The sequence below is a fragment of the Streptomyces sp. NPDC017246 genome (genome assembly GCF_044331325.1).
Classification (GTDB): Bacteria; Actinomycetota; Actinomycetes; order Streptomycetales; family Streptomycetaceae; genus Streptomyces.
In genome coordinates, this window is sequence record NZ_JBIRMW010000008.1 from 285,357 (window position 1) to 397,305 (window position 111,949).

General features: G+C 71.8%; 107 protein-coding genes and 1 pseudogene (2 of these 108 only partly in view). 44 read left to right on the plus strand and 64 right to left on the minus strand.

Annotation, left to right across the window (positions count from 1 at the left end; translation table 11 throughout):
• From ACH4MY_RS20925 to ACH4MY_RS20940, 4 genes are all read right to left on the minus strand, one after another.
• A protein-coding gene (locus ACH4MY_RS20925) for an ADP-ribosylglycohydrolase family protein (RefSeq protein ID WP_398005115.1) crosses the window boundary here: on the minus strand, positions 1-6 show its beginning. Its footprint begins 1,113 nt before the window's first position; 6 of the gene's 1,119 nt are visible here — the first part of the coding sequence; it begins with the start codon at positions 4-6; the stop codon falls past the left edge of the window.
• A 131-nt stretch (positions 7-137) separates the two neighbouring features.
• Entirely contained in the window at positions 138-2,723 is a 2,586-nt protein-coding gene (locus ACH4MY_RS20930) for a bifunctional FO biosynthesis protein CofGH (protein ID WP_398005117.1), read from the minus strand.
• A 71-nt stretch (positions 2,724-2,794) separates the two neighbouring features.
• The gene (locus ACH4MY_RS20935) at positions 2,795-3,625 is read right to left on the minus strand and encodes an LLM class F420-dependent oxidoreductase (RefSeq protein ID WP_398005119.1); all 831 of its coding nucleotides are present in this window, start codon (positions 3,623-3,625) and stop codon (positions 2,795-2,797) included.
• Positions 3,626-3,758: 133 nt separating this feature from the next.
• Positions 3,759-4,409, minus strand: a complete 651-nt coding sequence (locus tag ACH4MY_RS20940) for a hypothetical protein (protein ID WP_398005121.1) — start codon at positions 4,407-4,409, stop codon at positions 3,759-3,761.
• 112 nt (positions 4,410-4,521) lie between these two features.
• On the opposite strand from ACH4MY_RS20940, the gene ACH4MY_RS20945 reads away from it, so the two are divergent.
• Together ACH4MY_RS20945 and ACH4MY_RS20950 are read left to right on the plus strand one after the other, a co-directional pair.
• Positions 4,522-5,262, plus strand: coding sequence for a GNAT family N-acetyltransferase (locus tag ACH4MY_RS20945; RefSeq protein WP_398005123.1), 741 nt, complete (start codon positions 4,522-4,524; stop codon positions 5,260-5,262).
• Positions 5,263-5,373: 111 nt separating this feature from the next.
• Entirely contained in the window at positions 5,374-5,841 is a 468-nt protein-coding gene (locus ACH4MY_RS20950; protein ID WP_398005125.1) for a carboxymuconolactone decarboxylase family protein, read from the plus strand.
• On the opposite strand, the pseudogene ACH4MY_RS20955 reads toward ACH4MY_RS20950, so the two are convergent.
• Positions 5,807-6,028 (minus strand): annotated as a pseudogene (locus ACH4MY_RS20955) (GNAT family N-acetyltransferase); the annotation flags it as partial. The gene ACH4MY_RS20950 and the pseudogene ACH4MY_RS20955 overlap by 35 nt on opposite strands.
• A 190-nt stretch (positions 6,029-6,218) precedes the next feature.
• Between ACH4MY_RS20955 and ACH4MY_RS20960 the strand changes: the two are divergent.
• Complete coding sequence (locus ACH4MY_RS20960; RefSeq protein WP_398005127.1) at positions 6,219-6,431, plus strand: hypothetical protein; 213 nt, start codon at positions 6,219-6,221, stop codon at positions 6,429-6,431.
• A 115-nt stretch (positions 6,432-6,546) separates the two neighbouring features.
• On the opposite strand, the gene ACH4MY_RS20965 is transcribed toward ACH4MY_RS20960, so the two are convergent.
• The 6 genes from ACH4MY_RS20965 to ACH4MY_RS20990 form a co-directional block, all read right to left on the minus strand.
• Positions 6,547-8,118, minus strand: a complete 1,572-nt coding sequence (locus ACH4MY_RS20965; RefSeq protein ID WP_398005129.1) for an APC family permease — start codon at positions 8,116-8,118, stop codon at positions 6,547-6,549.
• 271 nt (positions 8,119-8,389) lie between these two features.
• Entirely contained in the window at positions 8,390-9,841 is a 1,452-nt protein-coding gene (locus tag ACH4MY_RS20970) for an aldehyde dehydrogenase family protein (protein WP_398005131.1), read from the minus strand.
• Complete coding sequence (locus ACH4MY_RS20975) at positions 9,838-11,577, minus strand: amidohydrolase family protein (RefSeq protein ID WP_398005133.1); 1,740 nt, start codon at positions 11,575-11,577, stop codon at positions 9,838-9,840. The genes ACH4MY_RS20970 and ACH4MY_RS20975 overlap by 4 nt, the downstream gene beginning before the upstream one ends.
• Before the next feature lie 854 nt (positions 11,578-12,431).
• Positions 12,432-13,556 carry an LLM class flavin-dependent oxidoreductase gene (locus ACH4MY_RS20980; protein WP_398005135.1) on the minus strand — a complete coding sequence of 375 codons (1,125 nt, stop codon included), beginning with the start codon at positions 13,554-13,556 and terminating at the stop codon, positions 12,432-12,434.
• 131 nt (positions 13,557-13,687) lie between these two features.
• On the minus strand, positions 13,688-14,449 hold the full coding sequence (locus ACH4MY_RS20985; RefSeq protein ID WP_398005137.1) for an SDR family NAD(P)-dependent oxidoreductase: 762 nt from the start codon (positions 14,447-14,449) through the stop codon (positions 13,688-13,690).
• 14 nt (positions 14,450-14,463) lie between these two features.
• Positions 14,464-15,384: an LLM class F420-dependent oxidoreductase gene (locus ACH4MY_RS20990; RefSeq protein ID WP_398005139.1), complete on the minus strand. Its 921-nt coding sequence runs from the start codon at positions 15,382-15,384 to the stop codon at positions 14,464-14,466.
• A gap of 289 nt (positions 15,385-15,673) precedes the next feature.
• Here ACH4MY_RS20990 and ACH4MY_RS20995 point away from each other — a divergent pair, with 289 nt between their 5' ends.
• On the plus strand, positions 15,674-16,213 hold the full coding sequence (locus ACH4MY_RS20995; RefSeq protein WP_398005141.1) for an RICIN domain-containing protein: 540 nt from the start codon (positions 15,674-15,676) through the stop codon (positions 16,211-16,213).
• 67 nt (positions 16,214-16,280) lie between these two features.
• On the opposite strand, the gene ACH4MY_RS21000 is transcribed toward ACH4MY_RS20995, so the two are convergent.
• Positions 16,281-17,498: an amidohydrolase family protein gene (locus tag ACH4MY_RS21000; RefSeq protein WP_398005143.1), complete on the minus strand. Its 1,218-nt coding sequence runs from the start codon at positions 17,496-17,498 to the stop codon at positions 16,281-16,283.
• A gap of 183 nt (positions 17,499-17,681) precedes the next feature.
• On the opposite strand from ACH4MY_RS21000, the gene ACH4MY_RS21005 reads away from it, so the two are divergent.
• Both ACH4MY_RS21005 and ACH4MY_RS21010 read left to right on the plus strand, forming a co-directional pair.
• Positions 17,682-20,921, plus strand: a complete 3,240-nt coding sequence (locus ACH4MY_RS21005; protein WP_398005145.1) for a BTAD domain-containing putative transcriptional regulator — start codon at positions 17,682-17,684, stop codon at positions 20,919-20,921.
• 230 nt (positions 20,922-21,151) lie between these two features.
• Positions 21,152-21,373 carry a hypothetical protein gene (locus ACH4MY_RS21010; RefSeq protein WP_398005147.1) on the plus strand — a complete coding sequence of 74 codons (222 nt, stop codon included), beginning with the start codon at positions 21,152-21,154 and terminating at the stop codon, positions 21,371-21,373.
• A gap of 253 nt (positions 21,374-21,626) precedes the next feature.
• Here the strand turns inward: ACH4MY_RS21010 and ACH4MY_RS21015 are convergent, their stop codons facing one another.
• On the minus strand, positions 21,627-22,298 hold the full coding sequence (locus ACH4MY_RS21015) for a hypothetical protein (protein WP_398005149.1): 672 nt from the start codon (positions 22,296-22,298) through the stop codon (positions 21,627-21,629).
• Positions 22,299-22,400: 102 nt separating this feature from the next.
• Positions 22,401-24,002, minus strand: coding sequence for a FadD3 family acyl-CoA ligase (locus tag ACH4MY_RS21020; protein ID WP_398005311.1), 1,602 nt, complete (start codon positions 24,000-24,002; stop codon positions 22,401-22,403).
• A gap of 86 nt (positions 24,003-24,088) precedes the next feature.
• Here ACH4MY_RS21020 and ACH4MY_RS21025 point away from each other — a divergent pair, with 86 nt between their 5' ends.
• The 3 genes from ACH4MY_RS21025 to ACH4MY_RS21035 are packed head-to-tail and all read left to right on the plus strand — an operon-like array spanning position 24,089 to position 26,425.
• On the plus strand, positions 24,089-25,231 hold the full coding sequence (locus tag ACH4MY_RS21025; protein ID WP_398005151.1) for a lipid-transfer protein: 1,143 nt from the start codon (positions 24,089-24,091) through the stop codon (positions 25,229-25,231).
• Between the two features lies 1 nt (position 25,232).
• Entirely contained in the window at positions 25,233-25,658 is a 426-nt protein-coding gene (locus ACH4MY_RS21030; protein WP_398005153.1) for a Zn-ribbon domain-containing OB-fold protein, read from the plus strand.
• On the plus strand, positions 25,655-26,425 hold the full coding sequence (locus ACH4MY_RS21035) for an enoyl-CoA hydratase/isomerase family protein (RefSeq protein WP_398005155.1): 771 nt from the start codon (positions 25,655-25,657) through the stop codon (positions 26,423-26,425). Before ACH4MY_RS21030 ends, ACH4MY_RS21035 begins: the two co-directional genes overlap by 4 nt.
• On the opposite strand, the gene ACH4MY_RS21040 is transcribed toward ACH4MY_RS21035, so the two are convergent.
• Positions 26,412-27,017 (minus strand): hypothetical protein, encoded by a 606-nt coding sequence (locus ACH4MY_RS21040; protein WP_398005157.1) that lies wholly within the window; start codon positions 27,015-27,017, stop codon positions 26,412-26,414. The genes ACH4MY_RS21035 and ACH4MY_RS21040 overlap by 14 nt on opposite strands.
• A 124-nt stretch (positions 27,018-27,141) precedes the next feature.
• On the opposite strand from ACH4MY_RS21040, the gene ACH4MY_RS21045 reads away from it, so the two are divergent.
• Positions 27,142-27,741, plus strand: coding sequence for a hypothetical protein (locus ACH4MY_RS21045; RefSeq protein WP_398005159.1), 600 nt, complete (start codon positions 27,142-27,144; stop codon positions 27,739-27,741).
• 48 nt (positions 27,742-27,789) lie between these two features.
• On the opposite strand, the gene ACH4MY_RS21050 is transcribed toward ACH4MY_RS21045, so the two are convergent.
• Together ACH4MY_RS21050 and ACH4MY_RS21055 are read right to left on the minus strand one after the other, a co-directional pair.
• Positions 27,790-30,204: a PQQ-binding-like beta-propeller repeat protein gene (locus tag ACH4MY_RS21050; RefSeq protein WP_398005161.1), complete on the minus strand. Its 2,415-nt coding sequence runs from the start codon at positions 30,202-30,204 to the stop codon at positions 27,790-27,792.
• A gap of 147 nt (positions 30,205-30,351) precedes the next feature.
• Positions 30,352-31,131 carry a VOC family protein gene (locus ACH4MY_RS21055; RefSeq protein ID WP_398005163.1) on the minus strand — a complete coding sequence of 260 codons (780 nt, stop codon included), beginning with the start codon at positions 31,129-31,131 and terminating at the stop codon, positions 30,352-30,354.
• Between the two features lie 318 nt (positions 31,132-31,449).
• Here ACH4MY_RS21055 and ACH4MY_RS21060 point away from each other — a divergent pair, with 318 nt between their 5' ends.
• Positions 31,450-32,097: a TetR family transcriptional regulator gene (locus ACH4MY_RS21060; protein WP_398005165.1), complete on the plus strand. Its 648-nt coding sequence runs from the start codon at positions 31,450-31,452 to the stop codon at positions 32,095-32,097.
• A 100-nt stretch (positions 32,098-32,197) separates the two neighbouring features.
• Here ACH4MY_RS21060 and ACH4MY_RS21065 read toward each other — a convergent pair whose 3' ends face one another.
• From ACH4MY_RS21065 to ACH4MY_RS21075, 3 genes are all read right to left on the minus strand, one after another.
• The gene (locus ACH4MY_RS21065; protein WP_398005167.1) at positions 32,198-32,869 is read right to left on the minus strand and encodes a DUF4097 family beta strand repeat-containing protein; all 672 of its coding nucleotides are present in this window, start codon (positions 32,867-32,869) and stop codon (positions 32,198-32,200) included.
• Between the two features lie 209 nt (positions 32,870-33,078).
• Positions 33,079-33,564 carry a nitroreductase family deazaflavin-dependent oxidoreductase gene (locus ACH4MY_RS21070; protein WP_398005169.1) on the minus strand — a complete coding sequence of 162 codons (486 nt, stop codon included), beginning with the start codon at positions 33,562-33,564 and terminating at the stop codon, positions 33,079-33,081.
• Entirely contained in the window at positions 33,565-34,803 is a 1,239-nt protein-coding gene (locus tag ACH4MY_RS21075; RefSeq protein WP_398005171.1) for an acyl-CoA dehydrogenase family protein, read from the minus strand. It abuts the gene before it with no gap.
• A 105-nt stretch (positions 34,804-34,908) separates the two neighbouring features.
• On the opposite strand from ACH4MY_RS21075, the gene ACH4MY_RS21080 reads away from it, so the two are divergent.
• The 3 genes from ACH4MY_RS21080 (at position 34,909) to ACH4MY_RS21090 (ending at position 38,185) form a co-directional block, all read left to right on the plus strand.
• Complete coding sequence (locus tag ACH4MY_RS21080) at positions 34,909-36,084, plus strand: thiolase C-terminal domain-containing protein (RefSeq protein ID WP_398005173.1); 1,176 nt, start codon at positions 34,909-34,911, stop codon at positions 36,082-36,084.
• Positions 36,085-36,203: 119 nt separating this feature from the next.
• Positions 36,204-37,535 (plus strand): FAD-dependent monooxygenase, encoded by a 1,332-nt coding sequence (locus tag ACH4MY_RS21085; protein ID WP_398005175.1) that lies wholly within the window; start codon positions 36,204-36,206, stop codon positions 37,533-37,535.
• Complete coding sequence (locus ACH4MY_RS21090; RefSeq protein ID WP_398005177.1) at positions 37,532-38,185, plus strand: pyridoxal 5'-phosphate synthase; 654 nt, start codon at positions 37,532-37,534, stop codon at positions 38,183-38,185. Before ACH4MY_RS21085 ends, ACH4MY_RS21090 begins: the two co-directional genes overlap by 4 nt.
• 3 nt (positions 38,186-38,188) lie before the next feature.
• Here the strand turns inward: ACH4MY_RS21090 and ACH4MY_RS21095 are convergent, their stop codons facing one another.
• On the minus strand, positions 38,189-40,072 hold the full coding sequence (locus tag ACH4MY_RS21095; protein WP_398005179.1) for an AMP-dependent synthetase/ligase: 1,884 nt from the start codon (positions 40,070-40,072) through the stop codon (positions 38,189-38,191).
• A gap of 120 nt (positions 40,073-40,192) precedes the next feature.
• Positions 40,193-40,834, minus strand: a complete 642-nt coding sequence (locus ACH4MY_RS21100; protein WP_398005181.1) for a TetR/AcrR family transcriptional regulator — start codon at positions 40,832-40,834, stop codon at positions 40,193-40,195.
• Between the two features lie 150 nt (positions 40,835-40,984).
• Here ACH4MY_RS21100 and ACH4MY_RS21105 point away from each other — a divergent pair, with 150 nt between their 5' ends.
• Both ACH4MY_RS21105 and ACH4MY_RS21110 read left to right on the plus strand, forming a co-directional pair.
• Positions 40,985-41,398, plus strand: a complete 414-nt coding sequence (locus tag ACH4MY_RS21105) for a hypothetical protein (protein ID WP_398005183.1) — start codon at positions 40,985-40,987, stop codon at positions 41,396-41,398.
• Complete coding sequence (locus ACH4MY_RS21110) at positions 41,395-44,700, plus strand: tetratricopeptide repeat protein (RefSeq protein WP_398005184.1); 3,306 nt, start codon at positions 41,395-41,397, stop codon at positions 44,698-44,700. Before ACH4MY_RS21105 ends, ACH4MY_RS21110 begins: the two co-directional genes overlap by 4 nt.
• Positions 44,701-44,793: 93 nt before the next feature.
• Here ACH4MY_RS21110 and ACH4MY_RS21115 read toward each other — a convergent pair whose 3' ends face one another.
• Together ACH4MY_RS21115 and ACH4MY_RS21120 are read right to left on the minus strand one after the other, a co-directional pair.
• Positions 44,794-46,134, minus strand: a complete 1,341-nt coding sequence (locus ACH4MY_RS21115; RefSeq protein WP_398005186.1) for a dicarboxylate/amino acid:cation symporter — start codon at positions 46,132-46,134, stop codon at positions 44,794-44,796.
• 356 nt (positions 46,135-46,490) lie between these two features.
• Positions 46,491-46,757 (minus strand): DUF4229 domain-containing protein, encoded by a 267-nt coding sequence (locus ACH4MY_RS21120; RefSeq protein ID WP_398005188.1) that lies wholly within the window; start codon positions 46,755-46,757, stop codon positions 46,491-46,493.
• A gap of 145 nt (positions 46,758-46,902) precedes the next feature.
• On the opposite strand from ACH4MY_RS21120, the gene ACH4MY_RS21125 reads away from it, so the two are divergent.
• On the plus strand, positions 46,903-47,436 hold the full coding sequence (locus ACH4MY_RS21125) for a GNAT family N-acetyltransferase (RefSeq protein WP_398005190.1): 534 nt from the start codon (positions 46,903-46,905) through the stop codon (positions 47,434-47,436).
• Between the two features lie 100 nt (positions 47,437-47,536).
• Positions 47,537-48,418 carry a helix-turn-helix domain-containing protein gene (locus ACH4MY_RS21130; protein ID WP_398005192.1) on the plus strand — a complete coding sequence of 294 codons (882 nt, stop codon included), beginning with the start codon at positions 47,537-47,539 and terminating at the stop codon, positions 48,416-48,418.
• Between the two features lie 46 nt (positions 48,419-48,464).
• On the opposite strand, the gene mqnE is transcribed toward ACH4MY_RS21130, so the two are convergent.
• Positions 48,465-49,643, minus strand: a complete 1,179-nt coding sequence (mqnE, locus tag ACH4MY_RS21135; protein WP_398005193.1) for an aminofutalosine synthase MqnE — start codon at positions 49,641-49,643, stop codon at positions 48,465-48,467.
• A gap of 82 nt (positions 49,644-49,725) precedes the next feature.
• Complete coding sequence (locus ACH4MY_RS21140; RefSeq protein WP_030324379.1) at positions 49,726-50,181, minus strand: Lrp/AsnC family transcriptional regulator; 456 nt, start codon at positions 50,179-50,181, stop codon at positions 49,726-49,728.
• Positions 50,182-50,294: 113 nt separating this feature from the next.
• Here ACH4MY_RS21140 and ACH4MY_RS21145 point away from each other — a divergent pair, with 113 nt between their 5' ends.
• Positions 50,295-50,432, plus strand: a complete 138-nt coding sequence (locus ACH4MY_RS21145; RefSeq protein ID WP_167346897.1) for a hypothetical protein — start codon at positions 50,295-50,297, stop codon at positions 50,430-50,432.
• Here ACH4MY_RS21145 and ACH4MY_RS21150 read toward each other — a convergent pair.
• From ACH4MY_RS21150 to ACH4MY_RS21160, 3 genes are read right to left on the minus strand one after another with little or no spacing between them, the layout of a single operon-like run.
• Positions 50,429-51,121 (minus strand): UbiX family flavin prenyltransferase, encoded by a 693-nt coding sequence (locus ACH4MY_RS21150; RefSeq protein ID WP_398005195.1) that lies wholly within the window; start codon positions 51,119-51,121, stop codon positions 50,429-50,431. The two genes, ACH4MY_RS21145 and ACH4MY_RS21150, sit on opposite strands and share 4 nt — an antisense overlap.
• Before the next feature lie 31 nt (positions 51,122-51,152).
• Positions 51,153-52,055, minus strand: coding sequence for a menaquinone biosynthesis prenyltransferase MqnP (gene mqnP / locus ACH4MY_RS21155; RefSeq protein WP_398005197.1), 903 nt, complete (start codon positions 52,053-52,055; stop codon positions 51,153-51,155).
• Complete coding sequence (locus ACH4MY_RS21160; protein ID WP_398005199.1) at positions 52,052-53,509, minus strand: menaquinone biosynthesis decarboxylase; 1,458 nt, start codon at positions 53,507-53,509, stop codon at positions 52,052-52,054. The genes mqnP and ACH4MY_RS21160 overlap by 4 nt, the downstream gene beginning before the upstream one ends.
• 90 nt (positions 53,510-53,599) lie before the next feature.
• On the opposite strand from ACH4MY_RS21160, the gene ACH4MY_RS21165 reads away from it, so the two are divergent.
• Both ACH4MY_RS21165 and ACH4MY_RS21170 read left to right on the plus strand, forming a co-directional pair.
• The gene (locus ACH4MY_RS21165; RefSeq protein ID WP_398005201.1) at positions 53,600-53,941 is read left to right on the plus strand and encodes a PLD nuclease N-terminal domain-containing protein; all 342 of its coding nucleotides are present in this window, start codon (positions 53,600-53,602) and stop codon (positions 53,939-53,941) included.
• Entirely contained in the window at positions 53,941-54,831 is an 891-nt protein-coding gene (locus ACH4MY_RS21170) for a LysR family transcriptional regulator (RefSeq protein ID WP_398005203.1), read from the plus strand. Before ACH4MY_RS21165 ends, ACH4MY_RS21170 begins: the two co-directional genes overlap by 1 nt.
• Here the strand turns inward: ACH4MY_RS21170 and ACH4MY_RS21175 are convergent.
• Together ACH4MY_RS21175 and ACH4MY_RS21180 are read right to left on the minus strand one after the other, a co-directional pair.
• Positions 54,728-55,663: a DMT family transporter gene (locus ACH4MY_RS21175; protein WP_398005205.1), complete on the minus strand. Its 936-nt coding sequence runs from the start codon at positions 55,661-55,663 to the stop codon at positions 54,728-54,730. The two genes, ACH4MY_RS21170 and ACH4MY_RS21175, sit on opposite strands and share 104 nt — an antisense overlap.
• Before the next feature lie 103 nt (positions 55,664-55,766).
• Positions 55,767-55,958 (minus strand): hypothetical protein, encoded by a 192-nt coding sequence (locus ACH4MY_RS21180; protein WP_398005207.1) that lies wholly within the window; start codon positions 55,956-55,958, stop codon positions 55,767-55,769.
• Between the two features lie 246 nt (positions 55,959-56,204).
• On the opposite strand from ACH4MY_RS21180, the gene ACH4MY_RS21185 reads away from it, so the two are divergent.
• Positions 56,205-57,461: an MFS transporter gene (locus ACH4MY_RS21185; RefSeq protein ID WP_398005209.1), complete on the plus strand. Its 1,257-nt coding sequence runs from the start codon at positions 56,205-56,207 to the stop codon at positions 57,459-57,461.
• A 37-nt stretch (positions 57,462-57,498) separates the two neighbouring features.
• Here the strand turns inward: ACH4MY_RS21185 and ACH4MY_RS21190 are convergent, their stop codons facing one another.
• Both ACH4MY_RS21190 and ACH4MY_RS21195 read right to left on the minus strand, forming a co-directional pair.
• The gene (locus tag ACH4MY_RS21190) at positions 57,499-57,816 is read right to left on the minus strand and encodes a hypothetical protein (RefSeq protein ID WP_398005211.1); all 318 of its coding nucleotides are present in this window, start codon (positions 57,814-57,816) and stop codon (positions 57,499-57,501) included.
• Between the two features lie 23 nt (positions 57,817-57,839).
• A complete protein-coding gene (locus tag ACH4MY_RS21195) occupies positions 57,840-58,199 on the minus strand; it encodes a hypothetical protein (RefSeq protein WP_398005213.1) in 360 nt (119 codons plus the stop codon).
• A gap of 166 nt (positions 58,200-58,365) precedes the next feature.
• Between ACH4MY_RS21195 and ACH4MY_RS21200 the strand changes: the two genes are divergently transcribed.
• The 5 genes from ACH4MY_RS21200 to ACH4MY_RS21220 all read left to right on the plus strand — a co-directional run bounded on the left by ACH4MY_RS21200 (position 58,366) and on the right by ACH4MY_RS21220 (position 63,778).
• Positions 58,366-58,629, plus strand: coding sequence for a GntR family transcriptional regulator (locus tag ACH4MY_RS21200; protein ID WP_398005215.1), 264 nt, complete (start codon positions 58,366-58,368; stop codon positions 58,627-58,629).
• Between the two features lie 54 nt (positions 58,630-58,683).
• Positions 58,684-59,136 carry a nucleoside deaminase gene (locus ACH4MY_RS21205; protein WP_398005217.1) on the plus strand — a complete coding sequence of 151 codons (453 nt, stop codon included), beginning with the start codon at positions 58,684-58,686 and terminating at the stop codon, positions 59,134-59,136.
• The gene (locus ACH4MY_RS21210) at positions 59,129-60,076 is read left to right on the plus strand and encodes an isopenicillin N synthase family dioxygenase (protein ID WP_398005219.1); all 948 of its coding nucleotides are present in this window, start codon (positions 59,129-59,131) and stop codon (positions 60,074-60,076) included. The genes ACH4MY_RS21205 and ACH4MY_RS21210 overlap by 8 nt, the downstream gene beginning before the upstream one ends.
• A gap of 89 nt (positions 60,077-60,165) precedes the next feature.
• Positions 60,166-62,226, plus strand: coding sequence for a hypothetical protein (locus ACH4MY_RS21215; protein WP_398005221.1), 2,061 nt, complete (start codon positions 60,166-60,168; stop codon positions 62,224-62,226).
• Between the two features lie 4 nt (positions 62,227-62,230).
• Positions 62,231-63,778, plus strand: coding sequence for an ABC transporter substrate-binding protein (locus ACH4MY_RS21220; protein ID WP_398005222.1), 1,548 nt, complete (start codon positions 62,231-62,233; stop codon positions 63,776-63,778).
• 42 nt (positions 63,779-63,820) lie between these two features.
• On the opposite strand, the gene ACH4MY_RS21225 is transcribed toward ACH4MY_RS21220, so the two are convergent.
• From ACH4MY_RS21225 to hemL, 8 genes are all read right to left on the minus strand, one after another.
• Entirely contained in the window at positions 63,821-64,354 is a 534-nt protein-coding gene (locus tag ACH4MY_RS21225; protein ID WP_398005224.1) for an SRPBCC domain-containing protein, read from the minus strand.
• A gap of 32 nt (positions 64,355-64,386) precedes the next feature.
• Positions 64,387-65,475 carry a c-type cytochrome biogenesis protein CcsB gene (gene ccsB / locus ACH4MY_RS21230; protein WP_398005226.1) on the minus strand — a complete coding sequence of 363 codons (1,089 nt, stop codon included), beginning with the start codon at positions 65,473-65,475 and terminating at the stop codon, positions 64,387-64,389.
• Positions 65,472-67,211: a cytochrome c biogenesis protein ResB gene (locus tag ACH4MY_RS21235; protein ID WP_398005228.1), complete on the minus strand. Its 1,740-nt coding sequence runs from the start codon at positions 67,209-67,211 to the stop codon at positions 65,472-65,474. Before ACH4MY_RS21235 ends, ccsB begins: the two co-directional genes overlap by 4 nt.
• Positions 67,212-67,216: 5 nt before the next feature.
• Positions 67,217-67,954, minus strand: a complete 738-nt coding sequence (locus tag ACH4MY_RS21240; RefSeq protein WP_398005230.1) for a cytochrome c biogenesis CcdA family protein — start codon at positions 67,952-67,954, stop codon at positions 67,217-67,219.
• Positions 67,955-67,958: 4 nt separating this feature from the next.
• Complete coding sequence (locus ACH4MY_RS21245) at positions 67,959-68,564, minus strand: TlpA family protein disulfide reductase (protein ID WP_398005232.1); 606 nt, start codon at positions 68,562-68,564, stop codon at positions 67,959-67,961.
• A 77-nt stretch (positions 68,565-68,641) separates the two neighbouring features.
• Positions 68,642-69,862, minus strand: coding sequence for a hypothetical protein (locus ACH4MY_RS21250; protein WP_398005233.1), 1,221 nt, complete (start codon positions 69,860-69,862; stop codon positions 68,642-68,644).
• A 266-nt stretch (positions 69,863-70,128) separates the two neighbouring features.
• Complete coding sequence (locus ACH4MY_RS21255) at positions 70,129-70,833, minus strand: histidine phosphatase family protein (protein WP_398005235.1); 705 nt, start codon at positions 70,831-70,833, stop codon at positions 70,129-70,131.
• Positions 70,830-72,176, minus strand: a complete 1,347-nt coding sequence (gene hemL, locus ACH4MY_RS21260; protein ID WP_398005237.1) for a glutamate-1-semialdehyde 2,1-aminomutase — start codon at positions 72,174-72,176, stop codon at positions 70,830-70,832. The genes ACH4MY_RS21255 and hemL overlap by 4 nt, the downstream gene beginning before the upstream one ends.
• Before the next feature lie 230 nt (positions 72,177-72,406).
• On the opposite strand from hemL, the gene ACH4MY_RS21265 reads away from it, so the two are divergent.
• Positions 72,407-73,033 carry a hypothetical protein gene (locus ACH4MY_RS21265; protein ID WP_398005239.1) on the plus strand — a complete coding sequence of 209 codons (627 nt, stop codon included), beginning with the start codon at positions 72,407-72,409 and terminating at the stop codon, positions 73,031-73,033.
• Between the two features lie 161 nt (positions 73,034-73,194).
• Here the strand turns inward: ACH4MY_RS21265 and ACH4MY_RS21270 are convergent, their stop codons facing one another.
• On the minus strand, positions 73,195-75,249 hold the full coding sequence (locus tag ACH4MY_RS21270; RefSeq protein WP_398005241.1) for an APC family permease: 2,055 nt from the start codon (positions 75,247-75,249) through the stop codon (positions 73,195-73,197).
• 136 nt (positions 75,250-75,385) lie between these two features.
• Here ACH4MY_RS21270 and ACH4MY_RS21275 point away from each other — a divergent pair, with 136 nt between their 5' ends.
• Positions 75,386-75,805, plus strand: a complete 420-nt coding sequence (locus tag ACH4MY_RS21275) for a MerR family transcriptional regulator (protein ID WP_398005243.1) — start codon at positions 75,386-75,388, stop codon at positions 75,803-75,805.
• Between the two features lie 94 nt (positions 75,806-75,899).
• Here ACH4MY_RS21275 and ACH4MY_RS21280 read toward each other — a convergent pair whose 3' ends face one another.
• Positions 75,900-76,835: an ABC transporter substrate-binding protein gene (locus ACH4MY_RS21280; protein WP_398005245.1), complete on the minus strand. Its 936-nt coding sequence runs from the start codon at positions 76,833-76,835 to the stop codon at positions 75,900-75,902.
• Between the two features lie 269 nt (positions 76,836-77,104).
• Here ACH4MY_RS21280 and ACH4MY_RS21285 point away from each other — a divergent pair, with 269 nt between their 5' ends.
• On the plus strand, positions 77,105-77,347 hold the full coding sequence (locus ACH4MY_RS21285) for a hypothetical protein (RefSeq protein WP_398005247.1): 243 nt from the start codon (positions 77,105-77,107) through the stop codon (positions 77,345-77,347).
• A 126-nt stretch (positions 77,348-77,473) separates the two neighbouring features.
• Here ACH4MY_RS21285 and ACH4MY_RS21290 read toward each other — a convergent pair whose 3' ends face one another.
• Positions 77,474-78,058: a TIGR03086 family metal-binding protein gene (locus tag ACH4MY_RS21290; RefSeq protein WP_398005249.1), complete on the minus strand. Its 585-nt coding sequence runs from the start codon at positions 78,056-78,058 to the stop codon at positions 77,474-77,476.
• A 92-nt stretch (positions 78,059-78,150) separates the two neighbouring features.
• Between ACH4MY_RS21290 and ACH4MY_RS21295 the strand changes: the two genes are divergently transcribed.
• Both ACH4MY_RS21295 and ACH4MY_RS21300 read left to right on the plus strand, forming a co-directional pair.
• On the plus strand, positions 78,151-79,008 hold the full coding sequence (locus tag ACH4MY_RS21295) for a DUF6597 domain-containing transcriptional factor (protein WP_398005251.1): 858 nt from the start codon (positions 78,151-78,153) through the stop codon (positions 79,006-79,008).
• 14 nt (positions 79,009-79,022) lie between these two features.
• Positions 79,023-79,571 carry a GNAT family N-acetyltransferase gene (locus ACH4MY_RS21300; RefSeq protein WP_398005253.1) on the plus strand — a complete coding sequence of 183 codons (549 nt, stop codon included), beginning with the start codon at positions 79,023-79,025 and terminating at the stop codon, positions 79,569-79,571.
• An 18-nt stretch (positions 79,572-79,589) separates the two neighbouring features.
• On the opposite strand, the gene ACH4MY_RS21305 is transcribed toward ACH4MY_RS21300, so the two are convergent.
• The gene (locus ACH4MY_RS21305; RefSeq protein WP_398005255.1) at positions 79,590-80,039 is read right to left on the minus strand and encodes a GNAT family N-acetyltransferase; all 450 of its coding nucleotides are present in this window, start codon (positions 80,037-80,039) and stop codon (positions 79,590-79,592) included.
• A gap of 133 nt (positions 80,040-80,172) precedes the next feature.
• Here ACH4MY_RS21305 and ACH4MY_RS21310 point away from each other — a divergent pair, with 133 nt between their 5' ends.
• Both ACH4MY_RS21310 and ACH4MY_RS21315 read left to right on the plus strand, forming a co-directional pair.
• Positions 80,173-81,024: an NAD(P)H-binding protein gene (locus tag ACH4MY_RS21310; protein WP_398005257.1), complete on the plus strand. Its 852-nt coding sequence runs from the start codon at positions 80,173-80,175 to the stop codon at positions 81,022-81,024.
• A 116-nt stretch (positions 81,025-81,140) separates the two neighbouring features.
• On the plus strand, positions 81,141-81,881 hold the full coding sequence (locus tag ACH4MY_RS21315) for a Mut7-C RNAse domain-containing protein (protein WP_398005259.1): 741 nt from the start codon (positions 81,141-81,143) through the stop codon (positions 81,879-81,881).
• A 66-nt stretch (positions 81,882-81,947) separates the two neighbouring features.
• On the opposite strand, the gene ACH4MY_RS21320 is transcribed toward ACH4MY_RS21315, so the two are convergent.
• Positions 81,948-82,433 (minus strand): MarR family winged helix-turn-helix transcriptional regulator, encoded by a 486-nt coding sequence (locus ACH4MY_RS21320; RefSeq protein WP_398005261.1) that lies wholly within the window; start codon positions 82,431-82,433, stop codon positions 81,948-81,950.
• 55 nt (positions 82,434-82,488) lie between these two features.
• Entirely contained in the window at positions 82,489-83,049 is a 561-nt protein-coding gene (locus ACH4MY_RS21325) for a TetR family transcriptional regulator (RefSeq protein WP_398005263.1), read from the minus strand.
• A 115-nt stretch (positions 83,050-83,164) separates the two neighbouring features.
• On the opposite strand from ACH4MY_RS21325, the gene ACH4MY_RS21330 reads away from it, so the two are divergent.
• Entirely contained in the window at positions 83,165-84,589 is a 1,425-nt protein-coding gene (locus ACH4MY_RS21330) for an FAD-dependent monooxygenase (RefSeq protein ID WP_398005265.1), read from the plus strand.
• A gap of 27 nt (positions 84,590-84,616) precedes the next feature.
• Here the strand turns inward: ACH4MY_RS21330 and ACH4MY_RS21335 are convergent, their stop codons facing one another.
• The gene (locus ACH4MY_RS21335; protein ID WP_398005267.1) at positions 84,617-85,141 is read right to left on the minus strand and encodes a hypothetical protein; all 525 of its coding nucleotides are present in this window, start codon (positions 85,139-85,141) and stop codon (positions 84,617-84,619) included.
• Positions 85,142-85,216: 75 nt separating this feature from the next.
• Between ACH4MY_RS21335 and ACH4MY_RS21340 the strand changes: the two genes are divergently transcribed.
• Both ACH4MY_RS21340 and ACH4MY_RS21345 read left to right on the plus strand, forming a co-directional pair.
• On the plus strand, positions 85,217-85,552 hold the full coding sequence (locus ACH4MY_RS21340; protein WP_398005269.1) for a YnfA family protein: 336 nt from the start codon (positions 85,217-85,219) through the stop codon (positions 85,550-85,552).
• 65 nt (positions 85,553-85,617) lie between these two features.
• The gene (locus tag ACH4MY_RS21345; protein WP_398005271.1) at positions 85,618-86,382 is read left to right on the plus strand and encodes an SDR family NAD(P)-dependent oxidoreductase; all 765 of its coding nucleotides are present in this window, start codon (positions 85,618-85,620) and stop codon (positions 86,380-86,382) included.
• Positions 86,383-86,952: 570 nt separating this feature from the next.
• On the opposite strand, the gene ACH4MY_RS21350 is transcribed toward ACH4MY_RS21345, so the two are convergent.
• Positions 86,953-88,146, minus strand: a complete 1,194-nt coding sequence (locus ACH4MY_RS21350; protein ID WP_398005273.1) for an RtcB family protein — start codon at positions 88,144-88,146, stop codon at positions 86,953-86,955.
• Positions 88,147-88,320: 174 nt separating this feature from the next.
• Here ACH4MY_RS21350 and ACH4MY_RS21355 point away from each other — a divergent pair, with 174 nt between their 5' ends.
• From ACH4MY_RS21355 to ACH4MY_RS21365, 3 genes are all read left to right on the plus strand, one after another.
• Positions 88,321-89,262, plus strand: a complete 942-nt coding sequence (locus ACH4MY_RS21355; protein WP_398005275.1) for a DUF3558 domain-containing protein — start codon at positions 88,321-88,323, stop codon at positions 89,260-89,262.
• Between the two features lie 130 nt (positions 89,263-89,392).
• On the plus strand, positions 89,393-90,127 hold the full coding sequence (locus ACH4MY_RS21360; RefSeq protein WP_398005276.1) for a DUF3558 domain-containing protein: 735 nt from the start codon (positions 89,393-89,395) through the stop codon (positions 90,125-90,127).
• 154 nt (positions 90,128-90,281) lie between these two features.
• Positions 90,282-91,532 carry a DUF2637 domain-containing protein gene (locus tag ACH4MY_RS21365; RefSeq protein WP_398005278.1) on the plus strand — a complete coding sequence of 417 codons (1,251 nt, stop codon included), beginning with the start codon at positions 90,282-90,284 and terminating at the stop codon, positions 91,530-91,532.
• Positions 91,533-91,640: 108 nt separating this feature from the next.
• Here ACH4MY_RS21365 and lysS read toward each other — a convergent pair whose 3' ends face one another.
• Complete coding sequence (lysS, locus tag ACH4MY_RS21370) at positions 91,641-93,365, minus strand: lysine--tRNA ligase (protein ID WP_398005280.1); 1,725 nt, start codon at positions 93,363-93,365, stop codon at positions 91,641-91,643.
• A 207-nt stretch (positions 93,366-93,572) separates the two neighbouring features.
• On the opposite strand from lysS, the gene argS reads away from it, so the two are divergent.
• Positions 93,573-95,369 (plus strand): arginine--tRNA ligase, encoded by a 1,797-nt coding sequence (gene argS, locus ACH4MY_RS21375; protein WP_398005282.1) that lies wholly within the window; start codon positions 93,573-93,575, stop codon positions 95,367-95,369.
• Between the two features lie 72 nt (positions 95,370-95,441).
• Here argS and ACH4MY_RS21380 read toward each other — a convergent pair whose 3' ends face one another.
• The 7 genes from ACH4MY_RS21380 to ACH4MY_RS21410 all read right to left on the minus strand — a co-directional run bounded on the left by ACH4MY_RS21380 (position 95,442) and on the right by ACH4MY_RS21410 (position 102,368).
• A complete protein-coding gene (locus ACH4MY_RS21380; protein ID WP_398005312.1) occupies positions 95,442-95,711 on the minus strand; it encodes a DUF1876 domain-containing protein in 270 nt (89 codons plus the stop codon).
• A gap of 96 nt (positions 95,712-95,807) precedes the next feature.
• Entirely contained in the window at positions 95,808-96,809 is a 1,002-nt protein-coding gene (gene hemB / locus ACH4MY_RS21385; protein ID WP_398005283.1) for a porphobilinogen synthase, read from the minus strand.
• A 211-nt stretch (positions 96,810-97,020) separates the two neighbouring features.
• A complete protein-coding gene (locus ACH4MY_RS21390; RefSeq protein WP_398005284.1) occupies positions 97,021-98,691 on the minus strand; it encodes a uroporphyrinogen-III synthase in 1,671 nt (556 codons plus the stop codon).
• Positions 98,688-99,674 carry a hydroxymethylbilane synthase gene (hemC, locus tag ACH4MY_RS21395; RefSeq protein ID WP_398005285.1) on the minus strand — a complete coding sequence of 329 codons (987 nt, stop codon included), beginning with the start codon at positions 99,672-99,674 and terminating at the stop codon, positions 98,688-98,690. The genes ACH4MY_RS21390 and hemC overlap by 4 nt, the downstream gene beginning before the upstream one ends.
• Positions 99,671-101,026: a glutamyl-tRNA reductase gene (locus ACH4MY_RS21400; protein WP_398005286.1), complete on the minus strand. Its 1,356-nt coding sequence runs from the start codon at positions 101,024-101,026 to the stop codon at positions 99,671-99,673. Before ACH4MY_RS21400 ends, hemC begins: the two co-directional genes overlap by 4 nt.
• A complete protein-coding gene (locus ACH4MY_RS21405) occupies positions 101,023-101,817 on the minus strand; it encodes a redox-sensing transcriptional repressor Rex (protein WP_398005287.1) in 795 nt (264 codons plus the stop codon). The genes ACH4MY_RS21400 and ACH4MY_RS21405 overlap by 4 nt, the downstream gene beginning before the upstream one ends.
• Positions 101,818-102,089: 272 nt before the next feature.
• Entirely contained in the window at positions 102,090-102,368 is a 279-nt protein-coding gene (locus tag ACH4MY_RS21410; protein WP_398005288.1) for a glutaredoxin family protein, read from the minus strand.
• Between the two features lie 141 nt (positions 102,369-102,509).
• Between ACH4MY_RS21410 and ACH4MY_RS21415 the strand changes: the two genes are divergently transcribed.
• The 3 genes from ACH4MY_RS21415 to ACH4MY_RS21425 all read left to right on the plus strand — a co-directional run bounded on the left by ACH4MY_RS21415 (position 102,510) and on the right by ACH4MY_RS21425 (position 106,257).
• A complete protein-coding gene (locus ACH4MY_RS21415; RefSeq protein WP_398005289.1) occupies positions 102,510-103,469 on the plus strand; it encodes an HAD family hydrolase in 960 nt (319 codons plus the stop codon).
• 465 nt (positions 103,470-103,934) lie between these two features.
• Positions 103,935-104,720, plus strand: a complete 786-nt coding sequence (locus ACH4MY_RS21420) for an ECF subfamily RNA polymerase sigma factor, BldN family (RefSeq protein WP_189836021.1) — start codon at positions 103,935-103,937, stop codon at positions 104,718-104,720.
• A gap of 298 nt (positions 104,721-105,018) precedes the next feature.
• The gene (locus tag ACH4MY_RS21425; RefSeq protein WP_398005290.1) at positions 105,019-106,257 is read left to right on the plus strand and encodes a DUF5667 domain-containing protein; all 1,239 of its coding nucleotides are present in this window, start codon (positions 105,019-105,021) and stop codon (positions 106,255-106,257) included.
• Between the two features lie 58 nt (positions 106,258-106,315).
• Here the strand turns inward: ACH4MY_RS21425 and ACH4MY_RS21430 are convergent, their stop codons facing one another.
• The 7 genes from ACH4MY_RS21430 to ACH4MY_RS21460 all read right to left on the minus strand — a co-directional run.
• Entirely contained in the window at positions 106,316-107,410 is a 1,095-nt protein-coding gene (locus tag ACH4MY_RS21430) for a lysophospholipid acyltransferase family protein (protein WP_398005291.1), read from the minus strand.
• A 15-nt stretch (positions 107,411-107,425) separates the two neighbouring features.
• Complete coding sequence (locus ACH4MY_RS21435; protein ID WP_398005292.1) at positions 107,426-108,535, minus strand: NAD-dependent epimerase/dehydratase family protein; 1,110 nt, start codon at positions 108,533-108,535, stop codon at positions 107,426-107,428.
• 138 nt (positions 108,536-108,673) lie between these two features.
• Positions 108,674-108,772: a 30S ribosomal protein bS22 gene (locus tag ACH4MY_RS21440; protein WP_003948845.1), complete on the minus strand. Its 99-nt coding sequence runs from the start codon at positions 108,770-108,772 to the stop codon at positions 108,674-108,676.
• A 164-nt stretch (positions 108,773-108,936) separates the two neighbouring features.
• Entirely contained in the window at positions 108,937-109,146 is a 210-nt protein-coding gene (locus tag ACH4MY_RS21445; protein WP_398005293.1) for a helix-turn-helix domain-containing protein, read from the minus strand.
• 127 nt (positions 109,147-109,273) lie between these two features.
• The gene (locus tag ACH4MY_RS21450; RefSeq protein WP_398005294.1) at positions 109,274-110,089 is read right to left on the minus strand and encodes a phosphatase; all 816 of its coding nucleotides are present in this window, start codon (positions 110,087-110,089) and stop codon (positions 109,274-109,276) included.
• Positions 110,090-110,252: 163 nt separating this feature from the next.
• On the minus strand, positions 110,253-111,428 hold the full coding sequence (locus ACH4MY_RS21455) for an acetoin utilization protein AcuC (protein ID WP_398005295.1): 1,176 nt from the start codon (positions 111,426-111,428) through the stop codon (positions 110,253-110,255).
• Positions 111,397-111,949: the end of an MFS transporter gene (locus tag ACH4MY_RS21460; protein ID WP_398005296.1), read on the minus strand. It continues 653 nt past the right edge of the window; 553 of the gene's 1,206 nt are visible here — the last part of the coding sequence; its start codon lies off the right edge, out of view; its stop codon occupies positions 111,397-111,399. The genes ACH4MY_RS21455 and ACH4MY_RS21460 overlap by 32 nt, the downstream gene beginning before the upstream one ends.

The window sequence follows — 111,949 nt, forward strand, 5'->3', positions numbered from 1 at the left end:
GGCCACGACGTGCCCTCCCCCCGTAGACCGGTCTGCGCAGCACTGTAATCGACCGGGTACGGCGGTTCGGGGACCAGAACGTTATGTGATCCGACGCCCTTCAGGCCGCTTTTGACCGAAGAGCGCCGGACCTTGCCTCACTCGGCGGGGAGGACCGGCAGCAGTTCCGGGAGGTGGCCGTCCGACGCCCGCGCCGTGCGCTGCCGCTCCTCCGGCACCTCGCCGTACAGGGTCGTCCGGGGCTTCGCCGGGCGGCCCGCCGCCTCCGCGATCGCCTCCAGGTCGCGGATCGAGCGGTACGAGCCGTAACTCGATCCGGCCATCCGGGAGATGGTCTCCTCCATCAGCGTGCCGCCCAGGTCGTTGGCGCCCGAGCGGAGCATCTCGGCGGCGCCCTCCGTGCCCAGCTTCACCCAGCTGGTCTGGATGTTGGGGATGTGCGGGTGGAGAAGGAGCCGGGCCATCGCGATGACCGCGCGGTTGTCGCGGGCCGTCGGGCCGGGGCGGGCGATGCCCGCGAGGTACACGGGCGCGTTGGTGTGGATGAAGGGGAGGGTCACGAACTCCGTGAAACCACCGGTCTCCTGCTGGATGCGGGAGAGGGTGCGGAAGTGGCCGAGCCAGTGCCGGGGCTGGTCCACATGCCCGTACATCATCGTGGAGCTCGACCGGATGCCGAGCTCGTGGGCGGTGGTGATCACCTCGATCCAGGTGGCCGTGGGCAGCTTGCCCTTGGTGAGGACCCAGCGGACCTCGTCGTCGAGGATCTCGGCGGCCGTGCCGGGGATCGAGTCGAGCCCGGCCTCCTTGGCGGCCGTGAGCCACTCCCGGATCGAAAGGCCCGTCCGGGTCGCGCCGTTGACGACCTCCATCGGCGAGAAGGCGTGCACGTGCATGCCGGGGACGCGCTCCTTCACCGCGCGCGCGATGTCGAAGTAGGCGGTGCCGGGCAGATCCGGGTGGATGCCGCCCTGCATGCAGACCTCGACGGCGCCGACCTCCCAGGCCTGCTCGGCCCGGTCCGCGACCTGGTCGAGGGAGAGGGTGTACGCGTCGGCGTCGGTACGGCGCTGGGCGAAGGCGCAGAAACGGCAGCCGGTGTAGCAGACATTGGTGAAGTTGATGTTCCGCGTGACGATGTACGTCACGTCGTCGCCGGACACGGACTTCCGGACGTCGTCCGCGATCCGGGTGAGCGCGTCCAGCGCGGGCCCGTCGGCGTGCAGCAGGGCGAGCGCCTGGGCGTCGGTGAGCCTCGTCGGGTCGTCGGCGGCGACGGCGAGGGCCTCGCGGACGTCGGAGTCCACCCGCTCGGGCACCATGCCCGGGGCGGCGGCCTCCCGCAGCGCCTCCCAGTCGCCGTACACCTCGTCGAAGTCATCACGCCGGTCGTGGGTGCGGCCGGTGGTGTCGATGGTGGTGTGCAGATCGGTGCGGCCGGTGGCCGTGAACGCCTCGTCGGGCTCCTGCCAGGGCAGGCCGCGCACGGGCGCCTCGGGGTTGGCGAGCCCCGTCCCGGGGTCGGCGAGGGCACGGACGTGCGGGAGGAGCCTGGGGTCGAGCCAGGGCTCGCCCCGGGTGACGAACTCGGGGTAGACACACAGCCGTTCGCGCAGCTCGAAGCCGACGGCGCGGGACTTCTCGGCCAGCTCCTCGATCCGCGGCCAGGGCCGCTCGGGGTTCACATGGTCGATGGTGAGCGGGGAGACACCGCCCCAGTCGTCGATCCCGGCGGCGATGAGCCGCTCGTACTCCGCGTCGACGAGGTTGGGCGGGGCCTGGAGACAGGCGGAGGGCCCCATGATGTGCCGGGCGACGGCGACGGTGGCCACCAGGTCGTCGAGCTCGGCGTCCGGCATGCCGCGCATGGCCGTGTCCGGCTTGGCGCGGAAGTTCTGGATGATCAGTTCCTGGATCGAGTGGTACGCCCGGGAGACGCGGCGCAGCGCGAAGAGGGACTCGGCCCGCTCCTCCAGGGTCTCCCCGATGCCGAGCAGCAGCCCCGAGGTGAAGGGGACGGACGAACGGCCGGCGTCCTCCAGGACCCTGAGCCGCACGGCCGGCTCCTTGTCGGGGGACCCGTAGTGGGGACCGCCGGGCTCCGACCAGAGCCGGGTGGCGGTGGTCTCCAGCATCATGCCCATCGACGGGGCGACCGGCTTGAGCCGCTGGAAGTCGGTCCAGGACAGCACGCCCGGGTTGAGATGGGGCAGCAGCCCGGTCTCCTCCAGGATCCGGATGGCCATGGCCCGGACGTACGCGACGGTGTCGTCGTAGCCGTGCGCGTCGAGCCACTCACGCGCCTCGGGCCAGCGGTCCTCGGGCTTGTCGCCCAGGGTGATCAGGGCCTCCTTGCAGCCCATCTCGGCCCCGCGCCGGGCGACGTCGAGCACCTCGTCCGGCGACATGAACATCCCGTGCCCGGCCCGCCGCAGCTTGCCGGGGACGGTGACGAACGTGCAGTAGTGACACTTGTCCCGGCAGAGCCGGGTCAGCGGTATGAACACGCTCTTGGAGTACGTGATGACCCCGGGCCGCCCGGCCGCCGCGAGCCCCGCGTCCCGCACCCGCCCGGCGGACGCGACCAGATCCGCCAGATCCTCCCCGCGCGCCCGCAACAGCACGGCCGCCTCACCCACATCGAGCGCGACCCCGTCCCTGGCCCGCTTGAGGGCACGGCGCATGGCGTTCGCGGTGGGGCGAGCTTCCTGGTCATCCGTCATGAAACGAGCATACGAGCGAGCGCGTGGGAGAAGGTTGGGACGGGGCTTCGCGGCCGCCCGTCACCGGCGGATCACAGGTACTGCGCGTACTCGTCCAAAGTGCGCAGGACCTCCGTCTCGTTCGCCGGGGGGAGCTGGAGGACGACCTCCTCGCAGCCCAGTTCCGTGTAGTGGGCGAGCTTGCCGGGGCTGGGGTGGACCGCGTACGGGACGAGCTGGAGGGTCTTCGGGTCGCGGCCCGCCTTCTCCCAGGTCTCCCTCAGGACCGGCAGGGACTCCGTCAGGCCCCGGCCTCCGATCGGCATCCAGCCGTCCGTCTGCGCGGCGATCTGGGCGAAGAGCTTCGGGCCCGCCGCGCCGCCCAGGAGGATGCGCGGTGCGCCGCCCGTCGGCTTGGGCCAGGCCTCCGAGGGGCGGACCGAGTGGCCGAACTCGCCTTCGTGGGCCGTGGGTTCGGGGGCCCAGAGGGCTCGCATCAGGTTCAGGCGGTCGCGGCCGAGGTCCCGGCGGGTGGACCAGTCGACGCCGTGGTCGGCGGCCTCCTCGCGGTTCCAGCCGAAGCCGACACCGAGGGTGAAGCGGCCGCCGGAGAGGTGGTCGAGCGTGGCGATCTGCTTCGCGAGGGCGATCGGGTCGTGCTGGGCGAGCAGCGTGACGCCGGTGCCGAGCGTGAGGTGCCCGGTGACGGCGGCGGCCTGGCCGAGGGCGACGAAGGGGTCGAGGGTGCGGCCGTACTCGCGGGGCAGCTCGCCGCCCGCCGGGTAGGGCGTGTCCCGTGCGACGGGGATGTGGGTGTGCTCGGGGAGGTAGAGCCCGCCGAACCCGCGCTGTTCGAGCTCGCGCGCGAGCCGCACGGGGGTGATGGTCTCGTCGGTCAGGAAGATCGTGGTCGAGATCCGCATAGCGGCACGGTAGGGCGTACGGCCCTGATTTCCGAGAGGTGCGGCGCGGTGAAACGGGTGGCGGGCCGCCCGGCCGCCGGCCCGCCGTCACGGGATCCGCCGGCCGTCGGGCGCGGTCAGTCGTCGGGCGCCGTCAGTCGTCGAGCGCTGCCAGCGCCCGCTGTTCGGCCGCCAGGTCTCCGTATCCGCCGTGCTCCCAGACCCGTTCGCGGAACCCCTGGAGGGTGAGCGGCCGGCGGTCCTCGCCGGGGACGTCCACGAAGTGGACCGTGCCGCAGCGGTGGCAGTACCAGCCGCGCGACCAGAGTTCCGCGGCGCGGTGGCGGCCGCGCATCAGCCGGGTGAAGCGGGCCTTGCGCCGGTACACCCGTGTGAACACCAGCACGGCGGCGAGCAGCGCGAACGCCGAGATCCAGGCCAGGAACCCGTAGGCGAGCGGCGGCTCGGCGGGCACGTCCTGCGGGTACCACCCGTTCGGCACGGGCGGCTCGTCGGCGGGCTCGTCCTGGAACCACTTCCCGGCGATGGCCCCGCCCAGGAAGGTGCCGACGGCGACGGCCGCGGCGAGGACCCCGAGACAGCCGATCGTGTAGGCCGGCGGTCGCGGCGCCGGCGCGAGCGCCTCGGAGAGCCCCGTGGTCGCCGTCCGCGTCACGGTCCGCATGTCTCCGTCCGAGTCCCGCTCCCGGCTCATGACGGTGTCCCGTCCGCCGAGGTACACGGCCGGCACGGCCTGTACGCGGTCGTTCTGCCCGCAACCCGGGCATGTGTGCGTTCCGCTCATCGTCGTCTCCCCCGCCGATCGTGCAGGAAGTGACGGGATCATGCCATGCGCGGTTCCCGTCGCGGCCGAAATTTCCGGGCGCTCCGCCGCCCCGCCGCCTACCGTGGCCCGCGTGCTGAAGCGAATCGAGACGTACTACGACGCCGTCCCCCGTTCCTCCGCCCGCGCCGAGGAGTTCGGGCCCCTGACCCTTTTCGTGAGGGAGGGGGACGGCTGGCCGTACTACGCGCGGCCCGCGCTCGGGTACGGCGGGGAGGTGACGGCCGCCGACGTGGACCGGGTCCGGGCGCGGCAGCGGGAGCTGGGGGCGCCGGAGGCCTTCGAGTGGGTGGCGGAGACGACGCCGGGGCTGCGGGCGGCCGTGGAGGCGAGCGGGCTCACCGTGCACGAGCATCCGCTGATGGTCCTGGAGGGTGCCGGGCTCGCGGTGCCGGAGCCCGAGGGCGTCACGGTACGGGTGGTCGGCCCCGGCGATCCCGCGCTGCCGGGCGCGGTCGCCGCCCCGTACGCGGCCTTCGGCGCCGAGCCCTCCCCGGGGGACGTCACCCGGGTCGCCGACCGGATCACGGCGGGCCTCACCTGTCTGGCCGCCGCCCTGGACGCCTCGGGCAGCGCCCTCTCCGCCGGTCAGCACCAGCCCGTGGACGCCGTCTCCGAGGTCGTCGGCGTCGGCACCGTCCCGGACGCCCGGCGCCGGGGTCTGGGGCTCGCGGTCACGGCCGCGCTGGTGGCGGACGCCCGGGACCGTGGCGTGGAGCTGGTGTTCCTGTCGGCTTCGGACGCGGACGTGGCCCGGCTCTACGGGCGGCTCGGTTTCCGTACGGTCGCCACCGCCCTCATCGCGGAGGCGTAGAGGACTCCCGGAAGAAAGTTCCCGGAGGCTGTCACACCCTCCGCGTCCGCTCCGTCAGTGCGGTGAAGGCAACCGGAACCGCACACCGAGAGACGCTGAGGAGCGATCACCATGGCCCGCGAGATCACCCCCCGGATGACCAACCCCGCCCATGTCCTCCCCGGCGCCGGCCCGGCGATCCAGAACCTGGTGAAGGCCACCCGTGAGGGCGGCGTCCCGGAGGCCACCCTGGAGCTGGTGCACCTGCGCGCCAGCCAGATCAACGGCTGCGGGTTCTGCGTCGACTACGGCGCGAAGAGCGCGAGGAAGAACGGCGTGAGCGAAGAGAAGCTGTTCGCCGTCGCCGCCTGGCGCGAGGCCCCGTACTTCTCCGACGAGGAGCGCGCGGCCCTCGCGCTCGCGGAGGCGGCGACCCGGCTCGCGGACACCTCGGACGCCGTGCCGGACAAGATCTGGGACGAGGCCGCCGACCACTACGACGAGAAGCAGCTCGCCGCGATCGTCCTGATGGTGGCCGTCACCAATCTGTTCAACCGGATCAACGTCACCGTCCGCCAGCCGGCCGGGGCCGGTCTGTGACGGGCGCGGCGACGGCCGGGGCCTCGCGCACGAGCAGCACGTCCACCGGGTCCTCGGACTCGTAGCGGAAGCCCTCCCGCTCGTAGAGACGGCGGGCGTCGCTTCCCTGGAGCACGACCAGGCGCACCGGGACCGCCGCCTCGTCCGCCCGCGCGAGGAGCTCCCGGAGCACCGCCGTCCCGAGGCCCCGCCAGGTCGTCCCGCATGACGGCCGCCCTCAGCTCGGCGACGACCTCGATGTCCGCTGCCGTGCCCGGGCGCAGCGACCAGTTCGTTTCCCTATACATGTACGCATCGTAGGGAGCCTCCATGGTGCTGCGGCCGGGGGTCTCGCCGGCAGTCGTAACCGGATCCGTGCCGTCCGCGTTGGTGCGGTCATGAAGAAGATGCTCACCGCAGTCGCCCTGACCTGTTTCGCCGCGACCGGCGGCCTGTCCGCCGCCGGAACCGCGGCCGCCGACACCGGCGGCGTGAACCTGCCCTCGGTGGTGCCGCTCAGCGGCGTCCTGACGCCGAAGGCGAAGCCGGCCGGCACTCCCGACCTGCCGCCCGCCAACGCGGCGGTGGAGCGCCTGCTCCCCAAGCGCTGAGCCCTACACGGCCCACACGGAAGAACGAAGGTGGCGGACCCCCCACGGGCCGCCACCTTCGCGTCTCTGTGACTCCGGACTCCGGACTCGGGACTCGGGACTCGGGAGGAGTCCGTCAGTCGGCGACGACCAGCGACGGCGTCTCCTTGGTCAGGACCTCGCCCCGGAAGAAGGCGGGGCTCCTGCGCTGCATCACCAGCATGATCACCACGCCGACCAGCAGCAGTCCGACACCGATCACGAAGACCGAGCCGACGCCGAGGACCGAGGAGCCGCTGCCGTAGGCCGGGTCCCACATGTCGTACAGCGTCTTGCCGAAGACGGCGGTCAGCAGCACGCCGCCGAGGACCGGGCACAGGCCCTTGTAGACGAAGTCCCGGCCGGAGCGGAAGAGCTCCTTGCGGAAGTACCAGGCGCAGGCGAACGCGGTGAGCGAGTAGTAGAAGCAGATCATCAGGCCGAGCGCGTAGATCGTGTCGACCAGGACGTTCTCGCTGACCAGCGTCATCACCGTGTAGAAGACGCCGGTGGCGACGCCCGCGATGACCGTGGCCTTCCCCGGCACCTTGAAGCGCGGGTGGACCTTGGCGAAGGACGCGGGGAGCGCCTCGTACGTCGACATCGCCAGCACCGTGCGGGCCACCGGGATGAACGTCGTCTGGAGGCTGGCCGCCGCCGAGGCGAGGACGGCGACGAAGAGCAGGATGCCGAGGGCCGGGCCCATGACCGGGCCGGCGAGGGCGGCGAAGACGTTGTCGGAGGTCTCGGGGTTGGCGAGGCCGAGCCCGCTGTCGCCGGAGCCGACGGCCATCTGCGCGGCGACGCCGGTGGCGAGGTAGGAGCCGACCAGGACGACCATCGCGATGAGCGCGGCGCGGCCGGGGGTCTTGGTGCTGCCCGTGGTCTCCTCGTTGGTCGCCATGCAGGCGTCCCAGCCCCAGTACATGAAGATCGAGAGGGACAGACCGGCCGTGAAGGCGGCGAAGGACTGGACGGCGAACGGGTTCATCCACGACCAGGAGAAGCTCAGGCCGGTGTCGAAGGTGCCGCTGCCGGCCTTCTGGAAGGCCATGGCGACGAAGATCGCGAGGACCACGAGCTGGAGGCCGACGAGGGCGTACTGGACGCCCTTGGTGGCGGTCATGCCGCGGTAGCTGATCGCGGTGGCGGCGGCGATGAGCGCCAGGCAGGTGACGATGTGGACGGCCTTGTTGTCGTCCAGGGCGGCGATGGACTCGCTGCCGCTGATCTCACCGGCGAGAAGCCAGAAGTAGGAGGTCGCGACGCCCGCCAGATTGGAGAGGACGATGATCGTCGCGATGACGAGGCCCCAGCCGCACATCCAGCCGATCCTGGGCCCGAAGGCCTTCACGGTCCAGGTGAACGAGGTGCCGCAGTCGGGCATGGCCTTGTTGAGCTCCCGGTACGCGAAGGCGACGAGGAGCATCGGGAGGAAGCCGGCGAGGAAGATCGCGGGCATCTGCAGTCCGACCTCGCCGGCCGTGGAGCCGAGCGTCGAGGTCAGGCAGTAGACGGGGGCGACGGTCGAGATGCCGATGACGGCACTGCCGAGGAGGCCGACGGAGTTTCCGCCGAGGCCTTTGGTGCGCACGCCGTTGGCGTCACCCGGGGCGTTGACGCCCCTTACCGTGTCTCCGGCCTGGGGCCGCGCTTCCACCTGAGTCATGAACAGGACGTTAAATGCTGCGGTTTCCATATCCGGAGGATGAAAATCCGCTCATCTGATCGATCGGTGCCTTGCATTACGAGGGTCGAATCGGACCCCCGCCAATGATTGAAAGATCGACGACCAGAACGGACCGACCAACTGGTAGGTCGGTCGATCCGTGTCCGATATGCGGGAACCGCAGCTCAGTCCGAAATGTCCGTTTCCAAATTTTCCCGAGGATTTTTCGCCGGGCTCTCCCGCCCGTCGCCGGACCGGGCTCCGGCCGGGCTCAGCCCGGCCACACCACCGCCTGCAGCTCGCTGTACGCGTGCAGCGCGTACGAGCCCACGTCCCGCCCGACCCCGCTCTTCTTGAATCCGCCGAACGGCGCCTCCATGTTCCGTCCGATCGTGTTCACGCCCACCCCGCCGGCCCGCAGCCGGCCCGCGATCCGGAAGGCGCGGGCCACATCGCCCGACCACACGTAGTCGATGAGCCCGTAGTCGCTGTCGTTGGCGAGGGCGATGCCCTCCTCCTCGTCGTCGAACGGGACGACCACGACGACCGGGCCGAAGATCTCCTCCCGGACCACCCGCATCTCGTTGGTGCAGTCGGCGAGCAGCGTCGGCGCCACGTAGAAGCCCTTCGCGAGGTCCGGACGCTCGCCGCCCACCACGACCCGCGCCCCTTCCTTCCGGCCGAGCTCGACGTACGACTCCACCCGGTCGCGGTGGGCCGCCGAGATCACCGGGCCGACGATCGTGCCCTTCTCCGCCGGGTCCCCCACCTTCATGAAGGCCAGATAGCCGGTGAGCCTCTCGACCAGCCGCTCGTAGATCCCGCGCTGGGCGAGCACCCGGGTCGGGGCCGTACAGATCTGTCCGCTGTAGAAGGAGAACGTCGTCCCGATCCCCATCACCGCCGAGTCCAGGTCCGCGTCGTCGAAGACGAGCGCGGCCCCCTTCCCTCCCAGTTCCATCAGCTGCCGCTTGAGTGTGCGCCCGCAGACCTCGCCGATCGCCTGCCCCACCGCCGTGGAACCGGTGAAGGACACCATGTCGACGTCCGGGGAGTCCACGGCCGCCTGCCCGGACTCCACCGAGGAGCCGGTGACCACGTTGACGACACCCGGCGGGACACCGGCCTCCTCCAGGGCGCGGGTCATCGCGTACACGGAGAGCGGGTCCTGCGGGGCCGGCTTCACCAGGACCGTGTTGCCCATCGCGAGCGCGGGGGCGATCTTCCCGGCCGGATTGGCCCAGGGGTTGTTGTACGAGGTGATGCAGGTGACCACACCGACCGGGCGCCGGACCGCCACCGCCCCGAACACCCCGGCCCGCCCCATCGGGCCCGCCTCGTTGATCTGCGGGGGCAGCGCCTGCTCGACCGGCTCCATCGCCCCGCGCGCGTACCGCCGGAAACGGGCGGAGCCGACGGCGACCTGCATGCCGCGCGCCGTGCCGGTGGTGGCGCCCGTCTCGGCGCGGGCGAGGAGGGTGTTCGCCTCGGCGTCCCTGGCCATCAGGTCGGCGGCCCGGTCGAGGATCGCCGCCCGCTCCTCCGGCTTCGTACGGGACCAGGAGGCGAAAGCCCCACGGGCGGCGGCCGCCGCGTCGTACACCTGGGCGCGGGAGGCCTCCGGCGCGAGACCGACGACCTCCTCCGTGGCGGGGTCCACTACCGGGTAATGGCCTGCGTCGGGCTCGACCCACTCGCCGCCGATGAAGAGCTTCTGGTTCACCTGGTCGCCACCGTCCTCGTGTCACGGCCGGAGCGCAGCACCTTCCCCGGGACCGCGCCGGTCACCTCGTCGTCCCGTACCGTCTCCACGCCGTTGACCCGCACCGACACGATCCCGACCGCCCGCGAGTCGAGCCGCGGACTGTCGCCCGGCAGGTCGTGCACCAGGGTCGCCGGGCCGGCGTCGATCCGCTCCGGGTCGAAGAGGACCAGATCGGCGTGGAAACCCTCGGTGATCCGGCCCCGCTCGCGGAGCCCGAAGAGCCGGGCCGGGTCGTCGGTCAGCATCCGCACCGCCCGCTCCAGCGGGACCAGCCTCCGGCCGCGCAGACAGTCGCCGAGGAACCGGGTCGTGTACGGGGCCCCGCACATCCGGTCCAGATGGGCGCCCGCGTCGGAGCCGCCGAGCAGCACGTCCTCGTGGTCCCAGGTCTCGCGCCGCAACGCCCAGGAGGCCGGGTCGTTGTCACTCGGCATCGGCCACAGGATCGTCCTCAGCTCGTCGTTGGCGCAGATCTCGACGAGGCACTGGAAGGGGTCCTGGCCGCGCTCGGCCGCGATGTCGTTCACCACACGGCCGGTGAGTCCCTCGTTCTCACGGCTGTACGTGTCCCCGATGACGTACCGCCCGAAATGGGCGAGGCGCCGGAACACCCCGGCCTCCTTGGAGTCCGCGCGCCGCAGCATCTCCGCCCGGACGCCCGGGTCGCGGAGCCTCGCGATCCGCTCCGGGACGGGGAGGGCGAGGATCTCGCCCCAGCCGGGGATGAGGTTGAGCGCGCAGAACGTGCCGAGGGACATGTTCATGGGCGTGAGGATCGGCATGGTGAGGGCGACGATCCGGCCACCGGACTTCCGCGCCCGCTCGGACGCGGTGAGCTGGCGCGGGACCCGTTCCGGGACGGCGGCGTCGATGGTGAGGACGTTCCAGTTGAGGGGCCGGCCCGCCGCCGCCGTCATCTCGACGAAGAGGTCGATCTCGTCGTCGGAGAACTGGTCGAGACAGCCCGCCAGAATCGCCTCCAGCTGGGTGCCCTCGTGCTCGCCGACCGCCCGGGAGAGGGCGATCAGCTCGTCGGGACCCGCGTGCCGGGAGGCGACGGGGGCGCCGTCGCCGTCCGAGTGGGTGGACGACTGCGTGGTCGAAAGCCCCCAGGCACCCGCCTCCATCGCCTCCTTGAGCAGAGCGACCATGTGCGCGAGCTGCTCGGGCGTGGGCCGGCCGCCGACGGCGTCGGCGCCCATCACATACCGCCGCAGGGCACAGTGGCCGACCATGAAGCCGGCGTTCACGGCGATCCGGCCGTCGAGCGCGTCGAGGTACTCGCCGAAGGACGACCAGCCCCAGTCGACGCCCTCCTCCAGGGCCTTCAGGGCCATGCCCTCGACCTTCGACATCATGCGGCGGGTGTAGTCGGCGTCCTCGGGCCGGTCCGGATGGAGCGGGGCGAGGGTGAAGCCGCAGTTGCCGCCGGCGACGGTGGTGACGCCGTGATTCATGGACGGGGTGGCGTACGGGTCCCAGAACAACTGGGCGTCGTAGTGGGTGTGGGGATCGACGAAACCGGGAGCGAGGACCAGACCGGTCGCCTCCTCGGCCGTCCGGGCGCTCTCGGTCGTCGTACCGGGCTCGGCGACGACGGCGATCCGGCCGTCGCGGATCCCGACGTCGGCGGTGAAGGCGGGGGCGCCGGTGCCGTCCACGACGGTGGCGCCCTTGATCAGGTGATCGAGCATGACGTTCCCTCTCTGGACGTGGACACGGGTGCGCCCCGGACCGGGGGCCGCCGCGGAACGGCCTCCGGCCGGGGCCGGTACGGGGCGGCGGTCCGGGAAGACACCACCCCGCACGTCACGGAACCCACCGCGGGTCACGGGCCCTGCCCACCCACTTGACCGCGGGCCCCGCGCTGTGGGCGCGGCCCATCGCGTTGTGGGCAGTTGTTCCGCCGGAGCGGAACGGGCGGTCACGACGTGCGTCGTCGTCACCGCGTTGTGGGCATTCGTTCCTCCCCCAGACTCCGTCCGGGGGGACCCCCAGGGCGGAACGGGTGGTCACGACGTGCGTCGTCGTCACCGCGTTGTGGGCATTCGTTCCTCCCCCAGACTCCGTCCGGGGGGACCCCCAGGGCGGAACGGGTGGGCACAACGGAACGTCGCCCCTTGCCGGGCTCAGGCCTTCCGCGCCCTGACCCGCACCCGATCCGCGCCGAAGTACTGGTGCGGGTCCAGGCACAAGGGGCGGACGCGCCGCCAAGGGCGCCGTCCCCTGTGCCCACCCGTCCCGCCCCAGCGGGACGATTGCCCACACGGGCGGTGCGTGAGCGGGCCCGCACGAGGCGCGAGCCCCGTGGGCGGGCCCACACGGGCGGCGGGCCGAAGCCCGAGCCCGGGGGCGGCCCGAACGGCGGCGGGCCAGGGCGCAAGCCCGTGGGTGGGCCCGCCGGGGCGGGCACGTGCGCTGCGCGCCCCGGCGTACGCCGGACCGCCCAGGGGTGAGCCGAGGCAGGCCCAGGGCCCCCGGGTGGGGCCGGGCCGACACCCCGGCCCACCGGTGCGGCGGGCCGACCCCCCCCCCGCCCCCAGAGCCGTCAGCCGCCCGCGGACCGGCGGAAGCGGGTCGTGCGGTGGATCGGGTCCGTGTCGATCTCGGGGATCACGTGCTCACCGATCAGCTTGATCGAGTTCATGGTGTCCTCGTAGGAGATCCCGATCGGGAGTCCGAAGGACAGCTGGTCCGCCCCGGCCTGCTCCCAGCGCTTGCACTGGGCGAGGACCTCCGACGGGTCGCCGCAGATCATCAGCTCCTCCTGGATGAGGAGTTCGATGATCTCGGCGGAGTATTCGGGCAGGAGTTCCGGCCACTCCGGGATGCCCTCGGGCCGCGGGAAGGTGTCGTGGTAGCGGAAGAGGAGGGACTGGAGGTAGTTCAGGCCGCCTCCCACCGCGATCTCGACGGCCTTGTCGTGGGTCTCGGCGCAGATCGCCGTGGAGGTCACCATGACGTTGTCGTTGACGAAGTCGCCGATGGCCTTGGCTTCCTTGATCGCGGTCTTGTAGGACTCGACGACCCACTCCATGTCGGAGACCTTCTGCACGCTGAAGCCGAGGACGCCGAGGCCCTTCTTGCCGGCCATGGCGTACGAGGAGGGGGACCCGGCCGCGTACCACATGGCGGGGTGGGACTTCCCGTACGGCTTGGGGAGGACCTTGCGGGGCGGCAGGGACCAGTGCTTGCCCTGGAAGCCGACGTACTCGTCCTGGAGCCACATCTTGGGGAACTCGGCGATCGTCTCCTCCCACAGCTCCTTGGTGTAGTTCATGTCGGTGATGCCCGGCATGAACCCGAGGATCTCGTGGGAGCCCGCGCCCCGGCCGGAGCCGAATTCGAAGCGTCCGCCGGAGAGGTGGTCGAGCATGGCGACCTTCTCGGCGACCTTCACGGGGTGGTTGACGGGGGCGAGGGGGTTGAAGATGCCGGAGCCGAGGTGGATCCGGTCGGTGGCGTGGGCGAGGTAGCCCAGGTAGACGTCGTTGGCGGAGAGGTGCGAGTACTCCTCCAGGAAGTGGTGTTCCGAGGCCCAGGCGTACTTGAAGCCGGACCTGTCCGCCTGGATGACGTACTCGGTCTCCTCCATGAGGGCCTTGTGCTCGGCTTCGGGATCGGTCTCGGCGCGCTTGCCGACGTATCCCTGTACGAAGATCCCGAATTCCAAGGGGGTTCACCGTCCTCGTGAGTTTCTGACGGAGTTTCTGACATGCCGTCAGATTCGTGATGTGCCCGACTGTCGCACCGCGGGGTGGACCCGTCAATACCTGACGAGTCGTCAGATCGATGGGGACCGGTTCAGAACAGGCTGACCCCGGCCAGCCAGCCGCCGTCGATCACGAAGGGCTGCCCCGTGATGTACGCCGAGTCCTCGCCGGTCAGGAAGAGCGCGAGGGCCGCCACCTCGTCCGGCCGTCCGATCCGGCCGAGCGGCACGAGCTTGCGGTACAGCTCGGCCGTGGCCGCCGGGTCCACGCCCTCGGGGTTGCTCATGGGGGTGTCGATCGCCCCCGGGCAGACCGCGTTCACCCGGATCCCCTTCGCCGCCAGCTCCAGGGCGGCGACCCGGGTGAGCCCGAGGACGGCGTGCTTGGAGGCCGCGTAGGCGCCGACTCCGGCCATCCCGGTGAGCCCCGTGTACGAGGCGGTGTTCACGATCGTCCCGCCGCCGGCCGCCGCGATCTCGGGCGCGACCGTCCGGATGCCCAGGAAGCAGCCGGTCTGGTTGACGGAGACGATCGCCTGGAACTCCTCCAGCGGGGTGGAGAGGAGTTCGTTGAAGCGGAGGATGCCGGCGTTGTTGACGAGCCCGTCGATCTTCCCGAACCGCTCCTTGGCGACGGCCACGGCCGCCGTCCACTCCTCCTCCCGGGTCACGTCCAGATGGACGTACGCGGCCCGGTCCTCCCCCAGCTCCTTGGCCAGCGCCTCGCCGGCGCCGTCGAGGACGTCCGCGAGGACGACCCTGGCCCCTTCCCCGGCGAACAGCCGGGCCTCCTGTTCGCCCTGCCCGCGCGCCGCGCCCGTGACGAGGACGACCCGCCCGTCCAGCTTGCCCATGCCTGCCACACTCCTCAGTTCAGGTGGGGTGCGACCTCCGTGCCGAAGGCCGCCATCTGGTCGATGAGTTCGGTACGGCTCCGGGAGCGGAACCGGACCTGGATCTGGTGCACGCCCATCTCGCCGTACGCGCGCAGCGAGGCGGCGAGCTCCTCCGGACGGCCGCTCAGGGTGCGCCGGCCGACCTGCCAGCCGGGCGCGCCGACGTACAGCGGCTCGGTGATCGCGCCGACGGTCAGGGGGTCCGTGATCCCGGCCTCGGCGCGCAGCCGCAGCAGCCGGGTGATCTGTTCGGCGAGCTTGTCGCGCGGGTCTCCCTGCGGGAGCCAGCCGTCGCCCTTGAGCGCGGCCCGGCGCACGGCGGCCGGGGAGGAGCCGCCCACCCAGAGCGGGACCCGCTCCTGTGCGGGCCGGGGCAGCTGCCCGAGCTCCTTGAAGGTGAACCGCTCCCCGGTGTGCTCCGGGTACTCCTCGGGTCCGAGTGCGGCCCGCAGCGCGTCGACGGTCTCGTCGAGCACGGCCCCGCGGCGTGCGAAGTCCACGCCGAGCGCCTCGAACTCCTCCTGGACGTGCCCGGCGCCGACCCCGAGGACCAGCCGGCCGCCGGAGAGGTGGTCGAGCGTCGCGTACGCCTTGGCGGTGACGAGCGGATGGCGCAGGCCGACGACGGCGACGTGCGAGAGCAGCCGGATCCGCTCGGTGGCGGCGGCGAGGAAGGAGAGCGTGGCGACCGGGTCGTACCAGACGGTGCTCATGCCCTCGGCGAGCCGGCGCGGGATGGCGACGTGGTCGCAGCTCGCGAGGTAGTCGAAGCCGTGCGATTCGGCGGCGCGGGCGATCGTGAGGAGATCGGCGGGCCCGGCGGTGGTCTCCCAGGGCTCGGCGTAGATCGCGCTCTGCGACTGGATCGGCAGCTGCATCCCGTAGACCACCATGAGGAACCCCCTTGAGTTCTGGTCCGTGCGAGCCGGATCTGACGATCCGTCATGTGAGTGAGCGGGGCCCATGCTCGTACCTGACGGCCCATCAGGCAAGGCTCACGCGTCGCGAGCTGCCGGACGCTCCGGCCGTCCCTGCCGTCCCGGGACGGGCTCCCGGCCGTCCCGGGACGCGGATTCCCCCTTTTCCGCGCGGCACGGCGGAGACCCGGCCCTACGCTCACGGCCGGACACCGGCGCCGCACCCGGCCGCGGTGCCGATCGGACAGCACTCACAGGGGAACCCATGCACACGAGCAGGAAGATCACCGCGCTGCGCGCACTCGGGACGGCCGTCGCGGCCCTCGGCCTGGTGGCCGGCGTCCAGGCGTCGCCCGCCGGTGCACAGGACCTGGGCGGCCACGCCCTCAAGAACCTCAACAGCCAGCGGTACCTGGAGGTCGGCGGCTGGGCCACCAACGACGGCGCCCTCGTGAACCAGTGGGACTACCACGGAGGCTCGAACCAGGGCTGGGCCTCCACAGGCCACTGGGTGAACGGCCGCTACTGGGGCACCCTGGAGAACGCCAACAGCGGCAAGTGCCTGGAGGTCGCCGACTGGAGCACGGCCAACGGCGCGACGGTCCGCCAGTGGGGCTGCCACGGAGGCGCCAACCAGCTGTGGGACCAGCACTACATCAACGATGACGTCATGTACCTGATCAACAAGAACAGCGGTAAGTGCCTGGAGATCAGCGGCTGGAGCACGGTCAACGGCGCCCGCGCGCAGCAGTGGGAGTGCACCGGGGGCACCAACCAGATGTGGACCGTTCGCGTCCGGGGCTGACGGACGACCGGCGGATCAGGAACGGAGCACCTGATCCGCCGGGACGGGAGGCGGGCCGTGGCACCGGTCACGGCCGCCAGAGACCGTCCTTCGTCAGCCCGAGCAGCTCGATCGCGTTGCCGCGCACGATCCGCTCGACGACGTCCGGCGGCAGATGGCCCATCTGCGCCTCGCCCACCTCCCGCGACTTGGGCCACGTCGAGTCCGAGTGCGGGTAGTCCGTCTCGTACAGGACGTTCCCCGCCCCGATCGCGTCGAGGTTGCGGAGCCCGAAGGCGTCGTCGAAGAAGCAGCCGAAGACATGCCCGGCGAAGAGCTCGGACGGCGGGCGCAGCACCTTGTCGGCGACCCCGCCCCAGCCGCGGTTCTCCTCCCAGACCACGTCGGCGCGCTCCAGGATGTACGGGATCCAGCCGATCTGCCCCTCCGCGTACATGATCTTCAGGTTCGGGAAGCGCTCGAACTTGCCGCTCATCAGCCAGTCGACCATCGAGAAGCAGCAGTTGGCGAAGGTGATGGTCGAGCCGACGGCGGGCGGGGCGTCGGCGGAGGTGGACGGCATCCGGCTGGAGGAGCCGATGTGCATGGCGATGACCGTGCCGGTCTCGTCGCAGGCGCGGAAGAAGGGGTCCCAGTGGTCCGTGTGGACCGAGGGGAGCCCGAGGTGCGGCGGGATCTCGGAGAAGGCGACGGCCCTCACCCCGCGCGCGGCGTTGCGGCGGACCTCGGCCGCGGCGAGCTCGGGGTCCCAGAGCGGGATGAGGGTGAGCGGGATGAGCCGCCCGTGGGCCTCGGGCCCGCACCACTCCTCCACCATCCAGTCGTTGTACGCGCGGACGCAGAGCAGCCCGAGCTCGCGGTCGCCCGCCTCGGTGAAGGTCTGCCCGCAGAAGCGGGGGAAGGTGGGGAAGCAGAGCGCGGACTGGACGTGGTTGACGTCCATGTCGGCCAGTCGCTCGGGCACGGAGTGGGAGCCGGGCCGCATCTGCTCGTACGTGATGACTTCGAGCCGTATCTCGTCGCGGTCGTAGCCGACGGCGGTGTCGAGCCGGGTGAGGGGGCGGCGCAGGTCCTCGTAGACCCACCAGTCGCCGATCGGCCCCTCGTCGCCCTTGGCCCCCATGACGGGGGCGAACCTCCCGCCCAGGAAGGTCATTTCCTTGAGCGGGGCGCGGACGATCCGGGGTCCGGTGCCGTGGTACCGGGACGGGAGCCGGTCCCGCCAGACGTGCGGGGGCTCCACGGTGTGGTCGTCCACCGAGATGATCTTCGGGAAGGTCTCCATGTCTCTCACGGTAGCGCTGATCTGACGACCCGTCAGCTAATGTGGGCAGATCGGCGACGTGACGGCCGTACTACGGCCTCATCACGGGCCGGACTACGGCCGACCCGATGCTGACGGACTCCCTCCGGGCAAGGCAGACTGTCCTGGGCGAAACCAGCGGTAGCGGTACGGGCAGGGGGAGCGATGGACCGTGAGAACGGGCCGCGAGTTCCGGTGCAACGGGCTCCGACGACGGGCGGGAACGCCCCGGTGAACACGGATGCCCCGACGGCGCCGGACGAAGGCGCCGGCAGGGGCACGGGCCGGGACGTGGGCGCGCCGACGCGCCACGACACGAGGACGGACCGAGCGACCGTGACGGAAACCGGCCACGAAGCGACGGCCGGGGCGAACGCGGACTCCGGCACCGGCACCGGCACCGGTGACGGAACCACGAGCGCGGGAGCGGACACCGTCGGCACGGGCACAAGCATCGGCACGGGCACAGGCACGGACACCGCCGACGCGAGCACGAGCGCCGCCGCCCCCGGTCTTCTCCGGTTCGCCGTACTCGGGCCCGTCCGCGCCTGGCGCGACGGCGAACCCGTGCCCACCGGCTCGCCCCAGCAGCGGGCCCTGCTCGCCGCCCTGCTCCTCCGCGGCGGCCGCACCGCCACCGCCTCCGAACTGATCGACGCGCTCTGGGGCGAGGAACCGCCCTCGCAGGCCCTCGCGGCCGTACGGACGTACGCCTCCCGGCTCCGCAAGGCCCTCGGCCCCAAGGTCCTGGTCAGCGAGTCCGGTGGCTACGCCCTGCGCACCTCCGCCGCCGCCCTCGACGTCACCAGCGCCCAGGAGCTCGGCGCCGAGGCCGAGAAGCTGCGCGCCGCCGGTGACCGGGCGGGGGCCCGCGACCGGCTCGCCGAGGCGCTCGACCTGTGGGACGGCGAAGTGCTGGCCTCCCTCCCGGGGCCGTACGCCGAGACCCAGCGGACCCGGCTGGAGGAGTGGCGGCTCACCCTCCTGGAGACCAGGCTCGACATCGACCTGGAGGTCGGCGCCCACGCGGAGGCCGTGTCCGAGCTGACCGCGCTCACCGCCGCCCACCCGCTGCGCGAGCGGCTCCGCGAGCTGCTGATGCTGGCCCTGTACCGCAGCGGGCGGCAGGCCGAGGCCCTCGCCGTGTACGCCGACACGCGCCGGCTCCTCGCCGACGAACTCGGCGTCGACCCCACGCCCGAGCTCGCCCGGCTCCAGCAGCGCATCCTCCAGGCCGACGCCGAACTCGCCCGCCCGGTCGAGGAGGCCGCCCCGGCCGCCGCGCCCGTCGCCCGCCCCGCGCAGCTCCCGGCGACCGTCCCCGACTTCACGGGCCGCGCCTCCTTCGTACGGGAGCTCGGCTCCCGGCTCGCCACCGCCGAGGGCCATGTCATGGCCGTGTCGGCGCTCGCGGGCATCGGCGGCGTCGGCAAGACGACGCTCGCCGTGCACGTCGCGCACGAGGCCAGGCCGCACTTCCCGGACGGCCAGCTGTACGTGGACCTCCAGGGCGCCGGATCCCGCGCCGCCGCGCCGGAGACCGTCCTCGGCTCCTTCCTGCGCGCGCTCGGCACCCCCGACTCGGCCATCCCCGACTCGCTCGACGACCGGGCGGCGCTGTACCGCTCGACGCTCGACGGACGGCGGGTCCTGGTCCTCCTGGACAACGCCCGTGACGCCGCCCAGATCCGCCCGCTGCTGCCCGGCACGGCGGGCTGCGCGGCTCTCGTCACCAGCCGGATCCGCATGGTGGACCTGGCGGGCGCGCACCTGGTGGACCTCGATGTGATGTCCCCGGAGGAGGCCCTGCAGCTCTTCACCCGGATCGTCGGCGCGGAGCGGGTCCAGGCCGAGCGGGAGGCCGCCCTCGACGTGGTCGCCGCCTGCGGGTTCCTGCCGCTGGCCATCCGTATCGCCGCGTCCCGGCTGGCGGCCCGCCGCACCTGGACGGTCTCCGTCCTGGCGGCCAAGCTGGCGGACGAGCGGCGGCGCCTGGACGAGCTCCAGGCGGGCGACCTCGCGGTGAAGGCCACGTTCGAACTCGGCTACGGGCAGCTGGAACCGGCCCAGGCCCGCGCCTTCCGGCTGCTCGGGCTCGCCGACGGCCCGGACATCTCGCTCGCGGCGGCGGCCGCCGTCCTCGACCTGCCGCTCCGGGACACCGAGGACCTCCTGGAGGCCCTCGTCGACACCTCCCTGGTGGAGTCGGCGGCGCCGGGCCGCTACCGCTACCACGACCTCGTCCGGCTCTACGCGCGTGCCTGTGCCGACCGCGACGAACAGCCCCCGTCGGAGAAGGACGCGGCGCTCTCCCGGCTCCTCGACTTCTATCTGTCGACGGCGGCGCGCGTGTACGCGATCGAGCGGCCCGGCGACCGCCTCGTCGACCACCTCGAACCCACCACTCACGAGGGCCTCACCTTCACCGACCGCCACACGGCCCAGGACTGGCTCTACGCCGAGGCCAACTGCCTCCTCGCCTGCGTCCGTCAGTCCGCCGGGCCCCCGGGGACGCTGCGGCGCGGGGTGGACCTGCTGTGGGCGGCGCTGGACCTGGCGGAGTCGGGCGCCAACTCCAAGGAGTACGAGGCGGTGGCGACGGTCCTCCGCGAGGCGGCGAGCCGCACCTCGGACAGCCGGGCCGCGGGCCGGGCGGCCATCGCCTCGGCGTATGTGCACCACGTGTCGGGCCGGTTCGACCAGGCCGACCAGGAGGCCCGCGAGGCGATGGGCCTCGCCGACCTGGTCGACGACCGGATGCCCCGCTCCTGGGCGGCCAACACCCTGGGCGTCATGGCGGTCTACCGCAACCGCTACGAGGAGGGCGAGGAGTTCCTCAACCGCGCCATCGAGGAGTTCCGCGACTGCCAGGACGAGCCGGGCGAGGCCAGCGCCCTGTGCAACCTCTCCCGTATCCATCTGCTCACCGGACGCACGGTCAGCGCCGTCGTCCTCGCCCGCCGGGGCACCGCCATGTACGACCGGATGGGCCACGGCCTGAAGGGCGCGAACGGCCGCTACGCCATGGGCGTCGCGCTCACCCAGAGCGGGCAGCTCACCGACGCGTACGAGAGCCTGGCGGCCGCCCTCGACGTCTTCCGGGACAGCCGGCAGCGGCTGTGGGAGGGCATGACGCTCTTCCGCATGGCCGAGGTCGACGTCGCCGCCCGCCGGTACGCGCAGGCCGCCTCCCACGCGGAGATGGCCCTGACCGTGCTGCGCGGAATCGGCGGGGAGTGGCGCCGGGGCAATGTCCTGACCGTCCTGGGCCGCGCCCTGAACGGCATCGGGCAGCTCGGCAGGGCCGAGGTCTGCTGGCAGGACGCCCTCGGCATCTACGAGGAGCTGAACTCCCCCGAGGCCGCCGAGGTCCGGGCGCTCCTCGCCCCGGCGGCCGCCGCCTGAGACGGCCGATCGGGGCCCGGCCTCGGCGTTCATCGTTCGTTTATCGCCGAAGGACATGCTTCTTCCATCGATCCGTCGCGTCGGGGGGCAGACGGGTCGGCGATGAGGCCGCCTCATCCACGCACTAGGGTGAGCGGCCCTGCAGTGGGACCCGTCCGGCAGTCCTCGGGGGAACAGCCGGACGGGTCTCGACGACCCATCTGACCCACGAAGAACCACGGGAGGTTGCGATGAGCGACGAGTCGATCGTCAAGCCGACGAACGGTCATGTCACCGGCGGCGAGGCCGCGGACATCGAGACCAAGAACATCCACGTCACCGGCGGTGACGCCGAGGACTCGATCGCCGAGAAGATCGGCATCAAGAACATCCACGTCACCGGCGAGCCGGCCGGCACGGAGACCGCCGCTCCGCTCGGCAACATCCACGTCACCACGGAGCCGGCCAAGTAGACCATTCCCGACGGGGAAAGGCCGCGGCGGCGACTTCGGGGGAGCTGCCGGGGCCGGCCGGGAAGGTCCGGTCGACGGGGGAGCACACGGGCTCGGGGGACACCCGGGACGACGGAACCAGGGGGGATCCGTCCGGGCAGGGCCCGTGCGCAACGCGATCGGACCACCGCAGGAGGAGGGGCCGGGCTGATGCCCGGCCCCTCCGGCGTGTGCGGGACCCGCTCCCTCCCCGCGCCGTCGTGGCGCTCGCCCGTCAGCGGGCGTAGGAACCGAGGCCGACCAGGCAGTACACGTACTCGCTGATCGTGGTGCCGTTCATGGTGTAGCGGTGGGAGAAGGCGTACTGCGTCCTGGGGTTGGCGTTGCAGCGGTTCATGTCCGAGGTGAACGGGAAGGTCTGGATCACCTTGTAGTGGGCGTCGGACGCCGAGCAGGAGACCTCGTCGACGCCGCTGACGGACTGCGCGCTCGTCGAGTCGGGGAGCGAGCCGTTGAGGCAGGTGCCCTTCTCGTACGGGTCGGGCTCCTTCTCCGTGGGGGTGGCACCGGCGGTGGGGTCGCCGTCCACGTCGAAGGTGGGCGGCGGCGGGTAGGAGAACGTCGGGATCGGGCCGGGGCCCTTCGAGCCGGCCCGGTCGTCCTCGTCGTCGCTCAGGAGGTACGAGCCGCCGATGAGCGCGCCGATGACGGCGAGCGGGATGAGGCAGCCGAGGAGGCCGCCCTTCTTGGGTGGGGCGCCCGCGACGGTGATGCGCAGGTGGACCGTTCCCTCGCCGAGCCGGGCGGCGACGAGTTCGCCGTGGCGGCAGGCGCGGACCGTGAGGTGGGCGGGGCCGGTCGGCAGGGCGACGGTGATGATCACGCCCTGGGCCGCCTGCTGCGGGGTCAGGGTGAGGGGGATCTCGGAAGGTGCTGGCGAGGACACGGGCTGCTCCAGGGGAGGTGGGTCTGCGGTTCGCCGAGGACTGCCCCTATGACGTGGACACGACGGCGGACGGTTGCACTTCTCCGGCGCTCGGCCCACCTCTCAACACCGGGCCCTCAGCTCCCCCTTCACCACCTTCCCGCTCGCGTTCCTCGGCAGCTCCGTCACGAATTCGACCTCCCTCGGCACCTTGTAGTTCGCCATCTCCCGCCGCGACCAGGCGATCAGGTCGTCCGCCGTGACCCGCGCCCCCGCCCGCCGCACCGCGAAGGCCTTCCCCACCTCGCCGAGCCTGGGGTCGGGGACGCCGATGACGGCGACGTCCGCGATCTCCGGGTGGAGGCCGAGAAGTTGCTCGATCTCGGCCGGATAGGCGTTGAAGCCGCCCACGATGAACATGTCCTTGAGCCGGTCGGTGATCCGCAGATTGCCGGCCTCGTCGAGGACGCCGATGTCCCCGGTGCGGAGCCAGCCGTCCTCGTCGACCGCCGCGGCCGTCTCCTCCGGGTCCTCGAAGTAGCCGCTCATCACGTGGTGGCCCCGGACGAGGACCTCGCCGGTCTCGGAGAGGCGGACCTCGGTGCCGGGGATCGCGCGGCCCGAGGTGGTGGCGACGACGCCGTCCGGGTCGTCGCGGCGGCACATGGTGACGATGCCGCTCGCCTCGGAGAGGCCGTAGGCGGTGAGGACCGTGCCGACGCCCAGGTCCGTACGGAGGCGCTCGACGAGCCGGAGGGGGACGACGGCGGCGCCCGTCACGACGAGGCGGAGGGAGGACAGGTCGTGCGCCGGGCGGGCCGGGTGGTCGAGGAGGGACTGGTGGAGGGTGGGCGGGCCGGGCAGGACGGTGACGCGTTCGGCGGCGATGTTGGCGAGGACGGTGTCGACGGTGAAGACGGACTGCGGGACGATCACCGCCCCCCGCATCAGACAGGCGAGGATCCCGGCCTTGTAGCCGAAGGTGTGGAAGAAGGGGTTGACCACCAGGTAGCGGTCGCCCTCGCGGAGGCCGGCGAGCCCGGACCAGATCGCGTAGCAGCGCAGGCTCTGGGCGTGGCTGATGACGGCGCCCTTGGGACGGCCGGTGGTGCCGGAGGTGTAGATGATGTCGGAGGGGGCCGCGGGGTCGATGGCGGCGGCCCGTGCGTGGACCCGGGCGGCCGGGACGGCGTCGCCCTCGGCGAGGAAGGCCTTCCAGGTGGTCCACTCCGCCTCGTCGGGCGCGCTGTCGCCGAGGACGACGACCTTCTCCAGGTGAGGGAGCGCGATCCCGGAGCGGCGCAGGGAGGCGACGTACGAGGTGCCGAGGAAGGTGCCGGTGACGAAGAGCAGCCGGGCGCGGGAGCGCTGGAGGACGGAGGCGGCCTCGGTGCCCTTGAAGCGGGTGTTCAGGGGGACGAGGACGGCTCCGGCGGTGACGGCGCCGAGTGCGGAGACGATCCAGTCGAGGGTGTTGGGGGCCCAGATCGCGACCCGGTCCCCCGCCCGTATGCCGGTGGCGAGGCAGGCGGCCGCAGCCCGTTCGACGCGTTCGCCGAGTTCGGCGTAGCTGACGCGGGCGCGGCCGTCGACGACGGCCTCCCGTGCGCCGTACCGCCGGGCCGCCGCCCGTACGAGACCGGGGATCGTGCCCCACTCCAGGTCGCCGCGCGTCCCGGCCTCCGCCGGCCCGCCCGGCTCATCCACCGCGCCCGCCTCGTCCATCTCCACCACTCCCCTTAGCTGACTATCCGTCAGATTAGTTGTAACCTGACGCGCTGTCAGTAGCGCTGTCACACGGGGAGGTTGCCTTGCTCAAGGACGCCACGGCCATCGTCGGGATAGGCCAGACCGCCTTCGCCAAACAGCTCCCCGAGACGGAGAGGACACTCGCCTGCCGGGCGATCCTCGCCGCCCTCGACGACGCGGGCATCGACCCCTCCGAGGTCGACGGCTTCGCCTCGTACACGATGGAGGAGACCGACGAGGTCGAGGTCGCCAAGGCCATCGGCGCGGGCGACGTCACCTTCTTCTCCAAGGTCGGCTACGGCGGCGGCGGCTCCTGCGCCACCGTCGGCCACCTCGCCGCCGCCGTCGCCACCGGACAGGCGAGCGTCGGCGTCGCCTGGCGCTCCCGGAAACGGGGCAGCGGCCCCCGCCCCTGGAAGAACACCGCCGTCCAGCTGCCCACCCCCGGCCAGTGGACCCGCCCCTTCGGGCTGCTCCGCCCCGCCGACGAGATCGGCATGCTCGCCCGCCGCTACATGCACGAGTACGGCGCCACCCGCGACCACCTCTTCAACGTCGCCCTGGCCTGCCGCAACCGCGCCAACCAGAACCCGGCCGCGATCATGTACGAACGCCCGCTGACCCGGGAGATGTACATGACCTCCCGGTGGATCAGCGAACCCCTCTGCCTCTTCGACAACTGCCTGGAGACCGACGGCGCCCTCGCCTGCGTCATCGTCTCCGCCGAGCGGGCCCGCGACTGCCGCCGGAAGCCCGTGTACGTCCACTCCGTCGCCCAGGGCCTGCCCGCCCAGCACCACGGCATGGTCAACTACTGGAACGACGACCCGCTCTCCGGCCCCGCCTGGACCGCCGCCCGGCACCTCTGGAAACAGGCCGACTTCGGCCCCCAGGACGTGGACGTCGCCCAGATCTACGACGCCTTCACCCCGCTCGTCCCGCTCTCCCTGGAGGGCTACGGCTTCTGCGGACGCGGCGAGGGCGCCGCCTTCACCGAGGGCGGCGCCCTGGAGATCGGCGGCCGGCTGCCCCTCAACACCGGCGGCGGCGGGCTCTCGGAGGCGTACGTCCACGGCTTCAACCTCATCAACGAGGGCGTGAAGCAGCTCCGCGGCACCTCCACCGCCCAGGTCCCCGACGCCGCCACCTGCCTCGTCACCGCGGGCGAGGGAGTCCCCACATCGGCCATTCTGCTGAGGAGCTGAGATGCTGACCCCCGTCACCGACGTGGACGGCGCCCCCTTCTGGGAGTACGCCGCCCAGGGCGAACTGCGCGTCCAGAGCTGCGCCGACTGCGGCGAGCTCCGCTTCCCGCCCCGCCCCTGCTGCCCGCACTGCCAGTCCTTCGCGAGCGAGTGGCGCCCGATGTCCGGGCGCGGCCGGATCTGGTCGTACGTGCTGCCCCACCCGCCACTCCTGCCCGAGTACGCCGCCCAGGCCCCGTACAACGCGGTGATCGTCGAACTCGCCGACGCCCCCCGCATCCGCCTGGTCGGCAACGTCGTCGCCGCCCCGGACGCCCCCCTGAACTCGGTCGACCCGGCCCGGCTCCGGATCGGCGCCCCCGTGCGGGTGGCCTTCGCCGAGATCGACGGCGTCACCGTCCCCCGCTGGCTCCTGGAGCGCGGATGAGCATCCGGGTCGAGCGCGACAAGGAGACCGGGGTCGCCGTCGTCACCCTCGACCGGGCGGCCAGGCACAACGCGATCACCCTGGAGATGGCCCGTGAGCTGAGCGCCGTCTGGCGGGGGTTCCGGTACGAGGACGAGGTCCGCGCGATCGTCGTCACCGGGGCCGGGGGGCGGGCCTTCTGCACCGGCATCGACCGCTCGGCCGAGGTCCCCCAGCCCTCCTCGCCCTACACGATCGACGACCCGCTCCTCACCATCGGCCCCAAGGCGAACGACCTGTGGAAGCCGGTGATCGCCGCCGTCGAGGGCATGGCCTGCGGAGGGGCCTTCTATCTGCTCGGCGAGTCCGAGTTCCTGATCGCCGGCGAGGACGCCGCCTTCTTCGACCCGCACACCACCTACGGGATGGTCAGCGCCTTCGAGACCGTCCACATGGCGCAGCGGATGCCGTACGGGGAGATCGCCCGGATGGCGCTGATGGGCGGCGCGGAACGGATCTCGGCCCGGCGGGCCTACGAGACGGGCCTCGTCTCCGAGCTCACGGAACCCGGCGGGGCGCTGGCCGCCGCCCTGCGGGCCGCCGCCGTCGTCGCGGGCCACCCGACGGAGGCCGTGCAGGGAACGGTCCGGGCGCTCTGGTCGGTCCGCGAGGCCGCCCGCGCCCAGGCGCTGGCGCACGCGCCGCACCTGGTCGCGCTCGGGAACCTGCCACCGGAACGACAGGCGGAGCTGTTCGGCCGGCGGGGGGCGGAGTTCAGGACGAGGTAGCCGAGGGGGTGGGGGTGGTGCCCGGCGCGACCTCGCCGTCGACGAAGGCCACGCATTCCCTCACCCGGCCGACGGTCCCCGGGTGCGCCATCTCCACCTCGAAGCGCTTCGTCCCTCTGCGCTCGACCGTGACCGTCGCCTCGGCCCGGTCCACTTCCTTGTGGTTCGCGTCCTCGAAGTGGACGAGGACCCGGAAGGTCTTCTCCTCCCACGCGTCCGAGACGATCTTCAGCGTGGTCGTGGTGTCGGCCCTGCGGGCCGGCTTCCCCTTGCGCTTCTGCTGCGCGGGCTTCACGCAGTCGACCGTGGTGACGTACACCGCCGCCGTCGGCGTGGCCGTCGGTGTGGGGTCGTACGTGTACTCGTCGGAGGTACCGGACCCGCCGGAGTCGCCCGAGCCGTCGTAGTCGTCGTTGCTCTTCCTGGAGTTGGAGCAGCCTCCGCCGTCCGAGTCCGAGTCGCCGCTGCGGCTCTTGCTCTTCCCGCTGCCGCCGCCACTGCTGCTGCCGTGGCCGTGGCCGGTCTGGAATCCGGTCAGCGCGAGCACCACCGCCGCGAGCGTCGCCGCCATCTTCAGGCGTGTGCGCATCATCGCCACTCCCCGTCCTGTCTGTCGTGTCCGCGCCACCCTAGCGGCGCCCCGGTGCCGCGTGGCGGGCCCCCCGCACCCGGCGTAGCGTCGGGAGCGAGAGCCTGAGGTCGAGGAGGCCACATCGATGATCCGTAACGTCGCCGGGTCGGTGCTGGCTCTCGCCGGAGCGACGGCCGCCGTCTGGAGCCCCTTCCGTGCCTGGTACGACGGCCGTCACGGGAGTTCCTACGCGATCGACGAGCTGTTCACCGGCATCACCGACGACCGGTCCGGGCTGATGGGGTCGATCCTGCTGCCGTTCCTCTTCGCCGCCGTCGTCACCCTCCTCGGCGTGGTGCTGCGCTCCCGCCTCCTGGTGGCCGCCGCCGGGCTCGTCGTGCTCGGCTTCACGGTTCTCTGGATGGTGCGGGTCGGCCAGGCCGAGGGCAGTCTCACGGTCGGCGGCGGTACGGGGGTCGGCGACGGGGTCGCGAACGCCCTCGGCGGCGGGATCCTGCTGCTGCTCGGCGCACTCGTGATGTCCGGCCGGACCCATGGGCGCCTCACGGTGGAGCACGGACCCCGGCCGACCCACCCCACGCTCGACGGGCCGCCGCCCGACGACCCCTCCCTCCCGGAGGGACCGCGCCGACACCCGCAGGCCTCGGCGCCGTACGCGGCGACGCGGACCTTCGACGTACCGACGCCGGACCCGGAACGGGAGAACCCGCCGCCCAGGAGCTAGCTCCTCGGACGACGGGTTCGCGTCGGCACTCCGCGTCGGCACTCCGCGTCAGCGCGCGGTGGACCCCCGGCCGGTCGCCGTGCCCTTGACCGCGTCGAGGGCGTACACACAGCGGTCCTTGCTGCACGCGTACACGACCCCGCCCTTCACCACCGGCGAGCCGGTGATCTCGCCGCCGGTCGCGAGCTTCCAGCGGAGCTGACCGCCGGTCGCGTCCAGGGTGTAGAGGACGTGGTCGGCCGAGCCGAAGTGCACCCGCCCGTCGGCGACGACCGGGGAGCCGACCAGTTCGCCGCCGGCCGCGAACCGCCAGCGGGGCGTGCCGGTGACCGCGTCGAGCGTGTAGAGCGCGCTGCCGCTGCCGACATGGATGTTGCCGTCGGCGACGAGCACCGGCTCCGCCGACTGGCGCGGCTCGGTCGCGATCCGCCAGCGGTCCTGCCCGGTGGTGGCGTCGATGGCGTACACCGTGCCGAGGTGGTCGGAGAGGTACACCCCGCCGCCCGTGACCGCCGGGCCCGGCGCGAACGCCGGCGGGGAGAGGAAGACGGCCGGCGCCTCGAAGTGCCAGCGGACGTGACCGGCCGCGATGTCGATCGAGAGGACCCGGGTCCCCGCCGACACGTACACACAGCCGTCCTCGGCCGGGGCCACCCGGACGGGCACGCCGGCGCAGGAGGCGGCGTCGCCGATCGGGTACGACCAGCGCTCCGCGCCCGTGCGGGCGTCGAGGGCCTGGAGCCGGGCCTCCCGCCAGACGTACACGGTGTCGCCGTGCACGGCGGGCCCCGCCTCCGGGGTCTCGAAGTCGGTCTGGGCGCCGGTGATCTCCCACAGCTTGGCGCCGTTGGAGGCCTCCCAGCCCTGGACCCCGCCGCCGCGCGTACCGGTGACGACCGTGCCCCGGTCGACCTGGAGCGAGTAGACCCAGGCGTCCGTCCGCAGCCGCCAGCGCTCGCTGCCGTCGGTGGCGTCGAGGGCGTAGAGCGTGGGCCCGTCGGAGGCGTGGATACGGCCCGAGGCGACGGTCATGGACCAGGCCACGTCCCGGGTCTTGAACTGGCGCCGGCCGCTCCCGGTGTCCAGGGCGTGTACCTCGAAAGAGGTCACGTACAGCAGGTCGCCGTCCACGACCGGAGTACCCCAGACGTCGTTCGACATCCGGAAGCGCCACGGCCGCCAGGGGCCGGGCTCCGGTGTGAGGGCCTGGTCGGAGCCCTGGGAGGGGACGCCCATCGGGCGGGAGCCGGGCGGCGGGCCGGGCTCTCCCGCGTACGAACCGTGGTCCGCGCCGTGCGGGCCGCCGCCGGGCGGACGGATCCAGCCGGTCGCCGGGCCCGCGTCGGCGCTCCGGCCGACGGCGAGCGCGGCACGGGTGTCCGCGACCCGGGGGCCGGGGCCGATCGGCACCGTCGCACCGCCGAGGCGTACGGGACCGCCCCCGCTCTCGGCGGGCCCCGCGTGCCGGCCGCCGCCGACGGGCTCGGGGAAGCGCGGGTCGCCGCCCCGGTCGGCGGGCTGCCGGGGCGGGCGCGGCGGCATCGGCGGGGCGGCCGGGGCCGGAGCGGGACGGCCGCCGCGGCGGGTCTCGATCATGGCGGTGGCGCTCTCCGGCAGCCAGGCCGAGGCCGTGCCGCTGTCGTCGCTGCCCGGACCGAAGAGGTGCGGGGCCAGCTGCGCCTGGAGGTCGGCCGGGGTGGGCCGGCGGGTGACGTCCATCTGCATGCAGGACTCGATGAGGGGCCGCAGCTCCTCGGGCAGTCCCGCCAGGTCCGGGCCCTCGCGGAGCAGCATGAAGACCGTCTCGACCGGGTTGGCGCCGTGGTACGGCGCGTGGCCGGTGGCGGCGAAGACCAGCATCGAGCCCAGCGAGAAGACATCGCTCGCGCCGGTGACGCTGCGCGAGTCGCGGGCCTGCTCGGGCGACATGTAGGCCGGGGTGCCGACGGCGACATTGGTCATGGTCAGGCGCGTGTTGGAGACGCCCGACGCGATGCCGAAGTCGATCACCCGGGGGCCGTCCTCGACGACGAGGACGTTGGAGGGCTTGAGGTCGCGGTGGACCAGGCCCGCGCCGTGGATGGACTGGAGGGCCTCGGCGACACCGGCGGCCAGCCAGCGCACGGCCTGGGCCGGGAGCGGCCCGCACTCGTTCACTATTTCCTCGAGCGAGGGCGCGGGGACGTAGGCGGTCGCGAGCCAGGGCACGGCGGCCCGTGGGTCGGCGTCCACGACGGCGGCCGTGTAGAAGCCGGAGACCGCCCGCGCGGCCTCCACCTCACGCGTGAAGCGGACCCGGAACAGCTGGTCCTCCGCGAGCTCCGTGCGCACGGTCTTGATCGCCACACGTCGGCCCGAGGCCGAGCGCGCGAGATAGACCAGGCCCATTCCGCCCGCGCCGAGCCGGCCCAGCACTTCGAAGGGCCCGATACGTCTCGGGTCGTGCTGCGTCAGCTGTTCCACTTGCCTGCCACCTCCCCGTACGGGCCATGAGGGTACGGCCCCGTGGCCCTGATTCTTCCTGTCCGAGGGCCCGGTTGCGAACCCGGGGGCGGATCGGGGTGTCACAGGTCATATCGGCCGGGCCGTACAGGTGGGGATGTCTCCGGTCTAACCGGTCGGTTCCGACAGGACCGCGAAGCGGGCGCCCTGGTTGTCGTGGAGGACGGCGATGCGGCCGTGCGGGGTGTCGAAGGCCGGGGTGGCGACGCGGCCGCCGAGCCTGACGGTGATCTCGCAGGCCTCGTCGCAGTCGTGGACGGCGAAGTAGACGAGGACGTGGCCGGGCATCTCGGCGGGGAAGTCGTCGGTGATGACCGCGCGCCCGCCGAAGGCGCTGTCGTCGCCGGGCCGGGAGCCGGGGGGCGACCACACGCGGTAGTCGAAGCCGGGGTCCCTGCCCTCCTCCTCGGCGTCGGCCTGCCGGCCGAGGTAGCCGAAGACGGTGGCGTAGAAGGTGTCGACGGCGTCGGGACGGCGGGTGTACACCTCCATCCAGCAGAAGGAGCCCGGCTTGCCGACGGTCGCGAAGCCGTCGTCGTCACCCGACTGCCGGAGTCCGAAGACGGCGCCGCCGGGGTCGGCGGCGAGCGCGAGGACGCCGAAGGGGCCGACGGGGTAGGGCTCCATGATCATCTGACCGCCGGCGGCCTTGATCCGGGCGGCGAGGGTGCCCGCGTTCCGGGTGGCGAGGTAGAGGGTCCAGGTGGTGGGCATGCGGCCGTCGCGCTTGGGGAGGAGTCCGGCGACGCGTCGCCCGTCGAGGAGGGCCTCGTCGTGGTCGGGGTCGAAGGTCCAGCCGAAGAGCTCGCCGTAGAAACGCTTGCCCGCCTGGACGTCGGGAAGCTGTGCGTCCACCCAGCAGGGGGTGCCCTCAGTGCGTACGGCCATGCCACCACGCTAGGTCCGCGGGACCGGCCCCGCATGCCCCGACATACGAACAAAGTGGCGATTTATCATGCCGGAACCCTTGGGACACTTGAGTTGTCCACCGAAGTTGTCCACAGGCTGTTCATAAGCCTATTCGGGTACGGGGACCCCGCCGCCGCCTTCCTCACCCACCGGACTGGCTCGATCCCGCCCCTCCGCCCCGGACCGCCCCGGAGCGAGACACGCGTGCCGACCTCGCAGAACACGAGTGGCAGAGGGGGTGACCCCATTTGCAGTCGGCCGAATCGCGCGCCGACCCCCCCTCGGTAAGCTGACGGCATGACAGGACAAGTACGCACCGTCGACGGCCGCGTGGCCGGACGACGCGGCCAGGCGACGCGGCAGAAGCTGCTCGACTGCCTCGGTGAGATGCTCAGCTCCTCGCCCTACCGGGACGTCAAGGTCATCGATGTGGCCCGGAAGGCGGGTACTTCACCCGCGACGTTCTATCAGTACTTCCCGGACGTCGAGGGAGCGGTTCTCGAGATCGCGGAGGAAATGGCCAAGGAGGGCGCCGGGTTGACCGAGCTGGTCTCCGGCCGCTCCTGGGTCGGCAAGGCCGGCTGGCAGACCTCCGAGGACCTCGTCGAAGGCTTCCTGGACTTCTGGCGGAAGCACGACGCGATCCTCCGGGTCGTGGACCTCGGCGCCGCGGAGGGCGACAAGCGGTTCTACAAGATCCGCATGAAGATCCTGAACTCGGTCACCAACTCCCTCACGGACGCGGTGAAGGAGCTCCAGGCCAAGGGCAAGGTCGACAAGGAGGTCAGCCCCGCCGCCATGGCCGGCTCGCTCGTGGCGATGCTGGCCGCGGTCGCCGGCCACCAGAAGGGCTTCACGACCTGGGGTGTGAAGCAGGCCGAACTCAAGCCGAATCTCGCCCTGTTGGTGCATCTGGGCATCACCGGGAAGAAGCCGACCCGATAGCACCACCCCCCACCTCCACCCGTCCTGTCGTCGACGCCGACGGCGGCCCGCTCCCACGGACCGCCGTCGGCGTCGCCGTCTCCCGGGAGTCACGGCGGGTTCAGAGGCTGCGGGCGGTGATGTCGCCGTAGGCGGTGGTGGCGTGGATGGTGAGGGCGGTGGTGGGGCCTTCGGTGTTGTTGAGGGTGTTGTGGATGCGGCCGTAGGTGGTGCCGGCGTCGAGGGAGGCGGAGACGCCGCGGGCGGCGTCGACGGTGATGGAGCCGGCCTCGGTGCGCAGGGTGAGGGTGCCGCGGGTGGCCTCGGTGACGCGCAGGTCGCCCTTCTGGGTGCTGATCCGTGCGGTGCCGGACAGGCGGCCGACGGTGATGTCGCCGTCGAGGAGGGTCAGGCGGGCGTCGGTGGTCTCGTCGAGCTTGACGGTGCCCTGCGCGCCGTCGAAGGTGACCTCGCCCAGGCGTCCGACGCCGCGGAGTTCTCCGGTGGCCGTCGTGGCCTCGACGCGGGAGCCGGCGGGCAGCTGGACGGTCACCTCGACCGATCCGGAGTCGCCCAGGATCCGGTTCTTGGCGGGCGGGGCCGCGATCCGCAGGACGCCGTCGGCGTAGTCGACCGTGATCCGCTCCGCGGCCTTCACATCGCCGCTCTTCGCGGCGTTGGCGGGCAGGACCTCGACCGTGACGTCGGACCGGTCGGCGGCGATGAGCCGCAGGTGGCCGGCGGGGATGTCCAGGACGGCGGCGACCGGGGCGGCGGTGGCGAACTTCCGCATCGTTCTTCTCCTTCGTCAGCGGGCGGGCCCCTTGTCGGCCCGCCCCTTTTCCGATGAACGAAAAGCTACGTTGCATTCACAGAACCCACAACATACACGTTGCACGCGAGAGCCATAACCGCAGGACAGAGTAGGGAAATCGTTGCAGTGAGTCTGGCACCTAACGCAACAACCTCCACCCGTTCGTTGCAATGAACTGACAGCGAACGCTATTCGACGGAGGCCTGACGCCTGGTCAGCCGGAAAAGCCTGATCTCGCGCTCCACGCGCGCCTGGTACGTGGCGTACGGCGGCCAGAACTCCAGGGCCGCCCGCCAGGCCTCGGCCCGCCGCTCCCCCGCGAGCAACTCGGCCCGTACGGGCACGTCCGCGCCCTTCCAGTTCACCTCGGCGTCCGGATGGGCGAGCAGGTTCGCCGTCCACGCCGGGTGCCCGGGGCGGCCGAAGTTGGAGCCGATGAGCAGCCAGCCGCCGTCCGGCTCCGGCATGCAGGCCAGCGGGGTCACCCGGGGCAGCCCGCTCTTCGCACCCCGGGCGGTGAGGACGACCCCGGGCAGCATCTGCGCGCTGAGCAGCACCTTCCCCTTGGTCAGCCGGTGCACGGCCTTGTCCATCGCGGGCACGACATGGGGGCCGATCCGGGCGAAGGTCCTGGTCGAGGACATCTTCTGCATGAGTCTGCGTCCGACGGGCATCTACGCCGCCACCTCTCCGAAGAGTCCGGTCCGTTCCGCCGCCCGTGCGCGCAGCCGCCGCACGGGCCCGAAGAGCAGTTCGTCGGAGGCGGCCCGCTTGAAGTAGAGGTGCGCCTCGTGTTCCCAGGTGAATCCGATGCCGCCGTGGAGCTGGATGGACTCCCCGGCCGTGGCGCGGAGCGCCTCCAGGGCGTGGGCGAGGGCGAGCGGGCCGCTCTCCGGGCCGGGGCCGGGCTCCCGGGCCGCGCAGTAGGTGAGGGAGCGGGCCGCCTCGACCTGGACGAAGAGGTCGGCGAGGCGGTGCTTGACGGCCTGGAAGGAGCCGATGGGCCGGCCGAACTGCTCGCGGGAGCCGACGTGGGTGACGGTCCGGTCGAGGGCCTCGCGGGCGGCGCCGACGGCCTCGGCGGCCAGCATGACGGCGGCGGTGCGGCCGGTGGCGGCGAGTGCGCCGAGGACGTCGGCCGGTTCCTCGCCGAGGAGTTCGGCCTCGGTGTCCCTGAACTGGACGGTGGCCTGGGTCCGGGTGGGGTCCAGGGTGGTCTGTCGGGTGCGGACCAGTCCGGCGGTCTCCGGGGACCCTGCGCGTACGAGGAAGAGCAGGGTGCGGCTGCGGGCGAAGCCGCCCGCGTGGGCGGCGACGAGCAGCAGTCCCGCGCTGTGCCCGTCGACGACCTGGGCGGCCTCTCCGTACAGCCGCCAGCCTCCGTCGACGGCGCGTGCCTGCACTCCGCCCGCGCGGCCGCCGCCGGACCAGTCCTCGGCGGTGTTGTCGCCGGTGAGGCCGAGGGCGAGCGCGAGGGAGCCGCCGGGGACGGCGAGGGCGCAGGTGAGGCCTCCGTCGGCGAGGAGCGGCAGGAGTGCGGCGCGCTGCGCGGGGGTGCCGAGGGCGGCGAGGAGCGGGGCGGTGAGGACGCTGGTGGCGAGGAGCGGGGAGGGGGCGAGGGTGCGGCCGGTCTCCTCGCAGGCGAGGGCGAGTTCGGCGGGTCCGCAGCCGACGCCTCCGTACTCCTCGGGGAGGGCGAGCCCGGCGAGGCCGAGGGTGCCGGACATCCGGCCCCAGAGCTCGACGTCGTACCCCTGGGGGGTGGCGGTGGCGGCCCGGTTCTCCTGCGGTCCGGCCCGTTCGGCGAGCAGGTCGCGCAGGGTGCGGCGGATCTCCTGCTGCTCCTCGGTGAGCGGGGCGGTGAGCGAGGCGGTTCCGGCGGCGGCGGGCGCTGCGCTGTCGGCGGTGTCCATGGGGCTCCCTCCGTTTCTGACGGTGCGTCATGCTAGGCCCGCGCCGGGCCGGTTGCCAGAGTCGCGCCGGTCCCGATCGAGTGAATCTGATGTACCGTCAGATTCATGCCGACCATCGCGCCCAGCACCGCACGCAGCCCCCGCCGCGTCGCCGTCGCCGGCGTCGCCCTCGCCGACTGCGGCCGGGTCGACGAGGCCACTCCGTACGCCCTGCACGCCCAGGCCGCCCGGCGGGCCCTCGCGGACAGCGGCCTCGACCGCTCGCTGATCGACGGGCTCGCCTCGGCGGGCCTGGGCACCCTCGCCCCGGTCGAGGTCGCCGAGTATCTGGGACTCCGGCCCCGTTGGGTGGACTCGACCGCCGTGGGCGGTGCCACCTGGGAGGTCATGGCGGCGCACGCCGCCGACGCGATCGCCGCGGGCCACGCGAACGCCGTCCTCCTCGTCTACGGCTCCACCGCGCGCGCCGACATCCGCGCCCGGCGCCGCACCGCGAACCTCTCCTTCGGGTCGCGCGGCCCGCTCCAGTTCGAGGTCCCGTACGGGCACACCCTGATCGCCAAGTACGCCATGGCGGCCCGCCGCCATATGCACGAGTACGGGACGACCCTGGAGCAGCTCGCCGAAGTGGCCGTCCGGACGCGGGCGAACGCGGCGCTCAACCCCGAGGCGATGTTCCGCGAGCCGATCACCGTCGACGAGGTCCTGGACGGGCCGATGATCGCGGACCCCTTCACCAAACTGCACTGCTGCCTGCGCAGCGACGGCGGCTGCGCGGTGCTGCTCGTCGCCGAGGAGTACGTCCAGGACTGCCGTACCGCCCCGGTCTGGGTGCTGGGCACGGGCGAGCACGTCTCCCACACCACGATGTCGGAGTGGGAGGACTTCACGGTCTCCCCCGCCGCGGTCAGCGGCCGGCTCGCCTTCGAGCGGGCGGGGGTGACCCCGGCGGACATCGATCTCGCCGAGGTCTACGACGCCTTCACCTATATGACCCTGGTGACCCTGGAGGACCTGGGCTTCTGCGCGAAGGGCGAGGGCGGGCCGTTCGTCCAGGAGAAGGACCGGCTGCCGGTGAACACGGACGGCGGCGGGCTCTCGGCCTGCCACCCGGGGATGCGGGGGCTCTTCCTGCTCGTCGAGGCGGTACGGCAGTTGCGCGGGGAGGCGCCCGGGCTCCAGGTGCGGCGGCCGGACGGGAGCCTGCCGGAGCTGGCGGTGGCGTCGGGGACGGGGGGCTGGTTCTGCTCCTCGGGGACGGTGGTGCTGGGGCGCGGCTGAGCCGCCACGGGCACCCCCCGAGAGATCTATACAAGCGTCATAGACAAGCGTGTAGGACATCCGTATAGTCATGGCTGTGGGCAGGGAGAGGCCCACACCACCCGACAAGGAGTCCTGCCATGAGCCGCACCGTCGACACCGCGAAGAACACCCCGGCCACCGCCGCCCGGACCGTCCTCATCTCCGGCGCCTCCGTCGCCGGCCCCGCCCTCGCCCTCTGGCTCCACCGCTACGGCTTCGCCCCCACCGTCGTCGAACGCGCCCCCGAACTGCGCACCGGCGGCTACAAGGTGGACATCCGCGGCACCGCCATCGAGGTCTGCCGCCGGATGGGCGTCCTCGACGAGATCCGCACCCGGTCCACGGACATGCGCGGCGGCTCCTACGTCGACGACCGCGGCCGCACCATCGGCGAACTGCCCGCCGACATCTTCGGCGGACGCGTCGAGGAGGACGACGAGATCATGCGCGGCGACCTCGCCCGCATCCTCTACGAGCGGACCCGCGACGACGTCGAGTACCTCTTCGACGACTCGATCGCCGCCCTCGCCGAAGACCCCGACGGAGTCACGGTGACCTTCGAGAGCGGCACCGTCCGCCGCTTCGACCTCGTCGTCGGCGCCGACGGACTGCACTCGAACACCCGGCGCCTGGTCTTCGGCGAGGAGAGCCGCTTCAAGCGCCACCTCGGCGCGTACATCTCCATCTTCACCGCCCCCAACCACCTCGGCCTCGACCGCTGGGAGACCTACCACGCCCTCCCCGGGAAGCTGGTCTGCGTCTACAGCTCGGCCGGCGAGACCGACGCCAAGAACCTCTTCATCTTCTCCTCGCCCGAGGAACTCCCCCACCACCACCGGGACGTCACCACCCAGAAGCGCCTGCTCACCGAGACATTCACCGACGGCCGCTGGGAGATCCCGCGCCTCCTCGGACACGCGGCCGACGCCGACGACTTCTACTTCGACTCGATCTCCCTCGTCGAGATGGACCGCTGGTCCAAGGGGCGCGTCGTCCTGCTCGGCGATGCCGCCCACTGCTCCTCCCCCGCCTCCGGCCAGGGCACCGGCCTCGCCCTCACCGGCGCCTACGTCCTGGCGGGCGAACTGGCCCGGGCCGGCGGCGACCACACCGTCGCCTTCGACCGCTACGAGGCGCACATGCGGCCCGGCGTGGAGCGGAACCAGCGGATGGCGGAGGGCTTCGTCAAGGAGATGACGGTGGGCTCCAAGTGGAAGATCAAGCTGCGCATGCTCATGGTCCGGACCCTGCCGAAGACCCCCTGGAAGAACCTCATCGCCAAGAAGATCCGCGACGAGATCCAGGCTGCGGCGAACGCGGTCCCGCTCGTGGACTACGCCGCCCCGGACCCGCGGACCCCGCGCCGGACCGCCCGGACCGCGAGCGGCGCCTCCACCGCCCCCGCCCCGCGCCCTACCGTGGCCCCATGACCGACTTCCACCACGCCCTGCGCTCCCTGAAGGTCTGGGACACCGAACTGCCCGCCTTCGACCCGGCGAGCACCCCGCCCGAGCCGCTCCCCCTCTTCCACGACTGGTTCACGGCGGCCGTCGCCGCCGGCCAGACCGAGCCGCACACCCTCTCCCTGGCCACCGCGGACGAGGAGGGCAGGCCCGACGTCCGCACGGTGATGCTGCACGACGCCGACGCCCGCGGCTGGCACTTCGCCTCGCACGCCACCAGCGCCAAGGGCCGCCAGCTCGCCGCCCGCCCCGAGGCCGCCCTCGGCTTCTACTGGCCGGTGCAGGGCCGCCAGGTCCGGATCCGCGGCCACGTCACCGTCGGCACGCCGCAGGAGGCGTACGAGGACCTCCACGCCCGCTCCACGGGCGCCCTGGCCTCGGCCCTGGTGGGCCGGCAGAGCGAGGTCCTGGACTCCCCCGAGACCCTCGCGGAGGCGAGCGCGGCGGCCTGGAGCCGGGCCCAGGAGGAACCGGACGCGCCCTCCCCCACCTGGACCCTGTACGTCGTCGAACCCACCGAGGTCGAGTTCTTCCAGGGCGACGCCCGGCGCCGCCACCTCCGCCTCCGCTACCGCCGCACCGACGAGGGCTGGACGCGCGAACTCCTCTGGCCCTGACGGCTACTCGGCCGCCCCGGAGGCGTACATCTCGTCGACCTCCCGGGCGAAGTCCCGCAGCACCGCCCGGCGTTTGAGCTTCAGGGACGGGGTCAGATGTCCGGAGCTCTCCGAGAACTCGGCGGTCAGCACCCGGAAGGCGCGGATCGACTCCGCCCGCGAGACCAGCCGGTTGGCCTCGTCCACCGCACGCTGGAGCGCGCCGAGCAGCTCCTCGTCCCGGGACAGCTCCCAGAGCGCCAGGTGGTCCTTGTGCCGCATCCGCCGCCAGTGCGTCAGACCCTCGTGGTCCAGGGTGATCAGGGCCGTGACGTACGGGCGGTTGTCGCCGAGTACCACGCACTGGGCGACCAGCGGGTGGGCGCGCAGCCAGTCCTCCAGGGGGGCCGGCGCGACGTTCTTCCCCGCCGAGGTGATGACGATGTCCTTCTTGCGGCCCGTGATGCGCAGATAGCCCTCGGTGTCCAGGGAGCCGAGGTCGCCGGTGGGGAACCAGCCGTCGTCGGTGTACGGCACGGCCGCCCCGCGCTGGGCGTCCCAGTACCCGGCGAAGACATGCCCGCCCCTGAGCCAGACCTCGCCGTCGTCGGCGATCCGGACGCCGGTGCCGGGCAGCGGCCAGCCCACGGTGCCGGTGCGCGGCCGCCGGGGCGGGGTGACCGTCGAGGCGGCCGTGGTCTCCGTCAGGCCGTACCCCTCGAAGACCTCGACGCCGGCGCCCGTGAAGAACTCCGCGAGCCGCGCGCCGAGCGGGGAGCCGCCGGAGATCACGTACTTCACCCGGCCGCCGAGCGCGGCCCGGATGCGCCGGTAGACGAGCGGGTCGTACAGCGCCCGCGCGGCCCGCAGCGCGAGCGAGGGCGTGGCCTCCTGCCCGTACCGGCGGGCGACGCGGGCGGCCCGGTCGAAGGACGCGGCCCTGCCGCCGCGTTCGGCGGTGGCCCGGGCGCTGTTGAAGACCTTCTCCAGGACGTACGGGATGGCGAGCAGGAAGGTGGGCCGGAACGCCGCGAGATCGGTGAGCAGTTCCTGGCCCTCCACCGAGGGGGCGTGTCCGACGCGGACCCGGGCCCGCACGCAGCCGATGGCGACCATCCGCCCGAAGACATGGGAGAGCGGCAGGAAGAGCAGGGTGGCGGCGGGTTCCTTGCTCTCGGAGACGAAGACGGGGTGGAGGAGCCGGACGGCGTTGTCGACCTCGGCGAAGAAGTTGGCGTGGGTGAGGGCGCAGCCCTTGGGCCGGCCGGTGGTGCCGGAGGTGTAGATGAGGGTGGCGAGGGTCTCCGGGGTGAGCAGTCCCCGGCGGGCGGTGACGGCCTCGTCGGCGACCCGGGCGCCGGCCTTGCGGAGCTGGTCGACGGCCCCGGTGTCGAGGACCCAGAGGTGGGCGAGGCCGGGCAGCTGCCGCCGCTCGGCGGAGACCAGCCGGGCCTGGGCGGGGTCCTCGACGACACAGGCCGCGGCGCCGGAGTCCTGGAGGATCCAGCGGGTCTGGAACGCGGAGGACGTGGGGTAGACGGGGACGGTGACGAGCCCGGCGGCCCAGGCGGCGAAGTCGAGCAGGGTCCACTCGTAGGTGGTCCGGGCCATCAGGGCGAGCCGGTCGCCGGGCCGCAGCCCCTGGGCGATGAGCCCCTTGGCGACGGAGTGGACCTCGGCGGCGAAGGCGGAGGCCGTGACGTCGTACCACTCCCCCCGCGGTCCCTTGCGGGAGAAGAGGACGGCCCCGGGATCCTGCCGGGCGTTGTCGTACGGCAGGTCGGCGAGGGAGCCGCGGCGGACCACGGGTACGAGGGCGGGGACGGAGACCTCCCGCACCACCCCGTCCACCAGCGTCTTGGACGGCTCTACCGGTTCACTCCCGGACGGTGCGGTGACGACGGACACGTGCGGCTCCTCGGTCTTCGCGATGAACTGAGGTCGTGCGTCGGTGAACTGCTTTCGTGCGTCGGTACGTTGGCCCCGCGACCAGCATGACCAGTCGGTAACCTTACTGCGCGGTAAGTGTCAACGGGGAGACCAGCGCTCGCTTTTCATGAGGTTCCCGAGCCCCGACCAGGCGAAGTTCATCAGCGTCGCGGCCGCCTCCTTCGCCGTCACCCCCGGAGTCTCGTTGGCCCAGCTCGCCAGCGACTCGGCGGACCCGACGAGCGCCTGAGCGAGCGCGGCCACGTCCCGCTCCGTGATGGCGGCACCGCCCCGCGCCCCCCGCGCCGCCTCACCGATCAGCCCGGCCACGAACGCCGTGATCTCGTCCCGCATCCGGGCCGCCTCCCCGGCGAACGGCTCCCCGTGCGTCCGCGCCTGCCGGCTGAGGACCGTCCAGGAGTCCGGATGCCCGGCGGCGTACGAGAAGAAGGCCGAAAGCCCCGCCCACAGCCGCTCGTCGGGCGGCGCGCTCCCGTCGACGACCGCCTCGGCCACCACCGCCAGCAGCGCCTGCGCCTCCCGCCGGATCACGGCGGTGAAGAGCTCCTCCTTGGAGTTCAGATACAGGTACACCAGCGGTTTGGAGACCCCCGCGAGCTCGGCGATCTCATCCATGGAAGCCGCCTGATACCCGTGCCGCGCGAAGCTCCGCACGGCCGCGTCCAACATCTGCCGCTCCCGCACGGCCCGCGGCAACCGCCGCGCCCTCACAGCCCCCACCCCGGCCAACCTTCCTCCCGCACCCGCACGGGAGCATCCCCGAGGCTTCCCCCGAGAGCTCCCCGAGTAGTCCCCCACAACCCTACAAAGCTCCTAGACTCGGCCTCGATCGCAGCGACGGGGACACGGAACGTGGGGGACCGCGACATCATGCGCATACGGATCATGAGCGACGGCGACGAATCCGCCCTCACGGAACTCCAGTCGTGGCTGGCCGACACCCCCGGCACATCGGACCTGCCCGTCGAGCCGGTCACCGGCGACGGCCCCACGATGAGCGTCCTCGAAGCGATCGACATCGTCCTCGGACAGCTCACCGACACCGCCGCCTTCGCCCTCGCGTACGCGACCTGGCGCTCCACCCGGAACGGCGGGAGCGGCACAGACCCCGCGACGGACACCGCCCCCGAGACCGGCGGTCCGACGGCGGGCGACGGCGCCCGCACGCTCACCCACGGAGCGACCACCGTCGACATCGGCCACCTCGCCCCCGACGAACTCGCCGCCCTCTTGCACCGCCTGAACGGCGGTGACCAGCAGGAGCAGGACGGCCCCGCCGCATGACCCCGCCCCCGGACCTCACCTCCCGTGCGGTCCTCTTCGGCGTCCACGCCTATCTGCACCAGCCCGACCTCCAGGGCGTACGGCACAACGCCCCCGCCCTGAACGACCTGCTCGTCGCGGAGGACGTGGGCGGCCTCGATCCGGCGCACTGCGTCACCGTCCCGCCCGACAGCACCGCCGTCGACTTCCTCGACGCCGTGCAGGACGCCGCCGACCAGGCCCGCGACCTGCTCCTCGTCTACTACGCAGGACACGGGCACTTCGGGCGGGACGGCAGGCGACTGCTGCTCAGCACCCGCGCGTCCCGGCCGGCGCGGCCGTTCCACTCGGTGCCGTACGACGAGGTCCGGGCGGTCGTCGCGCGCTCCCGGGCCCGGCGCAAGATCGTGATCGTCGACTCCTGCTTCAGCGGGCGCGCCCTGCTCCACATGGGCGGTGGCACCGGACCGTCCGCCTCCGCAGCCGACTTCGAGATCGAGGGCGCCTGCGTCCTCACCTCGGCCGCCGAGACCGAACGCTCGCTCTGCGTGCCCGAGGGCAGCGTCTTCACCCTGGAGCTCGCGGCCGTACTCGGGAGCGGTCTCCCCGCCCACCTGCCCGGCGGCCGGCGCGGCGACCAGCAGCCCGCCCTGACGATGGCCGATCTCTACGACGCCCTGTGCGCCCGCCTCGCGGACCGCACCGTGGAGGGCCACGCGGTGCCGAAGCCGCGGATGAGCACGCGGGACAGCGGCCACCGCATCGAGCTCGCGGCCAACCGCTCCTTCGTCGCGCCCGCCCCGGCGCTCCCCTCCGGCCCCGCGGTCTCCCCCGACCGGCCGGGCGACGTGTCCGCGCACCGGCCCCGCCCCGCCCTCGTACCGCGCACCCAGTTCGCTCCCACCCCGCACTTCGCCGGCCGTGCGGCGGAACTCGCCGAGCTGGAGGCGATGGCGGGCCTCGCCCCCTCCCTCTGCCTGATCCACGGCCGCGGCGGCCTGGGCAAGTCCGAACTGCTCCGGGCCGTCGCCGCCCGTGTCGTCGACCGGTTCCCCGACGGCTGCCTGGAGATCGACCTGCGCGGCTGGACCCCGGGCGAGACGCCCCAGGACCCGGACGCCGTGATCACCGAACAGCTCCTCCACCTCGGCACCCCGTCCCAGCGCATCCCCGTCGACCCCGGCCGCCGGGTCACGGCCTGGCGCGAACACCTGAAACAGCGCGCGGTCCTCCTCATCCTCGACAACGCCCGCGACGCCGCGCAGCTCGCCCCGCTCCTGCCCTGGGCGGGCTCCAAGAGCGTGGTCCTGGTCTCCAGCCGTTCGGCACTGCCGGGCCTGAGCTGGGACTGGAGCAGAGAGCTGAGCCCCCTGACCGCGGACGAGTGCGTCGACGCCTGGCACCGGATGGGCGTCCCCGAGTCCACCGACGGCCTCCACGAGATCGCCGACCGCGTGCAGGGCAGCCCGCTCGCCGTCCGCGCCCTGAGCAACCGGCTGCGCCGCGGCGCCTCACCCGAGGCGGTGCTCGCCTCCCTCGCCGGCTCCTCCCCCTACCGGGCCTTCCCCGACATCGACGCCGCCGAGCGGGCGGCGTTCACCAGCGCCTACGACGCCCTGGACGGCGAGTTGCGCACGCTGGTCCGCCATGCCGCCGCGCACCCCGGCCCCGACTTCGGGGCGGACTCGCTCGCGGCGATGAGCGGCCTGCCGGAGCACGTGGCGGAGCTGCGCCTCACCGAGGTGGAGCAGCTCCTCACCCACCACGACGGCCGCTACGGCTTCCACGACCTGAGCCTGGGGTACGCGAGGGAACGCGCGGCCCAGGACTCCCCGGACGAGGCGCAGGCGAGCCGGAGTCTGCTGTACAGGCATCTCCTGGACGGTCTGGAGCGGCACGAGGCGGCCTGGCAGGGGAGCCCCGACAGCGACGCACCGGTCCACCGGGCCCGCCGCTGGCTGCGGGCCCACACCCAGGAGATGAACTCCGCCGCCCGCGCGGCCGCGGCGGGCGGCTGGGCCGACGCGCCCCGCTTCCTGCGCCGGCTGGCCACGTACTTCGTCCGCGGCGACCGGCTCGGCGAGGCGCGGGAGCTCTTCGAGGTCCTGCGCTCCGTCGCGGAGGCAGGATCGCCGGCCGACGCCCACGCGCTCGCCGGTCTGGGCCAGGTGCATCGCGTCCGGGATCATCTCGACCTGAGCGAGGGGCACTATCGCAGGGCCCTCGACCTGTACGAGAAGCACGACGACCTCGAAGGCCGGGCGACCGTCACCCTCGAACTCGCCTGGATCGCCCACGTGCAGGACCGCTTCGACGCGGCGGTCGAGGGATTCGAGAGCGCCCACGCGCTGTTCGACGTCCTCGGGGACACCTACGGCCGGGCCAACGCGCTCAGGGCCCTGGGCAATGTCTACGTCTCGCAGCCGCGGCAGCGGCTCGAGGAGGCCGAGGACTGCTTCCGCCGGGCCCTCGCCCTGTACCGGACCGGCGGAAACCGCCGCGGCCAGGCGTACGCGACCCTCGGCATCGGAAACCTGCTCAGGATCCGGGGGGCGTACGACCGGGCAGCCGAGCTCTTCGAGGAGGCCCGGACCCTCTCGGTCTCCTTCGGCGACCAGTACGGCCAGGCGCAGGCGCTGGAGAACCTCGCGTGGCTGTACTTCGACCAGGACGACCTTCCACGGCTGACCTCCGCCGCCAGGTCCGCGCAGGACCTCTACGAGGCGCTGGACGACCGGCGCGGCCGGGCGAGCACCCTCCGCTGTCTGGCGTTCGGCGCCCGGGCGCAGGAGGACCTGGCCACGGCCCTGCGGCTCCACGAGGAGGCGTACCGGATCCACGGCGAGATCGGGGATCTCCGGGGGCAGGCGAACGACCTGTGGTCCATCGCCGAACTCCGCTTCAAGAAGCAGGAGTTGTCCGCGGCGAGCGCGGCTTTCGAGGAGTCCCTCGCCCGCTGGCGGGAGCTGGACGACCCGCACAGCACGGCAGGGGTGCTCCTCGACCTGGCCTCACTCGCCTTCCACCAGAGGCGTTACGCGTCGGCGACGACCTACTGCCACGAGGCGCTCACCCACTACCAGGCCGCCGCGCACACGTCCGGCCTGGCCCACGCGCTGTCCCTGATGGCCGACATCACCTCCCAGACCTCCCTTCCGAACACGACCGAGGCCCTCGACCGCCGCGAGGGGGCCGTCGACCGGGGCTCCCGCCAGGCCTCTCCCGCGGAGCTCTACCGCACAGCGGCCGAGCTCTACACCAAGGCCGGCGAGGAGGAGAGCGCGCGGGCCTGCCTCGCCCGTCTCGCCGAACTCGACTCCTGACGCGTCCGCACCCCGGACCCACGAGGCCCGGACGCACGGGTGCCCCGGACCCAAGGGGTCCGGGGCACGCGGCCGTACGGGAAGGGCGAGGGGTCAGGCCGCGACCGCGACCTTCTCCTGGGCCTCGCGGCCGGCGACCAGGTCGTCGACCGGGGACGACGAGGCGTTCTCGTAGGCCGTGTGGTCGAGGATCTTCTCGCGGGCGGCGACGATCACCGGGACCAGCGCCTGGCCCGCCACGTTCGTGGCCGTGCGCATCATGTCGAGGATCGGGTCGATCGCCATGAGGAGGCCGACGCCCTCCAGGGGCAGGCCCAGGGTGGAGAGGGTCAGGGTCAGCATGACCGTCGCGCCGGTGAGGCCGGCGGTGGCCGCCGAGCCGATGACCGAGACGAAGGCGATGAGCAGGTAGTCGCCGATGCCGAGCTGCACGTCGAAGATCTGCGCGATGAAGATCGCGGCGAGCGCCGGGTAGATCGCGGCGCAGCCGTCCATCTTGGTGGTGGCGCCGAACGGGACGGAGAAGGAGGCGTACTCCTTCGGGACGCCGAGGCGCTCGGTGACCTTCTGGGTGACCGGCATGGTGCCGACGGAGGAGCGGGAGACGAAGGCCAGCTGGATGGCCGGCCAGGCGCCCTTGTAGAACTGGACCGGGTTGACCTTGGCGGCCGTCGCGAGCAGCAGCGGGTAGACGCCGAACATGACCAGGGCGCAGCCGATGTAGACGTCCGCGGTGAAGGTGGCGTACTTGCCGATCAGGTCCCAGCCGTAGTCGGCGATGGCGAAGCCGATGAGGCCGATGGTGCCGATCGGGGCGAGACGGATGACCCACCAGAGGGCCTTCTGGAGGAGCTCCAGGATCGACTCGGAGAGGGTGAGGATCGGCTTGGCCTTGTCGCCGAGCTGGAGGGCGGCGATGCCGGCGACGGCGGCCATGAAGACGATCTGGAGGACGTTCAGCTCGGTGAAGGGCGTGATGACGTCCGTCGGGATGATGCCGGTCAGGAAGTCGATCCAGGAGCCCTCGCGCTTCGGCAGCTTGCCGTCCTGCGGGGTGAGGCCGGTACCGGAGCCCGGGTTGGTGATCAGGCCGATGGCGAGGCCGATGGCCACCGCGATCAGCGAGGTGATCATGAACCAGAGCAGGGTGCGGGTGGCGAGCCTGGCGGCGTTGTTCACCTTCCGCAGGTTGGTGATCGAGACCAGGATCGCGAAGAAGACGAGGGGGGCGACGGCCAGCTTGAGCAGCTGGACGAAGATGTCGCCGACCTGGCCGAGGGTCTCCTTGAGCCAGGCGACGTCCTGGCTGCGGGCGATCCAGCCGAGGAGGGCGCCGAGGACGAGGCCGGCGATGATCTGGGCCCAGAAGGGGATCTTCGGTATGCGCGAGGAAGCGGGGGACTTCTGCTCGGGCGTGGTCGCGGACGCGGACACAGACACACTCCACAGGTGCGTATCGGGCAATACGGGACGGGGGTGCGGCACACACGCGTTTTCACGCGGGCCGCTGCATGATGCCGGGTCAGAGCTCGCGGCAACAGACCGCGGACATACAGCGGCAGAGATCGACGTGCAGGCGCGCCACGAGCGGGGTGCTCGCGGCATGAGAGGGGCGCACTGCTGTCGTCATGTCGAACACGTTAACACTTGAACTTTGAGAACCTCAAAGCCCTTCTTTGGGGTGCGGGGGCACCCTCTCGCCTCTGAAACGCAGAACACCCCAGCCGGGAGCCTTGGAAGCTCCCGCCCGGGGCGGATGATCTGTGATGAAGCTTACGCAGCCTTTACGGCTACAGCGTGTCCTCCTGGGACTGGTTCGCGGCCAGCCGGCCCTTGGCGCGGTCGACCCTCGCCACGACCTCGGCGCTCGCCTCGTCACGCACCTTGCGGAGCAGGACGAAGCTCAGCGGGGCGGAGACGACGATGGAGAGGACGAGGACCCAGAGCAGGTTCGAGTCCCCGAGGCCGCGCGGCAGCACGTCGAGGTAGACGAGGCCCCACAGGGCGAGGAAGCATCCGGCGAAGATGCCGAGACGCATCAGCGTGTAGCGGAGCATGTCAGCCCACTCTTCCGATCCGACGTTTCCGAATAGTCCCCAAGATCCCCTACGGGACCGGAGCCCCTCCAGTGAAGCACGGGGGTCCGGGCATCCCGGGCCCGGGCCTCTTGAGCCCTCTTCAAGTAATGGATAACATGCGTTTATGACCCTTACTTTCGAGGTGGATCCGGCAGTCGACCCCGCCCTGCGCGACGGCGTGCTCTCCCTCTGGGCCGACGTCAGCAACGCCGGCGGCTCCGTCGGCTTCGTGCCCCCCGTCACTCCCGACGAGATCCGCCCGGCGCTGCTCAAGCACCTCGTCGCGATGACCGAGGGAGGCACCCGCCTGCTCGTCGGCCGCGACGAGGACGGCGGGATCGCCGCCACCGCGTTCTTCACCTTCAACACCCACCCCCTGATGAGGCACTGGGTGTGGCTCTACACGGTCATGGTCGACCCCGGGTGCCAGGGCAGGGGGTACGGCCGCGACCTCATGGCCGCGGTCGAGCACACCGCCCGTACCGCCGAGGGCTTCGAGGCGATCGAGGCGATCCGGCTGACCTGCCGCGGCGGCACCGGCGTCGACGGCTTCTACGCCAGGTGCGGCTACAAGGAGGTCGGCCGCGTCCCCGGTGCGATCCGGGTCGCCCCCGGCGACGACCGCGACGACATCATCATGCTGCTGCCGCTCGCCTGACAGGAGCGCGCCGGACCCGACCGGACCGGACACAGGAAGTCGGGTCCTGGCACCTGGTCCCTTCCTACGGTGAGGGCAAGGAAAGGGAAGGACGGACCACGTGCTGGAGCGGCTCAACCAGGCACTCGACCACATCGAGGAGCATCTCGTCACCGAGTTCCGCGGCGACCTCGACCCGGCCGAGCTCGCCCGGATCGCGACGACCTCGGAGCACCACTTCCGGCGCGTGTTCTCGGCGCTCGCCGGCATGCCCCTGTCGGAGTACGTACGGCGCCGGCGGCTCACCGTCGCGGGCGCCGAGGTGATCGCCGGGGACCGCACGCTCCTGGAGATCGCGGTGCGCCACGGCTACGGCTCCGGGGAGGCCTTCGCCCGCGCGTTCCGCGCGGTGCACGGGGTCGGCCCCGGCGAGGCCCGCCGCAGGGGGGCCGCGCTCAACGCCCAGCCGCGGATGTCCTTCCGACTCGTCGTCGAAGGGAACAGCAGCATGAAGTACCGCACCGTGGCCAAGGACGCCTTCCGGATCGTCGGCAGCAGGGCCCGGGTCCCCCTCGTGTACGAGGGGGAGAACCCGGCGATCGCCGCCCAGATCCGGGGCCTGGGCCAGGAGACGCTCGACCGACTCGCGGGCCTGTCGACCGGGGCGCCCGCCGGGCTCGTCTCGGCCGTCGTCCACCTCACCTGCGGCCGGGAGGAGGGCGCCGAACTCGACCACTGGTACGGCGTGACCGGCGCGCCGGACGCCGCCCCGGAGGGCTTCGAGACCCTCGACCTCCCGGCCGGGACCTGGGCGGTCTTCGAGAACGAGGGCCCCTACCCGCAAGCGCTCCAGTACCTGTGGCGGGACGTTTTCACCCTGTGGTTCCCGTCCAATCCGTACGAGAGCCGCCCCGGCCCGGAGATCCTGTCGGTCCGGCCCTCGGCGGACTGGACGACGGCCGCGGCGGAGCTGTGGATCCCGGTGGAGCACACGGCGGGATGAGAGAAGGGCCGGTGGGTGATCCCACCGGCCCTTCCTCCGTCCGTCCTCAGAACCGCATCGCCTGCGGCGACTCCCGCCGGTCCGTGTCCGGACCCGGGTACTCGCGGATGATCTCGTACCGGGTGTTCCGCTCGACCGGCCGGAAGCCCGCGTCGCGGATGAGGTCCAGCAGGTCCTCGCGGCCCAGCTTGTTCGGCGTGCCGTAGTTGTCGGCGTCGTGCGTGATCTTGTACTCGACGACCGAGCCGTCCATGTCGTCGGCGCCGTGCTGGAGCGCGAGCTGCGCGGTCTGGACGCCGTGCATGACCCAGAAGACCTTGACGTGCGGCACGTTGTCGAAGAGGAGCCGGGAGACCGCGAAGGTCTTCAGGGCCTCGGCGCCGGTCGCCATCGTGGTGCGCGCCTGGAGCTTGTTGCGGACCTTGCCGTCCTGCATGTCCACGAAGTCGTGCTGGTAGCGCAGCGGGATGAAGACCTGGAAGCCGCCGGTCTCGTCCTGGAGCTCACGCAGCCGCAGCACGTGGTCCACGCGGTGACGGGGCTCCTCGATGTGCCCGTACAGCATGGTCGAGGGGGTCTTGAGCCCCTTCGCGTGGGCGAGCCGGTGGATCCGGGACCAGTCCTCCCAGTGGGTGCGGTGGTCCACGATGTGCTGCCGGACCTCCCAGTCGAAGATCTCGGCGCCGCCGCCGGTCAGCGATTCCAGGCCGGCTTCGATGAGCTCGTCGAGGATGTCGGAGGCGGACATCCCGGAGATCGTCTCGAAGTGGTGGATCTCGGTGGCGGTGAAGGCCTTGAGGGAGACGTTCGGCAGCGCCTTCTTGAGCTCGGAGAGGGAGCGCGGGTAGTACCGCCAGGGCAGGTTGGGGTGCAGCCCGTTGACGATGTGGAGCTCGGTGAGGTTCTCGTTCTCCATCGCCTTCGCGAGGCGCACGGCCTCCTCGATGCGCATGGTGTACGCGTCCTTCTCGCCCGGCTTGCGCTGGAAGGAGCAGTAGGCGCAGGAGGCGGTGCAGACGTTGGTCATGTTCAGATGCCGGTTGACATTGAAATGCACCACGTCGCCGTTCTTGCGGGTCCGGACCTCGTGGGCCAGACCGCCGAGCCAGGCGAGGTCGTCGGACTCGTACAGGGCGATGCCGTCCTCACGGCTCAGCCGCTCACCGTCCCGGACCTTCTGCTCCAGCTCGCGCTTGAGCCCTACATCTTTGATGGATGCAGCCATCTCCGGGCGTCTCCCTTTTCTCCGAGATCAGACTTCTTCTACTGCTTCTGCTGCGTCGTTCACCGTACTCTCAGCCGATTCGTCAGCCTTCCTCGGGCAGCTCTCCGACCCGGTTCTCCCACTTCGTGGAGAGCACGATCGTGGTGCGGGTGCGCGAGACGCCCTTGGTGCCGCTGAGCCGGCGGATCGTCTTCTCCAGTCCGTCGACGTCGCTCACGCGCACTTTGAGCATGAACGAGTCGTCGCCGGCGATGAACCAGCAGTCCTCGATCTCGGCGAGGTCCTTGAGCCGGCGGGCCACGTCCTCGTGGTCGGCGGCGTCGGAGAGGGAGATGCCGATGAGGGCGGTGACGCCGAGGCCGAGCGAGGCGGCGTCGACGGTGGCGCGGTAGCCGGTGATGACTCCGGCCGCCTCAAGACGGTTGATGCGGTCGGTGACGGAGGGGCCGGAGAGCCCGACGAGCCGGCCGAGCTCGGCGTACGAGGCACGACCGTTCTCGCGCAGAGCCTGGATGAGCTGCCTGTCCACGGCGTCCATAGGTATGAAGCCTTCCATTGTCCAGCGATACCGCGAGTTTAGGTATAGAATCTAAGGTACACAGGGAAGACGCCCTGTGAATCTTTCAGCAGATCAAAGACGATCTTTCAGGAGTGGTGTTCACCGTGTACACGATCGAGATGGCCTACGCCCGTATGCGCGAGCTGCAGGACCTGGCCAACCGCTCGCGTGCCCACCAGCCGACCGCCGCCTCGAAGCGTGCCGACAAGAAGCACGCCAAGAAGCGCTAATCCGACCGGGGGGTCGCTCCACCGAGCTCTCCCTCCCACCGGCGGTACAGCCGATGCGGCACCCCTGCCGCGTCGAGCACCCGCCCGGCGACGAAGTCCACCAGATCCTGGATGTGCGTCGCCCCCGCGTAGAACGCCGGAGAGGCGGGCAGCACCACGGCGCCCGCCTCGTCCAGCGTCACCATGTGCTTGAGCGTCTGTCCGTTCAGCGGGGTCTCCCGCACGGCGACCACCAGGGGCCGCCGCTCCTTCAGCGTCACGCTCGCGACCCGTTGCAGCAGGTCCTTCGAGAGTCCCAGTGCCACTCCCGCCACCGCGGCGGTCGAGGCGGGCACCACCAGCATCCCCTTCGCCGGGTACGAACCCGAGGACGGCCCCGCCGCCAGGTCCCCGGCCGCCCAGTACCGCACGTCGTCGAGGGCGTCCGACAGCTCGGGGGCCGCCACGTCGAAGGTGTCGGGCTTCCCGTCGGCGCCCCGCGCCAGCCAGGCCGCCAGGTCCTCGCGCCAGTGAGCGTCCCGGAAGGCGAGCCCCGTCTCGTCGAGCAGCGTGAGCCGCGAGGCCCGCGACACGACGAGGTCGACGCTCTCCCCCGCGGCAAGGAGCCCCCTCAGCACGGCGGCGGCGTACGGCGTACCCGACGCCCCGGAAACCCCCACGATCCAGGGGATGCGCTTGCCGTCGTTCATGCCGCCGAGCCTATCCGTCATCCGGCCGGGGCTACGGGGTGAGCCCGCGGACCAGCAGATCCAGCAGGGCGCACACGAAGAGGGTGATCCCGATGAAGCCGTTCGTCGTGAAGAACGCCCGGTTCAGCCGGGACAGATCGTGCGGCTTCACGATCGAGTGCTCGTAGCAGAACGCCGCCGCCACGATCACCAGACCGGTCCAGAGGAAGAGACCGGCGTCGGTCGCCAGGGCGTACCAGACGAGGAGCCCGGTGGTGACGACCGCCGAGGCGCGGGCGCCCCACAGCGCGGCCGGGATCCCGAAGCGGGCCGGCACCGACATCACGCCGTGGGCCCGGTCCGCCTGCACGTCCTGGCAGGCGAAGATCAGGTCGAAGCCGCCGATCCAGACGCCCACCGCGAGGCCCAGGATCACCGCGTCCCAGGACCACTCCCCCGTCACCGCGAGCCAGGCGCCGATCGGCCCTATGGCCTGCGCGAGACCGAGGATGGCGTGCGGGAAGTTCGTGAACCGCTTGCCGTACGGGTAGACCACCATCGGCACCACGGCGAGCGGCGCGAGCGCCAGGCAGAGCGGGTTGAGCAGGGCGGCGGCGCCGAGGAAGACGACGACGGCGATCCCGGCCCCGGTCCACGCCGAGCGCACGGACACCGCGCCGGTCACCAGCTCGCGCTGGGCGGTGCGCGGGTTACGCGCGTCGATCTCGCGGTCGATGATCCGGTTGCAGGCCATGGCGAAGGTCCGCAGACCCACCATGCAGACGGTGACGAGGAAGAGCGTCCACCAGTGGATGTTCTTGTCCGTCTGGTACATCGCGGTGAGAGCGGCGGTGTACGCGAAGGGCAGCGCGAAGACCGAGTGCTCGATCATCACGAGGCGCAGGAAGGACTTCGTGCGTCCCGGCTGCGCGCCGGGCACGGCGGCCGTGGTCACAGCCCGTACTCCTTCCAGCGTCGGTCCACGAGGGCGGCCGTCGCCGGGTCCGACTCGACCATGTCCGGCCAGCCGCCGTCCCGGGTGTAGCCCTCCTCGGGCAGCTTCTTCGTGGCGTCGATGCCCGCCTTGCCGCCCCAGAACTGCTGGTAGGAGGCGTGGTCGAGATGGTCGACGGGGCCCTCGACGACCGTGAGGTCACAGGCGTAGTCGGTGTTGCCGAGGGCCCGCCAGGACACCTCGTGCAGGTCGTGGACGTCGCAGTCCTTGTCGACCACGATGATCAGCTTGGTCAGCGACATCATGTGCGCGCCCCAGATGGCGTGCATGACCTTCTGCGCGTGCTTCGGGTACTTCTTGTCGATCGAGACGATCGCGCAGTTGTGGAAGCCGCCCGACTCCGGCAGGTGGTAGTCGACGATGTCCGGCACGATGATCTTGAGGAGCGGCAGGAAGAAACGCTCCGTCGCGCGGCCCAGCGGACCGTCCTCGGTCGGCGGCCGGCCGACGACGATCGACTGCAGCAGCGGACGCTTCCGCATGGTGACGCAGTCGATCTTCAGCGCGGGGAACGGCTCCTGCGGCGTGTAGAAGCCCGTGTGGTCGCCGAAGGGACCCTCCGGCAGCATCTCGCCCGGCTCCAGCCAGCCCTCGACGACGACCTCGGCCTGCGCCGGGACCTGGAGCGGGACGGTCTTGCAGTCGACCATCTCGATCCGCTTGCCCTGCACGAAGCCGGCGAAGAGGTACTCGTCGATGTCGCCCGGCAGCGGAGCCGTCGACGCGTACGTCACGGCCGGCGGGCAGCCGAAGGCGATCGCGACCGGCAGCCGCTCGCCCTTCGCCGCCGCGACGGCGTAGTGGTTCCGGCTGTCCTTGTGGATCTGCCAGTGCATGCCGATGGTGCGCTTGTCGTGGCGCTGGAGGCGGTAGAGCCCGAGGTTGCGCACCCCGGTCTCCGGGTGCTTGGTGTGGGTGAGCCCCAGGTTGAAGAAGGAGCCGCCGTCCTTCGGCCAGGTGAAGAGCGCCGGGAGCGCGTCGAGGTCGACGTCGTCGCCGGTGAGCACGACCTCCTGCACGGGGGCGGCGTCGGACTTCACCTTCTTCGGCGGCACGTGGACCATCGAGCCCAGCTTGCCGAAGGCCTCGCGGACACCGACGAAGCCGTGCGGCAGCTCGGGCTTGAGCAGCCCGCCGATCTTCTCGCTGATCTCGCCGTACGACTTCAGACCGAGGGCCTTGAGCAGCCGGCGGTCGGTGCCGAAGACGTTCATCGCGAGGGGCATCGAGGAGCCCTTGACGTTCTCGAAGAGAAGCGCCGGGCCTCCTGCCTTGTTCACCCGGTCGACGATCTCCCCGATCTCCAGGTACGGGTCGACTTCGGCCTTGATGCGCTTGAGGTCGCCTTCGCGCTCGAGGGCCCTGAGCAGCGAGCGGAGATCGTCGTAAGCCATAGGGGCCAGTATCGGTCACCGGCTACCCTTGACCTGTCACCGGGGCCGCCGAAACGCGCCTCCGCCACCGCTTCCAGGGGGCTGTCCCACATGCTCAGGGCGCTGCTGTTCATCCTGCCGCTGGCGCTGATGATCTACGCCTTCATCGACTGCCTGAACACCCCCGAGGAAGACGTCAAGCATCTTCCGAAGCCGGTCTGGGCCATCGTCGTGCTGCTGTTCTCGGTGGTCGGGGCGATCGGCTGGATCGTGGCGGGCAAGGAACGGCGGCCGAGGACCGGCCGCGGAGCGGGAGCGGGCGGCTGGGTCGCCCCCGACGACAACCCCGAGTTCCTGAAGTCCCTGAGGGACGAGAAGCGGGAGAACGACCCCGACCCGACGGCCGACGAGGACCCGAGGAAGCGCGAGCGCGGCGAGGACACCGAGAGCTGATGGAGCTACGGCTCCTGGCCACCTTCGAGAAGGTGGCGACGGTCCTCTCCTTCACCCGGGCCGCCGCCGACCTCGGGTACGCGCAGTCCAGCGTCACCGGCCAGATCCGGTCCCTGGAGTCCTCGCTCGGCGTGGAGCTCTTCGAGCGCCTCGGCAGCCGCATCCGGCTCACCGGGGCCGGGGAGCGGCTCCTGCCGTACGCCCGCCGGATGGGCGAGCTGGCCGAGGAGGCCCGGATCGCCGTCGCGAGCACCGGGGAGCCGGCGGGGACGATCGCCGTCGGCACGATGGAGTCCCTCACCTCCTACCGGCTGCCGCCGCTCCTGGAGTACTTCCACCACCGCTACCCGGGGGTGCGGCTTACGCTGCGGCCCACGCTCGGCGACGAGACCCGGCAGGCGCTGCGGCAGGGCACGTACGACGTCGGCTTCCTGATGGAGCCGGACACGGAGCACGAGGGCCTGGAGTCGGAGGTGCTCGCGCCCGAACCGCTGGTCCTGGTGGCGGGCCCGGACCACCCCCTCGTCGGCCGTCCGGGTCTGACCGCCGCCGACCTGGCCGGGGCTCGGCTGGTGGGCACCGAGCCGGGCTGCCCGTACCGCGACCTCTTCGAGGCGGAGCTGCGGGAGTGGGCGCCGCCGTTCATGGAGTTCGGCACGATCGAGGCGACCAAGCGGGGGGTGGCCACGGGCCTCGGGGTCGCACTGCTGCCCCGGGTCGCCGTCGCGGCGGAGCTGGCGTCGGGAACGCTCGTCCCGCTGGACTGGGAGGCGCCGTTCACCCTGTTCACACAGCTCGCGTGGCGGCGGGGGAAGCAGCTTCCCGCTCATGTCCGGCTGTTCGTGGAGCAGGCGCGACGACTCGTGCGGGAGCAGAGCCCGACAGGGTGACCTTGAGGCTCGCGAGGACGATCAGCGGGACGCCGAGCGCCTGGACGAGCCCGATGTGGTGCCCGTACACCGCCCAGTCGACGCCCATCGCGACCGCCGGGTAGGTGAAGGCCAGGACCGCGATCTTGGCGGTGGGCAGCTTGGCGTAGGCGGCGTACATCAGCACGTACATCAGCCCGGTGTGGATGATCCCGAGCCCGACGAGCCACAGCCAGCCGGTGCCGAGCCCGCCCACGGCCCCGAAGTCGGCGAAGGGCAGCAGCAGCGGAAGACCGGTCACGACCTGTACGAGGGCGATCAGATGCGGCCGTACGCCGGTGATCCGCTTGGTGACGAAGGTCGCGAGGGCGTAGAGCACGGCGGCGGCGAGCGCGAACCCGAGCCCCTTGAGGGACGCCGTCTCCCCCGGCCGCACCCCGGAGACGAGGACGAGTCCGGCGAAGGCGAGCGCGAGCCATCCGAGCTTCCCGGCGGAGATCCGCTCCCGCAGGAAGACCGCCCCGAGCAGCACCAGGAAGAAGGGCTGCGTGTGGTAGACGACGGTGGCCAGCGAGATCGAGGTGGCCTCGTACGCCTCGAAGAGGAACACCCAGTTGAAGACGATGAACACCCCGCCGAGCGCCGCGAGTCCCAGCTTCCGCCCGGTGAACCCGTGTCCGGTGAAGAACCCCCGCGCCAGGCTGTACGCCCCGAGCGCGACGGCCCCGAACAGGCACCGGAAGAACACCACCTCGAAGGGCGAGGCCCCGGACTCGACGACGAAGACACCGAGGGTGCCGGAGAGCACCATGGCGAGGGTGAGTTCGACGGTTCCCCGCGATTCGTTTCTCATGGGAACGACGCTACGAGGGCGGCCCGGACCGGTCCACGAGCCAGTGGGCAGTCCTCCCGATGGGCCCGATCGGCGGAGCCGATGACCCGTCCCGGACCGGGACTCAGTTGTCGGAGCCGACGGTGTTGTCGTGACCGGCGTTGAAGACGTCGTCGTGGGCGAACTGGAGCCAGTCGCCGAACACGATGGTGTGCGAGGTCTCCGGCTCGTATTCGACGTACACGTCGGCGCTCGCGGCACCGGCGGCGCCGAGGACGAGGGCACCGGTGGCGAGGACGGTCAGCAGGGAACGCATGGAGGACCTCTCGGTAGAACGGCAGAGCACTCCACCGACGGGCGGAGCACCCCGCAAGCCAAGGCCACGGGCTGTCCGACCTCCCGGCGCCGGGCCGGTGGGACCCCGACCGTCAGCCGATCGGCGGAAAAGTGGCCCACGGTAGTGAGGTGCCAATGGACCAGATCCTTGGGACACCTGACGCCTAGCGTTGCCCTGTCGGCAACGGGGAGTGGCTCACGGGCGGCTCCGGTCAAGGGAGTTCCTGTGTTCACACGGTTCATGCCGCCCCCGGGGGCCGCCCGGACGCTCGCCGCCGCCCAGCTGAGCAACTCCATCGGCGACGGCCTGTACTACACCTGCTCGGCGCTGTACTTCACCCATGTCGTCGGCCTGCCGGCGACCCGACTCGGGCTCGGGCTGACGCTCGCCTGGGCGATCGGCTCCCTGGCCGGGGTGCCCCTCGGCCACCTCGCCGACCGGCGGGGGCCGCGCAACCTCGCGGTCCTCCTCAGCCTGGCCACCGGGGCGATCGTCGCGACGTTCCTCCTCATCGACTCGTTCGTGCCGTTCGTGCTGGTCACCTGCCTGTACGCGACCCTCCAGTCGGGGCTCGCGGCGGCCCGGCAGGCCCTGCTCGCGGACCTCGTCGCCCCGGCCGAGCGCACCGGCGTCCTCGCCCACCTGCAGTCGACCCTCAACGCGGGCCTGGCCGTCGGAGCGGCGCTCGGCGGCCTCGCCCTGAGCAACGGAACCCGGCCCGCCTACCTCGCCGCCTTCGCCGTCGACGCGCTCGGCTTCCTGCTCGCGGCGCTGATCCTGCTGCGACTGCCCGCCGCGCCCCCCACCGCCCGGACCGCCACGCACGGCACCGGGCCCCGGTTCGCCGTGCTGCGCGACCGGCCCTATGTCGTCCTCACGCTCATCAACACGGTGCTCCTGCTCCGGCTGCCGCTCCTCAGCCTCGCGCTCCCGCTGTGGATCGCCACCCGGTTCCCCGGCCTCACCTGGCTGGCGTCGGTCCTCTTCGTCCTCAACACCGGCGCCGTGATGCTCTTCCAGGTGCGCACGGCGCGCGCGGTCACGGACCTGCCGTCCGCCGCGCGCCTGGTGCGCCGCGCGGGCCTGATCCTCCTCGCCTCCTGCGCCGTCTTCGCCGCGTCGGCCGCCCGCCTCCCGGCCTGGGCCACGGTGACGATCCTCCTCTCGGGCGCGGCACTCCAGGTGATCGGGGAGATGCGGCACTCCGCCGGCTCCTGGCACATCGGCTTCGACCTGGCGCCGCCGCACCGGATCGGCCAGTACCAGGGCTTCTTCGGCACGGGCGTGGCCGTCGCCCGCACCCTCGGCCCGACCCTGGTCACCGTCCTCCTGGTGACCTGGGGACCCCCCGGCTGGCTCCTCCTCGGCGCCCTCTTCTTCGGCGCGGGCTACGCGATGGGCCCGGTGGTCCGCTGGGCGGAACGGACCCGCCCCGGCCACAACGGGCTCACCTCGACGAGGCCGAGCCTCGTGCGGTGCTGAGGGCTTGAGCGAACCGGGACTCCGCTCGTCCGGGGTGTCAGGGCGCGGTGAGCGACGCCGGATGGCACGGGCACCCGCACGTGAGATGACGGACTCCTGGGACGCCGCTGTCACGGGGGACGTGGTCCCGGCAGCGGGCGTGGCGGCCGACGACGCAGCGCGGTGACGTGAACTCCGGCTCGGGCGCGGTCCTGAGCGCGTGGGCCAGCAGCGACAGGCTCACCGCGTCGGCGATCTCCGGCGTCACCCACCAGCCGTCACCGGCCCGGTCGCGGTGGTGGCCCTCGTGCCCCACGGCGAGCACACAGACCGAACCGCCCCACACCGCCCGCACCACCTCCGCGACGGCGAACACGGACCGCCGCGCCCCGCAGCGGCTCATCGGGCACCGCCGGCGTGGATGTTCCGCTGGTCGACATCGACCCCGACCGTCGCGAGCCACAACGCCCGCCGGCGCCGACGCTGCGCGCCCCGCGCCGAGGCCGCCGCCAGGTAGGGCCGTTCCAGGGGTGACCGGGCTCCGTCGAGGAGCATGGCCTGCTCCTCGGCGTACGGAGAGCGTTGGCGAGGGACGCGGTGGCGCGGGGCGAGGGGCGGTGCCGCCCGGCGGGGACGGGGGTGGCGGTGGGGGGCCGGGCGGGGCCGGTGCCTGCCGGTGGCCGGGAGGGTCAGCATGAGCAGCCAGAGGAGAACCGGGATCCAGGCCCGGCCCAGAGCGCGCGCGATAGGGTTCCGCACGTCATCAACTCCGTTGGTAGTTGGTGGCCATGCCCCGGGGCCGGTTGCAGCGGTCGCCGGGGTCTTCCGTTCGTGCCCACACCGTAGTGCGTGATGCACCGTGATGCATCACGATGTAGCTAGAGCCACCCAAACGTGCCTTTGTATGACTATCTAGCGTTGGACCATGACCCTTGACCCGAAGTCGGGACGCCCGCTGTACATGCAGCTCGCCGACGTGATCGCAGCGAAGATCGCGACCGGGGAGTACGCCCCTGACCGGGTGATCCCCACACCCGGCCGATTCGCCGAGGAGTACGGCATCGCCGTGCTGACCGGCCGCCGGGCCATGCGTGAACTCCGGGAGCGGGGACTGATCTACACAGTGCCCGGCAAGGGCTCCTACGTCACCCCCGCCGCCGGAAAGGGCACCCCCACGCCGGAGGCGTAGCCCGTCTCCCGCTTCCCACGTGATACCGACGGTCCACCGGGGAAGGCTCCCCGCATGGATCAGGAACAGGCCCGCCGCTGGCTCGCGACCGCCGTCGCCGAGGCCCGCGCCGGGCTCGCCGAGGGCGGGATCCCGATCGGGGCCGCGCTGTACGGGGCCGACGGGAGACTCCTCGGGCGCGGGCACAACCGGCGCGTGCAGGACGGGGACCCGTCGACGCACGCGGAGACCGCCGCCTTCCGGGCCGCCGGCCGGCAGCGCTCGTACCGGGGGACGACGATGGTGACGACCCTCTCGCCCTGCTGGTACTGCTCCGGCCTGGTGCGGCAGTTCGGGATCTCGCGGGTGCTCGTCGGCGAGGCGGAGACCTTCCACGGCGGACACGACTGGCTGGCGGAGCACGGGGTCGAGGTCCTCGTGCTCGACGATCCCGAATGCACCGCGCTGATGCGGACGTTCATCGCCGAACAGCCGGCTCTCTGGAACGAGGACATCGGCGATGAGTGAGGAGACGAGTGCGGAGACGCGTGCGGCGAGGTCGCGCGAGGCGGATCTCCCCACGATCGACCTGGCCCGTGATCCGGCCCCGCAGCTGCCCGCCGTCGACCGCGCCCTCCGCGAGGCCGGTTTCCTCCTCGTCACCGGGCACGGTGTCGACCCCGCCCTCCGGGCCGGGATCCGCGCGGCCGCCCGCCGCTTCTTCCACCTCCCGCCCGCCGCCAAGGAGGCGTACGCCGTGCGGGTCGGCGGGCGGGGCTGGCTCGGTCCCGGCGCGGAGGCCAACGGGTACGCGGAGGGCACGGCGACACCGCCCGATCTGAAGGAGTCGCTCTCCTTCGCGGCGGACGAGCCGACCGGGGATCCGGCCGTCGACGCCGAGTGGTTCCTGCCGAACACCTGGCCCGCCGAGGTGCCCGAGCTGAAGCCGCTGGTGGAGAGGTATCTGGCGGAGATGAAGGAGCTTTCGGACCGGGTCCTGGACCTGCTCGGCGTGGCGCTCGGCGAGGAGCGGGACTTCTTCACCCGGCACACCGGGCATCCCACCTTCGGCTTCAACGTCAACTGGTACCCGGGGCGGGAGCGGACGGGCGAGCCGGAGCCGGGCCAGTTCCGGATCGGCCCGCACACCGACTTCGGCACGGTCACCGTCCTGGACCGGGAGGCGGGCAGGGGCGGGCTCCAGGTCTTCACCGACGCCGGCGGCTGGCGGGACGCTCCGTACGACCCCGCCGCCTTCACCGTCAACATCGGCGATCTGATGGCGGGCTGGACGGGCGGGCGGTGGCGTTCGGGACGCCACCGGGTGCTGCCGCCGCCCGCCGAGGCGCCCGAGGAGGAGCTGATGTCGCTGGTGTACTTCTACGAGTGCACCCCCGGGACGACGATCCACGGCATCGAGTCGCACGGATACCTGCGGGCCCAGCTCGACGCGATCGCCACGGACTGACAACTCCTCCACAACGGACTCGAAAAGCCGACCGCTTTCCCAACACACCGTCGATATCCTGGAGTTGACTGTGACGGGGGTGACGGGGCGTGGACAGGGAGCTGTACGGCCGCGAGGCGGCACTGCACGATTCCGGACTGGTCGCGCGCCTCAGCGGCCTCACGAGACAGGGCGCCTCCAGGGTGCCGTTCGAGCACGGCGACGACCCACCGGTCACCGTCTTCACCGGCGGCCGCGGCACCGGGAAGACGGCCCTCCTCAAGGAGGTCCGCAACCGCTACCGGGGATACACGCCGCTCGCCCTTCTCGACTGCGCGCACATCGAACCGCCCGCCGACCACGGCCCCGGCTGGACCCCGCTCACCGGGGCCCTCTCCGAGCTCGCCGTGCAGCTGTCGCCGAAGGTCCTCGGCGCCCGGCCCGTGCGGTTCCCCCGGCTGTCGCTGGGCCTGGTGGCCGTCGCCTCGATCGGCTGGTCCCAGGAGGACGACGAGCGGGCCCGCCGCGACCTCCAGCGGCTCGGACCGCTGCTCGCGACCGTCGACCCGACGAGGGGCGCCGCCACGCACTGGGTCGGCAAGGTCCTCTCCAAGCTGGCCGCCACCTTCGCCGAGGCCACCGTCCCGCTCGCCGGACTGCTCGCCGAGGCGACCGTGGAGACCGTCCTTGAGGAGGTGTTCGGACGCCTCCAGCGCACTTCGGAGGCCTGGTACGGCACCTACCGGAACGCGGGCGGGCGCGGCAAGGCCGGGCTCCAGCAGCTCGCGATCGACTTCGAGCAGGGCGGCCGGCGGCGCGCCGAGGCCGAGGGCTTCCTCGTCGGCGCCCTGACCGAGGACCTGCTCCACCCGTACGTCGGAATCCGGCGCGGCGGCCGCATCGGACGCCCGCTGGTGCTCCTCGACAACGCCCACGAGCCGCTCGGCCGGCAGCTCGTCGAACCGATTCTGCGGGCCCGCGCCGAGGGGCGCCGCGACCGGGCCGTCGTCCTCGCCACCTCCCGGGTCCGCGAGCACGAGGGGCTGCGGAACTCCACCCGCACCCGGCTGCCGGAGACCGCGCACCGGGCGCCCTGCCCGCGCGACACCCGCGTCGGCTCCGGCATCCTCGCCGTCGAACTGACCCCGCTCTCGCCCTCCCAGACGCGCTCCGCCTTCGACCACCACGACCCCGCCGGCCGGATCCCCGCCGAACTCGCGCGGGCCGTGCACCGGTTGACCGGTGGCCGCCCCCTCGGTGTGGCCCTCCTCGGACGGGCCGCCGGAGAGGCCCCGGAGCATCTGCGGGCCTCCCTCACCCCGGGCGGGCTGCTCGACCTCACCGTGGAACTGCGCGAGGACGCGCCTCCGGTGCCCGTCGCCCCCACCCTCCTCGCCGAACTCCTCCCGGTCCGCAGGCCCGGCCCGTACGCCGTGCTCGCCGCCGCCCACGACGAGGAGTCCGCCCGGATGCTCGCCCACGCCCGGCTCCAGGGCGAGTCCCTGGACGGGGACGTGGCACTGCGCGTCCGGGACCGGCTGCGCTCCGAGGACTGGCCGGAGGGCCCGGGTCACTTCGTCGCCGACCCCCTGCTGAGGGCGCTGCTCCTGCACCGTCTCCGCTTCGAGGACGGCGACGACCCCCGCTACGCGGCCTGGCGGGCCGTCCACGAGACCCTGCACCGGCACTACGGCCCCGAGCCGGGCCCGTACCGGCTCCACCACGATCTGGCCCTCGGCCGCACCGAGGAGGCCGTCACCCATCTGCGGGTCACCTTCCCGGAGCAGGACGTCCTCGGCTGGCTGGGGCGGCTGCGGTTCATCGGCGGCGCCCCCCATCCCCGGGAGCGGAACCGGACCGGGCCCGACCCGCGCCGGGCGCTCGCCCTCGGCCAGGGTCCGACGGGAGACCTCCCACCGGGCCTGGACGCCGACACCACCGAACTCCATCTGTCCGTACGGCGTCTGCTGCACGCCGTATGGCTGCTGACCGATCCGCTCGCACTGCCCGACGACGAGGTGGCCGACCGGCTCGCGCACGAGCTGCGCAGGCTCTCCGGCCGTCATCTGACGGGCAGCGGTTCACTCTGGGACGCGGCCACCCACTGGCCGCGCGACATCCGTGCCTGGCGGGAGCTCTCGCTGCCGCCGGGCCGCGAGGACGGAGTCTGACGCCATGCCCGACCGACCCCTCGACCGGCTGCGGCGCCGCGTCCGCACCCCTCGCCAGAAGCTCGTCGCCCTCGTCGTCACCGCCGCCGTCGTCCTCGGCCTCGGCGGGTACGGCATCGCCCGGCTCACCACCCCGGAGGACCGTTCCTGCGCGGCGGGCGTCGATCGCCCGGCGGGCAGCGACGAATGCGTCGGCGTCAACGGCGACGGCCATGCCTTCGGCATCCCCGAACTCACCGAGGTCTCCGGGGCCATCGGCGCCGAGAACGCCACCCTGAAGGCCGGCGAGTACGCGACCGTCGCCGTCCTCCTGCCCATGACCTCCACCGACAGCGGCATGCGGGTCAAGGTCCTGCACGAGATCCAGGGCGCGTACGCCTACCAGTACCGGGCCAACCACGAGTCCAACAGCGAGACCCCCAAGATCCGTCTCGTCCTCGCCAACACCGGGAAGAACAACGCCCACTGGCGCGGCACCGTCGACCGGCTGGTCGCCATGACCGGCGCCCCCGACCGGCTGCGGGCCGTCTCCGGTGTCGCCACCTCCTCCACCGAGGTGCGCGAATCGGTCGCCGCCCTCACCGGTGCCGGGATCGCCGTCGTCGGCACCACCATCACCGCCGACGACATCGCCAACGGCCCCGGCCCCGGCCACAACCGCTACCCCGGCCTCGCCCGCGTCTCCCCCACCAACAGCGACGAGGCCAGGGCCCTCGCGAACTTCGGCCGCGTCGACGCCGCCAAGGCGCTCCTCGTCCAGGACACCCGCGGCGGCGACCACTACACCGACACCCTCAAGGCCGCCTTCGCCGCCTCCCTCAAGGGCGCGCCCTACGAGCCGCAGCTCTTCACCTCGCCCGCCGACCCCACCGACGAGGGCACCACCGCCAACACCTTCCGCCAGATCACCCATCTGATCTGCGACACCCGTGCCGAGACGGTCTTCTTCGCGGGCCGCCACACCCAGCTGCGCCAGTTCATCAACGCGCTGGGCGCGCGCGGCTGCGTCGACCGCGCCTTCACGATCCTCACCGGCGACGAGGGCTCCTACCTGGGCGCGGACAAGAAGCTCGACCGGAACGCCCTCAAGGCGAAGCTGACCGTGCGGTACGCGGCGCTCGCCCACCCGGACGCCTGGAAGCCGGCCGCCGGCCGGCGGCTCCCCGCGACGGGCGGATCGGTGGTGGCGTACTCGACGTTCCTGACGGACATCGCCCGGGCCTCGAAGGAGCCGGTGGCGCTCGCGGACGGCCAGGCGATCGTCGCGTACGACGCGATGGCGACGGCGGTCCACGCGATCCGCCAGGCCACCCCGCAGGGCTCCCAGTACCCCGAACTCGCGGACGTGGTCACCCAGTGGCCGCAGGTCAAGGGTTCGCTGCGGGTGCAGGGCGCGAGCGGCTGGATCTGCCTGGACAACTACGGCAACCCGTACAACAAGGCGGTCCCGATCGTGGAGCTGGCCCAGGACGGCTCACAGCGCTTCGTCCAGATCGCCTGGCCGGAGGGCCGCCCGCCCACCACGGCGTGCCTGCCCCCGAAGAAGGGCTAACGGGCCCGGTCCGCTCGACGGGAGGCTCCCCGGCCACCGGTCCTACGGCTCCCACTTGGGCCAGGGAGCCTCGTCCCGCTCGTACAGCGCCCGCAGCTGCCGCCACCGCTCGGCCGACCACGCACCCCAGTCGGCCCGCTCGCCGTCGAGCGCGGAGACGAGCAGCTCGAAGTGGTCGTGCCAGCCGGCGAGACGGTCCAGCCGGTACTCCCGGGTCCCCCGCATCTCGTTGGTGAAACGCAGCACGGTCGACCCGCCGCCCCCGGAGGTCCCCGGTTCCAGATGGAACCGGATCCGTCCGTGCGTCGGATCGACCGTGTACTCGGCCACGTAGGGGGGATCCCAGGCGGTCACCCGCCCCGAGACCACCGTGTCGCCGTTGAGCCAGCGGAGGGTGACCCCGCCGCCCAGCCGGGGCTCCAGCGGGTCCGCCGCGCAGAGCCAGCCCTCCAGGCCCTCGGAGGTGGCCACGGCGTCCCACACGTCCGGCAGGGGATGAGACAGCTCGACGGCGAACCGCAGCAGATGCGGTTCGCCGTCGTGGGTCTCGCACCTGCCCCGGGGTATCTCGCTCATACCTCCAGCGTGGCCCCGGGGTCCCCCACTCGCTACTCCACGCCCGCGTAGGAGTGCTTGCTGCTGACGAAGATGTTCACGCCGTAGTAGTTGAACAGGAAGCAGCCGAAGGCGATGAGCGCGATGTACGCGGCCTTCCGCCCCTTCCAGCCGGCCGTCGCGCGCGCGTGCAGGTACGCGGCGTAACCGACCCAGGTGATGAAGGACCAGACCTCCTTGGCGTCCCAGCCCCAGTAGCGGCCCCACGCGTCGCCGGCCCAGATCGCGCCGGCGATGATCGTGAAGGTCCAGAGCGGGAAGACGGCCGCGTTGACCCGGTAGGAGAACTTGTCGAGCGAGGCGGCCGAGGGCAGCCGCTCCATGACCGAGCGGGCGAAGGCGCCCGGGTTCCCGCCGGTGGCGAGCTTGTTCTCGTACGAGTCGCGGAAGAGGTACATCAGGGTGGCTGTGGCGCCCAGGTAGAAGACCGCGCCGCAGAAGATCGCGGTGGAGACGTGGATCCACAGCCAGTACGAGTCGAGCGCGGGGACCAGCTGGTCGCTGGGGGTCTTCAGCCACGTGGTGGCCATGCCCAGGTCGAGCAGGACCGTGGTGACCAGCGGCAGACCGATCCAGCGCACGTTCTTCTTGGCGACGAGGAAGCCGAGGTACGCGCCGACCGCCACCGTGGAGAAGGTGGTGGAGAACTCGTACATGTTGCCCCAGGGGGCCCGCTGCACGGAGAGCGCCCGGGCGACCACGCCCGAGGCCTCGACCAGGAAGGCGAGGACGGTCAGCGAGACGGCGATACGGCCGTACAGATCGCCCTTGACGGTGCCGCCGGCCGCGCCGGGGCCGTCCGGCACGTCACGGGTGCCGGCCGCGGACCGGGTGACGACCTTCGGCTTCTCCAGGACGGCGGTGCCACCGGCCTTCTTGACCTGGACGGTCACGGCGGCGGAGGCGGCCGGGGTGGTACGCGAGGTCAGTGCGGCGGCGGTACGGCCGACCTTGCTGCGGCTGCCCAGCACCCACTCGGCGATATGGGCGAAGAAGGCCAGGGTGTAGACGGCCATCGAGGAGTAGATGAGCAGGTCGCTCATCCGCGCCAGGCTCTCGTTGGTCGTGGCGGCGAGGATCACTTGTCGGCCTCTCCAGAAGGGGCAGGGTCTTCTGCGGGTTCTTCCGCGGGTTCCGGTACGTCTTCCGGATCGGCTTCGTGTTCGGCTTCCGGCGCCGGCGGCGCGTCCGCCGTGAGCGCGACCGCGAGGTCGCCGAGCTCCTCGGGGAGCTTGGCGGACTCGCTCCGGCCCAGGCCGGCCATCTCGACGACGGTCACGCCGTCCTCACCCCGCACGGCCCGGACCCAGACCCGGCGCCGCTGGATGAAGAGCGAACCGGTCAGACCGGCGATCGCGGCGATCGCGCCCGCGAGGGCGAGGCCGTTGCCGGGCTGCTGCGAGACCTGGAAGCTCGCCCACTCCTTGACGTCCTTCTCGAAGGTGATCGAGCCGGCGCCGCCGGGAAGCGTCATGGTCTCGCCGGGCAGGATCCGCTGCGCGAGCTTGTTGCCGGACGCGTCCGTGAACTGCTTCATCTTGGACTTGTCGAGCTGGTACACGTTCTGCGGAAGCCCGGAGTCGACCCGCAGGTCACCGTGGAAACCGGTGAGCGCCATGACGGGGAAGTCGAGCGCGGGGAACTGCGAGAACATCGTGCCCTTGCCGGCGCCCGCGAACGTCGGCACGAAGAAGGCCTGGAAGCCCAGCTGCTCCTTCTTGCCGTTCTTGTCGCGGTAGCCGTCCATCACCTTGATGGCGCCGGTGGACGTGATGTTGTTGTCGATGGGCAGCAGCGGCACGGCGCCGTGGAAGACGGTCTTGCCCTTGCCGTCCTTGACGGTGACGACGGGCGCGTACCCGTGGGCGATCAGATAGACCTTGGAGCCGCCGACCTTGAGCGGCTCGTTGACCCGGATGACGGCCTTCTTGTCGGCGCCGCCCTGCGAGTAGGAGACCTTCGCCTCGAAGGTGCGCGGGGTGCCGCGCTGCGGGCCGTTCTTCTCGTACGTGCCGTCGAAGGCGTCCAGCTTGAAGCTGAACGGCTCCAGCTCGTCGATGCCGAACTGGGAGCCGGACTTGAAGTCGTCGTACTGCGTGAGCGTGTTGGAGAAGCCGTCGCCCTCGACGATCAGCTTGCCGCCCTCGGACTTGAAGAGCTGGCCCCAGGCGAAGGCGACGAGCATCACGATCAGGGCGACGTGGAAGGCCAGGTTCCCGGCCTCGCGGAGGTAGCCCTTCTCCGCGGCGATCGCCTTCCCCGCCGTGTGGGCGCGGAAGCGGCGTCCCTTGAGGAGGGTCAGCGCGGCCGCGTGGACCTGCTCGGGCTCGGCCGCGGTGCGCCAGGTGGTGTACGCGGGAAGCCGGTCGAGGCGCTTGGGCGCGCCCGGCGGGCGGCTGCGGAGCTGGCCGACGAACTGCCAGCTGCGCGGCACGATGCAGCCGATGAGGGAGACGAACAGCAGTATGTAGATCGCGGAGAACCACACCGAGCTGTAGACGTCGAAGAACTGCAGCTTCTCGTACAGCGGGGTGAGCGTCTCGTGGGCGTCCTTGAAGGCCTGCGCCTTCATCTCGTCCGCGCTGGTCTGCGGGATGAGGGAGCCGGGGACGGCGCCGAGCGAGAGCATGAAGAGCAGGATCAGCGCGACCCGCATGGAGGTCAGCTGCCGCCAGAACCAGCGGACCCAGCCGATGATCCCGAGGGTGGGACCGCCGATGACGGTCTCGCTCCGGTCCTCGACGGGGGCGGTGGAGAGCTGGGCGCCGGCCGCTTCGTCGGCCTTGCGCTCGGTCTCCGTCGTATCGGTCTTGCTCATGGAACTCAGATCCCCACCGTGAAACCGCTGGACCAGCCCTGCATCGTGGCGACCATGCTGTCCCACGCGCCCGTGAGGAGCAGGACACCGGTGACGAGCATCATGCCGCCGCCGATCCGCATCACCCACACATAGTGCTTCTTGACCCACCCGAACGCCCCGAGCGCCTTGCGGAAGGCTATGGCGGCGAGCACGAACGGCACCCCGAGGCCGAGGCAGTACGCGAAGGCGAGCAGCGCGCCGCGGCCGGCGCTGGCCTGCTCCAGGGCGAGCGCGTTGACCGAGGCGAGGGTCGGGCCGATGCACGGGGTCCAGCCGATGCCGAAGAGCGCGCCGAGCAGCGGGGCGCCGACCAGGCCGGCGACGGGCTTCCTGTGGAAGCGGAACTCGCGCTGGGTGAACCAGGGCATCAGACCGAGGAAGAACACGCCCATGAGGATCATGAGCACGCCGAGGATCGTGGTGAGCGTCTCGCGGTACTCCTGGAGGGTCGACCCGAAGTAGCCGAAGAGCGCCCCGCCGGACACGAACACGGCGGTGAAGCCGAGGACGAAGAGGACGGCTCCGGCGGTCATCCGGCCGCGGCGGCTCTCGGCGAGGTCGGTGCCGGTGACCCCGGTGACGTACGAGAGGTAGCCGGGGACGAGCGGGAGCACGCACGGCGAGAAGAAGGAGACGAGCCCGCCGAGCACCGCGAGGGGCAGGGCGAGCAGCAGGGCTCCGCTGGTGACCGTCTCGTTCACCGGCTCACTTCTCCTTGAGGAGGGGCTCGATCATCGACCGGAGCTTCTCCTCGTCGAGCGCCATGAGCGAGCGGGCGGCGATCTTGCCCTCCTTGTCGAGGACGACGGTGGAGGGGATGCCCTGCAGGCTGAGGGTGCCCTTGGGGAAGCCGAAGAGGATCAGCTTGCCCTGGGGGTCGTAGAGGCTCGGGTAGGGCACCCCGTAGTCCTCTTCGAAGGCGATCGCGGGCTGCTTGTTGGGGTCGCGGGTGTTGAGTCCGACGAACTCGACGCCCTTGCCCTTGAGGTCCTTGGCGACCTTGGCGAAGTGCGGGGCCTCGGCGCGGCAGGGGCTGCACCAGGAGCCCCAGGCGTTGAGGACGACGACCTTGCCCTTGAGGTCGGCGACGTCGAGCTGCTTGCCGTCGAGGGTCTCGCCCGCGAGCGTCCCGGTGGCGGCGCGCTTCCCCTGGGGCGCGGTGGCGATGCCCCCCGTGTTGGTCACGAAGTTGGTGTTGCCACCGCCGCCCGACTTGCCGTTGCCGTCGCCGCCGCAGGCCGAGAGCGTGAGGGCGGCGGACAGCACTCCGACGGCGAGCAGGGTGCGACGAGGGGCACGGCTAAGGCTCATGTGAAAAGTTTCGCATGGGCGTTTGGGGGATCTTGGGCACCCCCCTACGTGCCCGTAAAGCCCCTTGTCAAGATCGCTTAAGCGGACGGGGTGGACGAAGGGGTCGAGACGGGCCTGAGGAAAGTATTCCAGCCGCCGGCCGGCTTCTGTCCCACTTCCAGCGAGCGCAGCTGCTGGAGGATCTTCGGGTCCTGGACATCGAGCCAGTCCACGAACTGCCGGAAGGAGACGAGCCGGACGTCCTTCTTCCCGGCCATTCCCTTGAGCGCGTCCTCGACGGCGTCCATGTAGATGCCGCCGTTCCACTGCTCGAAGTGGTTGCCGATGAAGAAGGGCGCGCGATTCGACTCGTACGCGCGCGTGAAGCCGCCGAGCAGCGCGTCGGTCGCCTGCTTGCGCCAGCCCGGGTAGCGCGAGGGCATGCCCTTCGTCGTGTTCTTCGACTGGTTCGCGAGCATGTTGTAGTCCATCGACAGGACCTCGAAGGAGTGCCCGGGGAAGGGCACGGCCTGGAGGGGGAGGTCCCAGATGCCCTGGCGCTTGGTCGGCCAGGTCTGCCGGCCGCCGGGCGAGCTGGCGTCGTAGCGCCAGTTGAGCCGCTTGGCGGTGGGGAGCAGGTTGTCCTGGCCGAGGAGACAGGGGGTGCGGCCGCCGACGAGCTCCTTGGAGTAGTCGAAGGGCAGCGGGTCGAGGTCGGTCCAGCCGCTGTTCGTCTTCCACTCGGTGACGAACTTCATGGCCTGGTCGATCTCGCTCTGCCACTGGGCCGGGGTCCAGTTGCCGACGGAGCCGGAGCCGCCGCAGAAGTGCCCGTTGAAGTGGGTGCCGATCTCGTGGCCTTCGAGCCAGGCCTGCCGGACGTACTTCAGCGTGTCCTTGATGTGGCCGTCGGTGAGGTAGCCGATGTCGGAGGCGCCGACGCGGTTGTTCGGCGGGCGGTAGAGCGTCGCCTTCGACTCGGGGAGGAGGTAGATCCCGGAGAGGAAGAAGGTCATCGCCGCGTCGTGGTTCTTGGCGAGTTCGAGGAAGCGCGGGAAGAGGCCGTTGCCGACCTCGCCGGCGCCGTCCCAGGAGAAGATCACGAACTGGGGCGGGGTCTGGCCGGGTTCGAGCGGGACCGGGGCGTCGGGCTGGTGCGGCTGCTTTCCGGTGTCGGCGGTGGAACCGTCACCGATGAGCCGTGCGTCGTCCTTGGTCGGGGTCGTCGTACTCGGGTTCGACGAGGCATCACCCCCCTTGCCCGGACCGGATCGTCCGGGCTTGTCCTGGTTTCCGGTGCTGCATGCGGCGATACCCATCGCCGCCGCGGCACCAACGCCCGCCCCGAGCAGCCCCCTTCGACTGATTCCACTGATCCCGCGCATGACATCCCCATTCGCGCTGACGTATGACCTGAACGTCATCCAAACCGACAATGAGTGAGATGCCGGGAGGAACACGTAGGTTCCGGGAATTCGCACAAAAATTTCAGGGCGGTCGGTTGGCATGAACACCACCCGACCGCCCTGAACTGTGGACCGTGCGCTCCCGCCCTGTCCAGTGGGGGTACCTCCGTTGCGGAGTCTTACGCTCCGAAGGCCTTCGACTTCCCCTTCACCGGCTTCGCACCCGCCAGCAGATGCGCCGGGACCAGATCCCGGGCCGGCTCGCTGTACCCGACCGAGACGATCTTGTCGCCCTGGTACGTGAACGAGGTCAGCGAGGCCAGCGTGCACTGCCGCCGCCGCGGGTCGTGCCAGAGCCGGCGCTTCTCCACGAAGCTGCGGACGATCCAGATCGGCAGCTGATGGCTGACGCAGACCGCCTCGTGCCCCCGCGCCGCGTCCTTCGCCGCGTCGAGCGCGCCCATCATGCGGACGACCTGCTCGACGTACGGCTCGCCCCAGGACGGCTGGAACGGATTGGTCAGGTGCTTCCAGTTCGCCGGCTTGCGCAGCGCCCCGTCACCGACACCGAAGGTCTTGCCCTCGAAGACGTTCGCCGCCTCGACGAGCCGCTCGTCGCTCGCCAGATCCAGACCGTGCGTCTTGGCGACCGGCAGCGCCGTCTCCTGCGCCCGCTCCAGCGGAGAGGCCACGACGTACGTGATGTCCCGCTCGGCCAGGTGCTCGGCGACCCGGTCCGCCATCTGCCGGCCGAGCTCGGAGAGGTGGTAGCCGGCGCGGCGCCCGTAGAGGACACCGTCGGGGTTGTGCACCTCGCCGTGCCGCATCAGATGGACGACGGTGATGTCCTGGTCGCTCTTCGGGGAGCTCGTCGCGTCGCTCATGCCGTCGCCTCCGCGGCGGCGCGGGCGGCGGCCGGCAGGGCGGCGGCGATGCGCTCGATCGCCCGCTCGTCGTGGGCGGCCGACACGAACCAGGACTCGAACGCGGACGGCGGCAGGTACACGCCGTCGGCCAGCATCGAGTGGAAGAAGGCGTTGAAGCGGAAGGCCTCCTGCTGCTTCGCCTCGTCGTAGTTCCGCACCTCGTCGGCGGTGAAGAACACCGAGAACATGTTGGACGCGGTCTGCAGCCGGTGCGCCACGCCCTCCTTGGCGAGCGCGCCGGTGACCAGGCCCTGGATCTCCTTCGAGACCGCGTTCACCTTCTCGTACGCCGCGTCGTCGAGCAGCCGCAGCTGCGCGAGCCCGGCGGCCGTCGCGACCGGATTACCGGAGAGCGTGCCCGCCTGGTAGACCGGACCGGCCGGAGCGAGGTGCCCCATGACGTCGGCGCGGCCACCGAACGCGGCGGCCGGGAAGCCACCGCCCATGACCTTGCCGAAGGTCAGCAGGTCGGCCTTGACGCCGTCGACGCCGTACCAGCCCGCCTTCGAGGTGCGGAATCCGGTCATCACCTCGTCGGAGATGTACAGCGCGCCGTTCTCCCGGCACAGGTCCGCGAGCCCCTGGTTGAAGCCGGCGGCCGGCGGCACGACGCCCATGTTGCCGGGCGAGGCCTCGGTGATGACACAGGCGATCTCGCCCGGGTGCGCGGCGAAGGCCGCCTGGACCGCGGCCAGGTCGTTGTAGGGCAGCACGATCGTGTCACCGGCCTGGGCACCGGTCACGCCGGGCGTGTCGGGCAAACCCAGGGTGGCCACACCGGAACCGGCCGCGGCGAGCAGCGCGTCCACGTGGCCGTGGTAGCAGCCGGCGAACTTGACGACCTTGGCGCGCCCGGTGAACCCGCGGGCGAGCCGGATCGCGGACATCGTGGCCTCGGTACCGGAGGAGACCAGGCGCACCTGCTCGACCGGCTCGATTCGCGCCACGATCTCCTCGGCGAGCGCGACCTCGCCCTCGCCGGGCGTGCCGAAGGAGGTGCCGCGGGCCACGGCGGCCTGCACCGCGGCGGTGACCTCGGGGCGCGCGTGCCCGAGGATCATCGGTCCCCACGAGCAGACCAGGTCGACGTACTCACGGCCGTCCGCGTCGGTGAGGTACGGACCGGAACCGGACACCATGAACCGGGGCGTTCCGCCCACGGCCCGGAAGGCACGCACCGGTGAGTTCACGCCGCCGGGCGTCACGAGGGAAGCGCGGTCGAAAAGCGTCTGTGAGACTGGGGCTTCGTATGAATACGGCACTGTGATCCTGACCTGCGAGAACGACTTCGGGCACGACATCGGGAACGGAGGGAGGGCGTGGACATCCTGGGTATTACGCCGGGGCGTTCGCCCTCCGCGTCTGCGAAACTGGGGCGTCATAGGGATGGCTCACGGAATCCATGGTGTCAGAGGCCACGGCGTTCTTGCGGACAGGTGTTTCACCGTACGAACGCGGGGGAGGTCACTGACACGATGATCGGGTTGCGCGGCGCGGTCGTGTTGCCGAGAAAAAGCAGTCGGGTGGAGATATGCATCGCGGTGGCGGACCGGGCGAGGGGACGGACGATCTGGGTCCGGAGTCTGCCCGCCGGGGGAGGCACCGGCGCCGGCGGAGCGAAGACCCCAGCTCCGGGAATCCGAGCACTCCAGGCACTTCGGGCACACCCGGGACATCGGGTTCCCCGGGAAAACCGGTCACCGGAAGCGGGAGTGGCCGGTTGGGGGTGACGTACAAGTACTTCGGCGCGCCCGACGGCGCCACGGCTGCCCGCGTCCCGATCTCGATGCGCCCGGAGGAACTCGGCGGCGACGAGCTCGGCATGGGCGGCATGTTCACCAAGATCAAGCCGGAGACCATAGCCGCCATGGTCCTGACCGGCATCCAGGGCATGCCCCTGAACAAGGTGCCCCCGCTGGAGCTGGTGGTGCTCCACCCCGACTACGCGGTGGTGAAGCTGCCGATGACCGTGGTCGACCCGCTCCGCGCGATCGGCGAGGAGTCGGTCGGCGCCGCCGCCTTCATCTGGTCCACCGTCCCGGACCGCGGCGGCCCGCGCGACGCCTTCGACGTCTACCAGCTGCTCCACGAGTGGCAGGACTTCTCGGTCCGCCTCCACGAGGCGGGCCACCAGCCGTACTGCCTGGTGTGGCCCTGAGCCTGGTGTGGCCCTGAGCCTGGCGCGGCACTGAGCCTGGTGCGGCACTGAGCGGTGGCGCGGCACTGAGCCTGGCGCGGCCCCTGGCTTCTGAGCGGCCGGGGGGCGGCCGGGGGGTCCCGGCCGGGGCAGCGGGGTCGGTCAGGGATCGGTCGCGGGCGTCAGGTCTGCTGCTCGTTCTCGGCTTCCTGAGCCGCCCGCGCGGCCTTCGCGCGCTCGGCGGCGAGCTCCCGGGCCGAGGCGAGCCGGTACGGCACGTCGATGACCACGACGTTCTTCATGAACAGCAGCCGGGTCTTGAGCCGCAGCGCGCTCTGGTTGTGCAGCGGCTGCTCCCACCAGTGCCCCACCACGTACTCGGGGATGACCACCGAGATCACCGCGTCCCCCGTCCGCTCGGGCGCCTCCCGGACGTGCCGCAGGATCGGCTGGACGATCGAGCGGTACGGGGAGCTGAGCACCCGCAGCGGTACGTCGATGCCGCGGGCCGCCCAGGTCGCGCGGAGCACCTCCGCGTCCGCCGGGTCCTCGGCGACGGTGACGGCCGTGAGCGAGGCGGGACGCAGGGTCTTCGCGTACGACAGGGCCCGGAGGCTGGGCGCGTTGACCGAGGCCACCAGGACCAGGACGTGGTTCTCGGCGAGGGCGCGGGGCCGCTCGCGGGGGCCGACGGCGACCTCGGCGGCCACCGCGTCGTAGTGCCTGCGCACCCCCTTCATCCCGGCGAAGAGCACCGGCATCGCGATGACGACGATCCAGGCCCCGTGGGTGAACTTGGTGATGAGGACGATGACGAGGACGACCGCCGTCAGAAAGGCACCGAAGGCGTTGATCGCGAGACGGCGGTGGATGCCGCGCCGGTCGGCGCCCCTGGCGGAAGTGCCGCGGGTTCCGGCGCGGGTTCCGGCGCGGGTTCCGGCGCGGGTTCCGGCGCGGGTTCCGGCTTCGGCGGGCTTGGCGAGTTCTCGCCGCCAGTGCTTGACCATGCCGGCCTGGGAAAGGGTGAAGGAGACGAAGACGCCGAGGATGTACAGCTGGATGAGGCGGGTCAGCTCCGCGTCGAAGGCGACGATGAGGACGATCGCGGCGAGCGCGAGGAGGACGATGCCGTTGGAGTAGACGAGCCGGTCGCCGCGGTGGAAGAGCTGACGCGGCGCGTAGCGGTCGCGGCCGAGCACGGAGGCGAGCATCGGGAAGCCGTTGAAGGCGGTGTTGGCCGCCAGGATCAGGACACCCGCGGTGACGGCCTGGAGCACGTAGAAGAGGATGTGCCAGTCGCCGAAGGTGGCCCGTCCGATCTGCGCGAGCGCGGTGGACATCGGGGTGCCGGGGGCGAGTCCGAGCTCCGTGGGGTCCTCGGCGACATGGACCTCGTAGACCATCGCGAGCACGGTGATCCCGAAGAACATGGTCACGGACAGCCCGCCCATGATCGCGAGCGTCATCGCCGCGTTGCGGCTCTTGGGCTTGGCGAACGCCGGTACGCCGTTGCTGACGGCCTCGACACCGGTGAGCGCGGTGCAGCCGGAGGCGAAGGCGCGCAGGGCGAGCAGCACGAGCGCGATCCCCGAGTAGGTGGAGACCGCGTGGACGGGCAGGTCGGCGGACTCGGCCCGGATCGTCGAACCGGTCGCCGTCCGTACGGCGGCCACCGCGAACATCAGATAGATGACCGCGATGAAGGCGTAGGTGGGGACGGCGAACCAGCGCCCCGACTCGCGCACCCCGCGCAGGTTCAGCCAGGCGAGCACGGCCACGAAGAACACCGACATGGCCACGGCGTGCCCGTCGAGCGAGGGGACGGCGGAGGTGATGGCGGCGACCCCGGAGACGACGGAGACGGCGACGGTCATCACGTAGTCGATGAGCAGCGCGGACGCCGCGGTGAGCGCGGCGGTCTGCCCGAGGTTCTCCGCGGAGACGACATAGGCCCCGCCGCCGCCCGGATAGGCGTAGCAGGTCTGCCGGTAGGAGGCGACGACGACCAGGAGGAGGACGACGATGCCGGCCGCCGCGTACCAGGTCAGATGGAGCACGGCGAGACCGCCGAGGGCCAGGATCAGCAGGATCTCCTCGGTGGCGTACGCGACCGAGGAGAGCGGGTCGCTGCAGAAGATCGGCAGGGCGACCCGCTTCGGCAACAGGGTCTCCCCGAGTCGGCCGCTGTCCAACGGACGACCCACGAGCAGGCGTTTCGCCGCACTTCCAGCTCTCATAAGTGCTGAAGTTAGGACGAATGGTATGTAATGCGCGGAAGCCGCGCCCTTGGGAGCCCCCGTACGCCCTGTGGGAGCCCCGTACGAGGAAGGACCCTGACGCGTGAGCGGAGTACGAGGAGTGCGAGGAGTGCGGATGACCGGCGAGCCCATGCAGATCGGCGAGGTGGCCGCACGGACCGAACTGTCCCTGCGCACGATCCGGCAGTACGAGGACAGCGGCCTGGTCGTCCCCTCCGCGGCCTCGCCGGGCGGCTTCCCCCTCTACACGGACGCGGACGTGTCCCGGCTGATGGTCGTCCGCCGGATGAAGCCGCTCGGCTTCACCCTCGACGAGACCCGCGATCTCCTCACGGCCGTGGACCGGCTGGCCGCCGAGCGGGCGGGCACGGACACGGAGCTCGACCCGGACGAGCGGGCCGGGCTCCTGGCCCGTGTCCGCGGCTACGAGCGGGCCGCCGCGGAGCGGGTCGCCGAGCTGCGGGCGCAGCTCGCCCGCGCGGAGGAGTTCGCCGACTCGCTGCGCCGCACCCGCCTCACGGCCGCCCCGGCCTGACCGCCGGCCCGGCGGGCGGTCGGGCTGACGGGCGGCGGGCGGTCAGGTGCTCGGCGGGTCGGCGGGCGGTCGGGCCGTCCGCGTCCCACGGGGTTCAGTCCCCGGTCGCGAGCGCCTCGGCGAGGTCGCGGAAGAAGCGCGCGTAGGCCGCCGGGCTGGGCGGGGTCTCGGGGTTCCACGGCGCGGACCGGACACCGGGCAGAGTCCCGCCGGGCGGCGTGGCGGGGGCCCTGCTGTCGAAAAGGACCAGGCCGGGACGGAGCTCGGCGGCGCGGCCCCAGTCGGCCGTGAGCCAGTTGGCACCGGGCCCCGGGCCCGGATCGACCAGCCGGACGCCGAGCTCGGTGAGGCGCGCCAGCTCGGGCCAGGCGAGCGGCCGGGCCAGATGCACCTGGTCGGGACCGGCGCCGGAGAGCGCGAGCACGGCGAGCCCGGACCGCGCGGCGGCCTCCCGCAGCGTGTCCTCGGCCGCCCGGAGATCGCCCGCCCCGAGCTCGCCCGCTCGGACATCGCCCGCTCGGACATCGCCCGGGGAAGCCTCGGTGGACGCCTCGCCGACGGGCGCGGCCGGTGCGACCGAAGCGGCCGGAGTGACCGGTGCGGCTCCGAGGCTCACCGCCAGCGCAGCGAATCGGTCGAGGATGGCCGACAGGGTGAGCTCGTTGCCGACGGAGAGCGCGACGAGCGGCACCCCGAGGCGTTCGGCGACGGCCTCGTCGAGCGCGTACGGGCTCTTCCCGTCGTAGGTCACGTCGACGATCACGTCCGGCCGCAGCTCCCGCAGCAGCGCCTCGTCCAGGCCCCTGCCCGGCCCGAGATAGGTCACCGCGGCCGACCGCAGCCCGCCCTCCTTCGCCGGATCGAGGACCTCGCCGTCGTGCCCGGAGCCGTACACCGCGACCGGCGTCACCCCCAGGTCACACAGGGCCGCCCCGGCCCGCACGTAGGCGACGACCCGCCGCGGCACCCGGGCCGCACCCAGCTCCGTACCTCTGTCGTCCGCGAATCCCCATGCCTGCGCCCCGGACATACGGCTGCTCCCTCCCCGGCCGGAATGTGCCTCTTCCGTCACCTTGGAGCGGTTCCCCGGCCCGCACAAGAGGGCCTCCCGGGCCCGGCCGCCACCGGGCCGGCCGGGTCCGGGACCAAGGTCCCGGACCCCCTGCCGAAAGTCCCCCAAGTTGGTGTTAACTGAACAGGTCGGGAGGAAGCAGCACGAATCGTCGGCGCCCTCGTGCCCGCGCGCCACCTGCCGGGGCGCGCCGGCGTACGGGCGACCCTCACGCCCTGGAGTGAGCCATGTCCCTGTCCGGCCAGTTCTCCGACCCCCGCGTCCTCACGCTCCTCGGCCTGCTCGCCGTCTCGACGGCGGTGTGGCTGTCGCTCGGCCTGCGCGCCCGCGCCCGCCGCGACCGGGCGCGCACCCCGCTGGAGCGGGTCTGGCACCCGCAGGAGTCGGTGGCGCTGACACCCGCGGAGGAGCACGCCTTCGGCCAGGTGGTCTCGCGGCTCGGCCTGGGCCCGGCGGGCCGCCCGCGCTGAGCGACGGGCCGCGATCCGCCCGGGCGGCCTGCCTCCCGGGTCCCGCCGGCGGGACCCGCCGCAGAGTTCCGAACGTCCGCGGACAGGACCGGCTCAGACTTCCGAGCGCCTGCGGGCAGGACCGGTTCAGGCCCTCCAGGCGCGCGGATCGCGGCCGGTCGTCGCGAGCAGCCGCTCGAAGGCGGTGGCGTCGCCGGGCAGCTCGACGGCCTCACCGAAGACGCTCATCTTCCGGGCCGTAGGGGCCATCCGCTCCACCTCCTCGACGAGCCCGGCGACCACGGCCGGGTCGGGTTCGAAACTCCGGCCGGTGGCGCGCGCCAGGTCCCAGGCGTGCACGGTCAGGTCGAGCAGCACCATGGAGCCGACGGTCCGCGCGGGCATCCCCATGCTCCCGGTGGTGCCCTCCTCGGCGCCGGGCGCCGACCAGGCCTCGACCAGCTTCCCGGTCTCGGCCTCGAAGCGGTCGCGCCAGCCGGCGTCGGCGAGCCAGTCCGTGGTGGTGGCGAGATCGGCGGGCTGCTTGGCGGCGAGGGCCTGGAAGTGCACGACGACGCCGAGGAGATGGTTCAGCAAGGCGCGGACGTCGTACTCGGCGCAGGGCGTGGGCGCGTCGAGCGAGGCGTCGGCGATGCCCGTGACCAGGGGCGTGGCGCGGGTGGCGGCACTGCGGAGCAGGTCACCGATGCGGGGCGGGGCCTCGTTCGTCATGGGGGCGACGTTAGGCGAGCATGCCCACCCCGGTCTTGAAGAAACACGCCAGGCCCGGCACGAGTCCCGGGACGCCCGCCTAGCATCGGACCATGTCGGACTCCGCTCCCCGCCGGGACACCCGGGGCATCGTCGACCCCGCCGAACTGCTCACCCGCGTCCGCTTCCGCCGCCACACACCGGCGCCGGAACTGCGGCCCTATCTGGAGCACTACTGGCTGATCGACTGGGAACTGACCGAGCCGTACGCGAGCCACGTCGTCCCGCACCCGTCGGTGAACATCGTCTTCCAGCGGTACGGGACGATCGGCGCCCCGGAGTCGGCGGCGACCGCGTCCGCAGAGGTCGCCGGGGTCGGACTCGGCCTGTTCACCCAGAAGCTGACGGAGGCGGGCCGGGTCTGCGGCGTGCAGTTCCGCCCCGGCGGCTTCCGTCCCTTCGCGCCCGCGTGGCCGGTGTCCGCCTGGACGGGCCGCCGGGTCCCCCTGGCGGAGGCCTTCCCGGGCAGCGGCGACGACGGCCCGCTGTCCGCCGTCCTCTCCCCCGACACCGACCACGCGCGCGTGGCGGCGCTCGACGCCTTCCTGCTCGCCCACGGCCCGGCCCCGGACCCGGCCGCCGAACAGGCGATGGAGCTCGTGGAGCTGATCCGCGCGGACCGCACGATCCGCAAGGTGTCCCGGCTGGCCGCGGCGACGGGCCTGTCGGCGCGCTCGCTCCAGCGCCTCTTCTCCACCCGGGTCGGCGTCGGCCCGAAGTGGGTGATCCTGCGCTACCGCATCCACGAGGCCCTGGAGCGCGCCGAGGCCGCGGAGGCCGAGGGCACCCCGGACTGGGCGGCCCTGGCGGCGGAGCTGGGCTACAGCGACCAGGCCCATCTCGTACGGGACTTCACGACGACGATCGGGGTGCCGCCGACGGCGTACGCCCGGGGAGTGTCCGTGCCCTGACCTACCGTACGGAGATGGACACCGACACCGGCACCGGCTCGCCCGTACGCCTCGAACCCTGGTCCGAGGCCGACGCCGGCCTGCTGCGCGCCCTGAACGCGCCGGAGCTGACGGAGCACCTCGGCGGACCGGAGACGGAGGAGCAGCTCGTCCGTCGCCACCGGCGGTACGTGGACCTGAGCGCCGACGACACGGGCGCGGGGCGGATGTTCCGGATCGTGCTGCTGCCGGAGGAGGCCGTGGCGGGCAGCATCGGCTTCTGGGTGCGGACCGGGGACGGCGAGCCGGTGTACGAGGCCGGGTGGGCCGTTCTGCCGGGCTTCCAGGGCCGGGGCGTGGCGACGGCCGCCACGCGCGCGGTGGCCGTGGAGGCCCGGGCCGCGGGCCTCCACCGCGGGCTGCACGCGTTCCCGTCGACGGACAACGCCGCTTCGAACGCGGTGTGCCGCAAGGCGGGTTTCGAGCTGCTCGGCGAGCGGGACTTCGAGTACCCGCCGGGGCACCCGATGCGCTGCAACGACTGGCGCCTGGACCTGGAGAAGCCGGTCGGCGGATCGGCCTGAGCCGGCCGGGAGGCCGGTCTAGGAGGGGTCTTCCGGTGCGGTGATCTGCCGGGCGAAGTGGAAGGCCACGATGTCCAGGCGCTCGCGCAGATAGAAGCGGTGGGCTCCGGTGCGATGGGTGCCGGAGTCCAGGTCGAGCTCGCGGCAGCCGGCGGCGCGGGCGTGGCCCTCCAGGTACTCGACGAGCGCGTGGCCGACCCCGGTGGAGCGGCTGGCGGCGGCGGTCACGAGGTCGTCGATGTAGAGCTTGCGCAGGGAGCTGGTGGTGCTGACGATCCGCCAGCCGGCCGCGCCGACGCAGCGGCCGTCGTCCGCGTAGGCGGCGCTGAAGCGCAGCCCCTGGGGGTGGCCGGCCTCGTACACCTCACGGAAGAGCTCCGGGGTGAGGTGGGGGCGGAGTTCGGTGAGGACGGGCAGGAGGTCGTTCTCCAGCCGGGGGTCGCCGGGCTCGAGGTCGATGATCTTCATGCCGGGAAGGTACCTCAGGGTTTTATCCGGGTTGACGCGCAGGGCGGGACCTTGGATATTTATCTGCGTGGCGCAGAGAATGTGCCACGCAGGCACTTGTTTGCCCCCTCCCCCTCCCGGAAGGACCCCTCCCATGACCGTTCTCGTCACCGGCAGCCGCGGCCGCGTCGCCTCCACCCTGCTCGGACTGCTCGACGCCGCCGGCATCAAGGCCACAGCCGGCTCCAAGAACCCCGCGGACCTCTCCCCACCCCCCGGAATCGGCACCGTGCGCTGCGACCTCACCGATCCGGCCACCTTCGACACCGCCCTGACCGGCGTCGACTCCGTCTTCCTGTACGCCGGGGCCACCCACGCGGCCGCCTTCGCCGACCGGGCCCGGGCCGCCGGAGTCGAGCACGTCGTCCTCCTCTCCTCCAGCTCCGTCCTCGCCCCGGACGCCGCCGAGAACCCGATCGCCGCCTCCCACCTCGCGGCCGAGCGCGCCCTCTCCGCCGCCGCCGACGCCGGGGCCTTCGAGGCCACCCACCTCCAGCCGGGCGCCTTCGCCACCAACGCCCTGCAGTGGGCCGGGGCGCTCCGGGACGGTCACGGACCCGCCCTGCCCCACCCGCACGCGTACGGCGATCCGATCCATGAGCGCGATGTCGCCGAGGCGGCCTTCGCGGTCCTCACCGACCCCGGGCTGCGCGGTTCCTCGTATCTGCTCACGGGCCCCGAGTCGCTGACCTTCGTCGAGCAGCTGGCGATCCTCGCCGAGGCGACGGGGCGGCCCGCGCCCCACACGGTCGTGACGCCCGAGCGGTGGAAGGAGTCGGTGGCCGGCTTCATACCGGAGGCGTTCGCCGACGCGCTGCTGTCCTACTGGGCCTCGCACGACGGCCGGCCGTCTCCGCTGACCCGCACGGTCGAGGAGCTGACCGGCCACCCGGCCCGCACCTTCGCCGAGTGGGCCGCCGACCACGCGGCGGCCTTCCGCCCCTGACCGGCCACCGCCACGCTCCCCCGCACCGCCGCCGGCACCCGCCACCGAAGCCGTTCCCCCGCCGCGGGCGGCGAATTCCCTGGCAGCCCGTCCCGCCCCGGTGCGATCCTGTCCCCGTGAACGGACCGGAGATCCACATCAGCTTCGCCTCCGACCTGGGGCTCTTCGTCGCGGCGGAGCGGCGCTCGGGCCGCACGACGGTGACCACCGACGGCGCCTCCTCGCTCGGCCATGTCGTGGAATCGCTCGGCGTGCCGCTCACCGAGGCCGGCCGGCTCCTGGTCGACGGCCGGCCCGTCGACACCTCGTACGTCCCCGCCGCGGGCGAGACGGTCGAGGTGGAGAGCGTCGCCCGACCCCAGCCGGTACGGCCGGGAGCACCCCTCCGGTTCCTGCTCGACGTGCACCTCGGCACGCTGGCCCGGCGGCTGCGGCTGCTCGGGGTGGACGCCGCGTACGAGAGCGAGGACATCGGCGACCCCGCCCTGGCCACGCTCTCCGCGCGGGAGCGGCGCGTCATGCTCTCGCGGGACCGCGGCCTGCTGCGGCGCCGCGAACTGTGGGCGGGCGCCTATGTCTACAGCGACCGGCCGGACGACCAGCTCCGGGACGTCCTGGAGCGCTTCGCGCCGCCGCTCGCGCCCTGGACACGGTGCACGGCGTGCAACGGGCGACTGAGCGACACCGACAAGGACGCGGTGCGCGAGCGCCTGGAGCAGGGCACGGAGAAGACGTACGACGTGTTCGCCGAGTGCGTGGAGTGCGGCCGGGTCTACTGGCGCGGCGCCCACCACGCCCGTCTTGAGGAGATCGTCTCCGCCGCGGTACGGGAGTTCGGCGGGGCGACGACCGGCTGACGTACCGGCCGGATCGGGCCGGGGCGGGGGCCGGAAGGGAACGGCCGACGTCCCCGCCGGCGCCCGTCAGTCCAGATCTCCGCCGCGCAGCCGTTCGATCTGCACGGCGCTGACGTCGACGGTGCGCCGCATATGGGCGATGAGCAGGGCGACCTCGGCGTCGGAGTAGACGTCGAACATGGTGCCCCAGGTCGCGTTCAGCTTCCGCCACAGGACGCCCAGCTCCGCGATCCGCTCGGGTACGAGCGCCACCAGGACCCGGCGCCGGTCCTCGGCGTCCCGTTCGCGGGTCACGTACCCGGACCGCTCCAGCCGGTCGACGAGCCGGGTCGCGGACCCCGTGGTGAGTCCGGTCAGCTCGGCGACCCGCCCGATGGTCACCGGCCCCTCCTCCAGGCTGAGCAGGTTCAGGCACTGCACATCGGTCGGGTGGAGTCCCAGATGGTCGGCGACGGCCTGGTTGAACAGGGCGTAGGCCGCCATGTAGCGGCGGGCCTCCCCGTACAGCTCGGACATCAGCGCCTCGCGCCGGGCGGAACTCTTCTGCGGCATGCAGAGATTGTACGAACCAGCCACCACCCCGGCCGAGACCGCTCGTCCGGTGCCGTCAGGGCGCCTCGGCGGTCAGATAGCGCTGCACGGTCGGACCCAGCCAGGCCACGATCTCCTCGGTGGACATCTCCACGGCCGGGGGCAGCCGCAGCACATAGCGGGTGAGCGCCATGCCGAGGATCTGGGACGCGACGAGCGCCGCCCGCCCCGGGGCCTCCGCCGGGTCGGGGCAGACACCCCGGGTGACGGGCCCGAGCTGCTGGGCGAAGATCGCCTGCATCCGTTCGGCCCCCGCGGCGTTGGTGACACCGACCCGCAGCATCCCGGTGAGGACGTCGTCCCGCTCCCAGCGCTCCAGGAAGTGGGTGACCAGGACGGCACCGATGTGCTGAGCGGGCAGCGAGCCCAGCTCGGGCAGGCCGATCTCGATCTCCGAGGCGGCGGCGAACAGTCCCTCCTTGTTGCCGTAGTAGCGCATGACCATCGACGGGTCGATCCCGGCGTCCCGGGCGATGGCCCGGATGGTGGCGCGGTCGTATCCGTCGGAGGCGAAGCGCTCGCGGGCGGCCTCCAGGATGGCGGCCCTGGTGGCGTCGGAGCGGCGGGCGGTCGTCATATCAACGACTGTAGGCCAACGGGCGTTGACACTCCATCCGGGCCACCCCTACAGTTGCCAACAAGCGTTGACCAACAGATGTTGGCCAACGGTCGTGGGCACCCCGGAGGCAGCCATGAGCACCACGGAAACGACCGACACACAGGTACTCGTCATCGGCGCCGGCCCCACCGGCCTGCTCCTCGCCGGAGACCTCGCCACCGCCGGCATCGACGTCACCCTCGTCGAGCGCCGCCCGCACGGCCTCGCCAACATGACCCGCGCCTTCGGCGTCCACGCCCGCACCCTGGAGCAGCTCGACGCCCGCGACCTCGCGGACGAACTCCTCGCCACGGGCACGACCCTCGACCGCGCACGGCTCTTCGGCCGCCTCGACCTCGACCTCGGCCGGCTGCCCAGCCGCTTCAACCACCTGCTCGTCACCCCGCAGTACGAGGTCGAGCGCCTCCTGGAGCGCCGGGCGGTGGCCGCCGGGGTCACCTTCCGGTACGGAACGGAACTGCGCGCACTGCGCCAGGACGCCGACACGGTCACGGCGGAGCTCACCGACCCCGACGGAACCCCGCTCGCCCTCACCGCCCGCCACCTGGTCGGCACCGACGGCGTCCGCAGCGCCGTCCGCACCGCCCTTGGCCTGCCCTTCCCCGGCGGCTCCGTGATCCGCTCCATCGTCCTCGCCGACGTCCGCCTCGCCGAAGAACCCGCCGACGCGTTCAGCGTCAGCGGCTCCGGCGACACCTTCGCCTTCCTCGCCCCCTTCGGCGACGGCTGGTACCGCGTCATGGGCTGGAGCCGCACCCGCCAGGTCGCCGACACCGAACCCGTCGACCTGGACGAGATCCGCGAGATCACCCGCCGCGCCCTCGGCACCGACCTCGGCATGCACGACCCCCGCTGGATCTCCCGCTTCCACAGCGACGAGCGCCAGGTCCCCTCCTACCGCGTGGGACGGGTCTTCCTCGCCGGAGACGCCGCCCACGCCCACTCGCCCGCCGGCGGCCAGGGCATGAACACCGGCCTCCAGGACGCCGCCAACCTCTCCTGGAAGCTCACCGCCGTCCTGCGCGGAGACGCACCCGACCCCGAAGCCCTCCTCGACAGCTACCACTCCGAGCGCCACCCGGTCGGCGCCCGGGTGCTGCGCACCAGCGGCGCCCTGGTGCGCCTCGCGATGGCCCACACCCCGCTCACCCGCGCTGCCCGCTCCCTCGCCGCCCGCCTCCTCGGCGCGGTACGCCCGGCCGCGGCCCGCGCCATGGGCATGATCAGCGGCATCGGCATCGCCTACGCACCCCCGGCGGGCTCGAGCCGCCCGGCAGGCCGCCGCGCACCGGACGCGCGCCTGCGCGAGGGGCGGCTCTACGAGCTGCTGCGCGAGGGAGAGTTCGTCCTGATCGCCCCCGAGGGCGAACTCCCGGCCCTGCCCGACACCGCCCCGGTCTCCCCCAAGCGCCTCGTCCGCGCCACCTGGACGGACCCGGCACGACGGGCGGTGGTCCTGGTCCGCCCCGACGGCTACGTCCAATGGACGAACCACTGAGGCCCCGGCCGGAAACCGGAGCGGGAATCAGAAGACGTAGGGATCACCGGTGGCGAGCACGAGCACCCGATGCCGGTCGTTCCCCGGGTGCCGGTCGGCCGCCCCGTCCCGCCAGGCCGTGGTGATGTCCACGGTCAGCTCGTCCGGCAGACCCGCGGTCCGCAGATCGAGCCCCAGCTCACCGAAGCCCCCCGTGACCCTCAGCTCGCCCGTCCGGCAGGACACCACCCGGTCACTGCTCCACAGACAGGCCGGCGGCAGCTCCTGACCACCCGCCATCGGCACGGAGAAGGCGAGCCGGACCGTCGCCTGGGAGAGGTCGGAGGGACCGAGGTTCTCACTCACCAGCCAGACGCCGACCCGCCCGTCCCAGAGGGAGACATTCCCGTGATGGGCCAGATCCGCCTCGGTCCCGGCCGCCACCCCCCGCACCCCCACCGAGGCCGATCCCGACGCCGGCCCCGGCCCCACGGCCCCGGCACTCGCGCCCGCGCCCATCACCACCGTGGCCGCGAGAGCGACCCCGAGCACACCTTTCCGGATTCCATGCATGGGCACAAAATAGCCACAGATCATCTGATATTCCGACAACCCATCGGCCAGCGTGTCCCATGGCACCCTGCCCTCATGGTCACCGCCCGCTCCATCGCCCTCTTCGCCCTCGCCGCGCTCTTCGAGATCGGCGGCGCCTGGCTCGTCTGGCAGGGCGTCCGCGAGCACCGCGGCTGGATCTGGATCGGCGGCGGAGTCCTCGCCCTCGGCATCTACGGCTTCGTCGCCACCCTCCAGCCCGACGCCGAGTTCGGCCGTGTCCTCGCCGCCTACGGCGGAGTGTTCGTCGCCGGATCCATCGTCTGGGGCATGGCAGCCGACGGCTACCGCCCCGACCGCTGGGACGTCATCGGCGCACTCGTCTGCCTCGCCGGCATGGCCGTGATCATGTACGCCCCGCGAGGCCGCTGACCGACTCCACCTATCCTGGCCGGGCGATCGACGTAATCGACCACCTGCGCGAGGAGCACCACGTCATGACTGCCCCCGGTACCCCCATCGCCGTCATCACCGGAGCGAGCAGCGGAATCGGCGCCGCCACGGCCAGGCAGCTGGCCGCCGCCGGCTACCGCGTGGTCCTCACCGCCCGGCGCAAGGACCGCATCGAGGCCCTGGCCGCCGAACTCAACGAGGCCGGCCACCAGGCCGCCGCCTACGCCCTCGATGTCACCGACCGCGCGGCCGTCGACGAGTTCGCCTCCGCCTTCCGGTCCCTCGCCGTCCTGGTCAACAACGCCGGCGGCGCCCTCGGCGCCGACCCCGTCGCCACCGGCGACCCCGCCGACTGGCGCCAGATGTTCGAGGTCAATGTCATCGGCACCCTGAACATGACCCAGGCCCTGCTCCCGGCCCTCACCGCGAGCGGCGACGGCACGGTCGTCGTCCTCTCCTCCACCGCCGGCCACTCCACCTACGAGGGCGGCGCCGGCTACGTCGCCGCCAAGAACGGCGCCCGCGTCCTCGCCGAGACCCTCCGCCTGGAGATCGTCGGCACCCCGGTCCGCGTCATCGAGATCGCCCCCGGCATGGTCAAGACGGACGAGTTCGCCACCACCCGCTTCCGGGGCGACACCGACAAGGCCGCCAAGGTCTACGCGGGCGTGGCCGAACCCCTCACCGCGGACGACGTGGCCGACACCATCACCTGGGCCTGCACCCGCCCCCCGCACGTCAACATCGACCTCCTGGTGGTCCGCCCCCGAGCCCAGGCCTCCAACACCAAGGTCCACCGCGAGCTCTGAGCCCACGGCGACACGTACGGGTGAACCAGCGCCCCCGCACTCTTCGACCTCGGCGCCCTCACGCCCACCGCGCGGCCCTTCATGGACCTCGAAGACCCCCGCTACGCGTACATGTTCGGCTTCCTCCAGGCAGACGGGCACCTCAGCGAACAGACGCGCAACCGGGGGCGACTGACCGTCGAGATCAACGCGCGGGACATCGAGATCCTCCGCGAGTTCCAGCGGCTGACCCCGTACAACAGCAGCATCACCGAACGGACCCGGGCTGCCTCGCCCTGGAGCGCAAGCGGAACGCCGCTGCATCGCTGTCTTCCTGGACGCGCCCCGAGGGGATGCGAGTCAGGCCCCCGGGCTGCCGCTGGATGGTCCGAGAGGACCGCGTCCTTCTCTCCCTCGGCGACGCGAAGGCTGCGGCCGAAGCGCTGGGACGGACCGAGCAGAGCTGCTCACTGCGCCTTTGGCGGCTGAACACGGGACGCGTCCCCAAGCCGCCCGAGGCGCCCACCGCTCGCTGAAAGCCGTGGGTGGGCCCTGGCCGTCCGTGCCAGGGCCCACTGCCATGCCGGGGCCTCAGCCCTTGATGCAGATGAACTGCTTCAGCTTGGCGACGACCTCGACCAGGTCCCGCTGCTGGGCCATGACCTGCTCGATCGGCTTGTACGCGCCCGGGATCTCGTCCACGACGCCTGAGTCCTTGCGGCACTCCACGCCCCGTGTCTGCTCCTCCAGGTCCCGCACCGTGAAGCGACGCTTCGCCTCGCTCCGACTCATCCGCCGCCCCGCACCGTGCGACGCGGAGTTGAAGGCCTTCTCGTTGCCGAGACCCTTCACGATGTACGAGCTGGTTCCCATCGACCCGGGGATGATCCCGAAGTCTCCGGAGCCGGCCCGGATCGCGCCCTTCCGCGTGACCAGCAGGTCCATGCCCTCGTACCGCTCCTCCGCCACGTAGTTGTGGTGGCAGGAGATCTCGGTCTCGAAGGAGACCTTCGCCTTCCGGAACTCCCTGCGGATCACTTCCTTCAGGAGCGCCATCATGATCGCGCGGTTGTACTTCGCGTACTCCTGCGCCCAGTACAGATCGTTGCGGTAGTCCGCCATCTGCGGCGTATCGGAGACGAACACCGCCAGGTCGCGGTCGACCAGGCCTTGGTTGTGCGGCAGCTTCTGGGCAATGCCGATGTGGTGCTCGGCCAGCTCCTTGCCGATGTTGCGGGACCCGGAGTGCAGCATCAGCCAGACCGAACCTGACTCATCCAGACAGATCTCGATCATGTGATTACCTGATCCGAGCGTTCCCATCTGCTGTCGCGCCCGTTCCTGACGGAATTTGACCGCATCCGCAACCCCGTCGAACCGCGACCAGAAGTCGTCCCACCCCGACGTCGGGAACTGGTAGAGCCGCCCCGGGTCCACCTCGGACCGGTGCAGCCCCCGCCCCACCGGAATCGCCTGCTCGATCTTCGACCGGAGCCGGGACAGATCACCCGGCAGGTCGTTCGCCGTCAGCGACGACTTGACGGCCGACATCCCGCAGCCGATGTCGACACCGACCGCCGCCGGACAGACCGCCCCCTGCATCGCGATGACCGACCCGACCGTCGCGCCCTTGCCGTAGTGCACGTCCGGCATCACGGCGAGGCCCTTGATCCACGGCAGCGTCGCCACGTTCTGCAGCTGCTGCATGGCACCGCCCTCCACCGTGGAGGGGTCGGCCCACATCCTGATGGGAACCTTCGCCCCAGGTACCTCTACGTACGACATACTTCCTCGATTCCCCCGAAAAGTCTGATAACGCAAAAACCGGCGCCAAAGCCCGTACAGGTGACAGCGGACCGGCATCAACAGCTGCGTGTGCGATAGACATTGTGTCCATCGGCCGGGTTCGCGCGGCAAACAGTTTTAGGGAAAGACTTCGGGAGAAGGGAGCCTGGGACCGTGCAGCGAAAGAGGTACGCCCCCGGCCGGACCGGGTCCGCGGCTCGCACCGCCGTCGTTCTCACCCTCGGCCTCGGCCTGGGAATCGGCCTCACCGCGTGCTCCGCCGGCACCCCGGCCGAGGACGTCGCCGTCGACGCCAAGGCGGGCCCCGCCGCGCCGATCGCGCCCCCGGGCCGTTACCGCACGCTCTTCGAGCCGTGCGGCGCCGTCCCGCAGGCCACGCTCAAGGACCTGCTTCCGGGCGCCGCCGCCCTGGCGGACCCCGAGCGGGACAAGGCGTACCGCGGTGTCGCCGCCGTGACGTACGACACCGACCGCCGTGTCGGGTGCACGTGGAAGGCGGACACCCCGGACATCTCGCACCGGCTCGTGCTCGACATCGAGCGGGTGGTCTCGTACGACACCGCCGTGAGCGACGACGACCGGGCGCAGGAGGTGTACGTCCGCAAGCAGCTCGCGGCGGGCATCCCGCTGCCGCCGACCGCACCGCCCACGACCGCCCCGCCCACACCGACGTCCCCGGGCACGGGCACCCCGACGACCGGCGCCTCCACCCCGGGCAGGACGGCGTCGGGCGCGCCGGGTGCCACCGCGGGCAAGCCCCCGGCGGACGGCACGCCCTCCGCCACCGGAACCCCCGCCTCGGGGGCGCCCGCCACCGGCTCCGGCGCCACCCCCGCCGACCCCACCTCCACGGGCCTCGAACCCCGTGTCCTCGGCGGTCTCGGAGACATCGCGTACCTCGACGACGCGCTGAGCACGGTCGGTGCGAACGGCCGTCAGCGTGCGATCAGCGTGGTGTTCCGCACATCCAACGTCATCGTGACCGTCTCCTACCGGGAGCAGACGACCGGCTCCGCCGAGGCCCCCGACAGCGCGGAACTGCAGGAAAAGGCCCGGAATCTGGCCCGGCTGCTCGCCGAGCGCCTGGAGGAGTAGCCGTCTCCGTCCGCTCCGTGAGCGGACGGACACCACGTAACGTGTCGGCGTACCCGTGGCCCCACGCCGTGGCCGTACCCGTGGCCGCCGGAGCACCGGCCGGACCGTACGACGAGCGACTGAAGGAACCATGCAGCGAACTGCCCCGCGACTCACCCGCATACTCGCCTGCGCCGCCGTCCCGGTGATGCTCGTCGTCGCCGGCTGCTCCTCGGACTCCGGCGACGGCGGTTCCGGTGCGGGTGCGAAGGACAAGGGCGGCGCGTCGGCGTCCGCCACTCCCTCGCCCGCGCGGACGACGAAGACGGTCGAGCCGGCGAAGTTCGCGGAGCTGCCCCAGGCCTGCAAGGCGATCACCGCGAAGACGACGGCCTCGCTGGTGCCCAAGGCGAAGACGAAGAGCGGCACGCCGGCCATCTCCAGTGACCTCGCCAGCCGTACCGGCTGCTCGTGGAACGGTCTCGACGACAAGGGTGTGAAGGGCTCGCAGTACCGCTGGCTCGATGTGTCCTTCTACCGGTACGAGTCGGACGCCTCGCTCGGCAGCGGCCAGGAGCGCGCGGTGGAGAACCTCGCGAAGGAGCTGGCGAAGGTCGAGGAGACCCCGGGCGCGAAGAAGCTCCGTACGACCACGGCCACGGGCATCGGCGACGAGGCGAAGACGGTCGCCTACCAGCTGCGCAAGACGGACGAGGACTTCGTCTACGCCTCCGTCGTGGCGCGTACGGGCAATGTGCTGGTGCTGCTCTCGTACAACGGCGCCGGGTACGCGGGCGCGGCCACTCCGTCGGAGAAGACGGTCATGGACGGTGCGGTGAAGGCGGCCAAGGAAGCTGTGGCCGCTGTCGCCGCCGCGAACAAGTAGTCGGGGCGTCGGGTCCCGACAAGTAGTCACAAACCAGCGCAGGACGGCGTGTCGGTGCGGAGCCCGTCCCTCCCCCGAGGGCCGGGCTCCGTACACGTGTGCCACTCTGTGCGCGCGAGATGTCGAATGACGGGAGGGATCGCGGGTGGCCGCGATGCAGCTGACACGCACACACCGAATACTCATCGGCCTCGTCATCGCCGGTGCGCTGATCATCGCGGGGATCGGTTTCGCGGGGTCGTACGCCGCCGTGCGCGAGCTCGCGCTGGACAAGGGCTTCGGCACCTTCTCGTACTTCTTCCCGATCGGCATCGACGCGGGCATCTGTGTGCTGCTCGCCCTCGATCTGCTGCTGACGTGGTTGCGGATTCCGTTCCCGCTGCTGCGGCAGACGGCCTGGGTGCTGACGGCGGCGACGATCGCCTTCAACGGCGCGGCCGCCTGGCCGGACCCGCTGGGTGTCGGGATGCACGCGGTGATCCCGGTGCTGTTCGTGGTGGCCGTCGAGGCCGCGCGTCACGCCGTGGGCCGGATCGCGGACATCACGGCGGACAAGCACATGGAGGGTGTCCGGCTGACCCGCTGGCTGCTTTCTCCGGTGCCGACGTTCCGGCTGTGGCGCCGGATGAAGCTGTGGGAGCTGCGCTCGTACGAGCAGGTGATCAAGCTGGAGCAGGAGCGGCTGATCTACCAGGCGCGTCTGCAGGCGCGGTACGGCCGGAACTGGCGTCGTAAGGCGCCGGTGGAGGCGCTGATGCCGCTGCGGCTGGCGCGGTACGGGGTGCCGCTGGCGGAGACGGCGGCGGCGGGTCTCGCCGCGGCCGGTATCGAGCCGGCCGTGCTGCCTCCGCAGCCGCAGGCGGCTCAGCAGTCGGTGCTCCAGCAGTCCGCGCCGCTCCAGCAGTCCCCGCCGCTCCAGCAGGGCCGTCCGCTTGAGCAGGGCCGTCCGGTGCAGCTCGCGGCGGGCCCTCAGGCGCTTCCGGACGTCCCGCAGGGTCCCGAGGGGAGCCCGTGGTTCGCGGCCGACCAGGCGGCGCGGCCGGACGTCTACCAGGGTTCGTACAACCCTCAGATCGTCGATGGTCTGGAGCCGATCCCGGTGCCGGTTCCGCTCGGTCCCGACGATGTGCCCCCGCCGGGGCCGGAGGAGTTCGTCGAGTACCCCGAGTACGTGGAGGAGCAGCCGGAGCCTCAGGAGGTCGAGGAGTTCCGCGAGGTCGTCTACAAGCTGACCTGGGCGTATGCCGTGGAGAACGACCGGTTCCCGGAGGACGGGGAGCTGGCGGCGATGGTCGCCGAGCACTACGGCGTCCAGGATCTCCGTAACCCGGCTCTGCTGCAGCAGGTGATCCCCGGGGTCCAGCAGCAGATCCAGCAGGACATGCAGGACTACCGCACTCCCTGATGCCCGCGGGGCGCCGCGGGTGAGGTGCGCGAGGATGTGAGAGGGCCGCCGCCCGGATTCCGGGCGGCGGCCCTTTCCTGTGGTCGGGTCACGCGGTGGTGCGCACGCTCACGCGCCGAGGAGCTTGCGCACCCGGTCCGCGCCGACGGCGAGCAGCAGCGTGGGCAGGCGCGGTCCGGTCTCCCGGCTGACGAGGAGCTTGTAGAGCAGGGCGAAGAAGGCGCGCTGTGCCAGCTTCAGCTCGGGCGTGGGCTTCGCCTCGGGGTCGAGGCCCGCCATGATCTTCGGGACGCCGTAGACGAGGGTGGTGAGCCCGTCGAGCGACCAGTGGGTGTCGAGGCCCTCCAGGAGCAGGCGGAGCGACTCGCGGCCCTCGCCGTCCAGGGAGCCGAGGAGCTCGGTGTCGGGCTCGTCGCGGACGATGGTGCGCTGGTCGGCCGGGACCTGGTTGGTGATCCAGTTCTCGGCGCGGTCGAGACGCGGCCGGACCTCGTCGAGGGAGGTGACGGGGTTCTCGGGGTCGAGCTCGGTCAGGATCCGCAGGGTCTGCTCGTCGTGGCCGGCGGTGATGTCCATGACCGAGGCGAGCGTGCGGTACGGGAGCGGGCGCGGGGTGCGCGGAAGCTCGCCGGCGGCCGTGCGGGCGGCGCGGGTGTGGGCGGCGGCGTCGGCGGGCAGCACGGTGCCGTCGGCGACCTTGGCCTCCAGCTTGTCCCACTCGTCGTAGAGCCGCTGGATCTCCTGGTCGAAGGCGATCTTGAAGGACTGGTTGGGCCGGCGGCGGGCGTACAGCCAGCGCAGCAGCGGCGCTTCCATGATCTTCAGCGCGTCGGCGGCGGTCGGGACGCCACCGCGCGAGGAGGACATCTTGGCCATGCCACTGATGCCGACGAAGGCGTACATGGGGCCGATCGGCTGGACGCCGTCGAAGATCTCGCGGACGATCTGGCCGCCGACGACGAACGAGGAGCCGGGCGAGGAGTGGTCGACGCCGGAGGGCTCGAAGATGACGCCCTCGTACGCCCAGCGCATGGGCCAGTCGACCTTCCAGACCAGCTTGCCGCGGTTGAACTCGCTGAGCTTGACGGTCTCGGCGTGGCCGCAGTTGGTGCAGGTGTAGGCCAGCTCGGTGGTCTCGTCGTCGTACGAGGTGACGGTGGTGAGGTCCTTCTCGCACCGGCCGCAGTACGGCTTGTACGGGAAGTAGCCGGAGGCGCCGCCGGAGCCGTCGTCCTCGCTCGCTGCGCCGGAGCCCTCCTCGGCCTCCAGCTCGGCCTCGTCGAGGGGCTTCTGCGACTGCTTCTTCGGGGCCTTCTTCGTCCGGTACTGGTCGAGGATGGCGTCGATGTCGCCGCGGTGCTTCATGGCGTGCAGGATCTGCTCGCGGTAGACACCGGCGGTGTACTGCTCGGTCTGGCTGATGGGGTCGTACTCGACGCCCAGCTCGGCCAGCGACTCGACCATGGCGGCCTTGAAGTGCTCGGCCCAGTTGGGGTGGCGCGAGCCGGCGGGGGCCGGGACGGAGGTCAGCGGCTTGCCGATGTGCTCGGCCCAGGACGCGTCGATGCCCTCGATGCCGTTCGGCACCTTGCGGTAGCGGTCGTAGTCGTCCCAGGAGATGAGGTGCCTGACCTCGTGTCCCCGGCGGCGGATCTCGTCGGCGACCAGGTGCGGGGTCATGACCTCGCGGAGGTTGCCCAGGTGGATCGGGCCGGACGGGGAGAGGCCGGAGGCGACGACGACCGGTTTGCCAGGCGCACGTCGCTCCGACTCGGCGATGACCTCGTCCGCGAAACGGGAGACCCAGTCGGTCTCGGTGCTGCTCTGAGCCACGGTCGGTACGTCCTTCTTCCTGAGGAGTGCTGCCTGACAGCCCTACGTGAGCCATTCTCCCAGACGGAAGAGCGCACTCCGAGGTTGTCCACAGCCGGAGATTCCACGCGGCCCGCGGTTGTCCACAGGCGGGGAAATCACGTTGCGCTCCCATGGGACACTTGACAAGCGAATCAGACCTGACGAACTCAACAGGAACGGAAGCTCATGGCCTCGGTCCCTTCCCTCGCTTCGACCGTGCAGCAGCGCCTCGCGGACGGCCTTTCGGCAGCCCTGCCGGAGGCCGCGTCCGCCGACCCGCTGCTCCGACGAAGCGACCGGGCCGACTTCCAGGCCAACGGCATCCTGGCGCTGGCCAAGCGGCTCAAGGGCAACCCTCGCGAGCTGGCGACGCAGGTCGTCGCCGCGATCCCGGAGAACGACGTCCTCCGGGAGATCGAGGTGTCGGGTCCCGGCTTCCTGAACATCACGGTGACGGACGCGGCGATCGTGCGGACCCTGGCGGCCCGCGCCGCCGACGCCCGGCTGGGCGTCCCGTTCAACGAGTCGGCGGGCACGACGGTCATCGACTACGCCCAGCCGAACGTGGCGAAGGAGATGCACGTCGGGCACCTGCGGTCCGCCGTGATCGGCGCCGCGATGGTCGAGATCCTGGAGTTCACCGGCGAGAGCGTGGTCCGTCGCCACCACATCGGCGACTGGGGCACCCAGTTCGGCATGCTCATCCAGTTCCTGATCGAGCACCCGCACGAGCTGGATCACCGGGACGAGGACGGTTCGGAGGTCTCCGGCGAGGAGGCCATGTCGAACCTGAACCGGCTCTACAAGGCCTCGCGTGCCCTCTTCGACTCCGACGAGGAGTTCAAGACGAGGGCCCGTGCGCGTGTCGTGGACCTGCAGGCCGGTGACGAGGAGACGCTCGCGCTCTGGCAGCGGTTCGTCGACGAGTCGAAGATCTACTTCTACTCGGTCTTCGACAAGCTCGACATGGACATCCGGGACGCCGACGTGGTCGGCGAGTCCGGCTACAACGACATGCTGGTGGAGACCTGCCGCATCCTCGAGGAGTCGGGCGTCGCCGTCCGCTCCGAGGGCGCGCTGTGTGTCTTCTTCGACGACGTGAAGGGCCCGGACGGCAACCCGACCCCGCTGATCGTCCAGAAGTCCGACGGCGGCTTCGGGTACGCGGCGACGGACCTGTCCGCGATCCGCGACCGGGTGCAGAACCTGAAGGCGACGTCCCTGCTGTACGTGGTCGACGCCCGCCAGTCGCTGCACTTCAAGATGGTCTTCGAGACGGCCCGCCGGGCCGGCTGGCTGAACGAGGACGTGAAGGCCGTCCAGCTGGCCTTCGGCACGGTCCTGGGCAAGGACGGCAAGCCGTTCAAGACCCGTGAGGGCGAGACGGTCCGGCTGGTGGATCTGCTGGACGAGGCCGTGGACCGCGCGACGTCGGTCGTGCGCGAGAAGGCGGAGGACTACTTCGAGAAGTCCGGCGAGACGCTCCTGACCGAGTCGGAGATCGTCGAGAACGGCCAGTACGTGGGCATCGGCGCGGTGAAGTACGCCGACCTGTCGACGTCGGCCGCGCGTGACTACAAGTTCGACCTCGACCAGATGGTCTCGCTGAACGGCGACACCTCGGTGTACCTGCAGTACGCGTACGCGCGGGTCAGGTCGATCTTCGGGAAGGCCGGCGACCGCACGCCGCTCGCCCACCCGGAGCTGGAGCTGGCCCCGGCCGAGCGTGCGCTCGGGCTCCACCTGGACCAGTTCGGCGAGGTGATCTCCGAGACGGCCGCGGAGTACGCCCCGCACAAGCTGGCCGCGTACCTGTACCAGCTGGCGTCGCTGTTCACGACGTTCTACTCGGAGTGCCCGGTCATCAAGCCCGCGCCGGCGCAGGATGTCGCGGAGAACCGCCTCTTCCTCTCCGACCTGACCGCCCGCACCCTGCACCAGGGCATGGCGCTCCTCGGCATCAGGACGCCCGAGCGTCTCTGAGACCGCAGGCCGTCGGACGCGGCCGCCGTACGACGAAGGCCCCGGCGCGGATTCCCGTGCCGGGGCCTTCTGTCAACGGATGGTGTGCGAGGTCCGGCCTGTCACCTCGTCGATCTCCGTGTGGGCCTTCTGGAGCAGCTGGGAGGCGAGGTCCATCAGCGCGCGTGCGCCGGCGATCTCCTCGCCCACCCTCAGCTGGTCCGGATCGGAGGGGTGACGGTTGGCGGTTCCGTGGGCCCGGAACTCGGTGCCGTCGGTGAGCCGGACCATGGCCGCGGCCCGTGTCCGGTCACCCTCCTCCTGGAACTCCATCTCCACATGCCATCCGACAAGCGTGTGCATCATGAGGACCACCTCCAGCGAGGTACCTGTCGGCTACCTCTCCAGAGTGCGCCGGACGGCGGCCTCTCACCAGCCCTGGCCGGGGACCGGGACGGTTCAGTACCCGCGGCCGAGCTTCTGGGCGACCTCCGTGGCCCAGTAGGTGAGGATCATCTGCGCGCCGGCGCGCCGGATGCCGGTGAGGGTCTCCAGGATCGCCCTGTCGCGGTCGATCCAGCCCTTCTCGGCGGCGGCCTCGACCATCGCGTACTCGCCGCTGATCTGGTAGGCGGCGACGGGTACGTCCACGGACGCGGCGACCTTGGCGAGGACGTCGAGGTACGGTCCGGCGGGCTTCACCATCACCATGTCGGCGCCTTCCTCCAGGTCGAGGGCGAGCTCGCGCATCGACTCGCGGAGGTTGGCCGGGTCCTGCTGGTAGGTCTTGCGGTCGCCCTTGAGGGAGGAGCCGACGGCCTCGCGGAAGGGGCCGTAGAAGGCGGAGGAGTACTTCACGGTGTACGCGAGGATCGACACGTCCTCCTTGCCGATGGTGTCGAGGGCGTCGCGGACCACGCCGACCTGGCCGTCCATCATTCCGGAGGGGCCGACGACGTGGACGCCGGCGTCGGCCTGGACCTGGGCCATCTCGGCGTAACGTTCCAGCGTGGCGTCGTTGTCGACGCGGCCGTGGGCGTCGAGGACGCCGCAGTGCCCGTGGTCGGTGAACTCGTCGAGGCACAGGTCGGACATGATGACGAGCTCGTCGCCGACCTCGGCCTTCACGTCGCGGATCGCGAGCTGGAGGATCCCGTCGGGGTCGGTGCCCGCCGTGCCGGCGGCGTCCTTCTTGGCGTCCTCGGGCACGCCGAAGAGCATGATCCCGGAGACTCCGGCCTCCACGGCCTCGGCCGCGGCCTTCCGCAGGGTGTCGCGGGTGTGCTGGACGACTCCGGGCATGGCCTGGATCGGCACGGGCTCGGTGATCCCCTCGCGCACGAACGCGGGGAGGATCAGATCGGCGGGATGCAGCCGCGTCTCGGCCACCATCCGCCGCAGGGCGGGCGTCGTCCGCAGCCGCCGCGGCCGCGCCCCGGGAAAGGATCCGTACGAGTTCATAATCCCGAGGCTACGCCCGCCCAAAGAGTGCTTTTACCGACACGATGTTGCCTCGCGACGGGTTCCCCGGGGGTGTGGTCGGTCGTTCCGCAGGCCGGAACGGGTGGGCATGCCCCGGCGGCGCCGGGGCGGCGGCCCGTACCCGCACCGCCGGGACCTGAAAAGCAGCGGGGCGGGGCCTGTGAAAGGCCCCGCCCCGGAGCGCCACCTACTACGTGGTCCGCCTCCGCCGTGCGCCGGGGCGCCGCTCGCTGGGCCGGGTGACAGGGTCCCCGGCCTCCAGCGCGGCCTCCCGCCGCCGCGTCCCGAAGTCCGCCAGCGCCTCCGCGAGCTTGTGCACGGACGGCTCGGGCGACAGCACGTCCACCCGCAGTCCGTGCTCCTCGGCGGTCTTGGCCGTGGCGGGTCCGATGCACGCGATGACGGTCACGTTGTGCGGCTTGCCGGCGATGCCGACCAGGTTCCGCACGGTGGAGGACGACGTGAAGAGAACGGCGTCGAACCCGCCCCCCTTGATCGCCTCGCGGGTGTCGGCCGGCGGCGGCGAGGCGCGTACGGTCCGGTACGCGGTGACGTCGTCGACCTCCCACCCGAGCTCGATGAGCCCGGCGACCAGCGTCTCCGTGGCGATGTCGGCCCGCGGCAGGAAGACACGGTCGATCGGGTCGAAGACCGGGTCGTAGGGCGGCCAGTCCTCGAGGAGGCCGGCGGCGGACTGCTCACCGCTCGGCACGAGGTCCGGCTTCACACCGAAGTCGACGAGCGCGGCGGCCGTCTGCTCGCCCACCGCCGCGACCTTGATCCCGGCGAAGGCACGCGCGTCGAGCCCGTACTCCTCGAACTTCTCCCGCACCGCCTTGACCGCGTTGACCGAGGTGAAGGCGATCCACTCGTAGCGTCCGGTGACCAGGCCCTTGACGGCCCGCTCCATCTGCTGCGGGGTGCGCGGCGGCTCGACGGCGATCGTCGGCACCTCGTGCGGCACGGCGCCGTAGGAACGCAGCTGGTCGGAGAGCGACGCGGACTGTTCCTTGGTGCGCGGCACGAGCACCCGCCAGCCGAAGAGGGGCTTCGACTCGAACCACGACAGCTGGTCCCGCTGCGCCGGGGCGCTGCGCTCGCCGACCACGGCTATGACCGGCCGGTGGCCCTCGGGCGAGGGGAGCACCTTGCCCTGCTTGAAGACCTGGGCGATGGTGCCGAGCGTGGCGTTCCAGGTCCGCTGCCGGGTGGTGGTGCCGGCGATGGTGACGGTGAGCGGGGTGTCCGGCTTACGGCCTGCCGCCACCAGTTCACCGGCGGCGGCGGCCACCGAGTCGAGCGAGGTGGACACGACGACGGTGCCGTCGGAGGCGCCGACCTCGTTCCAGCACCGCTCGTCGGCGGTGCGGGCGTCGACGAAGCGCACGTCGGTGCCCTGGGCGTCGCGGAGCGGGACACCGGCGTACGCGGGTACGCCGACGGCCGTGGCCACGCCGGGGACGACCTCGAAGGGGATGCCCTCGGCGGCGCAGACGAGCATCTCGGCTCCCGCGTTCCCGTCGAGGCCGGGGTCGCCGGTCACCGCTCGGACGACCCGCCTGCCGCCCCTCGCGGCCTCCATGACAAGATTGGCCGCGTCCCTCAACACGGGGACACCGGCGGTTGTTGACGCCTCGTCAACAACCGTCAGCTCCGGCGTGCTCACCCCCGCGCGCGCGTGGCCGCGAACGACCTCGAGCACCTCCGGCTCGGCGATCAGGACATCCGCTCCGGCGAGGGCCTCCACGGCCCTGAGGGTCAGGAGTCCGGGGTCACCGGGGCCTGCGCCGAGGAATGTGACGTGCCCATGGCCCGCGAAGGCCGGGGACAGCGGGCTGGTGGTCGGGCTGGTGGGGTTCAAAGTGCTCGCTCCCCCATAAGACCGGCCGCACCCTTGGCGAGCATTTCGTCCGCGAGTTCGCGTCCGAGCGCCATGGCCTCGTCGTGCGAGGTGGGTACGGGTCCGGTGGTGGACAGCTGCACCAGCGTCGAGCCGTCGGTGGTGCCGACGACGCCGCGCAGGCGCATTTCGGTGACAACCTGCCCGTGACCGGGGTCGTCGGCCAGCAGGTCGGCCAGCGCACCCACAGGTGCGGAGCAGCCGGCCTCCAGGGCGGCGAGCAGGGATCGCTCTGCGGTGACGGCGGCCCGCGTGTGCGGGTCGTCGAGCGCGCCGAGCACGGTGACGAGTTCGGCGTCGGACGCCGGGCACTCGATCGCCAGGGCCCCCTGGCCGGGGGCGGGCAGGACGGTGTCGACCGACAGGTGGTCGAGCGACAGGGAGCCGGTGAGCTCCTCCGTTCCGCCGATGCGGTTGAGGCCGGCCGCGGCGAGAACCACCGCGTCCAGTTCTCCGCTGCGTACGTAGCCGACCCGGGTGTCGATGTTGCCCCGGATCGGGACGCAGGTGATCTCGAGGCCGTGGCTGCGCGCGTAGGCGTGGAGCTGGGCCATGCGTCGCGGCGATCCGGTGCCGACCCGGGCGCCCTTGGGCAGCCGGTCCAGCGTCAGTCCGTCGCGGGCGATCAGTACGTCGCGCGGGTCCTCGCGCTCCGGGATCGCGGCCAGCACCAGGTCGGGGTGCTGCGCGGTCGGCAGGTCCTTCAGGGAGTGGACGGCGAAGTCCACCTCGTCGGCGAGCAGCGCGTCGCGCAGGGCGGCGACGAAGACGCCGGTGCCGCCGATCTGCGCGAGGTGCTCCCGGGAGGTGTCCCCGTACGTCGTGATCTCCACGAGCTCGACGGGCCGGCCGGTCAGCCGCCGGACGGCGTCGGCCACGTGCCCGGACTGGGCCATGGCGAGCTTGCTGCGCCTGGTCCCGAGCCTCAGTGCCCTCTCGGTCATACTCGCCCTCGGTTCTTGACGTCGGCGTCATTCAGGTCGGCCCGGCTGACAGAAGCCACCGTCTCCGGGTCGAGGTCGAAGAGTGTCCGCAGCGCGTCCGCGTACCCGGCGCCGCCGGGCTCGCTGGCCAGCTGCTTGACCCGCACGGTCGGCGCGTGCAGGAGCTTGTCGACCACGCGTCGCACGGTCTGCGTGATCTCGGCACGCTGCTTGTCGTCGAGGCCGGGCAGCCGGCCCTCGAGCCGGGCGACCTCGCCGGCCACCACGTCGGCGGCCATGGTGCGCAGGGCGACGACGGTGGGGGTGATGTGGGCGGCGCGCTGGGCGGCGCCGAAGGCGGCGACCTCGTCGGAGACGATGCCGCGGACCCGGTCGACGTCGGCGGCCATGGGGGCGTCGGCGGAGGCCTCGGCGAGCGACTCGATGTCGACGAGCCGGACTCCGGGGATGCGGTGGGCGGCGGCGTCGATGTCGCGCGGCATGGCGAGGTCGAGCAGGGCGAGCGGGGCGCGGCGGCCCTGGACGGCGGTCTCGATGTCGTCGCCGGTGAGGACGAGTCCGGTGGCGCCGGTACAGGAGACGACGACGTCGGCACGTGTCAGTTCGTCGCCGACGGCAACCATCTCGGCCGCGTGGGCGGTCACGCCCGTGCCCCCGGGCTCGTTCAGGATCTGGGCGAGCCGCTCGGCGCGGGCGAGGGTGCGGTTGGCGATGACGATCTCGGAGACACCGGAGCGCGCGAGCGTGGCGGCGGCGAGCGAGGACATCGATCCGGCGCCGATGACGAGGGCCTTCTTGTCCTTGGCCCAGGTGTCGACGTCGGTGCCGTCGGCCAGCTGCTCCAGGCCGAAGGTGACGAGCGACTGCCCGGCCCGGTCGATCCCGGTCTCGCTGTGGGCGCGCTTGCCGACCCTCAGGGCCTGCTGGAACAGGTCGTTGAGGAGGCGGCCGGCGGTGTGCAGTTCCTGGCCGAGGGCGAGGGCGTCCTTGATCTGGCCGAGGATCTGGCCCTCGCCGACGACCATGGAGTCGAGCCCGCAGGCCACCGAGAAGAGGTGGTGGACGGCCCGGTCCTCGTAGTGCACGTAGAGATAGGGGGTGAGCTCGTCCAGGCCGACGCCGCTGTGCTGCGCGAGCAGCGTGGACAGCTCGGCGACACCGGCGTGGAACTTGTCCACGTCGGCGTAGAGCTCGATGCGGTTGCAGGTGGCCAGGACGGTGCCCTCGGCGGCCGGTTCGGCGGCGAGGGTGTCCTGGAGGAGCTTGGCCTGGGTGTCCGCCGCCAGTGCGGCCCGCTCCAGGATGGAGACGGGTGCGCTGCGGTGGCTGAGGCCGACGACGAGGAGGCTCATGCCGGCATCACGGCGGGGACGTCCCCGTCGGGTCCCTTGCGGTTGCCGCCCGTGGCGCCGCGGGGGGCCGGCGGCGCGACGGCCGGGGTGTCCGCCTCGGCACTCGCGTCGGCTTCGGCGTTCGACTCCTCGCCGGCCTTGCGCTGCTCGTGGAAGGCGAGGATCTGCAGCTCGATGGAGAGGTCGACCTTGCGGACGTCCACGCCGTCGGGCACGGAGAGCACGGTCGGGGCGAAGTTCAGGATGGAGGTGACTCCGGCGGCCACGAGCCGGTCGCAGACCTGCTGGGCGACGCCGGCCGGGGTCGCGATGACGCCGATGGAGACGCCGTCCTCCTCGATGATCTTCTCGAGGTCGTCACTGTGCTGGACGGGGATCCCGGCGACCGGCTTGCCGGTCATGGCGGGGTCGGCGTCGATCAGCGCGGCGACGCGGAAGCCACGGGAGGCGAAGCCGCCGTAGCCGGCGAGCGCGGCGCCGAGGTTGCCGATGCCGACGATGACGACCGGCCAGTCCTGGGTGAGGCCCAGTTCACGGGAGATCTGGTAGACGAGGTACTCGACGTCGTAGCCGACACCGCGGGTGCCGTAGGAGCCGAGATAGCTGAAGTCCTTGCGCAGCTTCGCGGAGTTGACCCCCGCCGCGGCGGCGAGCTCTTCGGAGGAGACCGTGGGTACGGAGCGCTCCGAGAGCGCGGTGAGTGCGCGCAGATACAGCGGAAGCCGGGCGACGGTGGCCTCGGGAATTCCTCGGCTACGGGTCGCCGGTCGGTGAGTTCGGCCAGTTGCCACGGTGCTCCTGCGGGATGAGCGGGGCTGCAGGCGGCCATATGTCCCAAGACCGCCCCGTCGAATGCAGGCTATGTCTTTGTGAACGCGTGCACAAAGATGGTGTCCGTTTTGTCTGGCCAAAGTGACCGGGGTCACGCGGCTTGTTCGTATCGTCGCGGAACCGCGGAGGGTGTCAGCGCGTTGAGAACCCGAAGGGGGCAAAACCGCACACACCTCTCACGACTCCGCCCCCGAAACCCAACAAAACGTCCATGATGGTAACCGCCTTTCGGTCACGCACCCAGTTCGCGCCGGAGCCGCCCGGCGTCCACACGCCAGAAGGTGTGCTGCTCGCCGTCGACCAGGACGACGGGAATCTGCTCCCAGTACGCGCGGTGGAGCTCCTCGTCCCGGGTGATGTCCTTCTCCTCCCAGCGTGCACCCGTCTCCGCGCACACCGCCTCGATCACCGCGCGGGCGTCGTCGCAGAGATGGCACCCCGGCTTGCCGATCAGCGTCACGGTGCGCGACCCGGCGTCCTTCTTCTTCGTCCGTCCGAACATGGCGTCCATTCTGTCCCGCCGGCCGGGCGGAACCCCGCCACGACCGGGCGGAGGCCGAACGGCGCCGATTAACAGGGGAGCCCCGCAGTGTTCACGCCCCGGCATCGTCACAAGACGGGAAGTACCGAACAGACTGGCTATGCTCACGACATGGCCGCTCTGGGATGGCTCACCCCCCGTAGGCGCTCCGCCACCGCGCGCAGCGTCCTCGCAGGCGAGGCCGCTGCCGAGGCAGCGCGCAAGTCCTCGCTCCAGCTGGAACGGGAGCGGGAGGAGGCCGCGGCCTCCGTCGCGACGGAGGCCGAGACACCGGCCGAGCCCGAGTTCCCGGTCGTCGGCGACATGAAGGCGGCCGCCTTCTTCGACCTCGACAACACGGTGATGCAGGGCGCCGCGATCTTCCACTTCGGCCGCGGCCTGTACAAGCGGAAGTTCTTCCAGCGCCGCGAACTCGCCCGCTTCGCCTGGGCGCAGGCCTGGTTCCGGATCGCCGGAGTCGAGGACCCCGATCACATGCAGGACGCCCGTGACAGCGCCCTGTCCATCGTCAAGGGCCACCGCGTCGCCGAACTGATGTCGATCGGCGAGGAGATCTACGACGAGTACATGGCCGACCGCATCTGGCCCGGCACCCGCGGCCTGGCCCAGGCGCACCTGGACGCGGGGCAGAAGGTCTGGCTGGTCACGGCCGCCCCGGTCGAGACGGCCACGATCATCGCCCGCAGGCTCGGTCTGACCGGTGCGCTCGGTACGGTCGCCGAGTCCGTCGACGGCGTCTACACCGGCAGGCTGGTCGGTGAGCCGCTGCACGGCCCGGCGAAGGCGGAGGCGGTACGGGCTCTCGCCGCCGCCGAAGGCCTCGACCTGGCCCGCTGCGCCGCGTACAGCGACTCGCACAACGACATCCCGATGCTCTCGCTCGTCGGGCACCCGTACGCGATCAACCCGGACACCAAGCTGCGCAAGCACGCCAAGGACCGGGAGTGGCGACTGCGGGACTACCGGACCGGCCGCAAGGCCGCCAAGGTCGGCATCCCCGCCGCCGCGGGCCTGGGCGCGCTGGCCGGCGGCACGGCGGCCGCCGTCGCCCTGCACCGCCGCCGCCACTGAGGCCCGGCCACTCCCCCGCCTCCCGCTCCCTCTGGCACGCAGATCGCTCCCCCGCCACGCGGGGGACCTGCCGATACGTTTCGGCTGCGATCATCTGCGACAACCCCGGACCAGGGGCCCTCACCCGTCCGTGGTCGAACAGCGCCGCACGCGTCGACTCCCAGGCATTCCGGGCTCCTTACCCCGCAGCGGCCCCGATCACTCACCGGTCCCGCACTTGAGCACAACGCATCGCCCGCGCAGTCACACTCGGAAGCAAATCGATCAACAACCGGTCACGAACTGCACCTTGATTCGACTGCAAGCAGTAACAGAACCGACGTAACCGGTGATTTGAGCAACTGGGTGTAGCGCTGCCTGTACGAAGCGTTATTCTCCTCAGACGCACAAGGGACCCCTCACGTCGCTACGACGGGTGAACGGTCCTGTACTGCACGTGATGGAAGCTCTGCCTCTGGGAGTCCCGTGTACCCACACGTCGGGGTTGACACCTCGGGCCTGGCTACGCTGCGCGCAACGGTCCTCGACCACTTGCGCGGCTTCGTCCCCACCGCGTACGCCGGCCCTGTCCCCGCATTCGCCTTCGCCGCCCCGGCACCCGCCGGCCCTTGCTATGCCCTGGCCGACGGCAGCGCCGCCGTGGGCAGACGCGGTGCCCGCTCAGGAACCTCGACCCCCGCACGCCGCCCCACCGCCGACAGCGACAGCGCCCGCATGATGGACCTGGTCGAGCGGGCCCAGGCGGGCGAGGCCGAGGCCTTCGGCCGCCTGTACGACCAGTACAGCGACACCGTCTACCGCTACATCTACTACCGCGTCGGCGGGAAGGCGACGGCGGAGGACCTCACGAGCGAGACCTTCCTGCGCGCCCTGCGCCGGATCTCCACCTTCACCTGGCAGGGCCGCGACTTCGGCGCCTGGCTCGTCACCATCGCCAGGAACCTGGTCGCGGACCACTTCAAGTCCAGCCGCTTCCGGCTGGAGGTCACCACCGGCGAGATGCTCGACGCCAACGAGGTCGAGCGGAGCCCCGAGGACTCGGTCCTGGAGTCCCTCTCCAACGCCGCTCTCCTCGACGCGGTCCGCCGCCTCAATCCCCAGCAGCAGGAGTGCGTGACCCTGCGCTTCCTCCAGGGCCTCTCGGTCGCCGAGACCGCCCGCGTCATGGGGAAGAACGAGGGGGCGATCAAGACCCTCCAGTACCGGGCCGTCCGCACCCTGGCCCGCCTCCTCCCGGACGACGCCCGCTGACCGGTTCGCGCCCCCCACACGCGCCCCCGTGGACCGGTCCACGCTCCCACCACCCCGTATCCCCCCATGCCCCCACGACCCCCGTCCAACTCACAGTCGGTGACGCCTCGATGACGCGCTGGTCCGATCATCTTTCGCGCGTAACCCAAGTGCCGCGCCGCTCGTTGTGCGGGATGCAGGCTCCCTGTGGACACGCCATGTCCGCAGCCACTCACTCTTTCGTGTGGATGCGCTCAAGGTGTGCAACCTTCCGGACACCCCGGGGAGTCGACCGTCATGACGAGAGGAGGTGCCGCCTGTGATCGCGAACGTATCGGCGCACCGGCGGGCGAACGCCTTCGCCCAGGCCCTGGAGGACCGGGAGTCCGAGGGCGCGGCGGCCGAGCAGCCCGAGGCACCGGCCGAACCTGCGGAGCAGGGTCGGCTGTTGGCTCTGGCGAGCGGTCTCGGTGAACTGCCGAAGCCACAGCTGGACCCCGAGGTCAAGGTGGTGCAGCGAGCCCAGCTCGTCGCCGCCATGGAAGCGATGCTCATGGAGGGGAGCGCTGCCGGGAACCCCACGGTGCCCGAGCAGCGGACCGCCGGCGGCAAGGGCGCCCACCGGGCGTCCCCACTGCGGAAACTGCGCCCCCGCTCCCGCTGGTCCAAGGGCCTCGCCGCCGGCGGTCTCACCGTCGGTGTGGCGGCGGGTGCCTTCGGCGGAGTGGCCGCTGCCAGCTCCGACGCGCTTCCGGGTGACTCGCTCTACGGGCTCAAGCGAGGCATGGAGGACATCAAACTGGGAATGGCGGACGACGACGCGGACCGCGGCGGCATCTACCTCGACCAGGCGTCCACCCGTCTCAGCGAGGCCCGCAGACTCATGGAGCGGGGCCGCTCGGGCGACCTCGATCACGAGTCCCTCAGCGAGATCCGCCGGGTCCTGGGCGGAGTGAAGCACGATGCCACCGAGGGCCACCGCCTGCTCCGCCAGGCGTACGAGCGGGACGGCGAGATCGGCCCGATGGCCCGTCTCAACTCCTTCGCCCAGGCCCACCGGAACACCTGGAACGGCCTCCGCGACCGACTCCCCGTCCAGCTGGCGGACGTCGGCAGCGAGGTCACCCATGTCTTCGAGGCCATGGACGAAGAGGTCGAGCCGCTCCAGTCGGTCCTTCCCCGCACACCGGAGAAGGGCGCGATCGGCACGGAGAGCCCCAGCGGGGGCCCCAGCACACCGGGGAACCCCCAGGGCACGGACACCCAGCGTCCGCCGTCCGCCCACGAAAGCGGTCCCCCGGGCAGCCACTCCGCACCGCCCCGCCCGTCCGGCCCCAGCACGGGCACCAGCCCGAGCTCGGACGGCGGCACCGGCTCGCCGGAGGACGACGGTCTCCTCGGCGGCAGCGCCGGCGGACTGCTCAAGCCCTCCCCGACGGGCACACCGACGGTCCCCTCGGGCGGCCAGACGCCCCCCGACGCGCCGGACGTGACCCTTCCGCCACTCCTGCCGGGCCTGCTTCCAGGCCTCGGCATCGACAGCGAGGACGCTCGCTAGCAAGGAGAAGGGGCGCCCCCACGGACGGGGGGCGCCCCTTCTTCCTGCCCGAACCGGGTCAGAAGAAGACCGACCGCCGCTGCACCAGCAGCTTGTAGAGCGTGTGCTGGATCTGCTCCCGCACCTGATCCGTCAGGTTGAACATCAGCATCGGATCCTCCGCCGCCTCCGGCGCGTAGGAGTCCGTCGGGATCGGCTCGCCGAACTGGATCGTCCACTTCGTCGGCAGCGGCAGCGCCCCCAGCGGACCCAGCCAGGGGAAGGTCGGGGTGAGCGGGAAGTACGGGAAGCCGAGCACCCGCGCCAGCGTCTTGGCGTTCCCGATCATCGGGTATATCTCCTCGGCCCCGACGATCGAACAGGGCACGATCGGCACCCCGGCCCGCAGCGCCGTGGAGACGAAGCCGCCCCGCCCGAACCTCTGCAGCTTGTACCGCTCCCCGAAGGGCTTCCCGATCCCCTTGAAGCCCTCCGGCATCACCCCGACGATCTCGCCGGCGCGCAGCAGCCGCTCCGCGTCCTCCGCGCAGGCCAGGGTGTGCCCCGCCTTACGGGCCAGCTCGTTGACGATCGGCAGGACGAAGACCAGATCGGCGGCGAGCAGCCGCAGGTGCCGCCCGGCCGGGTGGTGGTCGTGGACGGCGACCTGCATCATCAGGCCGTCCAGCGGCAGGGTCCCCGAGTGGTTGGCGACGATCAGTGCCCCGCCCTCGGCCGGGATGTTCTCGACGCCCTTCACCTCGACCCGGAAGTACTTCTCGTACAGCGGGCGGATCAGTGACATCAGGACCTGGTCGGTGAGCTCCTCGTCGTAGCCGAACTCGTCGACCTCGTAGTCGCCGGTGACCCGGCGCCGCAGGAACGCGAGCCCGCCCGCGAGCCGCCGCTCCCAGCCGGACCCGGCCCGGGTCCCGGCACCGTCCCCGGAGCCCGCTTCGGCGCCGGCCCCCGGGCCGGTGGCAGCCGCCTCCGCACCGGCCTCAGGACCCCTCTCGGCACCCGGGAGGCCCTCCCGGCCCCCCTCGGGCACCTGGGGGCCCTGCTGGGGCCCTGGCAGGGCCCGTACGGCCGCCGCCTCGCCGTCGGCACGGCCGGGCCGTCGCCGAGCTCGCGACCGGTCGTCGTCGAACGGAATGACCTTGGCGTCCGCCATCGCTGTCCGGTCTCCTCAGGCGCCGTCGTGAACGGGATGAACAGGTGAAGCAGATGAAACGGCCGGAGGGCCCGAAGCACCCCGGCCTCCGGACGCGGACGGGGCCAGACGCCCGGCGATCCGGTCCACCGCCCCGGCGAGCATCTCCGGCGGCAGCAGCCCCGGTCCCCGCCCGCGGGCGAAGCAGGCGAGGGCCTCCGCCGTGGTGTAGCGCGGCGAGAAACCGAGGACCTCGCGCGTCTGGACCGTCGAGACGACCCTGCCGTGGGTGAGCAGCCGGATCTGCTCGGGCGCGAAGTCGGTGATCCCGACCGTACGCAGCGCCGTCCCCACCCAGGTGACCGCCGGCAGCAGCACCGGCACGGTCGGCCGTCCGAGGCGCCGCGCGCACTGGGACAGCAGCAGGACCCCGTCCCCCGCGACGTTGAAGGTGCCGCTGTTCAGGGTGGCCCTGCGCGGCTCGTGCGCCGACAGGCGCAGCACGTCGATGACGTCGTCCTCGTGGACGAACTGGAGGCGCGGGTCGTAGCCGAGGACGGTCGGCAGGATCGGCAGCGCCAGATACTCCGCGAGCGGGGAGTCGATCCGGGGCCCGAGGATGTTCGCGAACCGCAGCACGCACACGGCCACGTCGGGGCGGCGCCGGGCGAAGCCCCGTACGTACCCCTCGACCTCGACGGCGTCCTTCGCGAAGCCCCCGCTGGGCAGCGACTTCGCGGGCGTCGTCTCGGTGAAGACGGCCGGGTCGCGGGGCGCGGAGCCGTAGACGCTGGTACTGGACTTGATCACGAGCCGGCTGATCCGCGGCGACTTCTGGCACGCGCCGAGCAGCTGCATGGTGCCGATGACGTTGGTCTCCTTGACCGACGTACGGCCACCGGCGCCGATCGCCGTACCGGTGACGTCCAGATGGACCACCGTGTCGACGTCGTGCTCGGCGAGAACCTTGGCGATCTCCGGCCGGCGGATGTCCGCCCGGACGAATTCGGCGGCGCCGAGCTGGTGCGCCGGGTCGACCGCGTCCACCGCGATCACCCGGTCCACCTCCGGATCCCGCTGGATCCGCCGCACGAAGCGGCCCCCGAGATGCCGGGCGGCACCGGTGACGAGCACGACCTTGCCCAAGATCAGCGCCTTCCGTCCGTCTTCCGTTGGTCGCCACCGTAGCGCCTCAAGATTTCCGCGCAAATAAAGCGTGGCCCTCCACCGCGAACGGTGGAGGGCCACGCCTGACGCACTGAACGCTGCGGTGCAGCTGTCGCCTTACTTCTTGTTGCGACGCTGAACGCGCGTGCGCTTGAGCAGCTTGCGGTGCTTCTTCTTCGCCATCCGCTTGCGCCGCTTCTTGATAACAGAGCCCACGACTACCCTCGCTCACTTCTCGGAACATCCCCGCCTCCCGGCGGGGATCGGTGCGGGGCGTCTGGGCCCACACGACCTACGTCGGCCTAGCCTACCGCCCCGAGCACCGCGCTTGTAATCCGAGGGACATACGGAGCTTTCCCGACGTTGTCGCCGCGCTCTCGCTACGCGCTCCCCACCCCCACGTAGGACTCCCGCAGGTACTCGTGAACCGCCTGTTCCGGCACCCGGAAGGACCTTCCCACACGGATCGCCGGCAGATGACCGCTGTGCACCAAGCGGTACACGGTCATCTTGGACACGCGCATCACCGAGGCGACTTCCGCCACGGTCAGAAACTTGACCTCGTTGAGAGGTCGTTCGCCAGCAGCCATGACCCACCTGCACCTTCCGCCGCGACGCCCACCGGCTTCCCCTCCGGTGACTCTTCGTCGCCGAGCGCTCACTCTCCAGACTAGGGGCGGGTGGTACGAGTGGGGAAGAGGAGCTGGCATCGGCCGTTTACCGTGACAGACACGCTCGATTGAGTACATAGCGTGTGAGCGGGCGGTAGTAGTCGGAGCGCACGCCGTCATCAAGCGGAACGGCCACCGACACCTGCCCCTCCGCCTCACCGACGAACAGCGCGGGATCATCCGTATCGGCGAGACCGATGGCCTCGATACCCAGCTGACCTGCCCCGCAGACCCATCCGTGGTCCCCGATCACGAGCTCCGGCAGCGGCCCGCCGCTCTCGGCGGCGCTCTCCAGGGCGGCCCTAACCGGCAGCGGCGAGTGGGAGTGCGCCCCCGGCTCGCGCCCACCCCCCGACGGCCCCGGCTCTCGCACCAGTGCGACCCCCCGTACGTAGTCGAGAAGGTACGTACGTACGCCGAACCGCGTCGTTATGTCGACACATCGCCCCTGCGCCGGGGTGAGAACAAGACATCCCGCCGCCGACAAGGCGTCTGCGAGCGCGACGTAGAAACCGAGCAGACGATGCGGATGTCCCGTCCCGAGGAGTACCGGAACCCGCCGCGCGGCCGCCGCCCCCAATCTCGCGGCGAACGCGTCGAGACCTCTCAACGTACGCTCGGGATCGATGACATCGGGCCCCGACCGGTGCGTCGGATCCCCCGACACCCCGCACTTGTCGGCCATCAGCCGCAACAGATCGGCCTCACCCCACCCCCACGTGGGATCCAGCCCCAGCAGCACCCGCGGATCGCGCGCGGCGAAGAGCCGATAGCTCCGCAGGCTCTCCTCCCGCGATGTCGCCACCGTGCCCGCCAACCCCGCCGCCAACAGATGCGCCCGCAGCGCCCCGGTACTCAACACCCACCCGATGCTGCCGGAACACCCCTTCGGCGGAGCCGAAACCACCCGGACACCGCACAGTCGGCGTAACGCCCACCGGAACGCGCCAGGGGTACGGCGGACACGGCGCCCCCGGGCGATCTCCCGGCGGATCCCCGGGCGGCCCACGCGGCCCGGGCGATCCCTAGGCGAGCAACCCCCGCAGCGGAAAAGCCGCCTTCCGGGTCGCGAGCACCGCCTGGTCCAGCCGGTCCGCCGGGTCGTACCCCTCGGACCAGTCGCGGAAGCCCACCGGCCACCGCCCGTCCGTCATCCGCCCGGGCCCCGGCTGCCGGGTCCGCGCGTACACCTCGTCCCGCCAGGACGACGGGATCACCGACTCCGGATCCACCGGAGCATGCGCGGCGATCCCCACCAGATGCGTCCACGACCGCGGTACGACGTCCACCACCGCGTACCCGCCACCACCCAGCGCCAGCCAACGCCCCTCCGCGTACTCGTGCGCCAGCTCGTGACAGCTCTCCTGCACCGCCCGCTGCGCGTCGAGCGACACCGCCAGATGGGCCAGCGGATCCTCGAAGTGCGTGTCCGCCCCGTGCTGCGTCACCAGCACCTGCGGCCGGAAGTCCGCGATCAGCTCCGGCACGACCGCGTGGAAGGCCCGCAGCCACCCCGCGTCCCCCGTACCGGCCGGCAGCGCCACGTTCACGGCCCCGCCCTCGCCGGGCCCGGCGGGACCCGTCTCCTCGGGCCACCCCGTCTGCGGGAACAGCGTCCGCGGATGCTCGTGCAGCGAGACCGTCAGCACCCTGGGGTCCTCCCAGAACGCCGCCTGCACCCCGTCCCCGTGATGGACGTCCACATCCACGTACGCGACCCGCTCGGCCCCCAGTTCCAGCAGCCGGGCGATCGCGAGCGACGCGTCGTTGTAGATACAGAACCCGGAGGCGGCCCCTGGCATCGCGTGGTGCAGGCCGCCGGCGAAGTTCACCGCGTGCGCGGCCTCCCCGCGCCACACGGCCTCCGCCGCGCCCACCGACTGCCCGGCGATCAGCGCCGACACCTCGTGCATCCCGGCGAACGCGGGATCGTCGACCGTACCGAGCCCGTACGCCTGGTCGGCGTGACGCGGATCCACCGACGCCGCCCGCACCGCCGCCACGTAGTCCTCACGGTGGACGAGACGCAGCGTCGAGTCCCCGGCCGGCTTCGCCGCGACCACGTCCACCGCCCGGTCGAGCCCGTAGGCCCGCACCAGCGACATCGTCAGCGCCAGCCGTACGGGATCCATCGGATGCTCGGACCCGAAGTCGTACTGCGTGACAGCTTCATCCCACATCAACAGTGCGCGGCCGCTCATGCCCGCCACCGTATCGGGCCGCTCGCGAACCGAACGACGTGGCGTACGCCACCGTGACCAGGACCAGCACCATCGGCACCAGCATGGCTCCCCGATAGCTCCACGCGTCGCCGAGCGCCCCCACCAGAGGGGACCCGACCAGGAACCCGACGTAGTTGAAGACGTTCAGCCGCGCCACCGCGGCATCACTCGCCCCCGGGAACAACCGGCCCGCCGCCGCGAAGGTCTGCGGCACGATCACACTCAGCCCGAGCCCGAGCACCGTGAACCCGGCGATCCCCGCCCAGGCCCCCGGCGCCACCGCCACCACCGCGAAGCCCAGCGCGGCCAGCACGGCCCCGGCCCGCACGACCGCCGCCGCGCCCAGCCGCCGCACCCCGAAGTCCCCGACAGCCCGACCGAGCAGCGTCGTCACCATGTACGCGTTATACGGCACGGTCGCCAGCTCCTCGGAGCTCCCCAGCACGTCCTGGAGGTACTTGGCACTCCAGTTGGAGACGGTCGAGTCCCCGATGTACGCG

Coding starts and splice junctions, on each gene's coding strand:
- ACH4MY_RS20930 (WP_398005117.1), bottom strand. CDS start 2,723: ATGACGGATGACCAGGAAGCTCGCCCCACCGCGAACGCCATGCGCCGT.
- ACH4MY_RS20935 (WP_398005119.1), bottom strand. CDS start 3,625: ATGCGGATCTCGACCACGATCTTCCTGACCGACGAGACCATCACCCCC.
- ACH4MY_RS20940 (WP_398005121.1), bottom strand. CDS start 4,409: ATGAGCGGAACGCACACATGCCCGGGTTGCGGGCAGAACGACCGCGTA.
- ACH4MY_RS20950 (WP_398005125.1), top strand. CDS start 5,374: ATGGCCCGCGAGATCACCCCCCGGATGACCAACCCCGCCCATGTCCTC.
- ACH4MY_RS20960 (WP_398005127.1), top strand. CDS start 6,219: ATGAAGAAGATGCTCACCGCAGTCGCCCTGACCTGTTTCGCCGCGACC.
- ACH4MY_RS20965 (WP_398005129.1), bottom strand. CDS start 8,118: ATGACTCAGGTGGAAGCGCGGCCCCAGGCCGGAGACACGGTAAGGGGC.
- ACH4MY_RS20975 (WP_398005133.1), bottom strand. CDS start 11,577: ATGCTCGATCACCTGATCAAGGGCGCCACCGTCGTGGACGGCACCGGC.
- ACH4MY_RS20985 (WP_398005137.1), bottom strand. CDS start 14,449: ATGGGCAAGCTGGACGGGCGGGTCGTCCTCGTCACGGGCGCGGCGCGC.
- ACH4MY_RS20990 (WP_398005139.1), bottom strand. CDS start 15,384: ATGGTGGTCTACGGGATGCAGCTGCCGATCCAGTCGCAGAGCGCGATC.
- ACH4MY_RS20995 (WP_398005141.1), top strand. CDS start 15,674: ATGCACACGAGCAGGAAGATCACCGCGCTGCGCGCACTCGGGACGGCC.
- ACH4MY_RS21000 (WP_398005143.1), bottom strand. CDS start 17,498: ATGGAGACCTTCCCGAAGATCATCTCGGTGGACGACCACACCGTGGAG.
- ACH4MY_RS21005 (WP_398005145.1), top strand. CDS start 17,682: ATGGACCGTGAGAACGGGCCGCGAGTTCCGGTGCAACGGGCTCCGACG.
- ACH4MY_RS21010 (WP_398005147.1), top strand. CDS start 21,152: ATGAGCGACGAGTCGATCGTCAAGCCGACGAACGGTCATGTCACCGGC.
- ACH4MY_RS21020 (WP_398005311.1), bottom strand. CDS start 24,002: ATGGACGAGGCGGGCGCGGTGGATGAGCCGGGCGGGCCGGCGGAGGCC.
- ACH4MY_RS21030 (WP_398005153.1), top strand. CDS start 25,233: ATGCTGACCCCCGTCACCGACGTGGACGGCGCCCCCTTCTGGGAGTAC.
- ACH4MY_RS21035 (WP_398005155.1), top strand. CDS start 25,655: ATGAGCATCCGGGTCGAGCGCGACAAGGAGACCGGGGTCGCCGTCGTC.
- ACH4MY_RS21040 (WP_398005157.1), bottom strand. CDS start 27,017: ATGATGCGCACACGCCTGAAGATGGCGGCGACGCTCGCGGCGGTGGTG.
- ACH4MY_RS21045 (WP_398005159.1), top strand. CDS start 27,142: ATGATCCGTAACGTCGCCGGGTCGGTGCTGGCTCTCGCCGGAGCGACG.
- ACH4MY_RS21055 (WP_398005163.1), bottom strand. CDS start 31,131: ATGGCCGTACGCACTGAGGGCACCCCCTGCTGGGTGGACGCACAGCTT.
- ACH4MY_RS21060 (WP_398005165.1), top strand. CDS start 31,450: ATGACAGGACAAGTACGCACCGTCGACGGCCGCGTGGCCGGACGACGC.
- ACH4MY_RS21065 (WP_398005167.1), bottom strand. CDS start 32,869: ATGCGGAAGTTCGCCACCGCCGCCCCGGTCGCCGCCGTCCTGGACATC.
- ACH4MY_RS21070 (WP_398005169.1), bottom strand. CDS start 33,564: ATGCCCGTCGGACGCAGACTCATGCAGAAGATGTCCTCGACCAGGACC.
- ACH4MY_RS21075 (WP_398005171.1), bottom strand. CDS start 34,803: ATGGACACCGCCGACAGCGCAGCGCCCGCCGCCGCCGGAACCGCCTCG.
- ACH4MY_RS21080 (WP_398005173.1), top strand. CDS start 34,909: ATGCCGACCATCGCGCCCAGCACCGCACGCAGCCCCCGCCGCGTCGCC.
- ACH4MY_RS21085 (WP_398005175.1), top strand. CDS start 36,204: ATGAGCCGCACCGTCGACACCGCGAAGAACACCCCGGCCACCGCCGCC.
- ACH4MY_RS21090 (WP_398005177.1), top strand. CDS start 37,532: ATGACCGACTTCCACCACGCCCTGCGCTCCCTGAAGGTCTGGGACACC.
- ACH4MY_RS21105 (WP_398005183.1), top strand. CDS start 40,985: ATGCGCATACGGATCATGAGCGACGGCGACGAATCCGCCCTCACGGAA.
- ACH4MY_RS21110 (WP_398005184.1), top strand. CDS start 41,395: ATGACCCCGCCCCCGGACCTCACCTCCCGTGCGGTCCTCTTCGGCGTC.
- ACH4MY_RS21120 (WP_398005188.1), bottom strand. CDS start 46,757: ATGCTCCGCTACACGCTGATGCGTCTCGGCATCTTCGCCGGATGCTTC.
- ACH4MY_RS21125 (WP_398005190.1), top strand. CDS start 46,903: ATGACCCTTACTTTCGAGGTGGATCCGGCAGTCGACCCCGCCCTGCGC.
- mqnE (WP_398005193.1), bottom strand. CDS start 49,643: ATGGCTGCATCCATCAAAGATGTAGGGCTCAAGCGCGAGCTGGAGCAG.
- ACH4MY_RS21140 (WP_030324379.1), bottom strand. CDS start 50,181: ATGGACGCCGTGGACAGGCAGCTCATCCAGGCTCTGCGCGAGAACGGT.
- ACH4MY_RS21150 (WP_398005195.1), bottom strand. CDS start 51,121: ATGAACGACGGCAAGCGCATCCCCTGGATCGTGGGGGTTTCCGGGGCG.
- ACH4MY_RS21160 (WP_398005199.1), bottom strand. CDS start 53,509: ATGGCTTACGACGATCTCCGCTCGCTGCTCAGGGCCCTCGAGCGCGAA.
- ACH4MY_RS21165 (WP_398005201.1), top strand. CDS start 53,600: ATGCTCAGGGCGCTGCTGTTCATCCTGCCGCTGGCGCTGATGATCTAC.
- ACH4MY_RS21170 (WP_398005203.1), top strand. CDS start 53,941: ATGGAGCTACGGCTCCTGGCCACCTTCGAGAAGGTGGCGACGGTCCTC.
- ACH4MY_RS21175 (WP_398005205.1), bottom strand. CDS start 55,663: ATGAGAAACGAATCGCGGGGAACCGTCGAACTCACCCTCGCCATGGTG.
- ACH4MY_RS21180 (WP_398005207.1), bottom strand. CDS start 55,958: ATGCGTTCCCTGCTGACCGTCCTCGCCACCGGTGCCCTCGTCCTCGGC.
- ACH4MY_RS21200 (WP_398005215.1), top strand. CDS start 58,366: ATGACCCTTGACCCGAAGTCGGGACGCCCGCTGTACATGCAGCTCGCC.
- ACH4MY_RS21205 (WP_398005217.1), top strand. CDS start 58,684: ATGGATCAGGAACAGGCCCGCCGCTGGCTCGCGACCGCCGTCGCCGAG.
- ACH4MY_RS21210 (WP_398005219.1), top strand. CDS start 59,129: ATGAGTGAGGAGACGAGTGCGGAGACGCGTGCGGCGAGGTCGCGCGAG.
- ACH4MY_RS21220 (WP_398005222.1), top strand. CDS start 62,231: ATGCCCGACCGACCCCTCGACCGGCTGCGGCGCCGCGTCCGCACCCCT.
- ACH4MY_RS21225 (WP_398005224.1), bottom strand. CDS start 64,354: ATGAGCGAGATACCCCGGGGCAGGTGCGAGACCCACGACGGCGAACCG.
- ACH4MY_RS21235 (WP_398005228.1), bottom strand. CDS start 67,211: ATGAGCAAGACCGATACGACGGAGACCGAGCGCAAGGCCGACGAAGCG.
- ACH4MY_RS21245 (WP_398005232.1), bottom strand. CDS start 68,564: ATGAGCCTTAGCCGTGCCCCTCGTCGCACCCTGCTCGCCGTCGGAGTG.
- ACH4MY_RS21250 (WP_398005233.1), bottom strand. CDS start 69,862: ATGGGTATCGCCGCATGCAGCACCGGAAACCAGGACAAGCCCGGACGA.
- ACH4MY_RS21255 (WP_398005235.1), bottom strand. CDS start 70,833: ATGAGCGACGCGACGAGCTCCCCGAAGAGCGACCAGGACATCACCGTC.
- hemL (WP_398005237.1), bottom strand. CDS start 72,176: ATGTCGTGCCCGAAGTCGTTCTCGCAGGTCAGGATCACAGTGCCGTAT.
- ACH4MY_RS21265 (WP_398005239.1), top strand. CDS start 72,407: ATGCATCGCGGTGGCGGACCGGGCGAGGGGACGGACGATCTGGGTCCG.
- ACH4MY_RS21270 (WP_398005241.1), bottom strand. CDS start 75,249: ATGAGAGCTGGAAGTGCGGCGAAACGCCTGCTCGTGGGTCGTCCGTTG.
- ACH4MY_RS21275 (WP_398005243.1), top strand. CDS start 75,386: ATGACCGGCGAGCCCATGCAGATCGGCGAGGTGGCCGCACGGACCGAA.
- ACH4MY_RS21280 (WP_398005245.1), bottom strand. CDS start 76,835: ATGTCCGGGGCGCAGGCATGGGGATTCGCGGACGACAGAGGTACGGAG.
- ACH4MY_RS21285 (WP_398005247.1), top strand. CDS start 77,105: ATGTCCCTGTCCGGCCAGTTCTCCGACCCCCGCGTCCTCACGCTCCTC.
- ACH4MY_RS21290 (WP_398005249.1), bottom strand. CDS start 78,058: ATGACGAACGAGGCCCCGCCCCGCATCGGTGACCTGCTCCGCAGTGCC.
- ACH4MY_RS21295 (WP_398005251.1), top strand. CDS start 78,151: ATGTCGGACTCCGCTCCCCGCCGGGACACCCGGGGCATCGTCGACCCC.
- ACH4MY_RS21300 (WP_398005253.1), top strand. CDS start 79,023: ATGGACACCGACACCGGCACCGGCTCGCCCGTACGCCTCGAACCCTGG.
- ACH4MY_RS21305 (WP_398005255.1), bottom strand. CDS start 80,039: ATGAAGATCATCGACCTCGAGCCCGGCGACCCCCGGCTGGAGAACGAC.
- ACH4MY_RS21310 (WP_398005257.1), top strand. CDS start 80,173: ATGACCGTTCTCGTCACCGGCAGCCGCGGCCGCGTCGCCTCCACCCTG.
- ACH4MY_RS21320 (WP_398005261.1), bottom strand. CDS start 82,433: ATGCCGCAGAAGAGTTCCGCCCGGCGCGAGGCGCTGATGTCCGAGCTG.
- ACH4MY_RS21325 (WP_398005263.1), bottom strand. CDS start 83,049: ATGACGACCGCCCGCCGCTCCGACGCCACCAGGGCCGCCATCCTGGAG.
- ACH4MY_RS21330 (WP_398005265.1), top strand. CDS start 83,165: ATGAGCACCACGGAAACGACCGACACACAGGTACTCGTCATCGGCGCC.
- ACH4MY_RS21335 (WP_398005267.1), bottom strand. CDS start 85,141: ATGCATGGAATCCGGAAAGGTGTGCTCGGGGTCGCTCTCGCGGCCACG.
- ACH4MY_RS21340 (WP_398005269.1), top strand. CDS start 85,217: ATGGTCACCGCCCGCTCCATCGCCCTCTTCGCCCTCGCCGCGCTCTTC.
- ACH4MY_RS21345 (WP_398005271.1), top strand. CDS start 85,618: ATGACTGCCCCCGGTACCCCCATCGCCGTCATCACCGGAGCGAGCAGC.
- ACH4MY_RS21350 (WP_398005273.1), bottom strand. CDS start 88,146: ATGTCGTACGTAGAGGTACCTGGGGCGAAGGTTCCCATCAGGATGTGG.
- ACH4MY_RS21360 (WP_398005276.1), top strand. CDS start 89,393: ATGCAGCGAACTGCCCCGCGACTCACCCGCATACTCGCCTGCGCCGCC.
- ACH4MY_RS21365 (WP_398005278.1), top strand. CDS start 90,282: ATGCAGCTGACACGCACACACCGAATACTCATCGGCCTCGTCATCGCC.
- argS (WP_398005282.1), top strand. CDS start 93,573: ATGGCCTCGGTCCCTTCCCTCGCTTCGACCGTGCAGCAGCGCCTCGCG.
- ACH4MY_RS21380 (WP_398005312.1), bottom strand. CDS start 95,711: ATGCACACGCTTGTCGGATGGCATGTGGAGATGGAGTTCCAGGAGGAG.
- hemB (WP_398005283.1), bottom strand. CDS start 96,809: ATGAACTCGTACGGATCCTTTCCCGGGGCGCGGCCGCGGCGGCTGCGG.
- hemC (WP_398005285.1), bottom strand. CDS start 99,674: ATGACCGAGAGGGCACTGAGGCTCGGGACCAGGCGCAGCAAGCTCGCC.
- ACH4MY_RS21400 (WP_398005286.1), bottom strand. CDS start 101,026: ATGAGCCTCCTCGTCGTCGGCCTCAGCCACCGCAGCGCACCCGTCTCC.
- ACH4MY_RS21410 (WP_398005288.1), bottom strand. CDS start 102,368: ATGGACGCCATGTTCGGACGGACGAAGAAGAAGGACGCCGGGTCGCGC.
- ACH4MY_RS21415 (WP_398005289.1), top strand. CDS start 102,510: ATGGCCGCTCTGGGATGGCTCACCCCCCGTAGGCGCTCCGCCACCGCG.
- ACH4MY_RS21430 (WP_398005291.1), bottom strand. CDS start 107,410: ATGGCGGACGCCAAGGTCATTCCGTTCGACGACGACCGGTCGCGAGCT.
- ACH4MY_RS21445 (WP_398005293.1), bottom strand. CDS start 109,146: ATGGCTGCTGGCGAACGACCTCTCAACGAGGTCAAGTTTCTGACCGTG.
- ACH4MY_RS21455 (WP_398005295.1), bottom strand. CDS start 111,428: ATGAGCGGCCGCGCACTGTTGATGTGGGATGAAGCTGTCACGCAGTAC.